This window comes from Planotetraspora kaengkrachanensis (assembly GCF_016862895.1).
Taxonomy (GTDB): domain Bacteria; phylum Actinomycetota; class Actinomycetes; order Streptosporangiales; family Streptosporangiaceae; genus Planotetraspora; species Planotetraspora kaengkrachanensis.
This window is the reverse complement of sequence record NZ_BONV01000044.1, coordinates 1-107,333: the sequence shown is the minus strand read 5'-3', so window position 1 is coordinate 107,333 and position 107,333 is coordinate 1. Positions and strand designations below refer to the sequence as shown.

Annotated in this window: 95 protein-coding genes, 1 pseudogene and 1 riboswitch; of the genes and pseudogenes, 61 read left to right on the top strand and 35 right to left on the bottom strand. The window is 71.3% G+C overall.

The window, feature by feature from the left end; all coding sequences use genetic code 11:
* Window positions 1-65: 65 nt before the first annotated feature.
* Both Pka01_RS34740 and Pka01_RS34735 read right to left on the bottom strand, forming a co-directional pair.
* Window positions 66-1,283, bottom strand: coding sequence for an RNA polymerase sigma factor (locus tag Pka01_RS34740; RefSeq protein ID WP_444544169.1), 1,218 nt, complete (start codon window positions 1,281-1,283; stop codon window positions 66-68).
* 23 nt (window positions 1,284-1,306) lie between these two features.
* Window positions 1,307-1,714, bottom strand: coding sequence for a YciI family protein (locus tag Pka01_RS34735; RefSeq protein WP_239115848.1), 408 nt, complete (start codon window positions 1,712-1,714; stop codon window positions 1,307-1,309).
* A 249-nt stretch (window positions 1,715-1,963) separates the two neighbouring features.
* Here Pka01_RS34735 and Pka01_RS34730 point away from each other — a divergent pair, with 249 nt between their 5' ends.
* The 4 genes from Pka01_RS34730 to Pka01_RS34715 all read left to right on the top strand — a co-directional run bounded on the left by Pka01_RS34730 (window position 1,964) and on the right by Pka01_RS34715 (window position 6,336).
* Entirely contained in the window at window positions 1,964-2,698 is a 735-nt protein-coding gene (locus Pka01_RS34730; protein WP_203887213.1) for a hypothetical protein, read from the top strand.
* An 82-nt stretch (window positions 2,699-2,780) separates the two neighbouring features.
* Window positions 2,781-2,896: riboswitch (TPP riboswitch) on the top strand.
* Window positions 2,888-4,615: a phosphomethylpyrimidine synthase ThiC gene (thiC, locus tag Pka01_RS34725; protein ID WP_203887212.1), complete on the top strand. Its 1,728-nt coding sequence runs from the start codon at window positions 2,888-2,890 to the stop codon at window positions 4,613-4,615. Its footprint overlaps the riboswitch before it by 9 nt.
* A gap of 36 nt (window positions 4,616-4,651) precedes the next feature.
* On the top strand, window positions 4,652-5,080 hold the full coding sequence (locus Pka01_RS34720) for an RrF2 family transcriptional regulator (protein WP_203887211.1): 429 nt from the start codon (window positions 4,652-4,654) through the stop codon (window positions 5,078-5,080).
* Between the two features lie 74 nt (window positions 5,081-5,154).
* Window positions 5,155-6,336: a globin domain-containing protein gene (locus Pka01_RS34715; protein ID WP_203887210.1), complete on the top strand. Its 1,182-nt coding sequence runs from the start codon at window positions 5,155-5,157 to the stop codon at window positions 6,334-6,336.
* Window positions 6,337-6,356: 20 nt separating this feature from the next.
* Here the strand turns inward: Pka01_RS34715 and Pka01_RS34710 are convergent, their stop codons facing one another.
* Window positions 6,357-6,773 (bottom strand): hypothetical protein, encoded by a 417-nt coding sequence (locus Pka01_RS34710; RefSeq protein ID WP_203887209.1) that lies wholly within the window; start codon window positions 6,771-6,773, stop codon window positions 6,357-6,359.
* Between the two features lie 91 nt (window positions 6,774-6,864).
* On the opposite strand from Pka01_RS34710, the gene Pka01_RS34705 reads away from it, so the two are divergent.
* Window positions 6,865-7,443, top strand: a complete 579-nt coding sequence (locus Pka01_RS34705) for a CGNR zinc finger domain-containing protein (RefSeq protein WP_203887208.1) — start codon at window positions 6,865-6,867, stop codon at window positions 7,441-7,443.
* 608 nt (window positions 7,444-8,051) lie between these two features.
* On the opposite strand, the gene Pka01_RS34700 is transcribed toward Pka01_RS34705, so the two are convergent.
* The 3 genes from Pka01_RS34700 to Pka01_RS34690 all read right to left on the bottom strand — a co-directional run bounded on the left by Pka01_RS34700 (window position 8,052) and on the right by Pka01_RS34690 (window position 11,558).
* Window positions 8,052-9,401, bottom strand: a complete 1,350-nt coding sequence (locus Pka01_RS34700) for a carbohydrate-binding domain-containing protein (protein ID WP_203887207.1) — start codon at window positions 9,399-9,401, stop codon at window positions 8,052-8,054.
* A gap of 112 nt (window positions 9,402-9,513) precedes the next feature.
* Window positions 9,514-10,740, bottom strand: a complete 1,227-nt coding sequence (locus Pka01_RS34695) for a ThiF family adenylyltransferase (RefSeq protein WP_239115847.1) — start codon at window positions 10,738-10,740, stop codon at window positions 9,514-9,516.
* A gap of 41 nt (window positions 10,741-10,781) precedes the next feature.
* Window positions 10,782-11,558: a hypothetical protein gene (locus Pka01_RS34690; protein ID WP_203887205.1), complete on the bottom strand. Its 777-nt coding sequence runs from the start codon at window positions 11,556-11,558 to the stop codon at window positions 10,782-10,784.
* 303 nt (window positions 11,559-11,861) lie between these two features.
* On the opposite strand from Pka01_RS34690, the gene Pka01_RS34685 reads away from it, so the two are divergent.
* The 4 genes from Pka01_RS34685 (at window position 11,862) to Pka01_RS34670 (ending at window position 16,830) form a co-directional block, all read left to right on the top strand.
* The gene (locus tag Pka01_RS34685) at window positions 11,862-13,451 is read left to right on the top strand and encodes a flavin monoamine oxidase family protein (protein ID WP_239115835.1); all 1,590 of its coding nucleotides are present in this window, start codon (window positions 11,862-11,864) and stop codon (window positions 13,449-13,451) included.
* 127 nt (window positions 13,452-13,578) lie between these two features.
* A complete protein-coding gene (gene cseB, locus Pka01_RS34680) occupies window positions 13,579-14,295 on the top strand; it encodes a two-component system response regulator CseB (protein ID WP_203887204.1) in 717 nt (238 codons plus the stop codon).
* A gap of 1 nt (window position 14,296) precedes the next feature.
* Window positions 14,297-15,553 carry a sensor histidine kinase gene (locus tag Pka01_RS34675; RefSeq protein WP_203887203.1) on the top strand — a complete coding sequence of 419 codons (1,257 nt, stop codon included), beginning with the start codon at window positions 14,297-14,299 and terminating at the stop codon, window positions 15,551-15,553.
* 362 nt (window positions 15,554-15,915) lie between these two features.
* Window positions 15,916-16,830: an endonuclease/exonuclease/phosphatase family protein gene (locus Pka01_RS34670; RefSeq protein ID WP_373318223.1), complete on the top strand. Its 915-nt coding sequence runs from the start codon at window positions 15,916-15,918 to the stop codon at window positions 16,828-16,830.
* A 71-nt stretch (window positions 16,831-16,901) separates the two neighbouring features.
* Here Pka01_RS34670 and Pka01_RS34665 read toward each other — a convergent pair whose 3' ends face one another.
* Window positions 16,902-17,849, bottom strand: coding sequence for a DUF2218 domain-containing protein (locus Pka01_RS34665; RefSeq protein ID WP_203887201.1), 948 nt, complete (start codon window positions 17,847-17,849; stop codon window positions 16,902-16,904).
* Window positions 17,850-17,959: 110 nt separating this feature from the next.
* Between Pka01_RS34665 and Pka01_RS34660 the strand changes: the two genes are divergently transcribed.
* Window positions 17,960-18,514 carry an ArsR/SmtB family transcription factor gene (locus Pka01_RS34660; protein ID WP_203887200.1) on the top strand — a complete coding sequence of 185 codons (555 nt, stop codon included), beginning with the start codon at window positions 17,960-17,962 and terminating at the stop codon, window positions 18,512-18,514.
* A 49-nt stretch (window positions 18,515-18,563) separates the two neighbouring features.
* On the opposite strand, the gene Pka01_RS34655 is transcribed toward Pka01_RS34660, so the two are convergent.
* On the bottom strand, window positions 18,564-19,475 hold the full coding sequence (locus Pka01_RS34655; protein WP_203887199.1) for a cupin domain-containing protein: 912 nt from the start codon (window positions 19,473-19,475) through the stop codon (window positions 18,564-18,566).
* 70 nt (window positions 19,476-19,545) lie between these two features.
* Between Pka01_RS34655 and Pka01_RS34650 the strand changes: the two genes are divergently transcribed.
* Window positions 19,546-20,931, top strand: a complete 1,386-nt coding sequence (locus tag Pka01_RS34650) for an FAD-dependent oxidoreductase (protein ID WP_203887198.1) — start codon at window positions 19,546-19,548, stop codon at window positions 20,929-20,931.
* A gap of 16 nt (window positions 20,932-20,947) precedes the next feature.
* Here the strand turns inward: Pka01_RS34650 and Pka01_RS34645 are convergent, their stop codons facing one another.
* Window positions 20,948-22,000, bottom strand: a complete 1,053-nt coding sequence (locus Pka01_RS34645; protein WP_203887197.1) for an LLM class flavin-dependent oxidoreductase — start codon at window positions 21,998-22,000, stop codon at window positions 20,948-20,950.
* Between the two features lie 77 nt (window positions 22,001-22,077).
* Here Pka01_RS34645 and Pka01_RS34640 point away from each other — a divergent pair, with 77 nt between their 5' ends.
* The 5 genes from Pka01_RS34640 (at window position 22,078) to Pka01_RS34620 (ending at window position 25,300) form a co-directional block, all read left to right on the top strand.
* On the top strand, window positions 22,078-22,596 hold the full coding sequence (locus Pka01_RS34640; protein ID WP_203887196.1) for a MarR family winged helix-turn-helix transcriptional regulator: 519 nt from the start codon (window positions 22,078-22,080) through the stop codon (window positions 22,594-22,596).
* Window positions 22,589-23,239 carry an NADPH-dependent F420 reductase gene (locus tag Pka01_RS34635; RefSeq protein ID WP_203887195.1) on the top strand — a complete coding sequence of 217 codons (651 nt, stop codon included), beginning with the start codon at window positions 22,589-22,591 and terminating at the stop codon, window positions 23,237-23,239. Before Pka01_RS34640 ends, Pka01_RS34635 begins: the two co-directional genes overlap by 8 nt.
* Window positions 23,240-23,288: 49 nt before the next feature.
* Window positions 23,289-24,371, top strand: a complete 1,083-nt coding sequence (locus Pka01_RS34630) for an LLM class flavin-dependent oxidoreductase (protein ID WP_203887194.1) — start codon at window positions 23,289-23,291, stop codon at window positions 24,369-24,371.
* A gap of 100 nt (window positions 24,372-24,471) precedes the next feature.
* The gene (locus Pka01_RS34625; RefSeq protein ID WP_203887193.1) at window positions 24,472-24,885 is read left to right on the top strand and encodes a hypothetical protein; all 414 of its coding nucleotides are present in this window, start codon (window positions 24,472-24,474) and stop codon (window positions 24,883-24,885) included.
* Window positions 24,886-24,940: 55 nt separating this feature from the next.
* A complete protein-coding gene (locus Pka01_RS34620; RefSeq protein WP_239115834.1) occupies window positions 24,941-25,300 on the top strand; it encodes a hypothetical protein in 360 nt (119 codons plus the stop codon).
* Window positions 25,301-25,904: 604 nt separating this feature from the next.
* Here the strand turns inward: Pka01_RS34620 and Pka01_RS34615 are convergent.
* Window positions 25,905-26,942, bottom strand: a complete 1,038-nt coding sequence (locus Pka01_RS34615; RefSeq protein WP_203887192.1) for a hypothetical protein — start codon at window positions 26,940-26,942, stop codon at window positions 25,905-25,907.
* Between the two features lie 614 nt (window positions 26,943-27,556).
* Here Pka01_RS34615 and Pka01_RS41680 point away from each other — a divergent pair.
* Window positions 27,557-28,138 (top strand): annotated as a pseudogene (locus Pka01_RS41680) (tyrosine-type recombinase/integrase); the annotation flags it as partial.
* 187 nt (window positions 28,139-28,325) lie between these two features.
* Window positions 28,326-29,228: an alpha/beta fold hydrolase gene (locus Pka01_RS34605; RefSeq protein ID WP_203887191.1), complete on the top strand. Its 903-nt coding sequence runs from the start codon at window positions 28,326-28,328 to the stop codon at window positions 29,226-29,228.
* A gap of 82 nt (window positions 29,229-29,310) precedes the next feature.
* On the opposite strand, the gene Pka01_RS34600 is transcribed toward Pka01_RS34605, so the two are convergent.
* The 5 genes from Pka01_RS34600 to Pka01_RS34580 are packed head-to-tail and all read right to left on the bottom strand — an operon-like array spanning window position 29,311 to window position 34,819.
* Complete coding sequence (locus Pka01_RS34600) at window positions 29,311-29,733, bottom strand: GlcG/HbpS family heme-binding protein (protein WP_203887190.1); 423 nt, start codon at window positions 29,731-29,733, stop codon at window positions 29,311-29,313.
* Window positions 29,734-29,743: 10 nt separating this feature from the next.
* The gene (locus Pka01_RS34595) at window positions 29,744-30,190 is read right to left on the bottom strand and encodes a glycerol dehydratase reactivase beta/small subunit family protein (RefSeq protein WP_203887189.1); all 447 of its coding nucleotides are present in this window, start codon (window positions 30,188-30,190) and stop codon (window positions 29,744-29,746) included.
* A 3-nt stretch (window positions 30,191-30,193) separates the two neighbouring features.
* Window positions 30,194-32,053, bottom strand: coding sequence for a diol dehydratase reactivase subunit alpha (locus Pka01_RS34590; RefSeq protein ID WP_203887188.1), 1,860 nt, complete (start codon window positions 32,051-32,053; stop codon window positions 30,194-30,196).
* 15 nt (window positions 32,054-32,068) lie between these two features.
* Window positions 32,069-34,363 (bottom strand): propanediol/glycerol family dehydratase large subunit, encoded by a 2,295-nt coding sequence (locus Pka01_RS34585; RefSeq protein ID WP_203887187.1) that lies wholly within the window; start codon window positions 34,361-34,363, stop codon window positions 32,069-32,071.
* 33 nt (window positions 34,364-34,396) lie between these two features.
* Window positions 34,397-34,819 carry a diol dehydratase small subunit gene (locus Pka01_RS34580; RefSeq protein WP_203887186.1) on the bottom strand — a complete coding sequence of 141 codons (423 nt, stop codon included), beginning with the start codon at window positions 34,817-34,819 and terminating at the stop codon, window positions 34,397-34,399.
* Window positions 34,820-34,980: 161 nt separating this feature from the next.
* Here Pka01_RS34580 and Pka01_RS34575 point away from each other — a divergent pair, with 161 nt between their 5' ends.
* Complete coding sequence (locus Pka01_RS34575) at window positions 34,981-35,826, top strand: SDR family NAD(P)-dependent oxidoreductase (RefSeq protein ID WP_203887185.1); 846 nt, start codon at window positions 34,981-34,983, stop codon at window positions 35,824-35,826.
* Between the two features lie 75 nt (window positions 35,827-35,901).
* Entirely contained in the window at window positions 35,902-36,531 is a 630-nt protein-coding gene (locus Pka01_RS34570; protein ID WP_203887184.1) for a TetR/AcrR family transcriptional regulator, read from the top strand.
* On the opposite strand, the gene Pka01_RS34565 is transcribed toward Pka01_RS34570, so the two are convergent.
* Together Pka01_RS34565 and Pka01_RS34560 are read right to left on the bottom strand one after the other, a co-directional pair.
* Window positions 36,506-37,021, bottom strand: a complete 516-nt coding sequence (locus Pka01_RS34565) for a GNAT family N-acetyltransferase (RefSeq protein ID WP_203887183.1) — start codon at window positions 37,019-37,021, stop codon at window positions 36,506-36,508. The genes Pka01_RS34570 and Pka01_RS34565 overlap by 26 nt on opposite strands.
* 89 nt (window positions 37,022-37,110) lie before the next feature.
* On the bottom strand, window positions 37,111-38,613 hold the full coding sequence (locus Pka01_RS34560; protein WP_203887182.1) for a helix-turn-helix domain-containing protein: 1,503 nt from the start codon (window positions 38,611-38,613) through the stop codon (window positions 37,111-37,113).
* Window positions 38,614-38,831: 218 nt separating this feature from the next.
* On the opposite strand from Pka01_RS34560, the gene exaC reads away from it, so the two are divergent.
* Window positions 38,832-40,355 carry an acetaldehyde dehydrogenase ExaC gene (exaC, locus tag Pka01_RS34555; protein WP_203887181.1) on the top strand — a complete coding sequence of 508 codons (1,524 nt, stop codon included), beginning with the start codon at window positions 38,832-38,834 and terminating at the stop codon, window positions 40,353-40,355.
* Between the two features lie 131 nt (window positions 40,356-40,486).
* Here the strand turns inward: exaC and dxr are convergent, their stop codons facing one another.
* A complete protein-coding gene (gene dxr / locus Pka01_RS34550; protein WP_203887180.1) occupies window positions 40,487-41,695 on the bottom strand; it encodes a 1-deoxy-D-xylulose-5-phosphate reductoisomerase in 1,209 nt (402 codons plus the stop codon).
* A 157-nt stretch (window positions 41,696-41,852) separates the two neighbouring features.
* On the opposite strand from dxr, the gene Pka01_RS34545 reads away from it, so the two are divergent.
* Window positions 41,853-42,302 carry a group II truncated hemoglobin gene (locus Pka01_RS34545; protein WP_203887179.1) on the top strand — a complete coding sequence of 150 codons (450 nt, stop codon included), beginning with the start codon at window positions 41,853-41,855 and terminating at the stop codon, window positions 42,300-42,302.
* A 184-nt stretch (window positions 42,303-42,486) separates the two neighbouring features.
* Here the strand turns inward: Pka01_RS34545 and Pka01_RS34540 are convergent, their stop codons facing one another.
* A complete protein-coding gene (locus Pka01_RS34540; protein WP_203887178.1) occupies window positions 42,487-43,080 on the bottom strand; it encodes a TetR/AcrR family transcriptional regulator in 594 nt (197 codons plus the stop codon).
* Between the two features lie 203 nt (window positions 43,081-43,283).
* Between Pka01_RS34540 and Pka01_RS34535 the strand changes: the two genes are divergently transcribed.
* Window positions 43,284-44,732 (top strand): MFS transporter, encoded by a 1,449-nt coding sequence (locus tag Pka01_RS34535; RefSeq protein ID WP_203887177.1) that lies wholly within the window; start codon window positions 43,284-43,286, stop codon window positions 44,730-44,732.
* Window positions 44,733-44,847: 115 nt separating this feature from the next.
* Here Pka01_RS34535 and Pka01_RS34530 read toward each other — a convergent pair whose 3' ends face one another.
* The gene (locus tag Pka01_RS34530; protein WP_239115831.1) at window positions 44,848-45,429 is read right to left on the bottom strand and encodes a TetR/AcrR family transcriptional regulator; all 582 of its coding nucleotides are present in this window, start codon (window positions 45,427-45,429) and stop codon (window positions 44,848-44,850) included.
* A 115-nt stretch (window positions 45,430-45,544) separates the two neighbouring features.
* Between Pka01_RS34530 and Pka01_RS34525 the strand changes: the two genes are divergently transcribed.
* Entirely contained in the window at window positions 45,545-46,003 is a 459-nt protein-coding gene (locus Pka01_RS34525; RefSeq protein WP_203887175.1) for a nuclear transport factor 2 family protein, read from the top strand.
* Window positions 46,004-46,039: 36 nt separating this feature from the next.
* Here the strand turns inward: Pka01_RS34525 and Pka01_RS34520 are convergent, their stop codons facing one another.
* Window positions 46,040-46,873 (bottom strand): helix-turn-helix domain-containing protein, encoded by an 834-nt coding sequence (locus tag Pka01_RS34520; RefSeq protein ID WP_203887174.1) that lies wholly within the window; start codon window positions 46,871-46,873, stop codon window positions 46,040-46,042.
* An 80-nt stretch (window positions 46,874-46,953) separates the two neighbouring features.
* Window positions 46,954-48,813: a hypothetical protein gene (locus tag Pka01_RS34515; protein ID WP_203887173.1), complete on the bottom strand. Its 1,860-nt coding sequence runs from the start codon at window positions 48,811-48,813 to the stop codon at window positions 46,954-46,956.
* A gap of 61 nt (window positions 48,814-48,874) precedes the next feature.
* On the opposite strand from Pka01_RS34515, the gene Pka01_RS34510 reads away from it, so the two are divergent.
* The gene (locus Pka01_RS34510; protein ID WP_203887172.1) at window positions 48,875-49,525 is read left to right on the top strand and encodes a hypothetical protein; all 651 of its coding nucleotides are present in this window, start codon (window positions 48,875-48,877) and stop codon (window positions 49,523-49,525) included.
* 68 nt (window positions 49,526-49,593) lie between these two features.
* Here the strand turns inward: Pka01_RS34510 and Pka01_RS34505 are convergent, their stop codons facing one another.
* Both Pka01_RS34505 and Pka01_RS34500 read right to left on the bottom strand, forming a co-directional pair.
* Window positions 49,594-52,797 carry an FtsX-like permease family protein gene (locus Pka01_RS34505; RefSeq protein WP_203887171.1) on the bottom strand — a complete coding sequence of 1,068 codons (3,204 nt, stop codon included), beginning with the start codon at window positions 52,795-52,797 and terminating at the stop codon, window positions 49,594-49,596.
* Window positions 52,798-52,925: 128 nt separating this feature from the next.
* Window positions 52,926-53,663, bottom strand: a complete 738-nt coding sequence (locus tag Pka01_RS34500) for a GntR family transcriptional regulator (RefSeq protein ID WP_275414527.1) — start codon at window positions 53,661-53,663, stop codon at window positions 52,926-52,928.
* A 170-nt stretch (window positions 53,664-53,833) separates the two neighbouring features.
* Between Pka01_RS34500 and Pka01_RS34495 the strand changes: the two genes are divergently transcribed.
* The 12 genes from Pka01_RS34495 (at window position 53,834) to Pka01_RS34440 (ending at window position 67,110) form a co-directional block, all read left to right on the top strand.
* Entirely contained in the window at window positions 53,834-54,838 is a 1,005-nt protein-coding gene (locus tag Pka01_RS34495) for a Gfo/Idh/MocA family protein (protein WP_203887170.1), read from the top strand.
* Between the two features lie 4 nt (window positions 54,839-54,842).
* Window positions 54,843-55,793 (top strand): sugar phosphate isomerase/epimerase family protein, encoded by a 951-nt coding sequence (locus Pka01_RS34490; protein WP_203887169.1) that lies wholly within the window; start codon window positions 54,843-54,845, stop codon window positions 55,791-55,793.
* Between the two features lie 3 nt (window positions 55,794-55,796).
* Window positions 55,797-56,762: a 5-dehydro-2-deoxygluconokinase gene (iolC, locus tag Pka01_RS34485; RefSeq protein WP_203887168.1), complete on the top strand. Its 966-nt coding sequence runs from the start codon at window positions 55,797-55,799 to the stop codon at window positions 56,760-56,762.
* A complete protein-coding gene (locus Pka01_RS34480; RefSeq protein WP_203887167.1) occupies window positions 56,759-57,658 on the top strand; it encodes a Cgl0159 family (beta/alpha)8-fold protein in 900 nt (299 codons plus the stop codon). The genes iolC and Pka01_RS34480 overlap by 4 nt, the downstream gene beginning before the upstream one ends.
* Complete coding sequence (gene iolB, locus Pka01_RS34475) at window positions 57,655-58,578, top strand: 5-deoxy-glucuronate isomerase (RefSeq protein WP_203887166.1); 924 nt, start codon at window positions 57,655-57,657, stop codon at window positions 58,576-58,578. Before Pka01_RS34480 ends, iolB begins: the two co-directional genes overlap by 4 nt.
* Complete coding sequence (gene iolD, locus Pka01_RS34470; RefSeq protein ID WP_203887165.1) at window positions 58,575-60,521, top strand: 3D-(3,5/4)-trihydroxycyclohexane-1,2-dione acylhydrolase (decyclizing); 1,947 nt, start codon at window positions 58,575-58,577, stop codon at window positions 60,519-60,521. The genes iolB and iolD overlap by 4 nt, the downstream gene beginning before the upstream one ends.
* Window positions 60,518-61,414, top strand: a complete 897-nt coding sequence (locus tag Pka01_RS34465; RefSeq protein WP_203887164.1) for a TIM barrel protein — start codon at window positions 60,518-60,520, stop codon at window positions 61,412-61,414. Before iolD ends, Pka01_RS34465 begins: the two co-directional genes overlap by 4 nt.
* A gap of 122 nt (window positions 61,415-61,536) precedes the next feature.
* Window positions 61,537-62,502 carry a sugar ABC transporter substrate-binding protein gene (locus tag Pka01_RS34460; RefSeq protein WP_203887217.1) on the top strand — a complete coding sequence of 322 codons (966 nt, stop codon included), beginning with the start codon at window positions 61,537-61,539 and terminating at the stop codon, window positions 62,500-62,502.
* Window positions 62,503-62,510: 8 nt separating this feature from the next.
* Window positions 62,511-63,566 (top strand): ABC transporter permease, encoded by a 1,056-nt coding sequence (locus Pka01_RS34455; RefSeq protein ID WP_203887163.1) that lies wholly within the window; start codon window positions 62,511-62,513, stop codon window positions 63,564-63,566.
* A complete protein-coding gene (locus tag Pka01_RS34450; RefSeq protein WP_203887162.1) occupies window positions 63,563-64,459 on the top strand; it encodes an ATP-binding cassette domain-containing protein in 897 nt (298 codons plus the stop codon). Before Pka01_RS34455 ends, Pka01_RS34450 begins: the two co-directional genes overlap by 4 nt.
* Entirely contained in the window at window positions 64,456-65,484 is a 1,029-nt protein-coding gene (locus Pka01_RS34445; protein WP_203887161.1) for a Gfo/Idh/MocA family protein, read from the top strand. The genes Pka01_RS34450 and Pka01_RS34445 overlap by 4 nt, the downstream gene beginning before the upstream one ends.
* A 123-nt stretch (window positions 65,485-65,607) precedes the next feature.
* Entirely contained in the window at window positions 65,608-67,110 is a 1,503-nt protein-coding gene (locus Pka01_RS34440; protein ID WP_203887160.1) for a CoA-acylating methylmalonate-semialdehyde dehydrogenase, read from the top strand.
* 117 nt (window positions 67,111-67,227) lie between these two features.
* On the opposite strand, the gene Pka01_RS34435 is transcribed toward Pka01_RS34440, so the two are convergent.
* Window positions 67,228-68,397, bottom strand: a complete 1,170-nt coding sequence (locus Pka01_RS34435) for a phytanoyl-CoA dioxygenase family protein (RefSeq protein ID WP_203887159.1) — start codon at window positions 68,395-68,397, stop codon at window positions 67,228-67,230.
* A 114-nt stretch (window positions 68,398-68,511) separates the two neighbouring features.
* On the opposite strand from Pka01_RS34435, the gene Pka01_RS34430 reads away from it, so the two are divergent.
* On the top strand, window positions 68,512-69,552 hold the full coding sequence (locus Pka01_RS34430) for a LacI family DNA-binding transcriptional regulator (protein WP_203887158.1): 1,041 nt from the start codon (window positions 68,512-68,514) through the stop codon (window positions 69,550-69,552).
* A 64-nt stretch (window positions 69,553-69,616) separates the two neighbouring features.
* Here Pka01_RS34430 and Pka01_RS34425 read toward each other — a convergent pair whose 3' ends face one another.
* Window positions 69,617-70,351, bottom strand: coding sequence for a sulfite exporter TauE/SafE family protein (locus tag Pka01_RS34425; RefSeq protein WP_203887157.1), 735 nt, complete (start codon window positions 70,349-70,351; stop codon window positions 69,617-69,619).
* Window positions 70,348-71,349, bottom strand: coding sequence for a LacI family DNA-binding transcriptional regulator (locus Pka01_RS34420; RefSeq protein ID WP_203887156.1), 1,002 nt, complete (start codon window positions 71,347-71,349; stop codon window positions 70,348-70,350). Before Pka01_RS34420 ends, Pka01_RS34425 begins: the two co-directional genes overlap by 4 nt.
* A gap of 100 nt (window positions 71,350-71,449) precedes the next feature.
* Between Pka01_RS34420 and Pka01_RS34415 the strand changes: the two genes are divergently transcribed.
* Window positions 71,450-72,499 carry a Gfo/Idh/MocA family oxidoreductase gene (locus Pka01_RS34415; protein ID WP_203887155.1) on the top strand — a complete coding sequence of 350 codons (1,050 nt, stop codon included), beginning with the start codon at window positions 71,450-71,452 and terminating at the stop codon, window positions 72,497-72,499.
* A complete protein-coding gene (locus Pka01_RS34410) occupies window positions 72,496-73,314 on the top strand; it encodes a TIM barrel protein (RefSeq protein ID WP_203887154.1) in 819 nt (272 codons plus the stop codon). Before Pka01_RS34415 ends, Pka01_RS34410 begins: the two co-directional genes overlap by 4 nt.
* 37 nt (window positions 73,315-73,351) lie before the next feature.
* On the opposite strand, the gene Pka01_RS34405 is transcribed toward Pka01_RS34410, so the two are convergent.
* Window positions 73,352-74,398 (bottom strand): magnesium transporter CorA family protein, encoded by a 1,047-nt coding sequence (locus tag Pka01_RS34405; protein ID WP_203887153.1) that lies wholly within the window; start codon window positions 74,396-74,398, stop codon window positions 73,352-73,354.
* 221 nt (window positions 74,399-74,619) lie between these two features.
* Between Pka01_RS34405 and Pka01_RS34400 the strand changes: the two genes are divergently transcribed.
* Window positions 74,620-75,276 carry a class I SAM-dependent methyltransferase gene (locus Pka01_RS34400; RefSeq protein ID WP_239115828.1) on the top strand — a complete coding sequence of 219 codons (657 nt, stop codon included), beginning with the start codon at window positions 74,620-74,622 and terminating at the stop codon, window positions 75,274-75,276.
* A 33-nt stretch (window positions 75,277-75,309) separates the two neighbouring features.
* Here Pka01_RS34400 and Pka01_RS34395 read toward each other — a convergent pair whose 3' ends face one another.
* From Pka01_RS34395 to Pka01_RS34380, 4 genes are all read right to left on the bottom strand, one after another.
* Window positions 75,310-75,519: a hypothetical protein gene (locus Pka01_RS34395; protein ID WP_203887152.1), complete on the bottom strand. Its 210-nt coding sequence runs from the start codon at window positions 75,517-75,519 to the stop codon at window positions 75,310-75,312.
* 61 nt (window positions 75,520-75,580) lie between these two features.
* On the bottom strand, window positions 75,581-77,206 hold the full coding sequence (locus tag Pka01_RS34390) for an ABC transporter permease (protein WP_203887151.1): 1,626 nt from the start codon (window positions 77,204-77,206) through the stop codon (window positions 75,581-75,583).
* The gene (locus Pka01_RS34385; protein ID WP_203887150.1) at window positions 77,203-78,129 is read right to left on the bottom strand and encodes an ABC transporter ATP-binding protein; all 927 of its coding nucleotides are present in this window, start codon (window positions 78,127-78,129) and stop codon (window positions 77,203-77,205) included. Before Pka01_RS34385 ends, Pka01_RS34390 begins: the two co-directional genes overlap by 4 nt.
* The gene (locus tag Pka01_RS34380) at window positions 78,122-78,808 is read right to left on the bottom strand and encodes a TetR/AcrR family transcriptional regulator (protein WP_203887149.1); all 687 of its coding nucleotides are present in this window, start codon (window positions 78,806-78,808) and stop codon (window positions 78,122-78,124) included. The genes Pka01_RS34385 and Pka01_RS34380 overlap by 8 nt, the downstream gene beginning before the upstream one ends.
* 565 nt (window positions 78,809-79,373) lie before the next feature.
* On the opposite strand from Pka01_RS34380, the gene Pka01_RS34375 reads away from it, so the two are divergent.
* From Pka01_RS34375 to Pka01_RS34315, 13 genes are all read left to right on the top strand, one after another.
* Entirely contained in the window at window positions 79,374-80,783 is a 1,410-nt protein-coding gene (locus Pka01_RS34375) for a TROVE domain-containing protein (protein ID WP_203887148.1), read from the top strand.
* Window positions 80,784-80,930: 147 nt separating this feature from the next.
* Entirely contained in the window at window positions 80,931-81,440 is a 510-nt protein-coding gene (locus tag Pka01_RS34370) for a PH domain-containing protein (RefSeq protein ID WP_203887147.1), read from the top strand.
* 106 nt (window positions 81,441-81,546) lie between these two features.
* Window positions 81,547-82,647 carry a LacI family DNA-binding transcriptional regulator gene (locus Pka01_RS34365; protein ID WP_275414526.1) on the top strand — a complete coding sequence of 367 codons (1,101 nt, stop codon included), beginning with the start codon at window positions 81,547-81,549 and terminating at the stop codon, window positions 82,645-82,647.
* Window positions 82,648-82,714: 67 nt separating this feature from the next.
* Complete coding sequence (locus Pka01_RS34360; protein WP_203887145.1) at window positions 82,715-83,974, top strand: ABC transporter substrate-binding protein; 1,260 nt, start codon at window positions 82,715-82,717, stop codon at window positions 83,972-83,974.
* Between the two features lie 13 nt (window positions 83,975-83,987).
* The gene (locus Pka01_RS34355) at window positions 83,988-85,007 is read left to right on the top strand and encodes a carbohydrate ABC transporter permease (RefSeq protein ID WP_239115826.1); all 1,020 of its coding nucleotides are present in this window, start codon (window positions 83,988-83,990) and stop codon (window positions 85,005-85,007) included.
* Entirely contained in the window at window positions 85,004-85,822 is an 819-nt protein-coding gene (locus Pka01_RS34350) for a carbohydrate ABC transporter permease (RefSeq protein WP_203887144.1), read from the top strand. Before Pka01_RS34355 ends, Pka01_RS34350 begins: the two co-directional genes overlap by 4 nt.
* Window positions 85,823-85,901: 79 nt before the next feature.
* On the top strand, window positions 85,902-87,890 hold the full coding sequence (locus Pka01_RS34345) for a glycoside hydrolase family 31 protein (RefSeq protein WP_203887143.1): 1,989 nt from the start codon (window positions 85,902-85,904) through the stop codon (window positions 87,888-87,890).
* 55 nt (window positions 87,891-87,945) lie between these two features.
* Window positions 87,946-90,171, top strand: coding sequence for a hypothetical protein (locus Pka01_RS34340; protein ID WP_203887142.1), 2,226 nt, complete (start codon window positions 87,946-87,948; stop codon window positions 90,169-90,171).
* Between the two features lie 147 nt (window positions 90,172-90,318).
* Window positions 90,319-91,263, top strand: a complete 945-nt coding sequence (locus tag Pka01_RS34335; RefSeq protein ID WP_203887141.1) for an NAD-dependent epimerase/dehydratase family protein — start codon at window positions 90,319-90,321, stop codon at window positions 91,261-91,263.
* Window positions 91,264-91,308: 45 nt separating this feature from the next.
* On the top strand, window positions 91,309-92,166 hold the full coding sequence (locus tag Pka01_RS34330; protein ID WP_203887140.1) for an RNA polymerase sigma-70 factor: 858 nt from the start codon (window positions 91,309-91,311) through the stop codon (window positions 92,164-92,166).
* A 149-nt stretch (window positions 92,167-92,315) separates the two neighbouring features.
* Window positions 92,316-94,406: a PhoX family protein gene (locus tag Pka01_RS34325; RefSeq protein ID WP_203887139.1), complete on the top strand. Its 2,091-nt coding sequence runs from the start codon at window positions 92,316-92,318 to the stop codon at window positions 94,404-94,406.
* A 190-nt stretch (window positions 94,407-94,596) separates the two neighbouring features.
* Window positions 94,597-95,178, top strand: a complete 582-nt coding sequence (locus tag Pka01_RS34320) for a cysteine hydrolase family protein (RefSeq protein WP_203887138.1) — start codon at window positions 94,597-94,599, stop codon at window positions 95,176-95,178.
* 7 nt (window positions 95,179-95,185) lie between these two features.
* Complete coding sequence (locus Pka01_RS34315; RefSeq protein WP_203887137.1) at window positions 95,186-96,124, top strand: GlxA family transcriptional regulator; 939 nt, start codon at window positions 95,186-95,188, stop codon at window positions 96,122-96,124.
* Between the two features lie 15 nt (window positions 96,125-96,139).
* Here the strand turns inward: Pka01_RS34315 and Pka01_RS34310 are convergent, their stop codons facing one another.
* Complete coding sequence (locus Pka01_RS34310; protein WP_203887136.1) at window positions 96,140-97,129, bottom strand: GntR family transcriptional regulator; 990 nt, start codon at window positions 97,127-97,129, stop codon at window positions 96,140-96,142.
* A 154-nt stretch (window positions 97,130-97,283) separates the two neighbouring features.
* Between Pka01_RS34310 and Pka01_RS34305 the strand changes: the two genes are divergently transcribed.
* From Pka01_RS34305 to Pka01_RS34290, 4 genes are all read left to right on the top strand, one after another.
* Window positions 97,284-98,393 (top strand): FAD-dependent monooxygenase, encoded by a 1,110-nt coding sequence (locus Pka01_RS34305; protein WP_203887135.1) that lies wholly within the window; start codon window positions 97,284-97,286, stop codon window positions 98,391-98,393.
* Between the two features lie 151 nt (window positions 98,394-98,544).
* The gene (locus tag Pka01_RS41385; protein ID WP_203887134.1) at window positions 98,545-98,742 is read left to right on the top strand and encodes a hypothetical protein; all 198 of its coding nucleotides are present in this window, start codon (window positions 98,545-98,547) and stop codon (window positions 98,740-98,742) included.
* 195 nt (window positions 98,743-98,937) lie between these two features.
* Entirely contained in the window at window positions 98,938-99,861 is a 924-nt protein-coding gene (locus Pka01_RS34295) for a Ppx/GppA phosphatase family protein (RefSeq protein ID WP_203887133.1), read from the top strand.
* Between the two features lie 9 nt (window positions 99,862-99,870).
* Window positions 99,871-100,842 carry an NADP-dependent oxidoreductase gene (locus tag Pka01_RS34290; RefSeq protein ID WP_203887132.1) on the top strand — a complete coding sequence of 324 codons (972 nt, stop codon included), beginning with the start codon at window positions 99,871-99,873 and terminating at the stop codon, window positions 100,840-100,842.
* Window positions 100,843-100,876: 34 nt separating this feature from the next.
* Here Pka01_RS34290 and Pka01_RS34285 read toward each other — a convergent pair whose 3' ends face one another.
* Window positions 100,877-101,308 carry a hypothetical protein gene (locus tag Pka01_RS34285; protein WP_203887131.1) on the bottom strand — a complete coding sequence of 144 codons (432 nt, stop codon included), beginning with the start codon at window positions 101,306-101,308 and terminating at the stop codon, window positions 100,877-100,879.
* 31 nt (window positions 101,309-101,339) lie between these two features.
* A complete protein-coding gene (locus Pka01_RS34280) occupies window positions 101,340-103,907 on the bottom strand; it encodes a sensor histidine kinase (protein WP_203887130.1) in 2,568 nt (855 codons plus the stop codon).
* Window positions 103,908-104,148: 241 nt separating this feature from the next.
* On the opposite strand from Pka01_RS34280, the gene Pka01_RS34275 reads away from it, so the two are divergent.
* The 3 genes from Pka01_RS34275 to Pka01_RS34265 all read left to right on the top strand — a co-directional run.
* A complete protein-coding gene (locus Pka01_RS34275; RefSeq protein ID WP_203887129.1) occupies window positions 104,149-104,238 on the top strand; it encodes a potassium-transporting ATPase subunit F in 90 nt (29 codons plus the stop codon).
* Window positions 104,239-105,900 carry a potassium-transporting ATPase subunit KdpA gene (gene kdpA, locus Pka01_RS34270; protein ID WP_203887128.1) on the top strand — a complete coding sequence of 554 codons (1,662 nt, stop codon included), beginning with the start codon at window positions 104,239-104,241 and terminating at the stop codon, window positions 105,898-105,900.
* Window positions 105,900-107,333 (top strand): P-type ATPase actuator domain-containing protein (locus Pka01_RS34265; RefSeq protein WP_203887127.1); only part of this gene is annotated, 1,434 nt, incomplete at its 3' end. The genes kdpA and Pka01_RS34265, both read left to right, overlap by 1 nt.

Below are 107,333 nucleotides of genomic sequence, written 5' to 3'. Positions count from 1 at the left end.
CCCCTCGTCGAATCCCCGAGCGAGAGTGCGGGCACGGCGGAGCGGGCCGGTCCACGGCCCGCCGGTCACGAACCGTCGGCCAGGCGGGCGGCGCGCGAGTTCAGATAGCGCTGTTGCGGGAGGCCGGGCGCCCGCCGTGCCGCCGCTCCGTACGCCTCCCGGGCCGCGACGAGGTCACCGGACATCTCGAGCAGATGCGCCCGGACCGCGTGCAGCCGGTGATCTTCCGCGACCCGCTCGTCGGCCGCGAGCTCCCCGAGAAGGTGGAGTCCCTCCTTCGGGCCGCGGGACATGGCCACGGCGACGGCGTGGTTCAACCGCACCACGGGATTGTCGGAGATCCGCATCAGCAGCTCGTACAGCGCCGTGATCTGCGGCCAGTCCGTCGACTCGGCGTCCTGCGCCTCATCGTGGACCGCGGCGATCGCCGCCTGGAGCTGATAGGGGCCCGGGACCCCGCGCGGCAGCGCCTCGGTGATGAGCGCGACGCCCTCGGCGATGCGGCCGGCGTCCCAGAGGCCGCGATCCTGCTCCGCCATCGGGACCAGCTCGCCGTCCGGACCGGTACGCGCGGGCCGGCGCGCGTCGGTGAGCAGCATGAGCGCGAGCAGCCCCGCGACCTCGCCGTCGCCGGGCAGCAGCCGGTGGACCATGCGGGCGAGCTGGATCGCCTCCGCCGACAGCTCACCGCGGTACAGGGTCGGGCCCGACGTGCTGGCGTACCCCTCGTTGAAGATCAGGTAGAGCACGTGGAGCACCGCGCCGAGCCGTTCGGCGCGCTCCGCGCCGCGGGGCATGCGGAAGGGGACGCCGCTGTCCTTGACCCGCTGCTTGGCACGGGTGATGCGCCGGGTCATGGTGTCCTCGGGCACGAGGAAGGCCCGGGCGATCTCCCTGGTGGTCAGCCCGCCCACCGCGCGCAGGGTGAGCGCGATCTGCGACGCGGGAGACAGCGCGGGGTGACAGCACATGAACAGCAGGATCAGCGTGTCGTCGGTCTCCGCCGGCGGGCGGTCCGCGGCGGGCGCCGTCCGTTCGCCTGGGAGCGCCCATCGGGCGACGGTGTCCTCACGCCGCCGGCGTGCCTCCTCACCCCGCAGCAGGTCGGTCAGCCTGCGCGACGCGACCGTGATCAGCCACCCCAGGGGGTTGTCCGGAACGCCCTCCTCAGGCCACTGCGTGGCGGCCGCGACGAGCGCCTCCTGGACCGCGTCCTCCGCCGTGTCGAACCTGCCGTAACGCCGCACGAGCGCGCCGAGGACCTGCGGCGCCAGCCGGCGCAGCAGGTCCTCGGACTCGGATCCCGTCAGTACTCCGGCTCCGTCCGCGCCTCCTGGATCGGGCGGATGTCCGCGTAGGCCCTCGCGGCGACGTGCTCAGGCGCGGGGCACTCGCCCAGCCGTGCGGCGATCTCGGTGGCCCGGTCGAAGCTGTCGCACTCCACGATCCAGTAGCCGGCCAGGACCTCCTGGGTCTCCGCGTACGGACCGTCCGTCACGACCGGGACGCCGTTCCCCGACCCGATCCTCCGGGTGTGGACCGGGGCCTCCAGGCCACGCGTCTCGACGAGTTCGCCCGACTCCTCGAGCTCCTTGTTGAACGACTCCATGAAGGCGCCCATCGCCGCGAAGTCCGCGGGGGACCACGCCGGCGTTCCCGCGTCCTTGCCCGCCATGTTGTCGTAGTCCTGCTGCGAGGCGTAACTCAAGATCATGTACTTCACGGTCTCTCCTTTGTCCATGGACGGTCCACGGGCGCCTGCGCGGGCGCCGTTCACCAGAGACGTCGAAGCCACCCGGCGACACCGGACACGGTCCCGCCGGAGATTCAGGATTACCCGGAACATGCTGCCAAGCCGGCCCCGATTCCTCCAAAGACGCCCGTCCGGTGGACACCCGGTGGGCAGAGGTCGACAATGCTCGGCGTCACGGCGTTCGAGGGTTCGGAACAGGGGATGCGGCCGATGTCCATCGAGATGCGCCCGCCCGCGGCGGCCGCCGTCGCCGGCGCGCTGGACTACTACCTGGTGCTCCCGGAACGCCGGGACGATGGCACGCCCGCGGACGGAATCGTGGTCGAGGAGTTCGTCCTCGGCGGCGATCACACGGCGATCGGCCTGGACTGCGCCGGATGGACCGCCGCGGACGGCCAGTGGTGGAGTTCGGCGGCCTTCAGCCGGGGCATGCGCGGGGAGCCGGATCTCCGCCGCCGCGTCGCCGCAGTCCCCCGCCGCGACGCCGAGGCCGTCTACCGGCGCCTCGGCGGGGGTGAACTGCCCAGCGAGACGGAGTTGCGGTCGCTGTTCCGCGACCGTGAACCACTGGGCGAGCCTCCCCTGCTGCTCGGCTCGCCCGACGTTCCCGACGGATTCCACGACAGGCGCCTCTATCGCGTCCTGTTCGCCGGGGAACTGGCCGGCGAAGGACTGGCACACCTGCTGGCGGGCTGGCGGATGACGCCGCCGGGCGATTTCGCGGATCCGCGGGCGCGCGTGGCCGGCACGGCCCGGCTGAGCGTGGCCGGCGACCTGTTCAGCTGGGATCTTCGCCGGATCGGTCCCGGTGTGGCGTGGTGCCTCGACCTGACCGCCTGCCTGGCCGGCCCGTCCGACGCCGCGGTACGGCCGCTACTCCGTCAGCTGACCACGGCGATGCGCTACGAGGGGCTGATCCCCGTCACGATCGAGCGCTTCTCCTGACGCCGTCGGCTCAGCCCTGAGTGGTGGGCGGCCGGGTGTCCGCTCGTCCCTTGATCTCTTTCCAGGGCCGGGTTACGGTAACGCCGACCGACGCGGGAGCCCGGTGTGACCGGGCTGAGAGGACGGCTATCCATCAGCCGCCGACCGCCAGAACCTGCTCCGGGTAATGCCGGCGAAGGGAGTTGCGCGATGGGTGACGCGCGTTTTTCCAAGATCTACACCGGTGACCTCCGTGTTCCGATGCGTGAGGTCGTGCTGTCCGACGGCGGACGGGTACGGCTCTACGACACCTCGGGGCCGTACACCGACCCGGCGGTGACCACGGACGTCACCCGCGGCCTGCCGCGGCTGCGCGAGGACTGGATCCTCGGCCGGGGCGACGTCGCCGGGTACGGCGGGCGGCGGGTCCGGCCGATCGACGACGGCTTCAAGGACCAGGCGGCCTGGGCGGACAGGAACGCGGGGGCCTTCCACGGCGACGGGAGGCGGCCGCTGCGGGCGACCGGGGCTCCGGTGACGCAGACCGCCTACGCCCGGCGAGGCCTGATCACCGCCGAGATGGAGTTCGTCGCGGCCAGGGAGGGGGTGACTCCGGAGTTCGTGCGCGGAGAGCTGGCGGCGGGGCGGGCCATCCTCCCGGCCAACGTCAACCATCCGGAGAGCGAGCCGATGATCATCGGCCGCAACTTCCTGGTGAAGATCAACGCCAACATTGGCAACTCCGCCGTCACCTCCTCGATCGAGGAGGAGGTGGAGAAGATGACGTGGGCCACGCGATGGGGCGCCGACACGATCATGGATCTGTCCACCGGCCGGGACATCCACACGACCCGTGAGTGGATCATTCGCAACTCTCCCGTGCCGGTGGGAACCGTACCGATCTATCAGGCGCTGGAGAAGGTCGGCGGCGTGGCCGCGGACCTGTCCTGGGAGGTCTACCGCGACACCCTGATCGAGCAGTGCGAGCAGGGCGTCGACTACATGACCGTGCACGCCGGCGTACGACTGGCCCACGTGCCGCTCACCTCGCGGCGCAAGACCGGCATCGTGTCCCGCGGCGGCTCGATCATGGCGGCCTGGTGCCTGGCACACCATCGCGAGAGCTTCCTCTATGAGCACTTCGCGGACATGTGCGAAATCTTCGCGGCCTACGACGTGGCGTTCTCACTCGGCGACGGGCTGCGCCCCGGCTCGATCGCGGATGCCAACGACGAGGCGCAGTTCGCCGAACTGCGCACGCTCGGCGAACTCACCGCCGTGGCACGCGAGCACGACGTGCAGGTGATGATCGAGGGCCCCGGCCACGTGCCGATGCACAAGATCAAGGAGAACGTGGACCTGCAGCGCGAACTCTGCGGCGACGCGCCCTTCTACACGCTCGGCCCGCTCGTCACCGACATCGCCCCCGGCTACGACCACATCACCTCCGGCATCGGCGCCGCGATGATCGGCTGGTACGGCACGGCCATGTTGTGCTACGTCACCCCCAAGGAGCACCTGGGGCTGCCGGACAAGGACGACGTGAAGACCGGCGTCATCACCTACAAGATCGCCGCGCACGCTGCGGACCTGGCCAAGGGGCACCCTCAGGCCCAGGCCTGGGACGACGCCCTCTCGGACGCCCGGTTCGAGTTCCGCTGGGAGGACCAGTTCGACCTGTCCCTCGACCCCGAGACCGCCCGGTCGTTCCATGACGAGACACTGCCTGCCCCCGGAGCGAAGACCGCCCACTTCTGCTCCATGTGCGGGCCGAAGTTCTGCTCCATGCGGATCAGCAGGGACATCGCGGACAAGTACGGCCACAACTACGGCCACGACTACGGCAACGACGAGATCGAGGCCGGGTTGAAGGCCAAGGCCGAGGAGTTCACCGCGGGCGGCGGGCGCATCTACCTCCCGCTCACCGAGCACCCTTAATTGGTAGCCCAAATGCCAGTTTGATACGGTCGAACGGTGCGACTGACGAAGTTCACCGACATGGCCCTGCGCGTCACCATGCGCCTGGCGGCCGCGGAGCAGGGGACGACGCTCACCACCCAGCAGGTGGCGGACGCGATGGCGATCCCCTACACCCACACCGCCAAGGTGGTCGCACGCCTCCAGCACCTCGGGGTGCTGGAGGCCCACCGAGGGCGCGGGGGCGGACTGCAGGTGACCGGGTTCGGCCGCGCGGCGTCGCTCGGCTGGCTGGTCCGTGAACTGGAAGGCGAGGAGGAGGTCGTCGCGTGCGAGGGCGACCCTCCGTGCCCGCTGCGGGCGGCCTGCCGCCTGCGCGGCGCGCTGCGTGACGCGCAACAGGCCTTCTACGCGGCGCTCGACCCGCTGACCGTCGGCGACCTCGTCACCTCTCCGACCGGGCCGGTCCTGCTGAGCCTCGGATGACCCGCTGATCGTGGACGTGCTCGTCGATTCGCGGTCTTAAATATGAAGATCAGTTACTAATTTGGGGGAACCACATGTTGTCACCGCAAGCGGCCGGCACCGTCCGCGCCACCCTGCCGGCCGTCGGCGAGGCCATCGAGGAGATCAGCGCGCGCTTCTACGACACGATGTTCGCGGAGCATCCCGAACTGCTGCGCGAGCTGTTCAACCGGGGGAACCAGGCCAACGGCCGGCAACGCAGCGCCCTCGCCGGGTCGATCGCCGCATTCGCGTCCGTCCTGGTGCACCGTCCCGACGAGCGGCCCGACGCCCTGCTCGCCAGGATCGCCCACAAGCACGTCTCGGTCGGCGTCGTCACCGAGCAATACGAAGTAGTGCACAAGTACCTTTTCGCCGCGATCGCGGACGTGCTCGGCGAGGCCGCGACCCCGGAGGTGATCCAAGCCTGGGACGAGGTCTACTGGCTGATGGCGAACGCGCTGATCGCCATCGAGGCCCGCCTGCGCCGCGAGTCCACGACGGGCTGGCTGCGGGCCACGGTCGTGGCCCGGCGCAGCGAGACCGCCGACGCCGTCTCCCTGACCCTGCGGCCGCAGGTCCCGCTGACCTTCGAACCCGGTCAGTACGTCAGCGTCGCGGTCGTCCTGCCCGACGGCGCCCGGCAGATCAGGCAGTACAGCCTGTCGAGCGCCCCGGGGCGGGACGACTGGCGCATCACGGTCAAACGCGTACACGGCGGGGAGACCCCCGACGGGGAGGTGTCCAACTGGCTGCACGCCACCGTGCGGCCCGGCGACGTGCTGACGGTCTCCGCCCCGGCGGGAGACGTGACCATGCCGGGCGGCGACACCCCACTGCTGCTGGCCTCGGCCGGCATCGGCGCGACCCCGATCCTTTCGATGGTCGAGCATCTCGCCGCCACCCGTTCCACTCGCCAGGTCACGGTCATCCACGCCGACCGCTCACCGGCCGACCACGCACACCGGGAGGAACTCGTCCGACTGGTCGACGGGCTGCCGGCCGCCCGTCTTCACCGGTGGTACGAGGACCCGGGCCACTGCGCCTGCCGTCCGGCGCCCAACTCCGGCTACGTCGACCTGTCGGGAGTCGAGTTGCCCGGTGGGCTGACCGCCTACCTCTGCGGGCCGTTGCCGTACATGCGCAGCGTCCGCTCCCAGTTGCTCGCGCGCGGCGTGCCGGCATCCGCCGTCCACTACGAGGTCTTCGGCCCCGACCTGTGGCTGGGGCAGGACTGACCGTTAGGCCGATACGGGGCTCAGGCGGTGAGCAGGCCGACGCCCAGGGCGATCACCCCTGCGGCCAGCGAGGCGGCGCCCAGCCACAGGATCGCGATGAAGCGGTTGGGCGCGGTGATCCCCCGGCCGGCCGACGACGCGAAGAACCCGCCGGACATCAGAGCCGCCGCCACAGGGACGCCCAGGCGCGCGACCCAGCCCGCCGCGCCGGTGAGCGTGGTCGCGTCGGCCAGCACCTGGCAGACCAGGCCCAGCGTGACCAGGACGCCGGCGTGGGCGTGCCCGGCGCGGGCGAACGACTTCTGGAAGTCGGTCATCGGCACATCACCACGGACGATCTTGGTCATGAACCAGCCGCCGAACTCGATGGTCACGATCGTCAGGAAAAGGAGGCCTGCTACGACGCGGCTGGCGTCGCTCAGCGGGACAACGGCCATTGGGGGGCTCCCTAAATCACTATCTATGTACGATATGGCAGTGACGATAAAGTCCCACGGAATCACTAGTCAACAAACTTTTGATAGTTACGTGGCCGGGTTCGCCGGGCTCGCCCTCCGCCTCGTCAACGACCTCACGAGCGAGCGCGTGCACGGCCAGCCCGCCGAACCGCCGCGCTCGGGCGCCGGCCAGCTGGCGATCATCGAGGAAGCGCTGGCCGCGGACGAGTCCCTGCACACGGCCCCCTTCGGACCCGACGGAGCCGAGGTGCTGACCGCCGCCGTACGCCGCCTGCGCGTGGCCGTCGACGCGTGCGTGGACGGTGACGTCCAAGCCGCGGCGGACGTGCTGAACGACCTGCTCGCCGCGCACCACGCGATGCCGAACCTGCACGCACGGCCGGGGCAGCCGCTGGTCCTCGCCTTCCACGCCGTCGGCCAGGGTCCGGTGGACTCCTACATCGCCGACATGGCCACCAGCATCGCGATGATCATCGGCGCCGATCGTACGGCCAGGCTCGGCCGCTGCTCGGCCAACGCGTGCGATCGCGTCTTCTACGACGTCAGCCGCAACGCCTCCCGGCGGTTCTGCGACCTGTCCTGCCAGAACCGAGCCAAGGCGACCGCCTACCGCGCCCGCCAAGCCCGCCACCCCCACCCTCCCGCGTGATCATGCACGCATTCGGAGAAAGCGGGCCCTGGCTGCCCAAACCCGGGTGGTGATCATGCACACCTTCGCGAGGACCGCCCGCCACCTGCCCCCTCTCCATTCGTGATCATGCACAGGCTCGCAGGGATCCGCCGCCACCTGCCCTTTCTACGATCGTGATCATGCACACTTTCGAAGAAACGCCCTCCCAACTGCGGCGATGCCGTTTGTGATCTGGCAATAGGGGCGTCATTGCGGACCACGAACGGCATCGACCAGACAGGGCAGCAAGGTTCGCGAACAGCAGGTCGCCGAACAGACCTCACGCTCGTGCATGATCACGCAGGTCGTAGGCGCAGGCCAGGCCATGCATCCACGAACCCATGCATGATCACGAGATACATCGGCGCAGGCCAGAGCGCACGTCCACGAACCCCCGCATGATCACGAGATACATCGGCGCAGGCCAGAGCGCACGCCCGCGAACCCGTGCATGATCACACCAAGCATCGGCGCAGGTCGACGGCCATGCTCACGAGCCTGTGCATGATCACGCCTAGGGGGTGGTGATCACACCTACGAGTGGTGATCACACCAAGGGGTGGCGGTCACACCAACAAGGCGCGGGGTCAGTGGACCAGGCCGAGGGGGGTGATGGAACGGTCGTACTCGGTGAACGACTGGTTGTTGTACGGCCCGTAGATCCGGGTCCGGAGGGAGTCGGCCTTGGTGTCGATCTCCACGAGGCGCACCGGGTTGGTGGTGTTGGAGTGGAAGGTCTGGAGGAACGAGTAGATCTTGTTGCCGTGCACGCCGGTGTCCACCCGGTTGCCGGCGATGCCGACGTGACCGGAGAAGACGAACTTGATGTTGGCGTATTGCTTGATCAGGTTGTCGTACAGGTACTGCGGGCTGTTGGCCCCGTAGGAACCGCTCTGCTCGATGTTGGCGTTGGCGTCGATGTAGTCGTGCGTGACGACCACGACGTTGTGATGCGGGTTGGCGGCGACGACGCCCTTGGCCCAGTCGACCACCTCGGTCCGCGGCCACAGTTCAAGGGTCAGCACGAGCCAGTGCACGCCGCCCGCGTCGTACGTCGAGTAGGAGTTGTCCACCTTGCCCGCCTCGAACTGCCCCTTGACGGCGCCGTACTGGGCGGCGGTGAAGTACTGGTTGAAGACGCTCGTGTCCCGCACCAGTTCCCGCGTGTGCTCGGGGTCACGGGCCGACCCGCCGACGCCGGTGGCCTGCGTGTCGTGGTTGCCGATCGCCAGCGAGTACGGGATCTTCGCCGTCTCGAGCGACCGCATCGCGTTCCTGGCGATCACGTACTGCGAATGATCGGGGGTGTCCCAGTTGACGACGTCACCGGAGTGTGTCACGAACCGCAGGTCCAGAGCGGACCTGTTGGCGACCAGCCAGTCGGTGCGGTTCTTGAAGCGGGTGTCGCTCGCGTTCAGGACCTCCTGCTGGGTGTCGGGCATGACGGCGAAGCTGAACGTGGTGTCCGTGACCGGCGTCTCCATCCGGGCGTAGGCCACGTGGACGTTGCGGTCGCAGGCCGTCGTCTGCAGGTCGTTGACGAACTGGATCTTGATGGTGTGGGTGCCCGCGCCGAGTGCGGGACCCACCGGATAGGTGCCGTACTGCGTGGCGTTGACGATCGTGGTGTCGCCGAGGACCGTGCCGTCGGCCGTCACCCGTACGGTCGGCCAGCCCTGGCAGTTGTCGCCGATCGCGCCGATCTGCACCCGACCGGAGCCTTCGATCGTCGTGGTGGCGTAGCTGGAATCGCTCCACAGTGAGGCCTGGGTTCCCGACGCGGGCACCGGGGTGCCCTTGGCCGCGGTGATGGCCCCGTTGACCACACTGAACTGCGAGGCGGGAGCGGCGCTCGCGGCGCCGGACAGACCTGCGACCGCCACCGCCGCTCCCGCGACCGCCGCGAAAACCGCGGATCTCGTTCTCCTGAAGCGCATCGTCGTATTCCTCCATGCACGTCACGTCCGCTGCTGGGCACCTGGATGCTAAGCAAGATCAGGAACGGCACATGAAAGATCTGAAACACATTCGAGATACGCGGGCTGTACTTCACATTTCGCCCACCTCGCGGTTCGGTTCGCCTGTCAGGGCGGCTTCCTCGGCCGGCTCGAAGGCCTGCCCAGAGGCAGGTTCGAAGGCCTGCTCAGAGGCAGGTTCGAAGGCCTGCTCAGAAGCAGGTTCGAAGGCCTGCTCAGAAGCAGGTTCGAAGGGGTCCGCGTAGTAGCGCCCGGACGGGGCCTTCTCACCGAGCAGGATCCTGCGGGCGGCGTCGGTGGCGATCGCACCGCCGAGTGCCGCGCCTGAGGCGAGCTGGGGCCAGGACGAGACGGTGCGCGCGATCTCGGGCAGGGAGGCGGCCAGGCGCCGGCTGATCCGCCGCTCGTCCAGCAGGGCAAGGACGAAGGGCACCTTGCCCGCCGTCGACAGATCACGCAGATCCTCCGCACGCGCCTCGCCGAGGAGCCCATGGAGGATCGGGCGGCCAGGTTCGAGATCGAACCGCTCGATGTCGAGCATCCCGCGGTCGTTCGTGTCCATGACCACGGGAATGCCGTGGTGCCGCGCCCGCTCCCTGATGGCGATCTTGACGTACAGGTCGTCGCACTCCTCGACGACGAGGTCCAGCGGGCCTCCTGAGAGCAGGAAGTCGTCGAAGTCCTCCTCACCCAGACCCCGAGGAAAAGTGGAGATATCCAGATATGGATTTATTTCAGCCATCTGCCGGGCGGCGAGCACGGTCTTGTCGATCCCGAGGTCGTGCACCCCGGCTCGGAGCCGGTTGAGGTTGGACAACTCGATCCGGTCGAAGTCGGCGAGCCTGAACGATCCGCCGACTCCTTCCTGCGCCATGGTGACGGCCGCCGCGTTCCCGACCGACAACCCGACGACCCCGACGCGTTTGCCGGCGAGCACCTCCTGCTCCCGGCTGGTGATCTTGTAGCGGTTGCGGTCGGTGCGCAGTTCGTGGAACTCCGGGCGCGGCAGCAGATGCACGAGCCGGGCCGACCACGGAAACCAGACCCAGGTGCCGTACGCGAAGGGGTCCCTGCCCTCGAGAACCTCCTCGACACGGCGGTCGACCAGAGGGTCGTCCGCGGCCATGGCGGGCTCGCGACTTCGGACGAGCTGCCGCAGCTGCCCGTCGATGGTGTCGTGGACACGCCACGCCACACCGTCGTCCATGAGCCGCCGGACGGCGCCGGCGTCGCGTCCGGCGTCGAAGAGGCGGGGGCGCCAGACGTGGTCGCCGAACGTCTCGTCGCCGGACTCGTCCATCGAAGACACAGGTGATCGCCCTTCCTCTCCCGGGGACACGGTCATGTGGCGGACCGCGCACAGTCGTCCGCCCGCAGCGCCTCGGTCGTCCGCGCGACGATGCGCAGGATGTGGCCGGGGGCGCTGTAGTTGAGGTGCACGTTCTCCACCCGTCCCGTAGGCGGGAAGTACCCGTCGTGGCAGGGCAGCACGTGCTCGAATCCGAGCGCGGCCCTGAACGCCGGCCGGGACGCCAGACGATGGAAGCTCACACTCGTCTCCCACGCGCTGCCGAATCTGTCGAGGGCCGCGAGGCGCGCGGCGCGCACCAGGAAGTGCACCAGCAGGCGGGAGACCGTGCCCACCCGGTGGGCCGGATGGATCCAGAGGCCGCCGAAGTGGCCGACCCGCCCGGAGATGCCGAGATCGCCGGTGAGCGCCGGCCGGTCCGGGACGGCCCCGCCGGTGAGCGCGGGCGGGTCGGGGACGGCCAACGCGTCGGGGACGGGGTCGTACCACAACCGCAGCGACCTGATCATGCCCACGAAGTCGGGGGTGACGAGCAGGCGGGCCGCGACGCATCCGGCCACCTCGTCACCTTCGTCGCGGACGGCCAGCCAGAACGCGTCGCCGGCCGAGATGGGGTTGTGCGCGGGGTCGAAGGTCGGGTTGAGGCCGTCGGTCTGCGGCGCCTGTCTCATGTGTTCGACCCACCCGCCGGTGTGCGGGTGGAGGGTGAGGCGCATGCCGCGACGGCCGAGCCAGCGGCGGCCGGCGGCGGCGAACTCCCCCGCCGGGCCGTCGTGCACATTCTCCAGGCGTAACTCGTCCTCGGACACCGTGGGCTCCCTCGCACAGTGATCTTTCGCAGTGACGACCATGATCGCCTACATGCCGAACACTTTCTTGATGCCCTCGAAGAGGAAGTCGCCGCCCCCGCCGACCGCCAGGTCCACTCCCACCCGGTAGACGCCCCCGGACGGCGGCGCCGCGGCCGGACGAGAGGCTTCGGAAACGCCGCCGCAATAATCATGGAAAGTCGTAATTTATAGCGGTTTGAGAGAAATTGGCCCGGAACATGATCGTCGATCACCGGCAACAGATCATCCGCACACTTGCCTCCAGAGATCTTGGAGGTGTCTGTGAGCTACAGCAGGCGTGGATTCCTGACAGCGGTGGGCGCGACCGGAGGAGCCGGTGCTCTTCTCGCCACGATGGGCGCGCTCGGCCTCGCGCCGACCGCCGAGGCGGCGGCCCGTACGGCCTTCGTCCCCCCTCAACCGTCCGACTTCTCCCTGACCGGCAGGGCCGCGAAGAAGGTCGTGATCCTCGGCGCGGGCATCGCGGGCCTGGCCACGGCCTACGAACTGGGCAAGGCGGGCTACGACTGCACGGTGCTCGAGGCGCTGGACCGGGTCGGCGGCCGCAACTGGACCATCAGGGGCGGCGACAAGATCACCGAGCTCGACGGCTCGACCCAGACCGCCCGCTTCTCCGACGGCATCTACATGAACGCGGGGCCGGCCAGGCTCGCGCAGTGGATGGTCACCATGGACTACTGCCGTGAGCTCGGCGTGCCCCTGGAGGTCTTCACCAACTCCAACGCGCAGGCGTACATCTTCAACGCGTCGGCGGGGATGACCGCCCCGGTCCGCTGGCGTACGGCCAAGGCGGACGTCTACGGCTACATCTCCGAGCTGCTCTCGACCGCCACAGACAGCGGTGCGCTCGACGCCAGGCTGACCGCGGACGACAAGGAACGCCTGCTGTCCTTCCTGCGCGGCTTCGGCTCGATCGGCACCAAGGCGAACGGCTTCGCCTACACCGGCAACGAGCACCGCGGGTACAGCGTCGACCCGGGCGCGGGCGAGCAGCCCGGCACGATCCTCGGCCCGGTGCCCTCGTTGTCGGAGGTCCTCGCCAGCGGCGTCGGGCAGCGGTTCTCCTTCGAGTTCGGCTACGACCAGGCGATGCTGATGTTCCAGCCGGTCGGCGGCATGGACGCCATCCCGAAGGCGTTCGCCGACGCGATCGGCAAGCACAAGATCTCGCTGCGGTCGAAGGTCACGAGGATCACCGACCTGTCCGACGGGGTCGAGATCGAATACCAGGACGCCCACGGCAGGAAGCGCAAGATCAAGGCGGACTTCTGCGTCGCGGCCATGCCGCCGCACATCCTGGCCAAGACCCCGCACAACCTGGGGCCCGACGTGCAGGCCGCCCTGGCCACGCCGACCGTCACGTCCTCCGGGAAGATCGGGCTGGAGTACCGCCGCCGCTGGTGGGAGACCGACGAGAACATCTACGGGGGCATCACCAACACCGATCTCGACCTGTCCGTCATGTGGTATCCCTCCTACGGGTACGGCACGCGGCGCGGCCTCATCATCGGCTACTACAACAACGGCGCCAACCAGGACGCCTACGCCGCGCTCCCCCACGCGCAGCGGGAGAAGCGCGCGATCGAGCAGGGTGTGAAGATCCACGGCGCCAAGTACCGCGACGAGCTGGCCGCCTCCGTGTCGGTCTCCTGGAGACTCCAGCCGCACATCGAGGGCGCCTGGGTCGGCTGGCCGTCCCGCACGGGCGCGTACCAGCTGCTGAACAGGCCGGCCGGGCACGTCCACTTCGCGGGCGACTGGCTGAGCTACATGATCGCCTGGCAGGCCGGCGCGCTGGAGTCGGCCCGCAAGACCGTCACCGACCTCCATCAGCGGGTGCTCTCGCACTAGCCCCGGGCGACGTTCCCGGTGGAGGGGCACGGCCGGCCCGCGGCCGTGCCCCTCGCCGTCCCGGCCGGTCACGTGCCTGCGGTCCCACCAGGTATCGTCCTGGTGATGCGTGTGCCGTTCGAGAAAGATGTCTGATTTGAGAGCCGCCAGCGGGACGTCGGCTCCCGTCGCGGTGCTGCTCGTCGAGGACGACGAGGTGATCCGCAAGACCGTCGGGATGGCCCTGGAGCGCTACGGCTACACGGTGTCCGTCGCCGGCGACGGACTGACCGGCCTGGAGCTCTTCAGGGACGGACGGCACGATCTGCTGCTGCTGGACGTCATGTTGCCCGGTCTGGACGGCATCGGGCTGTGCCGCCGGGTCAGGGAGACGAGCCTGGTCCCCATCCTGATGATGTCCGCCCGCGCCGACTCGCTTGACGTGGTCTCGGGTCTGGAGGCGGGCGCGGACGACTACGTCGTGAAGCCGGTCGACACGGCGGTGCTGGTGGCGAGGATCCGTTCGCTGCTGCGCCGCGCCACCTTCTCCGCCGCGCCCGAGGAACCGGCGAACCCCGGATCGGCCCTGGTCATCGGAGACCTCCGAATCGACACCGACGGCCTCGAGGTGTTCCGGGACGGCCGGCAGGTCGCACTGACCCCGACCGAGTTGCGGCTGCTTCTCGAGTTCGCCGCCAATCCCGGGATCGTGCTCGACCGGCAGACCCTGCTGCGCAACGTCTGGGACTACGGGTGGGACGGCGACAGCCGCGTCGTCGACCTGTGTGTCCAGCGGCTGCGCAGGAAGATCGGCGCCGACCGGATCGAGACGGTCCGCGGCTTCGGCTACAAACTCAGGCGCTGAGGTGGGCGCCCTCGTCCGGGCGGCGCGTGAGCTGCTGAACTGGAGATCGCTGCGCTGGAAGATCGCCGCGCTGGTGGCCGCCGCGTCCTGCGCGGTCGCGCTCTCCGTCGGACTGCTGGTCCACCGGAGCACCTTCGACCGCACCATGTCCGTCGGCCAGGAACGGGCGTTCCTCGCCTTGCAGACCGTGATCGCGCAGTGCGGCCGCGGCGGCGACTGCGCCCTGGCGAATCCGGACAACATCCCGCCCTCCCTCCTCCAGCAGGTCAGGGACAGGAAACAGCCCGCCGTCCGGTACGACGACAGCCGGCCAGGCATCCCCTGGATGTGGGCCGCGGCCCCCGTCGACGGCGACGTGGTCGCCGTGCAGACCGACATGGGCGCCGACATGCGGGCACTGGACGCGCTCGACCGCAACATCGTGGAGGCCGCGCTGGCCGCCCTCGCCGTCGTCGTGCCCCTGGCGGCGCTGGCCGCCGAGCCGATCAACCGGCGGCTGAGGCGGGTCGCGCGCACCGCCGGGCGCATCGCGGACGGAGACCTGGACGCCCGGATCGGAACAGGCCGCCGGGCACGTGACGAGATCACCGGCATCTCCTCGGCGGTCGACTCGATGGCGGGCGCCCTGCAGGGACGGCTGCTCGCCGAGCAGCGCTTCACCGCCGACGTCGCCCACGAGTTGCGCACCCCGCTGATGGGCCTGACCACCGCGTCCGAGCTGCTGCCGGAGGGCGAGGCCACCGATCTCGTACGCGACCGGGTGCGGGTGCTGCGCACCCTGGTCGAGAGCCTGCTGGAGATCTCCCGCCTCGACGCCGGGGCCGAACGGGCCGAGCGCGCCGTGGTGCCGCTCAGCCGAGTCGTCGAGGACTCCGTGCACCGCACGGGCCTCCGGGCGCGGCTTTCCGTCACGGGCGATCCGGTCGCCCAGACCGATCCGCGCCGGCTCGACCGGATCATCGCCAACCTCGTCGTCAACGCGCACCGCCACGGCGGCCTGCCTGTCGAGGTGAGCGTCGACGGCACGACGATCACCGTGCGCGATCACGGTCCCGGGTTCCCCCGCGAGTTGCTGGCCGAGGGTCCCCAGCGGTTCCGGACCGGCGCGGCCGAACGCGGCCAGGGTCACGGCCTCGGCCTGACCATCGCCCTCGGCCAGGCCCAGGTGATCGGCGCGGAGCTCATTTTCGGCAACGCCCCCGACGGCGGCGCCGTCGCCGTGCTCCGGCTCCCGGGCGGCACGCGGTCCGAGGGCTGATACACGGCCGACGCATATCTGAGCGTGGGCCGACGCACGGCGGCGACCCGGCTGACGTCCGCGTCGGGCAGAGTCTGCCGTGATGCCGATCTCCTCTGGGAGCCCGGGATCACCCGCTCGGAAGCCGATGCTCGGGTAGCCTGCGGGGCGAAGACGAACCCGCACGCGTACACCGCTCCCCAAGGAGGGTCTCCTGGCGGTCGGTCAACGGCCAGAAGGTGGTCGCCGCGGTTCAAGACTCGCTGCCCTCGGCTCTGGCGGCACGCCACGAGGGGAAGTGAAGCCACATGACGACGACGGCCGACGCCACTTCACGTGAGGGCGACGGCGGTGGGACCGACGAGCGGCGTCGGGAGACCGGGATGTGGCGGCGAGGGAAGATCATCGCAGGTGTGGGGCTTCTGCCCGCCCTGGTGATGGTGCTGCACGCCCACATCCCCAACCGGACCGGCAACATCGGCAGCCTCACCGAGACCTTCCTGCCCTGGACGGGTCTGGCCGTGCCCCTTCTCGCGGCCTGCGCGCTGGCCCGCCGCTCCGCGACCGCCCTGATCGCCCTGACCCTGCCCGCCGTCATCTGGCTCGCGTTGTTCGGCCGTACGCTCATCGACAAGCGGTCGGAGGGCGGGGACATGATCGTCGCCTCCCACAACGTCAACAACGACAACCCGGACCCGGAGGGGACCGCCCGGGCCCTCATCGCGTCCGGCGCCGCCGTGGTCGGACTCGAGGAGCTCACCGCCTCCGCGATACCGGTCTACGAGAAGGCCCTTGCCGGCGCGTACCGCTACCACGCGATCCGGGGCACCGTCGGGCTGTGGAGCAAGTACCCGATGTCCGACACCCGCTCGGTCGGCATCATGGCGTGGTCGCGCGCCCTGCGCAGCACCGTCCAGACGCCGCACGGCACTCTGGCCGTCTTCGTCGCCCATCTTCCGTCGGTGCGGGTCAACCTCGACGCCGGCTTCACCGCCGACCAGCGTGACGCGTCCGCGCAGCTCCTCGCCGAGGCCGTCCGCGACGACCCGATCAAGAAGACCGTCCTGGTGGGCGACTTCAACGGCACGGCGGGTGACCGGGCCCTCGCCCCGGTCACCTCGCAGATGCGGTCGGCGCAGGCCGCGGCGGGTGACGGATTCGGCTTCAGCTGGCCGGCGGCGTTCCCCATGGCCCGCATCGACCAGATCCTCGTCAGGGGCGTCGAACCGGTCTCCTCCTGGACGCTGCCCGCCACCGGCAGCGATCACCTGCCCGTGGCCGCGTCCGTCGACCTCTGACTCCGCGGCGCGGGCCCTGTCCTCCTCAGCCGGCGGACGGGCGTGCGGACACTCCGGGCGCCGGCCGCGGGTCAGCGCCTGCGGGCGAGCGTGACGCCGTCGCGCACGGGCAACATGACCGACTCGACCCGGGGGTCGGCCGCGATGAGGTCGTTCAGACCGCGCATCGCCAGATGGCGCTCCTCCTGGAAGGCCGGGTCCATGACACGGCCGCCGAGGAACACGTTGTCCAGGACGACCAGGCCACCGGGACGCAGCCGCTCGACGATCTCCTCGTAGTAGGCCGGGTAGCTCTCCTTGTCGGCGTCGATGAACGCGATGTCGACAGTGGGCTCCGCGGGGAGCGCGCGCAGCGTCTCGAGGGCCGGGCCGACCTTCAGGTCGATGCGGTCGGCCACGCCGGCGCGCTCCCAGTAGTCCCTGGCGATGGCGGTCCACTCGTCGCTGACGTCGCAGGCGAGCAGCCGCCCGCCCTCGAGCAGTCCCCTGGCGATGCAGATCGAGGAGTATCCGGTGAAGACGCCGACCTCGATGGCGTTGCGGGCGCCGACCAGGCGCACCAGCATCGTCAGCAGGGCGCCCTCGTCCCGGGAGACCTGCATGCCGGACGCGTCGCCGGTGGCCTCCCGCGTCCTGACGACCAGCTCGTCGAGCACCTCTCCTGGCGGGGTGCAGTGCGTGAGCAGATAGTCGCCGACGACGGGCTCGACGAGTCGCAGGTCGGTCCCCTCGATCGGCTCCGTCCAGTCGACGTCGAGCGTCTCCTGGGTGGCGAACCGCACCAGGTGCCGGGTGACCACGTCCTGGACGCCCGCGACGGCTTCGGCGTCCGCGGCCGTCACGATCAATTCGAGGTGGTCTCCTGACGGCGTGAGCACACAGGTGCCCTGGGCGAAGGTGAGAGTCCCCCTGCCGTCGCCCGCGAGTTCCGCCGTCACCTTGCGGCCCATGTGCGAGACGAGCTGCTTGATGTATCGGGAAGGGCGGGAGGTGGCGACCTGTGCCGTGGAGACGGGCATCGATGATCCCTTCAAACCGGGTGAAGCGTCGAGGATTCTCAACGCTTGACCGAGTCTGGAGCCCGGCGGCGCCGTTTGTCAAAGCGTCGATATTCCTCGACACTTGGCGGATGGAAGACGAGCCGTCCGAGCAGGAGCATCTGGTCCTGCGCTCACCGGCGCACTTCAGGGCGCTCGGGCATCCGGTGCGCCATCGCCTGGTCAACCTCCTGCGCCAGCGGCCGGCGACGCTCGGTCAGCTGACGGCGGCGCTCGGCTCGACCAAGGGCACCATCGGCTATCACATGCGCATCCTCCGGGAGGCCGGCCTCGTCCGCCTGGCGTCCACCCGGCAGGTGCGCGGGGGAACCGAGCAGTATTTCGCGCTGGTCAGCCGGGGCTTCAGGCTCCACGAGGACGCGGAGGCCGGGCCGGAGTTCCTCTTCAACGCGGCGCTGAACGAGATGCTCCCTCCTCGCCCCGGGCAGGGCGGCCGCACGATCCTGCGCCATCTGTGGCTCACCGAGGACGAGGCCGAGGCGCTGGCCGCCGAACTCCGCGTGTACGCCACCGAACCTCCCCCGTCCGACGCCACGAGAGGGGAGGCGTACGGCCTGCTGGTCAGCCTGTATCCGGCCGACATCCCGGCGCTGTCCCCCGACGAGCACGCCGGGGAACCGGATTGAACGTCCGGAAGAGCCGCGGCCGCACGAGACCGGGTGGAGCTCCGCCCGGTCATGAGCGGGTGGCGGTACGGCGGAACCGGGCCGGGGTGGCGCCCGTCGCCGTACGGAACGCCCGGCCGAAGGCCGATTCCGACTGGTAGCCGACCTCGGCGGCGACGACGCCGATCGGCCGGTCTCCAGCGGTGAGCATCTCGGCGGCGGTCATCATCCGGACGCGGGTGAGGAAGTCGCCGGCGGTCATGCCCGTCGCGCGGGTGAAGCGGCGGATGAAGGTCGCGCGCGACATCGCGGCGAGCCCGGCGAGGTCCGGGATGGTCCAGTCGCGCCCGGGATCGCCGAGCACGGCGTCGACGACCGCGCGCAGGCGCTCGTCGTCGACGGCCGTCCAGAGGGCGTCGCCGGCGAGGCGGCGGTTCGACGTGCTGCGCAGCACCATCGCGAGCAGCGCGTCGCACAGGGAGATCACGATCGCCGTCGCGCCCGGTCCGTCGTTCTGCGCTTCGCCGCGCATCAGCGCGCTCAGCATCCGCACGGGTTCGCCGGACTCGGCGCCGAAGGACACGTGCAGGGGGTCGGGCAGACTCTGGAAGAGCAGGTCACCGGCGCCGGGTCCGAACGCGTAGTGGCCGCAGAACAGGTCGATCTCACTCGGGGTGCCCTGGCTGCGCGCCGTCGGGAACGCCCCGCCCGCCTCTTCGACCACCGCCCTCCGGCGCCCCCGGCCGCGGGTGCGGACCCGGTGCGCCCTCCCGCGCGGAAGCAGCACGACGTCCCCGGCCACGAGGTCGACGCTGCGGTCGGCGAGCTCCAGGGTGCACTCGCCCTCCAGGAGCAGATGGAAGGGCGCCTCGCCGGCGGGCCGCGCCCCGTTGTCGATCGTGGTGTCGCCCGCGAGCAGGCAGCGCTTGTCGACGGCACCCCGCAGACGGGCCAGACGGATCAGGTGGCTTACCGAGTCCATGATACTTTCGCGATAAAAATCGAGATTTCAGCGCCTTGTCGTCTCTTTCGTTCGGTTGAATCCTAGACGCATGAACGAGTTGAGCAGCGGTTTGAACGTCGACGTCCTGGTGATCGGATTCGGCAAGGGAGGCAAGACGCTCGCCGCGACGCTGGGCCGCCTGGGCAGGCGCGTGGTGATGGTCGAGCAGTCCGACCGCATGTACGGAGGCACCTGCATCAACATCGGGTGTGTGCCGACGAAGGCGCTGGTCCATCACGCCCAGTCGCGGCGGCCCGGCGACTCGGCGCATGAGTGGTACCGGCAGGCGGTCGGCTCCGTGGAACGGCTGACGACGCTGCTGCGCGGCAGGAACCTCCAGATGCTGGACACGATCGACGCCGTGACGGTCGTCACCGGAAGGGCGCGGTTCGTCGGCCCCAAGACCGTCGAGGTCGTCGCCGGCGCCGACCGGCTCACGATCAGCGCGGAGACCGTCGTCGTCAACACAGGCTCCGAACCGGTGATCCCCGACATTCCCGGCCTGGCCACCAGCAGGTACGCCACGACGAGCACCGATCTGATCGGCACGGCGGAGCTGCCCCGGCGGCTCGCCGTCCTCGGCGGCGGCTACCTGGGCATCGAGTTCGCCGCGATGTACCGCCGGTTCGGCGCCGAGGTCACCGTCCTGGAGGTCTCCCCGCGGATCCTGCGTCACGAGGACGACGACGTGGCCGCGGCCGCCGTCGGCATCCTTGAAGGCGACGGGATCACACTCGTCAACGGAGCCCGGGTCATCGAGGTCATCGACGGAGACGACGGCGCGACCATCGCTTACGAGAAGGACGGGGAGCGCCACACGCTCGACGCGGACACGATCCTCGTCGCCGCCGGCCGTTCTCCGGCCACCCGCGGGCTCGGGCTCGAGGCCGCCGGGATCCGCACCGGCGCGCGGGGGGCGATCGAGGTCGACGAACATCTGCGCTCCAGTCAGCCGCACGTCTTCGCGGTCGGCGACGTGAACGGAGGACCGCAGTTCACCTACATCTCGCTGGACGACAGCCGCGTCGTCGCCGACCAGCTGATCGGCACGGGCACACGGTCGACGGCGGACCGCCGCGCGATTCCCCACACCTTGTTCATGACGCCGCCGCTGTCCACGGTCGGGCTCACGGAAAGGCAGGCGCGCCGCCAGGGGCACACCGTGAAGATCGCCACGAAGCCGATCGCGGAGATCGCCGCGATGCCCCGCGCCCGGATCGTCGAGGAGACCCGCGGCCTGATGAAGTTCGTCATCGACGCCGAGACCGACCGGATTCTGGGCGCCGCCCTGCTCGGCGTCGACTCGCAGGAACTCGTCAACACGGTCGCCCTCGCCATGCGCCACGGGGTCACTGCGGGCGAACTCCGTGACGCCGTCTACACCCACCCCAGCTCGACCGAAGGGTTCAACGAGGTGCTCGCCACCGCCTCGTGAGCGAGGCCCGCGAGGTCTACGGGGTCAGGAGCCGTTCCCGCACCCGTGGCGCGACCTCGGTGCCGAATAGACGGATGTTCTCCATCAGGGTCGTGTGCGGCATCGGGCCCATGCCGTACTTGAGATCGAACCGGGTGGCGCCGAGCGTGGTCATGGTCGTCGCGATGCGCCTGGCGACGGTCTCGGGTGAGCCCACATAGAGCGAGCCGTGCTCGACCTCGTGCTCGAAGTACTCGCGAGTGATCTCGGGGAAGCCCCGCCGCCTGCGCACGTCCAGGAGGAACGTCCGGTAGGTGGGCCAGTACTCCTCCTTCGCCTGCTCGTCGGTGGCCGCTACGTGCCCGGGCGAGTGCACCCCGATCGGCGGGGGCGCCGAGCCCGATCCCGCCGCGGCCTCCCGGTAGAGCTCGGACAGCCGCGTGAAGCGCGCGGGATTGCCGCCGATGATCGCGAGCATCAGTGAGAAGCCGTACCGCGCGGCGCGGACGACCGACGCCGGGTTGCCGCCGACCCCCACCCAGGTGGGCAGGGCTCCTCGGGCGGTGTGCGGGTAGACCTGCAGGCCGGGCAGGGCGGCCCGGGTGGTTCCCGACCAGGTGACCGGCTGCTCGGCGCGCAACCGGGCGAACAGGTCAAGCTTCTCCTCGAACAGCCGGTCGTAGTCGGCGAGGTCGAACCCGAACAGCGGGAACGACTCGACGCTGGATCCGCGGCCGAGGATCACCTCGGCGCGCCCGGAGGAGAGCGCGTCGAGGGTCGCGTACCGCTGGAAGACGCGGACCGGGTCGTCCGAGCTCAGCACCGTCACCGCGGATCCCAGACGGATGCGCGAGGTCCGGGCGGCGACGGCGGCCAGAACCAGGTCAGGCGCGGACAGGGGCATCTCCTCGATGTGGTGCTCCCCCAGGCCGAAGAAGTCGAGGCCCGACTCCTCCGCGAGGACCCCCTCCGCCACGAGTTCCCGGATGTTCTGCGGCTGGCTCAGGAGTTCGCCGTCGCCGCCGGCCGTCATCTCCCCGAAGCTGTCGAGGCCGATCACGATCGGGTGGCCCCCACGCGTGCCCTCCATCCCCACCCCCTTCCAAATTTGATTGACGCGTCAATCATATGCTAATGATTGACGCGTCAACGAAATGAGGTGCGGACATGAGTGACGGCGACCACGTCACCCGTGCGGCGGCGCGCCGGCGGATGTCGGTGGGCGAGCTCGCGATCTGGCGGTCGCTGGTCGACACGACCGCCGAGTTGCGCAGAATCCTGGGCGCGCAGTTGCTGCGAGACTCCGGCCTCTCGCCGGCCGATTACGCCGTGCTGCTGGCGTTGAGCGAGGCGCGCGGACGGCGCCTGCGGTCGTCGGAGCTCGCGGCGGCCGTCGACTGGGAGCGAAGCCGGCTGTCGCACCACCTCGGGCGGATGGAGAAGCGCGGCCTGATCCGCCGCGACGACTGCCCCACTGACAGCCGCGGCGCCGAGGTGTCGCTCACGGAGGACGGCGCCAGGATGTTCCGCGGCGCGACCGCGCCCCACGCGCTGGCCATCAAGAAGAATTTCGCCGACGCCCTTACGCCGGAGGAGTTCGAGGCGCTCGCCGGCATCCTTCGGACCCTGCAGAACCATCTTCACCCGGAACAGACCTCGACCAGCCGAGAGGATCTCCATGTCTGACAGTGCCCTGCCGCGCATCGCCGTACTTGGCGCCGGGCACGTCGGCCCGGTGATCGCACGGGTCTCGGTCGAGGCCGGGTATCCGGTGACGATCTCGGCCTCCGGCGACCCCGAGAGGATCGCGCTCATCACCCGGATCCTCGTGCCGGGAGCCGAACCGCGCTGGGCCGCCGACGCGGTCGCCGACGCCGACCTCGTGGTTCTGGCGATCCCGCTGCACAAGTTCGCGACCTTCGACCCGGCCCTCGTCGCCGGGAAGCTGGTCGTCGACACGATGAACTACTGGCCGCCCACCGACGGCGTCCAGGCGATGTTCGAAGATCGCCGGTACGGCAGCAGCGAGATCGTTCAGCGCCGGCTCGCCCAGTCGACGATCGTCAAGAGCTTCAACCACACCGGCTACCACGAACTCGAAGAGGAACGCCGGCCCGTGGGCGCGCCGGACCGCCGCGCGCTCGGCGTGGCCGGCGACGACGCGGCCGCCGTGGACCTCGTGGCGGAGGTCGTCGAGCGCATCGGCTACGACGCGGTCCGGCTGAGCGGCCTGAGCCAGGGCCGTCTGTTCGAACCCGGCGGCCCCGTCTTCGGCGCGTCGCTACGCCGCGACGACTTCGAACGGGCCGTGTCCGTCGAAGCCGCCTGACGATCCTCCCCTTCTCCCTGTCCCTCACCACCACACGAAGAGACTCGACGTGACCACGACACCGTCATCCGACGTGCAGACCACCGCGGCCGGATCCGCGACGTTCCCCCTCGTCCTCGGGCTGGACACCTTCGGCGACCTCACCCACGACAAGGACGACCACCCGCTCTCACACGCCCAGACGATCAGGAACGTCGTCGAGGAGGGTGTCCTCGCCGACCAGGTCGGCGTGGACTTCTTCGGAATCGGCGAGCACCACACCGACGACTTCCCGATGCCCGCGGGCGACGTGGTCCTCGGTGCGATCGCCGCGCGCACGACCCGGATCCGCCTCGGATCGGCGGTCACGGTGCTGAGCTCGGACGATCCCGTCCGGGTCTTCCAGCGCTACTCGACGCTGAACGCCGTCTCCGGCGGCAGGGCGGAGGTCGTCCTCGGACGGGGCTCCAGCATCGACTCGTTCCCGCTCTTCGGTTACGACCTGTCCGACTACGAGATCCTGTTCGAGGAGAAGGCCCAGCTGTTCGCCGAACTGCTCAAGGGCGGACCCGTCACCTGGCAGGGCACGATCCGAGCCCCGCTCCGTGACCAGGACGTCGTGCCGCACACCGAGTCAGGGCCCTTTCCGGCGTGGATCGGCGTCGGCGGCTCCCCCCAGTCGGTCGTCCGCGCCGCACGGCACGGCTATTCGCTGATGCTCGCGATCATCGGCGGGTCGCCGGCGCGCTTCGCGCCGTTCTCCCAGCTCTTCCAGCAGGCCCTGGAGAAGTTCGGACGGGCTCCGCTCCCCGTCGGCGTGCATTCCCCCGGCCACGTCGCGGCGACCGACGAGCAGGCCCGCGAGGAGTTCTGGCCGCGTTATCTGGAGGTCATCCGCAACGTCAGCAAGACCCGCGGGTTCGCCGTCCCCACCAAGCAGTCGTTCCTCCGCGAGATCGGGCCCCACGGGGCGCTCTACGTCGGGTCGCCGGAGACCGTCGCGCAGAAGATCGCGGCCAACCTCGCCACGCTGGGCGCGAACCGCTTCGACCTCAAGTACGCCATGGGCGGGCTCCCGCACGAGACGCTCATGACCAACATCGAGCTTTACGGCACGCAGGTCATCCCGCGCGTCCGCGAACTCATGGCGTGACGGGCCCCGCGGAGACGGGATGGCCCGGCGGGCCCGGGCCCTGACGGATACCGCGGTCCCGTCTTGACGGAACGCCTAACTGACGATCATCCTGGGCGCCATGCATCCGCGCCTGATCGCGATCCTCGCCTCGTCAGTCGTCCTCACAGCCTCCCTGACAGCCTGCGGCGGCCCGAATCCCGCCGACACCTGCGCCGAGGCCTTCACCATCCTCAAGGACGCGAAGATCGACCCCCAGCAGTGGGCGCTGAACCGCGGCGCCTCCGTCTCGGTCACGGAAGGCAAGCAGAAGGCCGAGGCGCTCGCCCGGGTCGCGGCGCTGAAGACCGACGACAAGGGACTCCAGACCAGCTTCGCCAACATCAAGAGCGGCGCCCAGAGCTACCAGCAGGAGCTGGACAAACTGGCCGCCGACCCGAGTCGCGAGCCGAACGTCCAGGCCATGGGCGCGGCCGTCGGGTTCTTCCTCATCGCGCTGAGCCAGCGGTGCGACCAGAACGGATTCAAACCCTGATGGCCTGGACGGCCGTTGGCTCGTTCAGGCCGCGATTCGTGGTCGGCTGGGCGGCGTGAGCCTGACAGTGGACGTCTTCGTGATCCTCGAAGACGGCCGGCGGGAAGTCCTCGACGTCCCGCAGGACGCCTCCGACCTCGCCGGCCATGAGCGCACCCGCACGGTTGTGTGGGGATCGCCGGTCGTCCGTTCGCTCGGCGCCCGGTTCCTGCCGTCGCTGGCCGACTCCGATCTGTGGCTCGAGCCGGATCTGCTCGACGACTTCGCCGCCGAATGCGCGATGCTGCTCGGCCATCTCCCGGCGATCGCGGCCGAGACCGGCTGGCGGGACGACTACATCAGGCACCGTCTCGGGAACATGACCGACGCCGTCGCCCGGGCGCGCAGCGTCGACGGCGGGATCGTCATCTGGTAATCCCGGTTACCGGTTTGCGCCTTTTCGGGCTTGTTCATGAGGCCGGCAGGCCCCTGGTGCCCTCGTCGGCGACGGCGGTCTCGAGCCCGATCACGCCGGTGAGATCAGCGCCGGTAAGGTCCGCGCCGCGTTGGGCATGGCGATTGTCACTCGGACAGTCACTCAGTCGGCTCTTCGCCAGCCAGCTCCGCGATTGCGGCCTGCAGATCCTCTTTCTCATCGCGTCGGCGGGGTCTGCTGGCCCAGGCCTTCGCCTCGGCGGTGAACCCCCAGCGTCCATGCTTGCGGGTCATGTCGGGTGCGCTGGCGTGCTCCGTGTCGTGTGCCGTGCAGTACGGGTGCGATCTCTACTGATAGTCCCTCGGACGGTCGCGTGTCGTGAAGTTCGCTGACTTCTCGCTGACTCCGGCCCGCGGCGAACCCGAACGGGCCGGAGCGCGTCTCTCTGTGACGGCGAATGTCAAGGAGGTCGTATGCCCAGTGGCGTCATCGTGCTGACTGCCGCTTACCTGGCATCTACAGCATGAGCGGCAGCCGATCCAGCGATCCTTGGTTCCTACGACCAGTGATCGTGACCAGGCGCCTTGGCATCATCACCCCTTTACTAGCCCAGGCTCAGGAGTCCGCCCAACAACGGCAGCGAACTACGCGGAACGCTGGACTGTGACACGATGCGAGGTGTCTGGAGACCCGGGACGCTACCTACCGGAGTGCTGGGCAGTGAAGCGATTTGAGGGCGAGCGGCCAGCGTTGCCGATGGCGCTCCGGCCACGATGCGAGATGTCTGGAGACCCGGGACGCTACCTACCGGAGTGCTGGGCAGTGAAGCGATTTGAGGGCGGGTGGCCAGCGTTGCCGATGGCACTCCGGCCGCGACGCTGGCGGTGACGCCCGGGAAGTCCAGGTTGTCGAATTCGCCGCAATCCTCGTTCGGATTGAAGTCCTGCGCTGGGTTGATGTCGCAGTCGGACTCGAACACCTCCCGGTCCATAGTCACTACCGTGACGTGGAGCGTATTGCCCCTGACAGCCAGCGTGACGCAGACCGTATCTCCGAGAATCTCTTCGCTGTCACCCTCCGGATTTGTCTGCTCCATTAGGAACCATTCGTCCTGCCTCTCGTCCCAAATCCACAGTTGTCCGGGCTGCGGCACGAAGCCGACGAACTTCCTGTTCTCCGCCTGAATGGCCGAATCGATGCACAGGCCGGGGGCAACATCGCCCTTATCGCCCTGGGGACCCTGGGGACCCTGGGGACCCTGGGGACCCTGGGGACCCCGCTTGCCCGGGGGCCCCTGGAATGCTTCCGCGTCGTTGCTCTTCTGGAGCGGGGTCACGGTCTGGGAGAAGTCGCGCAGCAGATGCTGCCTCTGGTGCTCGTGTTGGCGCTCGTGCTGACGCTGGTGGTGTCTGTTGAAGTTGTGGTTCTTGTTCCTGGCGCGTCCTGTATCGGGATTGGAAAGGACGGCCTCGTGGCGAAGGACTGGCCGGCCAGGAAAGCTTCCTGTAGCGGCACTGGCGGAATTGGCGACTGCGCCACTTAGGGCGATGGCACCTGTGGTCAACACGGTGCCGATGACGAAGAGCAGCTTGCTTCGCTTGGGCAACTTCATCCCCCTTGAAAGGAATTCCACGCCGGACATCGGATATCTCCTAAGTTGACTGGAAAACGCCGAGTTTTCGCCCGTCGCAGATCATCTTGCTCGGCATGGTTTCCACACCCTCCGAGCAGCAAACAAAGCTCGGAAACTATTGCCCTGCCACTTATCGCTTCATTGATAACACCGGTCAGCAAAGCCCGATTTATTCCCGAATATCATCATCTCGCTTTGGTGCGTTTAAATGCGCGCAAGAACACCTTGGGCATAGTTGCTGGGCGGCACCATTTATTACGGGGTGCCACAAGCACTAAGGGACCCGGGTCACCCCGACAAAGCCACAGTTATAGCACCAGTCACAGACGTCGCCGCTCCAGGTCGGTGCTTGTCGGCGATATCAACCGCGAGGCATGGACCTGGAACGTCCGCCGGCAGACAACACCTAGCCCTGGCGGGGTCGTGGACAAGGGCACGAAAGGCAAGCGGGCTCGAACAGTTCCTCTGATCGCTGAGGTTCGTGACCTGATCGCAGCACGTCTGGATGTGACCGGCCCGGATCCCGATTCGCGGCTTTTTACCGGTCCTCGGGGCGGGCGGATTACCACGGCGGTTCTCCGAGACGCCACGCATTGGGATGACGTGGTGACACAGCTCGGCTACGACGCCATGATCTACGGCATACCGGTCTTACCTGGATGGCCGACGCCGGCGTGTCAGTGCATGTTCTGCGAAAGATCGCGGGCCATGGATCCCTGACCACAACCCAGCGCTACCTACATCCAGATTCACGATCCATTGCGGACGCCGGCGAGGCGTTGAGTGCCCATCTCGCTGTCAGGCGGTCCATTGCGGTACCCGACAACACCATGGTTCGACGTGCGAGGGCCGCCATCGCGCCTGCGACCTCGTCACGGATCTCGGTGTGGCGCGCGGCCCGGACGCCGCGCCCCCCGCAGATCCCTCCGGGGGCCGCGGCGTCTGTTGCCGTACGAAGGAGGCCAGCAGCGCCGCGACGTGCCCGCGATAGTGCGGCGCCGCCTCCGCGATCCGCTCCATCGCGTACACCCCGCCATGCCGGACGGACCGGCGCGCTCCCCCAAGGCATGTTCGACCAGCCAGGTCGGCGCAAGCGTGAGGGAGCCGAAGAACACCGCGATGACGACCACGATCGCGGCCGTGACGGACACACGAGACCAGCGCATGACCAATCATCGGAATCGGCCCGGCGAACGTTCCAGTGACGTACCGCGGAACTTCGCGACCAAATGAAAAGGGGCCGGAGCGAAAGACGCACACACCCTCTCAGCCATTTCCATTATATGGCTGAATTTTATTGTTGTCCATTTTAAAGAATTCAGTCGAATTCCCCTTGCAGTCGGGAGGAATTCAGATACGTTCATGCCTGCCACCAGGAAAGGGATGATGGGCATGAGCGAAGAGAAGGCGCTGAACGTCGGCCCGTCGGGCATCGAGGTGGCCTACGAGCGATTCGGCGACCCCGGTGCGCCGCCCGTGCTGCTGCTGATGGGCGGCGGCGCCCAGATGATCAACTGGCCTGAGGGGCTCTGCGCCGAGCTGGCCGGCCGCGGCCTTCAGGTGATCCGCTTCGACAACCGCGACACCGGCCGGTCGACGCACTTCTCCCAGGCCCCGGCGCCCGACCTGCGGGCGGCACTGGCCGGCGACGTGTCGTCGGCGTCCTACACACTGTCGGACATGGCGGCCGACACCGTCGGACTGCTCGACGTCCTCGGGTTCGACGGCGCCCACCTCGTCGGCGCGTCCATGGGCGGCATGATCGCGCAGACGATCGCGATCGAGCATCCCCATCGGGTCCGGTCGCTCACGTCGATGATGTCCACCACCGGCGACCCCGGCGTGGGGCAGGCCGATTTCTCGGCGATCGGCGACCTGGGGGCGCCGCCGGACGACCGTCAGGGGTTCGTCGACTGGCAGGTCAGGGCCTTGCGGGCGGTCGGGTCCCCGGGGTTCGAGTTCGACGAGGCCGCGGTGGCCGATCGGGCCGGTCGCTCCTACGACCGGGGCCACGACCCCGGGGGCATGCTGCGCCAGTCACTCGCGGTCCTGGCCTCAGGCGACCGTACGGCACGGCTGCGGTCGTCGCGGGTGCCCACGCTGGTGATCCACGGCGCCGACGACGTCATGTGCGATGTCAGCGGCGGGCGGGCCACCGCCGCGGCCGTCCCGGGGGCCGAACTGTTGATCATCGACGGCATGGGGCACAGCCTGCCCCGCGCCCTGTGGCCCGAGTTCGCGTCGCGGATCGCGGACCTCGTCAAGCGCGCCGAGGAGGCGCGGCTCACCCGCTGACCGCCGACCAGGCGAACCCGTGCCCGCACCGGCACTCGCGACTCGGCACGCGTCCCGTGCACGCCCGCCCGCTCCGCGGCCGTCACCCGGCGCGGGCGTCGAACGCCTCGGCGCCGGCCGTCGCGACCACGACGTCCTGCTCCACGGTTCCCGCACTCACCCCGATCGCACCGGCGACCTCGCCGTCCTGCCCCGTCAGCGGGACTCCCCCACCGAAGATCACCAGGCCGTCGTTGGTCGCCTCGATGCCGTACAGCGGGCCGCCGGGGGCGGCGGACACCCCGAGCCGCTCGGTCGTCATCGCCATCAGCGCGGCGGTGCGGGCCTTGCGTACGGCGATGTCGACGCTTCCCAGGATCGCGCCGTCCTGACGGGCGAACGCGAGCAGATGCCCGCCCCCGTCCACCACGGCGACGTTCATCGGCTGCCCGATCTCATCGGCCTTGTCCAGCGCGGCCTCCAGCACGCGCCGGGCATCGGCGAGGCCGAGCCGTGCCTGCGCCATGGCTCCTCCTTCACTCATCGAGCGGTGCCGACGCGTCCCTGAACCGAGCGCCGGCGGCCTTGAACGGGATCCCCACGACCAGCCGGGCGGCGTTGTGCCCCATGACCCGGGCGCCGGACGCAGTGCCGGTCAGCGCGGGCGCGCCCGGCGGGAGTTTCGAGTGATGCACGCACACGTTCCCCAGCGCGTCGACGCCCACCCCCACGTCCAGATGGGACACCTGGGCCGCGGCGAAGGCGAGCTCAACCGCGGAGCCGTCCGCGGCGACGTCCTCCACCCGGAACGGCACACCTTCCTCCTCCATCCCGGCACCGAGCTCACGCAGGCAGTGCCGGTTGCGCGGGTCCGGACGGCGCAGCACCACGACCTCGGGCCGGGTTCGCACCGCCGTCCCGGGCCGGATCCCCGCCGCTCCGCCGGCGTCCTCGACGCCGTCGGAGCGCATGCCGTCCGCCATGGCCTAGCCGCACCTCACCGCCGTACTCGCCGCGTGTGCCGAGGCATGGCCGGCGACCAGGCCGGTGGCCACGGCGTTGCGCGGGCCCTCGCTGCCGCGCACGTTGCCTGTCCCGCTGACGATCCCGAACTCGGACACGGCCTCCGCGATCATGTCGGGGATCTCGAAGTCCAGCGCGGCGCCGCCGAGGACGACCACGAACCCGATCCGCCTGATGTCGCCGCCCGGAGCCACCTGTTCCAGCGCGCGGAGCGCGTTCGTCACGAACACCCGCTGCTTGGCCGATCTGCGCACCTGGCGGATCCGCTCCACGCCGTGCCCGGTCCGGATCGGCCGCATCCCGGCGTCGGTCAGGACGACCACTCTCGCGAACGCTTCGGCGGGCAGGGCCTCGTCGAAGAAGCGGACCGTGCCGTCCTCCATGCGGATGTGGAAGAAGCTCTCCGCCTTCGCCAGCGGGAACTTCTTGATCTCCTCGGCGAGGTCGGTGTCGTCCAGGCCGAGTTCGGAGTCGATCAGGCTGGTGACCAGGTCGCCGGCTCCGGCGAGGTGGACCGAACGCACCTGTGCGCCCTCGTCGGCGCCCTCGTCCGTAACGGCCGCGTCGGTGGATCCGCCGCCGAGGTCGAGGATCGCCATCGGCTTCGCCGTACCGGGGGTGGTGAGCGCCCCAAGCAGCGCCATGTCGGCCTCGACGCCGCCGATGAGGACGTCCGTGCCGAGCGCCTCCCGCAGCCGGTCGGCGAGCAGCTCCATCGGCCCCCTGCTGGTGCGCACCATCGCGGCCAGCGCGACGGCGTTCTCCAGCGCGAACTCCCCCGCCAGGCCACCGGTGACCCGTTGCGGGACGAAGGTGTCCACGGCGAGCACGTCCTGGATACGCACGGCGTCGCGGGGCATCGCCGTCAGGTCCGCCATGGTGTCGCGGACGCGGGCGAGCATCCCTCCCACGTGCGTGCCCGGCTCGCCGTCCGCGTCGGCCAGCGGCCGCACCCGGCGCCACGTCTCCATGATCTCCTTGGCGCCCGCGTCCACCTCCACCGACCGCTTCGTCCGCTCGCCGATCAGGGTGAGGATGCCCGCGGGGATCCTGCGCCCGGTGACGTCCCCGGACGGCGTGCGGACGACGACGGCCGAACGGTTGCCCACCAGGGCCCGCGCCACCGGGGCGATCATGCGCGTCTGCTCGGGGTCGAGCCCGAACACCGTGGCGATGCCATAGGAGTTGGACAGGGTCCGGATGGTCCGGCCCTGCTCCGCGACCTCGACCGCGGCCGGCATGCCCAGCGGCACCCGGTGCACCAGCGTGACCTCGTCGACCACCGGGACCGGCTCACGGAGCCGGTTGGCGATCAGGGTGGCGTCGTCGGCCTGCACGACCGCGCCGGTGACCCGTACCCCCCGCGTGACGGCCGCGTTGATCCCCGCGGCGACGTCCTCGAAGTCCGCGTCGGCGCCGGCCACGCAGATGACCGCGTCGCCCGGAGCGCGGTCCGGCAGGTCGGCGAAGGCCACGGTCGTGCCGACCCCCAGCCCCACGCCGCCCGGGGTGTCGGGGTTGTGCCCGATCATCGTCGACTCCGTGATGACCGTCTCCGTGATCGTCTCCATGGCGAGCCCGCTGATCACCGGGGTGGCCTCGTTGACCAGCACCGCCCGCACACCGGCCGGATCGCGCCCGGCCGCCTTCAGCGCCCGGACCACGACCTCGACAACGCCCGGAACGTTCGCCACGGTGCCCTTGACCCCGGTGGTGCGCCCGAGAGCCGCGGAGAGGTACGTGACCTCACCGTCGGCGCCGACGTCCGCGGCGCAGGCCTCCGTGGTCGAGTTGCCGATGTCGACCCCCACCACCAGGGACATGACCGCGGCCCCGCCTCAGCCGGTGTGGCGCATGCGGATCAGCACCTCGAGCTCCACCGGCCCCGCGCCGGGCCGGACGAACTCGGTCTCCTTGATGTGCAGCAGCGCGGCCTTGGCCTGCCAGCGCGGCCGGGCCATGTGGTCGTTGCGCGACGGCACCGGTTCCGGCGACTCCCCCTTCGCGTAGCGGGCGGCGTTGCGGCCGATCCTGCGGAAGGTCTCCAGGTCCATCAGGGGCGCCTGCGGGAACAGCTCCAGGTTGGACAGGCGGAGCAGGTCCCTCTGATGGATCATGGTGGTGCCGCGCGACATGACGCCGACGCCGACGCCCGATCCGGAGAGCCTGGCGGCGGTGTGCGCGATGACCGCCAGGTCCGAGCTGCCGAGGACCCGGATGACGCGGGCGTGCACCCCCTGCTCCTCGACTCCCGCCAGCAGTTCGCGCAGCACGTCGGCGTGCGGGACGTCGACGATGGTCCTGGAGAAGAAGCCGCCGAAGGCCGGGGAGACGCCGATGACCACCTCGCCGGAGCGGCGTCCCGGACGGGCGGGCCCCTTTTCCTTCAGGCTCAGCGTGCGCCCGGTGCCCGGCGAGGGGGCGCCTGCCTGCTCGGGGTCGCGGGCGCTGACGACGTGCCGCAGCCGTTTCATCTCCTCCCAGCGCGCCCCGCTCGGACGGTGGCCGGTGCCCGGCCCCGCGTAGTCGTTGGGATCGTTGACGGCCGAGAGCGTCGTCAGCTCCGGCGTCAGGATCGCCGAGGTGTGGAGGAGGTCGCCGGAGACCCGCTGTCTCAGCACGCCGAGCAGCGCCTCGGCGACGTCGGGAAAACCACCGGCGTCCAGGCCTTTGACGATGTCGAGCCCGGTTAGCCCCCGGTCCATGACCGACTGCGCCGCCTTCAGGTCCTCAAGCACGTCACGCAGCGGCAGTTCCCTGCTGCCGTGCGCGTACGTGACCGCCTCGATCTCCCTGTCGGTGATCGGCGCCAGCCCGAGGTGGGCGAACACGCCCTGCAGCGCACGCGCGGCCCGGTTGCGTGCGGACAGGACCTCGGCCTCGGGGACGTGCCGGAGCGCGCCGTCGACCTGCAGATCCCGCTGGATGGTGTTCCAGTCGTCGAAGTCCTCGGGGTCCAGGTTCGACCCGGCGAACATGTTGTCGTAGTTGGGCACGCCGGAGTAGCCCGAGCAGATGAAATCGGTGCCGGGCAGCAGTTGCGGGAGCAGCCGTGCGGTGCGGCGCATGTCGGAGTGCGAGAAGGACTGGTCGTTGCCGGAGGCGCACTCCAGGTCGACGGTGGCGGCGACGAGGTTCTCCGCGAGTACGGCGCGGATGCCCGCGGGAACCGCGCCGGGCACTCCGATGCAGCTGATCGAGCCGTTCTGCAGGCCCTGGACCCCGGCCCCCTTGGCGACCAGGATGCAGCGGACCTCCAGGTAGAGCATGGATCTTCCTTCGGCGTTGCCCATCTGCACTTCGGAGCCGGTGCCCGAGGTGAACCTCATCTTGATCCCGCGGGAGGCGTACGCGGACGCGAGGAACGCCTTCGACCACGGGGTGTCGTCGCCGTCGCAGAACACCTGTTCGGTGCCGTACACGGAGATCGTCTCGGCGTAGGCCGTGATGCCGCGCATGCCGAGCTCGAGCTCGGTGGCCTCCTCGAGCGCGCACTGGGTGAGCACGCCCGGACGCCCGGTCTGTGCGCCGACCTGCAGCGCGATGGCGACGAGCGGTGCGTAGCGCACGACGCCGAGTGTGGTCTCCAGCTCGCGGAATCCGCGCAGCGCGGCCTCCGCCGCGTCCGCCGCCACCTGGACCGGGTTGTCCCTGGCGCTCGTGGAGTGCGCCTGGTTGGCCGGGGTGCGCCGGGCCCGCATCTTCTGCAGGGCCATCATCATCTCGACGACGTTCATCGTCTTGACGACCTCGAGCAGCTTGGCGGGGGTGAGGCCGCGCGAGACCGCCAGAACGTCGGCCCGCGACACCCGCGGGTCGACCAGCAGGTACGCGATCTCGGCCGCGTCCAGGGCCATCGCCTGCTCGGCCACGCCGGCGTCGATCGCGTGATCGGCGATGAACTGGTCCAGGAAGTCGAAGTCCGTCCTGTCCCTGCCGTCCATCTCCACGATCGTCCCGTTCTCCACGCGCACGCTCGGCGACGGGTCGAAGGGGCTGTCCATGGCGACCATGCCGACCTCGGGCCACTCCTCCACGAAGCCGTCGAGGTTGACGGGCCTGTCCTCCAGAATCTGAGTGCGCTTGGATCGCCGGGCGGACCCCGGATCGCCCGTGACGTTGGTGGCCTTCATCGGCGCTCCCATCTCCTGATGCCTCCGGCGTGATCAGCCCGCGAGGACGCCCCTGCGCTCGTACACCTCGGCCGCCTCTCTGACCAGCCGGGCGCACAGCGTGGCCGAGTGGTCCCGCTCCAGCTCGTCGGCGATGGCGGCAAGCTCCCGCTTCGTGGAGGCCCGGGGCCGGAGCGCGTTGTAGATCCGCAGGACCTCCTCGTCCGGCAACGCCGCCATCTCGGCGGCCCGGCGGAAGTTCCGGGCGAGCTGCGGCCTGCCGACGGAGTCGGCGATCCGCGCCTGGAGCCGCAGCGTCGCCGCCGTGATGCGCAGGTCCTCGGCCGTGACCTCGCCGTCCAGCACGGCCTGCATGGTGATCTCGTCGAGCCGCTTGCCGGTGGGGGTGCTGATCAGCTCGGGCCGGTGGGAGGCCAGGGGGTAGTCGTGCAGGGGATCCAGATCGTCGCGGGCCATGGGCTCGTACCTGCCTTCTCACGCGACTGTGCGGGCTCGATGCCACGGGAGGCGTCGCTGGCCCAGGCACCGAGGCCGTGGTTCGCGGAGGCGTCGACGATGGCGCAGACGTTAGGCGGGGCCGCGTTGCAACGGCGTTGCGCCCCGGTAGAGTAGTAAGTATGCAGTTACTTACTAACGCGAAGACGAGGACTCTGCTGGTCACCGGTGGTTCGAGAGGGCTGGGCAGGGCCCTGGCCGAAGCGGCGCTCGCGCGGGGCCACCAGGTGGTGGTCACCGCCCGCGACGCCGCCAAGGTGCGCGACCTGGTGGACGAGCACCCGGCCGCCGCGCGTGCCGTCACCCTCGACGTCACCGACCCGCGCGCGGCCGACGCGGCCGTCCGCACCGCTGTGGAGGAGTTCGGCCGCCTGGACGTTCTGGTCAACAACGCCGGCTATTCCGACATCGCCTCCATCGAGGACACCGGCCTCGACGACTTCCGGGCGCAGGTGGAGACCAACCTGTGGGGTGCCGTCCACCTGACCAAGGCGGCCCTGCCGGTCCTGCGCGAGCAGCGCGGCGGGCACGTCGTCCAGGTGTCCTCGGTGAGCGGACGACTCGCGCCCGCCGTCGGCCTGGGTGCGTACGTGACGGCGAAGTTCGCGCTGGAGGGATTCTCGGAGGCGCTGGCGGCCGAGGTCGCGCCGTTCGGAGTGAAGGTGACGATCGTGGAGCCGGGCTCGATGGCGACGACTCTCGCCTCGTCGATGCGGCTGCCCCGGCCCAGCGCGCCGTACGCGGAGGCGATGGAGCCGATGCTGAGGCGATACGGCGACCCGCACGCCGCGTACGGCGTGAGCCCCCGGCGCGCCGCCGAAGTGCTGCTCGGCGTGCTCGACCTGCCGGATCCGCCGCTCCGGCTCCCCCTCTCCGGCGCCGCCTTCGACCGCATCCGCGAGGGCGAGCAGCGCAAGATCGCCGAGCTGGACCGATGGGAGGATCTCAGTCGATCGGCCGACACGTGACGACGCCCGGCGAATCACGGAAAGAGGAGACCCGCATGATCGATGACGCACCCGACCGGCTCGTGACGGCGCCCCATGGCTCCTGACGCAGGCGGTCCGCCTTCCGCGCGGGACGCGGCGGCCACGCGGCGCCGCATCCTCGACGCCGCCACGGCAGAGTTCTCGGCCCTCGGCCTGTCGGGCGCGCGTACCGCCGGCATCGCGGACGGCGCCGGCGCGAACCAGCGGATGATCTACGCCTACTTCGGCAACAAGGACGGCCTCTTCGACGCCGTGCTCGAACACAACATCCTGCTCGTCCAGACTGCCGTGCCCTTCGACCCCGCCGACCTGCCCGGCTACGCCGGGCGCGTCTTCGACTTCTACCGCGCCAACCCCCACCTGGTCAGGCTCGAGTTGTGGCAGACCCTGCAACGCACGGAGCCCATGCGGTCCTCACCCCTGATCAGGTCGGCCATCGAGCACAAGGTCGCGGCCCTCGAACAGGCCCAGGCCGACGGACTCGTCAGCTCCGTCCTGCCGGCGGCGCAACTGCTCGACCACATCCTCACCCTGGCCCACGGCCACCCGATGGACGCCGGAGACGCGGGCTCCTGGACCGACGGACGGCGTGACGCCCTGGCCGCGGCGGTCGCCGTCCTCACCGGCCAGCCCGCCGGCGGGCCGCACGGCTCGGACCTCATCCCCCGGGCGGGCGCATCATGAAGACGTCGACCGGGTCCTGGGTCTCCACGACGAATCCGTGGCGCTCGTAGAGCCGGCGCGCGGCGCTGCCCTGCAGGACGTTCAGGCCCACGGTCATGCCCTCGGCGTCGGTGCCGTCCAGCACCGTGCGCAGGACCGCGGATCCCAGTCCACTGCCCTGACGGTGCGGAACGAGGTAGAAGTGCTCCAGCCACCGCCTGTCTTCGGCGGGCCTGACCGTGACGCATCCCGCGAGTTCCCCGCCGACCACGATGATCGACGTGTGCCGCGGGGAGAAGGTGTCCCGCATCCGCTGCCGCACCCGGTGCTCGTCGTAGCGCCCGAGGCGTTCCAGATCCGCACGCATGACCGCGGCCCGCAACTCGGCGAGCACCTCGACGTCCGCTGCGACCGCGGGACGGAACGCCCAGCCTGCGGCATGTGCCGACACGGCCCGCGCCCCCTCCGCCGTGTCCGGTCGTGTCCTGATCCGCGTCGCCTCGGTGTCCATGGCCGGAGTATTTCAGTGCGCCTCATCCGACCGGACGCGTGGGCGTCGCGTCGCGAACCGCTCGATCCCGCCGGGCGATCGCCGTCCGGTCAGCCGTCCTCGGCGAGGAGCCAGGCCAGCCTGGCCGCGGCGACCGCCTGACGCGGGTCGCCGGGGTGCAGCTCTCCGGCGAGCCGCTCGAAGACCTCGAGGTCGTCGCAGCCCGGCTCGCTCTGGCCGAACGCCCACAGCGCCTCGAGGTCGTGGTGGTCGAGAGCCGCCGTCCGCAGCGCCGCGACCAGTTGGTAACGCTCCGCCCGGATCGCCGGGGCCTCCGACTGCGCGAGCAGCGGGCCGCGGCAGGTCGCCACCGCCGCCCGGACGTCGCCCGACCGCAGCGCTGCGCGCACGGCCAGGAAGTCGGCCTCGACGTCCGCCCGCAGCCGGTAGTGCCCGGGATCGATGACGGACTCGCCGACCTGCGCCCGGAGCCTGTGGATCTCCGAGCGTGCCGTGGTGGGATTGCCCGCGTCGCCGTACAGGTGCAGCGCGAGCTGTTCGGCGGTCAGGCCGGTGGGATGCAGGGCGAGCACGGCGAGCAGTTCGGCTCGCCGCAGGGTCAGCGGCAGTTCGCGGCCGTCCAGCACGGCCACGGGCCGATCGCCCAGGAACGACAACGAGAGCTTGGGCCGGCGCTTCGCGGCCCGCCCCGTGACGGGGACGCGGACGAGATAGCCCTCCGGCAGCGGCTCGACCAGCGCCTCGAAACCGTCGTCGAGCAGGACCCGGTCCGCGCCGGGCGGTACGGAGATCCGGCCCGGCCATCGGCCGTCCGGCTGGGCGGCGACGACCCGGCCGGTCCGGGTCAGCAGTGCGCCGGGCTCTCCGCGCAGGCCGGCCAGGTGCCGCATGTTCGCTGCCCGAAGCCGCTCGTCGCGGATCTCCATCAGGTCGTGGAGACGGTCCTCGGCGAGTTGCGCGGCCGCGTTGACCAGGCAGACCACGGCCGGGTGGAGCGTGTGGAGCGGCCCGCTGACGTCGATCGCGCCGAGGAGCGCGCCGGTGTCGGGGTCGTGGACGGGCGCGGCCGCGCAGGTCCAGGGGTGGTAGGCGCGCACGAGATGCTCGGCGGAGTAGATCTGCACCGGGCCGTCGACGGCCAGCGCGGTGCCCATGGCGTTGGTCCCGATGGCGGCCTCGGCCCAGCGCGCGCCCTCGAACAGCCCGACCGGGTCCGCGCGCAGGCAGACGTCCGCCGCCCCCTCGCGCCAGAGGATCGTGCCGTCCGCATCGGTGACGATCATGACGTGCCGGGACTCGTCCGCGATGCCGACGAGCAGTTCGCGCAGCATCGCGACCACGGCGTGCAGAGGATGGGCCGCGCGCACGTCGGCCACCTCCGCCGATCCGTAGACGATCGGCGGGCGGTCGTGGTCGGGGTTCACGGGCGCGGCCAGCGAGCGCCGCCAGGATTCGGAGATCATCTGGCGGGGCGGCGCGGGCGGCTTCTCGCCGCTGAGAACGGCCTCGCGGACCTGCTGCAGCAGGTGGAACTGGGCCACGGGATCCGCTGACAGGCGGGCGGCCGCGATACCGGCGATTTCGACGTCCATGGTGCACTCCGCGGCAGCCCTGAGGGGCGCGTCAGGGCGGCCGTCGCCGACGGTGGCCGGGATTTCACCCGCGGCCCCCGCACGACGTGCGCCGGCGAGCGCGTGCGAGCGGCGCCGTGCGCGCGCCTCCCCCGTGCAACGACGCTGCAACGCCGACGTCCCTACGTTCGGCGTATCCCCGATTTCACAATAGGTCAGCATTTGGGGAGGTCAGGAGGATGGTCCGGTATATGGCACCGGGCGAGGCCGGCAGCGTCGTGACGTTCCAGCCTTGTTACGATCACTTCATCGGCGGCGAGTACGTGCCGCCCGTCAAGGGCCGGTACTTCGAGAACCCGACCCCGGTCACCGGCAGGACGTTCACCGTGATGGCACGGGGCACCGCCGAGGACGTCGACAGTGCGGTGCGCGCCGCGGACGGCGCGGCCGCGGCCTGGGGCCGCACGTCGCCGGCCGAGCGCGCCGAGGTCCTCAACAAGATCGCCGACAGGATGCAGCAGCATCTGGAGGCCATCGCGGTGGCCGAGTCCTGGGAGAACGGCAAGCCGGTACGGGAGACGCTCGTGGCCGACATCCCGCTGGCCATCGACCACTTCCGCTACTTCGCCGCCGCGATCCGGGCGCAGGAGGGCTCGATATCGCAGCTCGACTGCGACACCGTGGCCTATCACTTCCACGAGCCGCTGGGCGTGGTCGGGCAGATCATCCCGTGGAACTTCCCCATCCTGATGGCCGCCTGGAAGCTGGCCCCCGCGCTGGCGGCAGGCGACACCGTGGTGCTCAAGCCCGCGGAACAGACGCCGGCCTCCATCCACGTGGTGCTGAAGCTGATCGCGGACCTGATCCCGCCGGGTGTGGTCAACGTGGTCAACGGGTTCGGCGAGGAGGCGGGCAGGCCGCTGGCGCAGCACCGCGGAGTCCGCAAGGTCGCGTTCACCGGCGAGACCACCACCGGGCGGCTGATCATGCAGTACGCGAGCGAGAACCTCATCCCGGTCACCCTGGAACTCGGCGGCAAGAGCCCGAACATCTTCTTCCGCGACGTCGCGCAGGCCCGGGACGCCTTCTACGACAAGGCGCAGGAGGGCTTCGCGATGTTCGCGCTGAACCAGGGCGAGGTGTGCACCTGCCCGTCGCGGGCGCTGATCCAGTCGTCGATCTACTCCGCGTTCCTGGCAGACGCGATCCCGCGGGTGGAGCGGATCAGGCAGGGGCACCCCCTGGACACCGAGACGATGATCGGGGCCCAGGCGTCCGGCGACCAGCTGGAGAAGATCCTCTCCTACATCGACGTCGGCAGGGCGGAGGGCGCCCGCGTCCTCACCGGAGGCGAGCGGGCGGACCTCGGCGGCGACCTGGCCGGGGGCTACTACGTCCAGCCGACCGTGTTCGAGGGCGACAACAAGATGCGGATCTTCCAGGAGGAGATCTTCGGTCCCGTCGTCTCTGTGACGAAGTTCGACGACTACGCCGACGCCATCAAGATCGCCAACGACTCGCCGTACGGCCTGGGCGCGGGCGTGTGGACGCGGGACGGGAACACCGCCTACCGCGCCGGACGGGAGATCCAGGCCGGTCGCGTGTGGACGAACTGCTACCACGTGTATCCGGCGCACGCCGCCTTCGGCGGGTACAAGCAGTCCGGCATCGGGCGGGAGAACCACGCGATGATGCTCGACCACTACCAGCAGACCAAGAACGTCCTGGTGTCGTACGCCCAGAACGCGCAGGGCTTCTTCTGACGTGAAAGGGGCGGGGTGGCCGAGGGGCGGCCACCGGGTTCGACCGCACGCTGGCCTCCTGGCGGTACGAGACCGCTCAGGCGACCATGCGGTTCCTGCAGGCCGTCACAGGCTGAGCACGCCGTGCGGCGTCACGCCGCGCCGGTGAGCTCCCGCGCGCGCACCCGGGCCCACGACTCGGCGGCCAGCACGGCGTCGAGGCTCATCTCGCCGCCGGTCCGGTCGTGTTCGCTCATCACGCGTCCGACCGTGTCGATGATCCCGAGGAACGGCAGGCGCCCGGCGAGGAAGGCCGCGACGCACTCCTCGTTGGCGGCGTTGAAGACCGCGGGCGTCGTTCCCCCCGCCTCACCGGCGGCGCACGCCAGGCCGAGGCCGGGGAAGGCCTCGTGGTCGACGGGGAGGAACTCCCAGGACGACGCCTTGGTCCAGTCGCAGGCGGGCGCGGCGTCCGCCACCCGATCGGGCCACGACATCCCCAGGGCGAGCGCCATGCGGATGTCCGGCGGAGCGACCTGGGCCAGGGTCGAGCCGTCGTGGAACTCGACCATCGAGTGGACCATCACCTGCGGGTGGACCACTACCTCGATCCGGTCGAAGGGGATGTCGAACAGGAGATGGGCCTCGATGACCTCCAGGCCCTTGTTGACCAGGTTCGCGCAGTTGACCGTGATGACCGGCCCCATGCTCCAGACCGGGTGGGCGAGCGCCTGCTCGGCGGTGACGTCCGCCATCTCGGCGCGGGTGTGCCCGCGGAAGGGGCCGCCGCTGGCGGTGACGACCAGTTTCCGCACCTCGCCCGGCCTGCCGCCCTGGAGGCACTGGAAGAGGGCGGAGTGCTCGGAGTCGACGGGAATGATCTGGCCGGGCGCGGCCAGCCTCCTGACCAGTTCTCCCCCGACGATGAGCGACTCCTTGTTCGCGAGGATCAGCCTGGTGCCCGCCTTCAGCGCGGCCAGGGTGGGCGCGAGGCCGACCGAGCCGGTGATGCCGTTGAGCACCGCGTCGCAGGGCAGCGAGGCGAGCCGCGTCGCGGCGTCGGGACCGCAGACGATCTCGGGCATGGAGGATCCGGCGGAGCCACGACCACGCCGCGCCGCCTCCTCCCGCAGTGCGGTCTCGAGTCCGCCCGCGCCGTCGGCCGCGGCGACGCCCACGTAGCGCACGTCCAGGTCGAGCGCCTGCCGGGCGAGCAGGCCGGGATTCCCTCCCCCGGCCGCGACCGCCTCGACGCGGAAGCGCCCGGGGTTGCGCAGGATGACGTCGATCGCCTGCGTGCCGATCGAGCCGGTCGATCCGAGAAGGACGAGGCTGCGCTGCTCACCGAGGGCGGAGGTCATGATCGGATGTTATCGGCGCCCCTCCGGCTTCCTCGAGGCCGGTCCGCCGCGGCGCCGCGAGCCCGGGGCGCCCGCCTGCATCGAGCGTCCGGGACCGTCCATGCTGAACGGCTCAGAGTCCTGGCCCGATCTGGATCATTCTGGTAATGATGTAATCATGGAGACGCTCTTTGAACACGCCGGCGGAAACGACGGCCTCCACCGGTTCATCGAAATCTTCTACTCCAGCGTCCTGTCCGACCCGGTGCTGCAGCCGTTGTTCGGTGCGGGACGGCCCGAACACGTGGCGCACCTGACGGCCTTCACCGCCGAGACCTTCGGCGGGCCCGACACGTTCTCCCGGGAGATGGGCGGCTTCTCCCGGCTCATCGACGCGCACCGCGGCCTGCGGATCACCGAGGCCCAGCGGCAGCGGTTCATCGAGCTGTACATGGCGGCCGCGGACCGCGCGGGGCTGCCCGCCGACGAACCGTTCCGGGACGCGCTCCGCTCACATGTGGACTTCGGCTCGCAGGTGGCGATGCAGAACTCCCACGCCGAGACCGACGACCAGTTGCACCCGCTCCGCGAGGTCCCTCACTGGGACTGGCCCGCGCCGTCCGCGTAGACCCGCCAGGCGGGTCACCGTGGAGGCGGCGAACTCGACGTCGTCGGCGTAACAGGCCATGATCGCGTCGAGATCGCGCGCCTTCCACGCCGCCAGCCAGGCATCGGCATGCGCCCGAAGATCCACGTTCGCCCTCTCGCAGTCGTGCTTCCGGGTTCGGACCCCTCCACTGCCGAACGGGGGGTCAGACCGTTCCGGCCGGCCGGGCGCGCACACCGTCGAGGGCGATCCCGAGCACCCGCTCACGTTGCTCGTCGTCGACGAAGGACGCGCCCGTGATCCCGCTGACCAGGCGGAGGAGGTCGTCGAAGCCGATGTCCGCACGGGCCTCCCCCGCCTCCTGCGCCCGCGCGAACAGGGGCTCCCCCGCTCCGTACATGGCTTCCCTGCAGGAACGGAACATCGCGGATTCGCGGCTGAGCGCTTCGGAGATCGCGGCCTTCGTGGCGACATATCCGACGAAGCGTCGCAACCACGCGACGAGCGCCTCCCACGGCGGGAGGCCGGCGACCTTCTCCGCCTCGCGGCAGAGCGCCTCCACGTCGTCGACGTACACGGCGTCGAACAGGTCCTGACGCGTCGGGAAGTTCCGGTAAAGGGTGCCGATGCCGACGCCCGCCCGGCGGGCGATGTCCTCCAGCGACGCCCCGGTGCCGTGCTGGGCGAAGGCCTCGCGCGCCGCGACGAGCAGCGCGTCGAAGTTCCTCCGGGCGTCGGCGCGGTGCGGGCGTCGCACCGCGACGGCGGAGCCGGTGCCTGTGATTGTGCTCTCTGTCACAGATGACTCCCAGGTAGGGCTGCCGTTTGTCAGCGGAGGGGTGCCTCCGTTATTGTGGAGGCAGGCCTCCGATATTGCGGAGGTTCTCCTCCACTTTAACAGCCTGGGTCGTCGTCCGCGGATGCCGTGAGAGGCACCGGCGACCGGCCTCCTCACCGGCATGCCACCGCGGCCCAGGCGTCATTCATAGTCAAGGACTCTTCATGGCAGGCGCCACCTCGTCGGCGCGGCGCACCTTCATGGTGCTGTCCGCCGCCGCCGCCGCTTTCTCGATCATGCAGTCGCTGGTCACCCCGGTGCTGCCGACCATCCAGCACGATCTGCACACCAGCCCGGGATCGGTGACCTGGGTGCTGACGGCGTGGTTGTTGTCCGCGTCGGTCGCGACCCCGCTGCTCGGGCGGATCGGCGACATGATCGGCAAGGAGCGCACGCTCCTCGTCGCCCTCGGCGCGATCGCCGTCGGATGCCTGATCGCCGCACTCGCCCCGAACCTCGGGGTGCTGATCGTCGGCCGGGTCGTCCAGGGGCTCGGCGGAGCGGTGTTCCCCGTGTCCTTCGGGATCATCCGTGACGAGTTCCCGCCCGAGCGGGTGCCTTCGGCGGTCGGCGGCCTGTCGGCCGTCATCGCCGCCGGAGGCGGCCTGGGCATCGTCCTGGCAGGACCGATCGTCGGAGTGCTCGACTGGCGGTGGCTGTTCTGGATTCCGATGATCATCGTGACGGTGACCGCTATCCTCGCGCACCGGTACGTGCCGGAGTCACCGGTGCGGACTCCGGGACGCGTCGACTGGCTGGCCGCGGTGTTCCTGTCCGGGTGGCTGGTGGCACTGCTGATCCCGCTCAGCGAGGCCTCGTCCTGGGGCTGGGGGTCGGCCCGGGTGATCGCGTTGTTCGCCGCCGCGGTGGTCCTGTTCGCCCTGTGGATCACGGTCGAGACGAGGTCGCGCAACCCGCTGATCAACATGCGGATGTTGCGGCTGCCCGCCGTGTGGACGACCAACCTCGTGGCGCTGCTGTTCGGCGCGGGCATGTTCTCCGTGTACGCGTTCCTGCCGCAGTTCATGCAGACGCCGAGGGAGGCGGGCTACGGTCTCGGCTCCACGATCACCGGCGCCGGGCTCCTGATGTTGCCCATGCTCGTGACGATGGCCGTCGGCGGATCGGTCAGCGGCCCGATCTCCCACCGCGTCAGCGCCAAGGCCCAGCTCGTGCTGGGGTCGGCGGGCAGCATGCTCTCGTGCGCCGCGTTCGCCGCCTACCACGACCAGCCGTGGCAGCTCGCCGTCGCCGGCGGCGTCTTCGGGCTCGGCCTCGGGCTGGCGTACGCCTCGATGACCAGCCTGATCGTGCAGAGCGTGCCGGCGAACCAGACCGGCGCCGCCAGCGGCATGAACGCCAACATCCGCACGATCGGCGGCTCGATCGGCACCGCGGTGGTGAGCTCCATCGTCACGGGTCATCTCCAGCCGAGTGGGCTGCCGTACGAGTCGGGCTTCACGCACAGCTTCTCGGTCCTCGCGCTCACCTCGGCCGCCGCCGTGGTCGTGGCGCTGTTCATTCCGTCCGCACGCGGGCGCCGGGCGTCCGCGGCCACCGTGCGCGAGACCCCGGCCGCCGCGCCGGCGTCCGTCGGCGGCGGGAAGGGCTGACGGCGGGCCCCGGCGCACGGCCCCCTGGGAGCGGACCATGCGCCGGGGCAGCTCTCTTTCCGTCTCTCCGGGTCTCTTTCCGCCTCTCCGGGCGAGGTTCTCCGCGCGGCTCGGCTCACTCGGCGGGCGACGTGGGACGCGCCCGGGCCGCGGATTCGAGCAGCAGGCGGGCCGCCGCCCTGGCCTGCGCCGCCGTCCCGGTGACGCCGAGGATCCCGGCGGTGACCATGGCCCCCTCGGCGAGCAGGAGCAGCTGGCCGGCCAGCTCCCGGGAAAGACCCGCGTCGGCCGTGAGGCCCTCCAGGTATCTCCTGAACGCGAGCTTGTGCAGCCGGGCCTGGGTCGCCACGGTCGCCGACGTGGCCCCCAGTTCGCCGAAGGAGTTGATCCACGCGCAGCCGCGGAAGCCGGGCTCGGCGAACCACCGTTCGAGCCAGTCGAAGACCGCGATGATCCGTCCCTCGGGGTCGGCGCAGGTCTCCACGTGTTCGGCCAGACGCCGCCGCCAGCTGAGGTCACGGCGCTCGAGGTAGGCCTCGACGAGCCGGTCCTTCGTGGCGAACAACTGGTAGAGGCGCTTGAGCGAGACTCCCGACAGGCTGCGGATGTCGTCCATCCCGACGGCCTGGATGCCCCGGCCGTAGAACAGCTCCTCGGCCGCGTCGAGCACCTGGTCGCGCGCCGCCCCCTGGTCCACGCGATCACCTCGTCCCTCCGTTGACGCAGAGAACCAACGTTCTCTAGGGTAAGGGAGAACGCTCGTTCTCCGGACGGGCGCGTCATCCCGCGAGCGGCAGACAAGGAGAGACGTCATGGGTCAGCGCCCGCCACTTCCGCCTTTCGACCACGAGAGCGCGCTGCAGAAGGTCCAGGCCGCAGAGGACGCGTGGAACACGCGCGACCCCCAGCGGGTCGCGCTCGCCTACACGCCGGACTCGGTCTGGCGTAACCGCGACACCTTCATCACCGGGCGCGAGGCCATCGTCGAGTTCCTCACCCAGAAGTGGGAGCGCGAGCTCGACTACGCGCTGCGCAAGGAACTGTGGGCCTTCGACGGCAACCGCATCGCCGTGCGCTTCCAGTACGAATGCCACGACGCCGACGGGCGGTTCTGGCGCAGCTACGGAAACGAACTCTGGGAGTTCGACGGCGACGGCCTCATGGCCCGCCGGGAGGCCAGCATCAACGACGTCCGGATCGAGGAGCACGAAAGGCGCATCCTCGGCCCGCGCCCGGACGACGAGCGCGGGAAGCCGTTCCCGATCCGGTGACGTCGGCGCCCCTTGCGGCGCACGACGTCGTCATCGTCACGTGGTGGCGGCGAGGCCGCCCAGCCTGGCCAGGGCCCGCTCGGACGGGCTGCCCGGCTCGGACTGCAGGACGATGAGAAGCTGCCCGGAGGCGCTGCAGACGGCGAAGATCTCGAAGGTGAGGACCAGGTCGCCGACGTCGTCGCGGTGGATGCGGATGGTCCCGTGGGTCCTGTCCTGCACGTCGTGGCGGGCCCACAGCCGCCGGAAGTCGTCGCTCCCGAGCGAGAGCTGCTCGACCATCTCGTACAGGGTCGGATCGCCGCGGTTCGTCCCCACGGCGGCCCGCAGATGCGCCACCTTGAACGACGCCTCCTGCTCCCAGTCCCGGTAGAACCGCCGGGACTCCGGGTTGAGGAAGGTCATCCGGATCAGGTTGTCCCTGTACTCCAGGCCCTCATAGAGGGCGGCGCCCAGCGCGTTCTGCGCCAGCACGTCCCAATGGCGATTCACCACCAGTGCCGCGACGTCGTCCTGGCGTTCGATGAAGCGCAGCACCTGGGGGCCCACCGGCTCGCCCCGGCTGCCGATCACCCTGCCCATCGGGCCCGCCCTCCTGTGCGCCAGCTCGTACAGGTGCCGGGTGGCCGCGAGGTCGAGCTGGAGAACGCGTGCGAGTGCGCCGAGCACCTGATCCGAGGGGTCACGTTCACTTCCCTGCTCGAGCCTCATGTAGTAGTCGGTGCTGACACCGGCGAGCCGGGCGACTTCGTCATGGCGAAGCCCGGGCTTGCGCCGCCGGGGGGCGACGTCGTCCGGTCCCACACGATCGGCGGCCGTGACCTGGCGCCGGGCGCGCAGGAAGTCACCGAGGGGACCTCCACCTGCCATGTCCACAATTAACGCAAGCCGGCGTCGGCACAGCTAGGTCGTGCTGTACCCAGCAGTGCGACACCCACCCAAGGCCACCGTCAGGGCGTCTGCCCGGCCTGGAGGGCCCCGGTCACCGCCCGCCCCGCCATCGCGTACGCCAGGGCGCCGAGGACGGCGACCGCGCTCACCCCCGCGGCCAGCAGCGCCGGGACCCCGACGCTGATCGGGAACCCGGCGACCGGCAGGCCCGCGTAGGCCGACAGATCGATTGCGGGGCCGAGCGTGAGCGGAAGGGTGAGCCCGAGCGCGAGACCCCCGAGGGAGGCGAGCACGACCAGCGGGGCGATCTCCAGCACGGTCAGGCCGCGTCCCTGCCGGCGGGACAGCCCGGCGGTCCTCAGGTACGCGAGCATGCGGGCCCGGTCCACGGCGCCGATCATCAGCGCGATGACCACCGCCACGAGCGCGTAGCCCGCGAGCAGGACCGTGACGACGGCGAAGGTCAGCACGATCGTGCCCGTCAGCGGGCTGTCGGAGATCCTGCGCAGGGCGTCGGCCGCGGTCACCACGAGGACCTGCGGATCGTCGACCGCGCGGAGCAGGCTCGCCCGGTCGACGTCTCCCATCACCAGCAGCGTGTTGGCGAAGGGCGCCGTCCCCGACCGCTTCGCCGCGTCGTACGGCAGCACGATCAGCTCGTCGCCCGCCTCGGCCAGCCCGGGAAGCCCCGTGATCGTGCCCCGGTTGACCACCGTCATCTGCGCGGGCCAGCCGAGGTCGAACGTCGGCAGCCCGCTGAGCGCCGGCGAGACCAGCGCAGGCACCCCGCCGGACGCGGGAGGGGCCGGCGCGGGCACGGCGAGCGGGGTGCCCGACGCCATCCGCCGGTAGGCCGTGAGGTCCAGGGCGACGACGCGCACTCTGCGGCCGGCCACGCTGAGCTGTGCGAGGCCCCTGGCCACCGGCAGCACCTCGTCGACCCCCGGCAGCCCGCGCACCCGGTCGATGGTCTCCGGCGCGATGTCTGCGTCGCGTTCGATCCTGGCTGAGGCCCCGACCTGCCGATAGGCGGCCGTCCGCTGCGTGTCGCCGATCGCCTGGGAGACCACCGCGCCGAAGACGGACACGGCCAGCGCGGGCAGCAGGATCAGCACGGCCAGCGGGGCCGCCCCGCTCGCCCTGGCCGCCTGGGCGAGGGCCAGGAAGGGCACGGCACGATGTCTCGCCAGACGTCCGGCCAGGCGTAGCGGGTACGGATAGCCCCTGAACACGACCAACGCGGCCGCGAGCGTCGCCGCCGCGGGCACGGCCATCAGGAACGGGTCGCCGGCCTCCCCTGCGCCGCCGGTGAGGCCCCTCGTCCGCAACAGGTGGGCCCCGGCCAAGGCCAGCCCGACGACCGTCACCTCCGTGACGGTCCTGCGCGGTGAGGGTCGCCGCGCGTCGACGTCCTCCCGCCGGTCGCGCACCGGCTCGCGGGACGACCGCGCGAGCCGTACGACGGGGTGGGTGAGCGCGGCCAGGGCCGGGATGACGGGACCGATGAGCGCGGGCGCGGTGGCCGGCCCGGGCACCAGGAACGCCAGGCCGTACCCGAGCAGGACGGCCGGCAGCGCCGCGAGGGCGGCGACGGCGGCGCCGGTGCGGACGATCCAGACCGGCCCGCCGCCTCTGGCGCGCATCAACGTCAGCGCCGCGTGCATCCGCTCGGTGAGCAACCGGGAGGCGAGCACGATCACGCCGACCGCGACCAGCCCGAGGCCGCCGAGGATCAGGAACATCAGCGTCTGCGCGGTCGCCAGCCTCGACAGGAAGCCGGTGAGCAGCCGTGGGAGGCCGGTCTCCAACGTGTACTGGGCCGACCCCGCACCCCGCCCGCCGACCATCCTGGTGTAGACGGCGAGGGCGCCGGCCACGTCCGGCGCGTCGCGCGCGGTCACCGTTCCGAGGCCGAGCACCCAGGAGTACCGTTCCGAGGCCGAGCACCCAGGAGTAACGCACGCCGAGGTCGCTGCCCATGTGGGGCAGGCTGCCGGCGTCGGTCAGCCCGGTGATCCACTGCTGGTCGACGTCGCCGCTGCGTCGCAGGCTCACCTGCGGGACGCCCCGGTTGTGCTCCCAGAACCCGTCCGCGGGATCGGTGAGCTCGTAGAACCCGGTGACGCGGGCGGCCAGCCCGCCGCCCGCCCCGAGCAGCAGCGTCGAGCCGACGTGCAGGTCCAGCTTGTCCGCCGCCTCGCGCACGAGCGCGACGTCGACCCGGTCGAGGTCCTGGTCGCCGACCCGGACGCGCCCCGGCGGCCCGGGCGGCGCCCCCTCGACGTAACGCACGCGGCGGTCCGCGTCCGGAAGCCAGGCCAGGTCGACGAACTGGTTCGCCTGGTTGGGCTCCCCCACCCGGCCGGCCACCGGCGTGCCGTACGTCGAGGCCCCGTAGTGTCCCGTCCCCCCTGCCCGGACGACCTTCCGGAGGGCGGGCGGCAGGGCGCGCCGCCATTGGGCGTCCGTGGCGGCGAACCGCGGCGGGCTGGTGAACAGCTCGCCCATGGGGTTCGGTTGCAGTGCCACGGTCAGGTCGACCACGTCCGCGGTGCTGTCGTCGAGGACGCGGCGCAGGGCGTCGTCGTAGGACCTCTCGAAGACGCGGGGCAACCCCGCCAGCAGCAGTGACGCGCTGAACGCGAGCAGGGCGAGCGCCAGCGCCGCTCCGCGGTGCGCCCGCAGCAGGGTGAAGGGCATCAGTCCTCCCCGATCCTGACGGCGCGGCCCGCCCCCTGCCCGGACAGCCGGCGGGCCAGCGCGGCCACGATGCACAGCAGGGCCGCGGCGACGGCGGCGGGCAACGCGACCACGGGGAGCCAGGGGATGTCGAGCACCACCGACGGCGTGACGGCGGCCGCCTGCCCGGTGAGCACGATGTGCGGAACCACCAGCACGGCCATGACCGCCGCGATCCCGACGCCCACGGCCAGCGACAGGACGACGACGAACGACTGCTCCACCGCGAGCAGGCCGAACACCTGTCGGCGGCTGACGCCGATCACGCGCAGCAGGGCGAACTCACCTCCGCGCTCCCGCGCCACAACGGCGGCGTTGACCAGGAAGCCGAGCAGGGCGAAGGCCGCGGCCGACAGGAATCCGAGCACCAGCGCGCCCTGCAGCCCACTCGCCAGCGGGTCGTCACGCAACCGCCGGACCAGCGCCTCCCGATCCACCACGGTCTGGTTCCACTCGGGGTGGCGGGCCAGCTCGGCCACGGCCGCGGCGGTGTCCCCTCCGCGCGTGCTCAGCCACCACTCGGCGACGGGGCGGGGCGGGCGTCCTTCGGTCAGATCCTGGTAGGCCAGCGTACGGAGGTCGGTCAGCAGGGCAGGCTCGCCGGGGCCGGTGCCCGGCAGCGCGGAGGCGACGGCGACCGGCGTCACGAGCCTCGTGGCCCCGCCCATGCTGACGGAGTCGGTCACGCCCACCCGCAGCCCGGCCTTGGCGGCGAGGTCCGCGGTGACCACCACGGGCAGCGCGGGACCGGGCGGCCCGCTCGGCGTGACCGCCATCCGGAACGGCCCTGCCGCCCCCTGCCCGGACGCGACGCCGACCTGGACGGTGAAGCCGCCCGGCGCGGCAGGCTGCCCGCCCACACCCGTCCAGGCCGTCAGGTCGCCCGGCAGCGGCACGGCGGCGCCGGAGTCGGTCCGCAGCCCCTCCAGCGCGGGCGTCACGGTCAGCAGGCCGCCCGGGTCGGGCAGGTCGAGCAGCAGGGCCTGCACGGCGAGCGGATAGGACGGCCGGCCGGACGTCCCGGCGAGCGCCCGGAGGTCGAAGCGCGCCACCTGGCCGCCTCCGCCGACAGGGACGGCGGCCGTCTCCTGGACTGTGCCGAGGGCGTCCACGACGACCAGGCGCAGGCGGATCTCCCCGTGCACGGCGTCGGAGGGTGTGAGGCCGAGCCGTACGCGGAGGGACAGCGTGCGCGGCTCGCCCGGGAGGGGTATCGGCGCCACCTCCGGGCGCGCGGCGGCGAGATCGCGTCCGAGCCGCGGCACCGGGGCGGACACGAGGTCGGCGCGCCAGGCCATCACCTGTTCGAGCCGGTCCGCGTCCATGGCGAGGAGGGTGGCCTTCATCCCGGCGAAGTCCACGGTCTCCCGCTGGACGGGCGTGGCCGCGGCCACGCCCGGCAGCGCCGTGTAGACCGTGCTCCGGCCGAGCCCGCCGAGCTCGGGCGAATCGGCGGACGCCGCCACGCGCAGGTCGGCTCCCGCCTGGTGGCGGGCCTGGTCCTCCTGAGAGCGGCGCCAGGTCGCGGAGGTGGCGAGCGAGACGACGCCGATCGCGATCGCCATCGTGAGCAGGAGCGCGGGGCCCGCGTATCGGAGCGGGCGGCGGCTGACCTGCGACGAACCGAGCGCGGGCGCGAGGCCGCGCCGCCGGGCCGTGATCCGCTCGGCGATCGAGGACGCCACGGGGATCAGGCGCAGTCCCAGCAGGCCGCCGCAGAGCAACGTCAGGGCGGGCCCCGCCACTATCAGCGGATCGATGCCCAGGCCGCCCGAGGCGGTCGAGGTGACGGGGCCGCCGTAGAGCCCGAGTTGCCAGACGGCCAGCGCGGCCGTCGCGAGCAGGGCGAGGTCGGCTCCCGCGCGCTGGACGAGGCCGCGCCTGTCCGCCCGTCCGAGCGCCGACCGCTCCTCGACGTAGGTGCGGCGCGCGCCGCGCAGCGCGGGCAGCACCAGCAGGGCCGCGCAGGCGAGCGCCACCGCGGCCGAGACGGCGAACGACCCCGCGTCGGGGACGGGCGCCAGCCGTACACCCGTGGCCTGGATCCACGGGACGGCGTCCAGCGCGGCGAGGAGCCACGGCGCGATCAGCGGCGCGATCGCCATCGCGGGAAGCGCCACCAGCAGCGCCTCCCCGCCGGCGAGCAGGCCGAGCCGGACGGCGCCCGCTCCCCTTGAGCGCAGCAGCGCCACCTCCATCCGGCGGTGGTCCGCGAGCAGCCGTGCGGTGAGCGTCAGCGCGTAAGCGGCGAGCAGCAACAACTGGAGGACGGGCACGAGCATCGTCGACCGCGCGACCAGCGCGGCCTGGTCGAGCTGCTTCAGCACGTCCGGCAGCCGGGTGAACGTGGCGCACGTCCCGCAGTCGCGCCGCAGATCGTCCCCGAGCCCGGCGACGGAGACCGCGACCGCCGGCAGCCGCTCTCGCGGCAGGTCCCGGAGGTCCGGTACGGCGAGCCAGGAGGCGGACACGTTGGTCGCGAAGTTCCGCTGGAAGTCGCCGGGCGCGACCACGAGCGGCCCGTAGGTGGTGTAGTTGCCCGACTCGACACCGCGGCGCAGCAGTTCGTCGCCCTGCCAGCGGTCGTCGTACGGGTCGAGCAGGTCGAACACGCCGGCCACGCGGGCGTGCACCGGCTGGTGGCTGAGCCGACCCACGACCGTGAAGGCGTCGCCGACGGCCAGGTCCAGGTTCTGAGCAGATGATGTGGAGAGCGCGACCTCCAGCTCTCCCCCCTCCCGCGGCCAGGAGCCTGCGGCCAGGCGGCTGCGCTCCTCGATCCCCTCGTAGGTCGCGAACCTGGTCAGGTCGGGCTGCTCGCGCCGTTCCTGACCCGGCAGCGCGTACGAGTCCGACCTGATGGACCGGGTCACGGTGAACGGCATGTCGCCGTAGGCGGCACGGGCGCGTGACCGGACGGCGGCGTCGACCTTCTGGAGGTCGCCTGCGCTGATCAGGGTGCTCACCCGCGCGGAGGTCGTGGACAGCGGGGCCACCGCCATCGCCTGCCCGACGCCTGCCTGCGTCACGACCGCGGCGTACGTGATGAGCGCGACGAGCGTGGTGGTGGCCAGCAGGACGGAGCCGAAAGCGGTGAGGAGCAGCAGCGGCTCGCTGGAGGCCCGGCGCAGCAGCAGGGGCACCCGTCGCGCGCCCAGTGCCATGCCAGCTCCAAGGGAGATCTTCGGCTGAAGCCCTTGAAGAATAGTCCGGCCTGTCCGCCTGGGCAGGTATCAAATCGGACGCGAAAACGCCGCCGACGGCCGGTCACGGGAGCGGACCGGCGGCGGCCTCATCGTTCGTCGACCATGACCTCGATGCTGTAGTCCTGCGCCCGGTAGCAGTGGTCGCCGTACTCCACCGCGTTGCCCACCGCGTCGAAGGCGACGCGCGTCATCGTGAGGACGGGCTCCGAGGGCTTCAGCCCGAGGTGGCGCCGCTCGGCGGCGGTCGGCGTGCGCGCCCCGATCGTCTGGTGCGCGACGACCGGGCGCACGCCGCGGTCCCGCATCACGGCGTACAGGCCCGCCCCCTCGAGGTCCTCGCGGGCGATGTCGTTGAACACCGGCGGCAGCCAGTTGTGGAGGATGGCCAGGGGGCGCTCGTCGGACAGCCGCAGCCGGACGATCGCGAGCAGTTCGGCGTCGGCGGGCAGGTCGAGCGCTGTGGCGACGCGCTCGTCCCGCACGATTTCGTGCCTGAGGACGGTGGTGGCGGGCCTGCCGCCGTCACGCTTGAGATCGTCGTAGAGGCTGGTGAGCTCGGCGCGCCTGTGCACCTTGCGGTTGGCGACCGTGGTGCCGAGCCCGCGCCGGCGCAGCAGCAGTCCCTGGTTGACCAGCTCCTGGATGGCCCGGCGTACCGTCGGCCGGGACAGGTTCAGGCGCTCGGCGAGGGCGATCTCGTTCTCGAAGGGATCGCCTGGCTGCAGCGTGCCGCTCGCGATCGCGGTGCTGAGCTGCTCCGCGAGCTGGTGGTAGAGGGGCACGGGGGAAGAGCGGTCGATCGAGACGCCCACTTGTATTGCCACGCGGCGAGTGTACCCCGGTGTGTGAGAACGACGTTACGAGAATATGTCAGTACAAAGTCTTGACGTGACATTTGGTTTCCAGGCACGCTACCCCCCATCGTCGGCTGCAGAACCGGGCCTCGTGCCACGGCGGCCGGCGACAGGACGAACAGATCGAAACGGGGATCACGATGCGCATCGGGCTAGCGGGCGTCGGACGGATAGGCGCCTTCCATGCCAAGACCTTGGCGGCTCTCGACTTCGTCGACGAGCTCGTCGTGACGGACGCCGACCTCGGGGCGGCCAAGACCGTCGCCGACGAGCTCGGGGCGCAGGTCGCGCCGGACACCGAGACGCTGCTGGCGTCGGGAGTCGACGGCTTCGTGATCACCACGGCGACCCCCGCCCACGCGCCGCTCCTGCGTCAGGGCATCGCCGCGGGCGTGCCCACCTTCTGCGAGAAGCCGGTGGCGTCCACCCTCGACGAGACCATCGGCCTGGCCGAACTGGTCGCCTCCACCGGCGTGCCGGTGCACGTGGGCTTCCAGCGGCGGTTCGACGCCGGGTACCGGCGGGCGCGGGCGGCGGTCGAGTCCGGAGAGCTCGGATTCGTCCATACCATCCGGGCCAACACCCACGACCAGGCTCCGCCGCACGCGTCCTACATCCCGACCTCCGGCGGCATCTTCCGCGACTGCAACGTGCACGACTTCGACATCCTCAGGTTCGTGTCCGGGCGTGAGGTGGTCTCCGCCTACGCGACGGGAGCCAACAAGGGCGCCGACTTCTTCGCCGCGGCCGGCGACGTCGACACCGCCGGGGCGCTGCTGACGCTCGACGACGGCACGATCGTCCTGGTCTCCTCGACCCGCTACAACGGCGCCGGTCATGACGTCCGCATGGAGGTACACGGCGAGAAGGGCACGATCGCCGTCGGGCTGGACCACTCGCTGGCGATGCGCTCCGCCGAGGAGGGCGTCGACTTCCCGAGGGGTCCCCAGAAGTGGTCGTTCATGGAGCGCTTCCTCCCGGCGTACCAGGCCGAGCTCACGGCCTTCGCGGAGGTAGCACGGGGTGAGCGCACGTCGCCGTGCACCGTGCGCGACGCGCTCGAGGCCTTCCGCATCGCCGAGGCGTGCGAGCGCTCCCGCGCGGAGCGCAGGCCCGTCGCCCTTTCCGAGATCAAGGGGATCTGAGGACATGACCACTGTGAGCACCGCGAGCACCCCTTCGTCGGGCGACCGCCGTCCTGTGGCCGACCGCGTCGCCGGAGCGCCCATCTCCTGGGGCGTCTGCGAGGTCCCCGGATGGGGGTACCAGCTCGAGCCTGACACCGTGCTGCGCCAGATGCGCGAACTCGGCCTGAGCGCCACCGAGTTCGGCCCCGACGGCTTCCTGCCCGACGAGCCGCAGGCCAAGGCGGAGACCCTGGCCGGGTACGGGCTGAAGGCGGTCGGGCAGTTCGTGCCGGTCATCCTGCACGACCCGGGCCACGACCCCCTCCCCGAGGTCGAGCGCGCGATGGAGGGGCTGGTCGCCGCCCAGGCCTCCACCGTCGTCATCGCCGCCGCCACCGGCCAGGACGGCTACGACGACCGCCCGGTCCTGGACGACGCGGGCTGGGCGACCCTGCTGGGCAACCTCGACCGCATCACCGACGCCGCCGCCGCCCACGGGCTCGTGGCCACCCTGCACCCGCACGTCGGCACGATGATCGAGAGCGGCGAGGAGACCGAGCGGGTGCTCGCCGGCAGCCGCGTCGGCCTGTGCCTCGACACCGGGCACCTGCTCATCGGCGGCGGCGACCCCGTCGCCATCGCCCAGCGCAACCCCGAGCGGATCGTCCACACGCACCTGAAGGACGTCCGGGTCGACTGGGCCAAGCGCGTGCAGTCCGGCGAGGTGACCTACACCGACGCCGTGGCCGGCGGCATGTACGTCCCGCTCGGCGAGGGCGACGTCGACATCCGGGCGATCGTCTCCGCGCTCGAAGGCAGTGGGTATGCAGGGTGGTACGTCCTCGAGCAGGACACCATCCTCGCGGGCGCTCCGGCCGGCGGGGGCGAGGGACCGGATCCGGTGGCTGACGTGCGGGCGAGCATCGCGCACCTGCTCTCCGTGGCCGGCGACCGGACCGCAGCGGAGGAATGACCGATGGCCCCAGCGGCATACGATCTCGTGGCCATGGGCCGGGTCGGGGTGGACATCTACCCCCTCGACTCCGGCGTCGGCCTCGAGGACGTCGAACGCTTCGGGAAGTTCCTCGGCGGCAGCGCGACCAACGTGTCCGTGGCCGCGGCCCGGTACGGACGCCGGTCCGCGATCATCACGCGTACCGGCCGGGACCCCTTCGGCCGGTACGTGCACCGGGCGCTGCGTGACTTCGGCGTCGACGACTCGTTCGTCACGGAGGTCGAAGGGCCGCCGACTCCGGTGACCTTCTGCGAGATCTTCCCCCCGGACGACTTCCCGCTGTACTTCTACCGTTATCCCACCGCCCCCGACCTGATGATCGAGGCGGCTGAGCTCCCGCTCGACGCGATCCGTGACGCCTCGGTCTACTGGGCCACCGTGACCGGCCTGTCGCAGGAGCCGTCGCGCGCCGCGCACTTCGCCGCCTGGGAGGCTCGCGGACGGCGGTCGCACACCGTCCTCGACCTCGACTACCGGCCGATGTTCTGGCCGGACCGCGCCGAGGCCTCCGCCCAGGTCGCCCGGGCGCTGGACAACGTGACCGTGGCGGTGGGCAACCGCGAGGAATGCGAGGTCGCCGTCGGCGAGAGCGAGCCGCAGCGCGCGGCGGACGCCCTGCTGGAACGCGGGGTCGAACTCGCGATCGTCAAGCAGGGCCCCAAGGGGGTCCTCGCCGCCACCGCAGACGAGCGCGTGGAGGTCCCCCCCTTCCCCGTCACGGTCGTCAACGGCCTCGGCGCCGGGGACGCCTTCGGCGGCGCGCTCGTCCACGGGCTGCTGGGCGGGTGGGACCTGCGTCGCATCCTGCAGTTCGCCAACGTGGCCGGCGCCATCGTCGCCTCGAAGCTCGAGTGCTCAAGCGCGATGCCGTACGAGGCCGAGGTCGAGGCCGTCCTCGCCGGCCAGGGACAGGAGGGGGGACGATGACCACCACGTCGAGCCGTGCGGGCATCGCCGATTTGACCGAGATCCGGGTGCGCGAACCCGGGCGGATCGCCCAGGGGTGGGCCGCCAGAAGCCGGCGTGAACTCGTGGGCGAGGACGGCCGGCTGCTCATCGTGGCCGCCGACCATCCGGCGCGCGGCGCCCTCGGCGTCCGCGACGACCGCGGGGCGATGGCCTCGCGCAGCAACCTGCTCGAGCGCCTCTCCACCGCGCTGGCCCGCCCGGGCGTGGACGGCGTGCTCGGTACGCCGGACGTGCTCGACGACCTGCTGCTGATGGGCGCGCTGGAGGGCAAGGTCGCCATCGGGTCGATGAACCGGGGCGGGCTGCAGGGATCGGCCTTCGAGTTCGACGACCGGTTCACCGCCTACACCGCCGGGGAGATCGCGGCCAGCGGCCTCGACGGCGGCAAGATGCTGACCCGGATCTGCTACGGCGACCCCGGCACGGTCGCGACGCTCGAGGCGAGCGCCCGCGCGGTCACCCAACTGGCCGAGCAGGGCGTGATGGCGATGGTCGAGCCGTTCCTGTCCGTCCGGCAGGACGGGCGCGTGCGGAACCTGCTCGACCCCGACTCGACCATCACCTCGATCCACATCGCGGCGGGCCTCGGCGCGACCAGCAGGCACACCTGGCTGAAGCTGCCGGTGGTCGACGAGCTCGAGCGGGTCATGGACGCGACCACGCTGCCGACCCTCCTCCTCGGCGGGGACCCGAGCGGGCACCCCGACGAGACGTACGCCGCGTGGGGCCGCGCCCTCGACCTGCCCGCCGTGCGCGGTCTGGTCGTGGGGCGGGCGCTGCTGTTCCCCCCGGACGGCGACGTGGCCGCGGCGGTCGACATCGCCGCGGGTCTCGTGCACGGGACCCGGTCATGAACGACAACGAACGCTGGGTGCGCCCGTTCGGCACGGCCGCCGCGGGCGAGTTCGAGGTCTCGATCGACGACGGCGTCGCCGGGTGGACGCACACGAGCCTGCGCGTCGCCACGCTCGAGCCGGGCGGCGCGCTGACGTCGGAAACCGGCGGCGAGGAGATCCTCGTCGTCCCGCTGCGGGGAGGCATGGACGTCGAGGCGGTCGACCAGGCGGGCGAGCGTCACGAGGCGCGGCTCACCGGGCGGGACGGCGTCTTCGCCGGTCCTACCGACGTGGCCTACGTCCCGCGCGGGGCGCGCCTCACCCTGCGCAACCCCGGCGCGGACCGCGTGAGGGTCGCGCTGTGCGGCGCGAGGGCCGCCAAGCGGGAGACGCCGCCGCCGTTCCGGCACATGGCCGTCTCCGACGTCCCCGTCGAGCTCAGGGGAGCCGGGACGGCCTCACGGGAGGTGCGCAACTTCGGCGTCCCGCAGGTGCTGGACGCCGACTCGATCATCGCCTGCGAGGTCGTCACCCCGGCAGGCAACTGGAGCTCCTACCCGCCGCACAAGCACGACGAGGAGCGCGAGGGCGTCGAGACCGAGCTCGAGGAGATCTACTACTTCGAGGTCGGGACCGCGGCCGGCGGCCCGGCCCAGGGCGCCGACCCCGTCGGCTACCAGCGGGTCTACGGCACGGACGCGCGGCCCATCGACGTGCTCGCCGAAGTCCGCTCCGGCGACGTCGTCCTCGTGCCGCACGGATGGCACGGCCCGGCGATGGCGCCTCCTGGCTACGACCTCTACTACCTCAACGTGATGGCCGGCCCGGGCGCGACCCGGGCCTGGCTGATCTGCGACGACCCCGCGCACGGATGGGTGCGGGACTCGTGGGCCCAGCAGGACGTCGACCCCAGGCTTCCGATCGGAGGATTGCGATGACCGCGACCGCAGAGACGGTGCGCCTGACCGTGGGCCAGGCCGTCGTCCGGTTCCTCGCCAACCAGTGGAGCGAGCGCGACGGACGGCGACAGAAGCTGTTCGCCGGATGCCTCGGGATCTTCGGTCACGGCAACGTCGCCGGGATCGGCCAGGCGCTGCTGCAGAACGAGCTCGCCGGCGGCGAGGGGCACCTGCCGTACGTGCTGGCCCGCAACGAGCAGGCGATGGTCCACACGGCGGTGGCGTACGCACGGCAGAAGGACCGCCTGCAGACGTGGGCGTGCACCGCGTCCGTCGGCCCCGGCTCCACCAACATGCTCACCGGCGCCGCGCTGGCCACCGTCAACCGGCTCCCCGTCCTCCTGCTGCCCTCGGGCACGTTCGCGACCCGCGTGGCCGGACCTGTGCTGCAGGAGCTCGAGGCGACGTACGCCGCGGACGTCACCGTCAACGACGCCTTCCGCCCGCTGTCGCGCTTCTTCGACCGGGTCAACCGGCCCGAGCAGCTGCCCTCGGCGCTGCTCGGCGCCATGCGGGTGCTCACCGACCCGGTGGAGACCGGCGCGGTGACCGTCGCGCTGCCCCAGGACGTGCAGGCCGAAGCCTTCGACTGGCCGGTGGAGCTGTTCGCCGAGCGGGTCTGGCGGGTGGCCCGGCCCCTTCCCGAGGCCGTCGACGTCGAGGACGCGGCCGCGATCATCCGGTCGGCGCGGCACCCGATCGTGGTGGCCGGCGGCGGCGTGCACTACTCCGGAGCGGAGGACGCGCTGCGCGCGTTCTGCGAGGCGACCGGGATCCCGGTCGGCGAGAGCCAGGCGGGCAAGGGCTCGCTGCCGCACGAGCATCCGCAGGCGATGGGCGCAGTCGGCTCGACGGGCACCACCGCCGCCAACGCCCTTGCCCGGGAGGCCGACGTCGTGATCGGCGTCGGAACCCGGTACAGCGACTTCACCACCGCCTCGCGCACCGCCTTCCAGAACCCGGACGTCCGCTTCGTCAACGTCAACATCGCCCGCTTCGACGCCGGCAAGCTCGCCGGGCTGTCGGTCGTGGCCGACGCGCGGGAGGCGCTCACCGCGCTCACCGCGGCCCTCGACGGATACTCGGTCGACCAGGAGTACCGCGACCGGCAGGTCGAGCTGTGGCGTGACTGGGACGCCCGGGTCGTGGCGGCCCACAACCCGCCCGCGGAGGTCACCGACGCGCTCGCCGACGGCGTGCTCACCCAGGGCACCGTCCTCGGCTGCGTCAACGAGCTGTCCGACCCGCGGGACGTGGTCGTGTGCGCGGCCGGCTCGATGCCGGGCGACCTGCACAAGCTGTGGCGGGTCCGGGACCGCAAGTCCTACCACGTCGAGTACGGCTTCTCCTGCATGGGCTACGAGATCCCCGGCGGCGTCGGCGTACGGCTGGCGGACCCGGACCGGGACGTCTTCGTCCTGGTGGGCGACGGCTCCTACCTGATGATGCCGACCGAGCTGGTCACCGCTGTGCAGGAACGAGTCAAGATCATCGTGGTCCTGGTGCAGAACCACGGCTTCCACTCCATCGGCTCGCTGTCGGAGTCGCTCGGGTCGCAGCGGTTCGGCACCCGGTACCGCTACCGCGACGACGCCACCGGCCGGCTGGACGGGGCCAGACTGCCGGTCGACCTCGCCGCCAACGCGCGGAGCCTCGGCGCCACCGTGATCGAGGCACGCAGCCGCAAGGAGCTCGAGGAGGCGATCCGGGACGCCAAGGCCGCCCCCGCGGACGGCGGGCCCGTCGTCATCCACGTCGAGACCGACCCCACCGTCCACGCTCCGGACAGCGAGTCCTGGTGGGACGTCCCGGTCAGCCAGGTGAGCGAGCTCGACACGACGCGGCAGGCCTACGAGGCGTACACGGAGCACAAGGCCGCGCAGCGGCCCCACGTGACGCCCTCCGGCGGGGCCGACCGATGAGCGGGCCCGCGAGAATCGGCAGCGCACCGGACAGCTGGGGCGTCTGGTACGCCGACGACCCTCGGCAGACCCCCTGGGAGCGGTTCCTCGACGAGGTCGCCGCGGCCGGCTACACGCGCATCGAGCTGGGGCCGTACGGCTATCTGCCGACCGACCCCGCCCGGCTGCGCGACGAACTCGGCCGCCGGGGCCTGACGATGACCGCGGGCACGATCTTCGAGCACCTCCACCGTCCCGACTCGTGGGACAGCACGTGGAAGGACGTCTCCGCGGCGGCCTCGCTGACCGCCGCCATGGGCGCCGAGCACCTCGTGGTCATCCCCGACTTCTGGCGCGACCCCCAGACCGGGGAGGCGATCGAGGACGCGCGGCTCACCGACGAGCAGTGGCCGGCCTACGCCGAGCGGATGAACCACCTCGCGCGCCGGATCAGGGACGAGTTCGGCCTGCGGATCCAGTTCCACCCGCACGCCGACACCCACGTGGACACCCACGAGAACGTCGAGCGGTTCCTCCACGAGACGGATCCCGCCCTGGTGAGCCTGTGCCTGGACACCGGGCACATCGCCTACTGCGGCGGCGACAGCTTGAAGCTGATCCGGGACCACCCCGACCGGATCGGCTACGTCCACCTCAAGCAGGTGGACCCCGGGGTCGTCGCCGATGTCCATGACAAGGGCATCGGCTTCGGCGAGGCCGTACGGATGGGAGCCATGTGCGAGCCGCCCCTCGGCGTGCCCGAGATGCCTCCCATCCTCGAAGCACTGGCGGAACTCGACGCCGAGATCTTCGCCATCGTCGAGCAGGACATGTACCCGTGCCCCGCCGACCAGCCCCTGCCCATCGCGAAGCGGACCCTGGCCTACCTGCGGTCCTGCGGCCCGCTTCGCTGAACTGCTCCGACACGAGGCACATCACCACGAAACAGTTCCACTAGTTCCGCAGTTCCGCCCCACCGTGGTGGCGGACGACGAAAGGCAGAACCAAGGTGATCCGTACATCGCGTATCTCCGTAATGGTGACCGGCACGTTAGCGGCGCTCGTCCTGGCCGCGTGCAGTTCCAGCGGAGGCAAGCAGCCCGCCCAGGCGAGTGGCGCCGCCCAGGCGGGGGTCGCCGACACCCCCCGGATGACGATCGCCCTCATCACCCACGCCCCCCCGGGCGACACCTTCTGGGACCTGGTCCGCAAGGGTGCCGAGGCCGCCGCCAAGAAGGACAACGTCGACCTGCAGTTCCAGTCGGACCCGGACGGCGCGAACCAGGCCAACCTCGTCCAGTCCGCGATCGACAAGAAGGTCGACGGCATCGCGGTCACCCTCGCCAAGCCCGACGCGATGAAGGCCAACGTCGAGAAGGCCGTCCAGGGCGGCATCCCCGTCGTCGCGCTCAACGGTGGCATCGAGGACTGGAAGGCCATGGGCGTCCAGGGTTACTTCGGCCAGGACGAGAAGATCGCCGGCGAGGCCGCCGGCGAGCGGCTCAAGACGGACGGCGCCAAGAAGGCGCTCTGCGTCATCCAGGAGCAGGGCCACGTCGGCCTCGAGGCCCGGTGCGACGGCGCCAAGGCCACGTTCCCGGACACCGAGAAGATCTACGTCACGGGCACCGACATGCCGAGCGTCCAGGCGGCCATCACCTCCAAGCTCCAGCAGGACCCGGCCATCGACCGCGTGCTCACCCTCGGCGCCCCGTTCGCCCTGACCGCCGTCAAGTCGGTCAAGGACGCCAGCAGCTCGGCCAAGGTCGTCACCTTCGACACCAACAAGGACCTCGTCACCGCCATCAAGAACGGCGAGGTCGAGTGGGCCGTCGACCAGCAGCCCTACCTCCAGGGCTACCTCGCGGTCGACAGCCTGTGGCTCTACAAGGTCAACGGCAACACCATCGGCGGCGGCCAGGCGACCCTGACCGGCCCCGCGTTCATCGACAAGACCAACGTCGCCAACGTCGAGAAGTTCGCCGCCAACGGCACGAGGTGATCTGACCAATGACTGCTACGGCAACGGAGCCGGGCAGGGCGGGGGCGACCCGGGACGACCGGGTCGCCAGCCGTTCCCTGGCCGCCCGGCTGCTGAGCCGGCCCGAGGTCGGGTCGCTCATCGGCGCAATCGTGATCTTCCTGCTCTTCATGGCGGTGGCGGTCCCCTTCCGCAACGTCGCCAACGTCGGCACGATCCTCTACGGCGCCTCCACCATCGGCATCATGGCCGTCCCGGTGGCCCTGCTCATGATCGGCGGCGAGTTCGACCTGTCCGCCGGCGTCGCGGCGACCACCTCCGGCCTGTCCGCCTCCCTCATCGCCTGGAACCTCGGCCTCAACGTCTGGGTGGGCGTCGTCCTGGCCCTCGTCGTCTCGGTGGCCGTCGGCGCGTTCAACGGGTGGCTGCTGTTCAAGACCGGCCTGCCGAGCTTCCTCGTGACCCTCGGGACCTTCTTCATCCTGCAGGGCGTCAACCTCGGGGTCACGCGGCTGCTGACCGGCAACGTCGCCTCCGCCGACATCAGCGACATGGACGGCTTCGCCGGCGCGCAGAAGGTCTTCGGCTCCGAGTTCGCGCTCGGGCCGGTCACCGTGAAGATCACCGTCATCTACTGGATCGTGCTCACCCTCGTGGCGGCCCACGTGCTGCTGCGCACCCGGGCGGGCAACTGGATCTTCGCGGTCGGCGGCGACGCCGCGGCGGCCCGGGCCGTCGGCGTGCCGGTGAAGGCGACGAAGATCGGCCTGTTCATGGCCGTGGGCTTCTGCGCCTGGCTGTCCGGCATGCACCTGCTCTTCCAGTTCAACACCGTGCAGTCCGGCGAGGGCGTCGGCAAGGAGTTCATCTTCATCATCGCCGCGGTGATCGGCGGCTGCCTGCTCACCGGCGGTTACGGCTCGGTGGTCGGCGCGTCGATCGGCGCGCTGATCTTCGGGATGACCCAGCTCGGCATCAACTACGCCGGCTGGAACCCTGACTGGTTCAAGACGTTCCTCGGGGTGATGCTCGTGCTCGCCACCGTCGTGAACGTGTACGTCAAGATGAAGGCGGACAGACGATGAGCTCCGCGACCGCAGAGCGGCCCGGCGCCGCGTCCTCCGACACCCCCATCCTCGCCCTCGACGGCGTGGGCAAGAGCTACGGCAACGTGCACGCGCTGCGCGGGGTCAGCCTCAAGGTCCGCCAGGGCGAGGTCACCTGCGTGCTCGGCGACAACGGGGCGGGCAAGTCGACCCTCATCAAGATCATCTCCGGCCTGCACGAGCACAGCGACGGCACTATGACGCTCGACGGCGTCGAGTGCAGTTTCCCGTCACCGCGCGCGGCGCAGGCCAGCGGGATCGCCACCGTCTACCAGGACCTCGCGCTCGCCCCGCTGATGTCGGTCTGGCGGAACTTCTTCCTCGGCAACGAACTGCGCAGGGGGCCGTTCCGCACGCTGGACATCGCCGGGATGAAGCAGATCTGCCACGACGAGCTGGCCAAGATGGGGATCGTCATCCCCGATCTCGACCGGCCGGTCGGCGGGCTGTCCGGCGGCCAGCGCCAGTGCATCGCGATCGCGCGGGCCATCTACTTCGGGGCGAGGGTCATCATCCTCGACGAGCCGACGGCCGCGCTCGGCGTCAAGCAGTCGGGTGTGGTCCTGAGGTACATCGTGAAGGCCAGGGACGCGGGGCTCGGCGTCATCTTCATCACCCACAACCCGCACCACGCCCACCTTGTCGGGAACCACTTCGTGATCCTCAAACTGGGCCGCGTCGTGCTCGACGCCCACCGCGACGAGCTCACGCTCGAGCAGCTCACGACGGAGATGGCCGGCGGCGAGGAGCTCGCCGAGCTCAGCCACGAGCTGCGCGGGGCCGACCCGGGGAAGGTCGTCGCGCCCGCCGAGGTCGAGCACGGTCAGGTGGAGGCCCCGGCCCGCCCGGACGAGGAGGAACCGAGCGCATGAGTGCGGCCCCGTTGCGGGTCGGGGTGGTCGGCGTCGGCGTGATGGGCGCCGACCACGCCGTACGGCTCGCCCACCGCGTCGCCGGAGCCGACCTGGTCGCGGTGTCCGACCCCGACACCGCCAGAGCCGCCGAGCTGGCCGCCCGCTTCGACGGCGTGCGCGTCGTCGGCGAGCCCCTCGACCTCATCGCCGACGACGGCGTCGACGCCGTGCTCGTCGCCTCTCCCGGCTCGGCCCACGAGGAGCAGGTCCTCGCCTGCGTCGAGCACGGCAAGCCCACGCTGTGCGAGAAGCCGCTGACGATGGACGGCGAGTCGTCGCTGCGCGTCGTCGAGGCAGAGCGGAAGGCCGGCCGCCCGCTCGTCCAGGTCGGCTTCATGCGGCGCTTCGACCCCGAGTACGCCGAGATGAAGCGGCTGATCGACTCCGGCGACCTCGGGCGGATCCTGCTCGTGCACAACGTCCACCGCAACCTCAGGGCCGGGGCCTCCTTCCGCTCGGAGATGATCGTCCGGGACTCGCTGGTCCACGAGGTGGACGTCTGCCGCTGGCTCTTCGGCGCCGAGATCGAGACGATCACCGTGCTCGCGCCGAGGCCGACGGGACACGCCGCCGACGGGGTACTCGACCCGCAGGTGGCGATCTTCCATATGGCCGGCGGCGGCATGGCCACCACCGAGGTCTTCGTCAACAGCCAGGTGGGCTACGAGGTGCGGTGCGAGGCGGTGGCCGAGCGGGGCAACGTCACGATCGGCCTCGGGCAGAGCGTGTTCGTCCGCCGCGCCGGCCAGTACGGCGGTCGCATCCCCGACGACTGGCGCGACCGCTTCGGCCGCGCGTACGACCTGGAGGTCCAGGCCTGGGTCGACGCGGCCCGCCGCGGCGAGGTCGCCGGGCCCACCGCGTGGGACGGATACGCCGCCACCGCCGCCTGCACGGCCGGCATGGAGTCGCTCGCGACCGGCAGGCCCGTCCCGGTCACCATGGCCGACCGGGCCGACGTCCTGGGCGGTGGTCAGGCGTGAGACCCGCCCCCGATCGGCCGCGGTCCGCAGGCCGCACCCCAGACTTCGAATCCCCCCGGCCCGCAGCAGCACCGACCATCGGCGCACCGCCGACCGACCAGCACGCAGAAAGATCGTGACACCGTGAGCACCGCAGCAGCCCGCATCACCCACCTCGTCGGGGGCAGCCCGTGGGAGGGCGCCTCCGAGCGAACCGGCGACGTCTACAACCCCGCGACGGGAGCCGTCACCGGCCACGTCGACCTCGCGTCCGCCGGCCTCGTCAACGAGGTCGTCGCCGCGGCGGCGGCCGCGTGGCCGGTCTGGGCGAACACCTCCCTCGCCAAGCGCACGCAGGTGCTCTTCGCCTTCCGTCAGCTCCTCGACGAGCGCAAGCACGAGATCGCCGCCCTGATCACGGCCGAGCACGGCAAGGTCCTCGACGACGCCCTCGGCGAGGTGAGCCGGGGCCTCGAGGTCGCCGAGTTCGCGTGCGGCATCCCGCATCTGCTGAAGGGCGGGTTCAGCGAGAACGCCTCCACCAACGTGGACGTGTTCTCCATCCGGCAGCCGCTCGGCGTCGTCGGCGTCATCTCGCCGTTCAACTTCCCCGCCATGGTCCCGCTGTGGTTCATCCCGGTCGCCATCGCCTGCGGCAACGCGGTGATCCTCAAGCCCAGCGAGAAGGACCCCTCGGCGGCCGTCGCCGTTGCCCGGCTGTGGACCGAGGCCGGCCTGCCCGACGGGATCATGAACGTCGTCCACGGCGACAAGGAGGCCGTCGACGCGCTGCTGACCAATCCCGAGGTCAAGGCCGTCTCGTTCGTCGGCTCCACCCCCATCGCCCGGTACGTCTACGAGACCGGCACCGCGAACGGCAAGCGGGTCCAGGCCCTCGGCGGAGCCAAGAACCACATGCTGGTCCTGCCCGACGCCGACCTCGACCTGGCCGCCGACGCCGCCGTCAACGCGGGATTCGGCTCCGCCGGCGAGCGGTGCATGGCGATCTCCGCCCTCGTCGCGGTCGACGGCATCGCCGACGAGCTCGTCTCCAAGATCACGGACCGGATGCGCAAGCTGCGCACCGGCGACGGCACCCGCGGCTGCGACATGGGCCCGCTCGTCACCGCGGCCCACCGCGACAAGGTGAGCGGCTACGTCGAGGCGGGGGCCGCCGAGGGCGCCACCGTCGTCGTCGACGGCCGCGACGGCGAGTTCGACGGCGGTTCTGACGGCTTCTGGCTCGGCCCGACGCTCCTCGACAACGTCACCCCGGGCATGTCCGTCTACCGCGACGAGATCTTCGGGCCGGTCCTGTCCGTCGTCCGGGTGCCGTCCTACGAGGAGGGCGTGCGCCTCATCAACGCCAACCCGTACGGCAACGGCACGGCGATCTTCACCAACGACGGCGGCGCGGCGCGGCGCTTCCAGCACGAGGTGGAGGTCGGCATGGTCGGCGTCAACGTGCCGATCCCGGTGCCGGTGTCCTACTACTCGTTCGGCGGGTGGAAGAACAGCCTCTTCGGTGACACCCACGCGCACGGCACCGAGGGCGTGCACTTCTTCACCCGCGGCAAGGTCGTCACCTCCCGCTGGCTCGACCCGAGCCACGGCGGGCTCAACCTGGGCTTCCCGCGGAACGACTGAGCACCGGCCGACATGGGCGCCGCACCGTGTGACCTCGCCTCCCTGCGGGACGAGGTCGCACGGTCGTGCGCGGCCTGCCGCCGGCCAGCGGCTCAGCCGGGGCGGGCCGGCCGCCGGTCAGTGGCTCAGCCTGGCCGCGGACTGGGCGGCGAGCCGCTCGGCCAGCCGTTCCGCGGGCGTGCCCTCGTCGAGCGCCTCCTCGACGAGCGCCGCCTGGGTGGGCGGCGCCATGCCCCCGATCGGCCGGTCACGGTCGAGGTTCGTGGGGAAGGAGTAGCCCTCGGCCGCGGCCGCGACCACGTTGGCCAGGGCGCGCCGGTCCCAGCCGGCCGCCTTGCGGGCGAGCAGCGCCGGATAGACCGCGTTCACCACGCGCTCGCGGTCGACGGTCTCCATGGCCCGCCCGAACGCGGAGGAGATCTGCAGCAGGTTGGCCATGCGCCTGATGCCGGCCGAGTGGTTCGACCCGGCGGCGTGGAACAGCGCCGGATTGAAGAAGACCGCGTCTCCCTTGCGCAGCGGCAACTGGATGTGATGGCCGGTGAAGTAGTCCTGGAACTCCTCCAGCCAGTAGGCCAGATAGCCGAGCTCGTACTTCTGCGAATGCGGCAGGTAGAGCGTCGGCCCCGACTCCACCGGCATGTCGCGGTGGGCGACCGCGCCTTGGAGGGTCAGGTAGGGGGACAGGTCGTGCACGTGCGCGGGATATCGCGCCGAGATCTCCGGCGACTGGAAGCCGAGGTGGTAGTCCCGATGGACCGTCTGCCCCTCTCCCCCGGGGTTGACGACGTTGACCTGGGAGGTGACCTGGTAGCCCGGGCCGAGCCACGCGGTGGACACCAGGGCGACGGCGTCGCAGGCGTAGTAGTCGGCGAAGGCGTCGGGGTCGGCGACCGCGAGCTTCTCCAGCGCGTTCCACACCCGGTCGTTGGCCCCCGGCTTGGCGAAGTGGTCGCCGACGGCGATCCCCGCCGCCCGCTGCTCCCCGATCATCCGCGTGAACGCCGCGCTGACCCGGTCGACGACCGCCGGTTCGACGGCGCCCTCGACGACCACGATGCCGGGGCCGGCCGACAGGGCGCGGGCGATCTCCGCCTGCAGCGCGCGCCCGCCGCCGGCCTCGGCGGCCGCGGCCCGCAGCACGCCCCCGGCGTACACCGGGACCTCCTGCTCGACGCGGTCGGCGTTCGGATGGTCGGCGGGGTCGGTGCGCGCCTTGAGCACCTGGAGGAGATCGTCGAGGCGGGCGTCGGCGGCGCGCAACCAGCCCTGCGGAGCGTTGGCCATGGAATCCTCCTGTAGACGACGGGGCCGGGGCCGTCTCCAGCATGTGGCGGGCCGGCAGGGCGTTCCAGCGGCGCGGTGCCTCAATAACGCCTCACCGGCGCGCGGGGGCCTCGCATGACGCGGGGCCACCGGGTCGGGGACATCGCCGAGCAGGCGGGGCTGAGCAGGGCCACCGTGGACCGCGTCCTGCACGGCAGGCGCGGCGTGAGCGCGCGTGCGGTGCGGGCCGTGGAGCAGGCGCTCCTCGACCTCGATCGTCAGCAGAGCCAGCTTCGGCTCGGGGCGCGCACGATCATGCTCGACGTGGTCATGCAGGCGCCTGAGCGGTTCAGCGGCGCGGTCCGCGACGCGCTCGAGGCGGAGTTGCCCGCGGTCCGGGCGGCGGCCGTCCGCGCGCGGTTCCATCTGCGCGAGTCCGGGGAGGCCGCCGGACTCGCCGACGTGCTCGACCATCTCGGCGGGCGCGGCCGCACGACGCACGGGGTGCTGCTCAAGGCACCCGACCGTCCGGAGGTCGCGGAAGCCGTCCGCCGTCTCCATGAGCGCGGCGTGCCGGTCGTGACGCTCGTGACCGACGTGCGCGACTGCCCGCGCATCGCGTACGTCGGGCTGGACAACGCGGCGGCGGGGACCACGGCGGCCTATCTCGTGGCGCAGTGGACGCGTGGCGGCGCCGGCACCGTCCTGGTGACGCTCAGCCGCTCAGTGTTCTTCGGGGAACGAGAGCGGGCCGAGGCGTTCGAGCGGGCCCTGGCCGGGCTCGCCCCGGAGCTGGCCGTCGTCGTCCTCACCGACGCCGACGGCCTGGACGAGGCGATGGGCGCTCTCGTCAGGACCGCGCTGGCCGACCATCCCGCGGTGCGCGCCGTCTACTCCGTTGGCGGCGGCAACCGGGCGATCACCGACGAACTGGCCCGGGCGGGCACCACCTGCGAGGTCTTCCTCGGCCACGACCTCGACGGCCACAATCTGGGGCTGCTGCGGGCCGGCGTCCTCCACGCGGTCCCGCACCACGACCTGCGCGCTGACATGCGGGCCGCCCTGCGGCAGGTGCTCCGGCACCACCGGCTGCTGCCGGGAGCGCCGACGTCGGTCCCCGCCGGGGTCGAGGTGATCACGCCCTACAACGTCCCGGCGCGGTTGGCGCCCACGTGACATCGGCGGCGCGCGGCACCCGGCCCGCGAGGCCGACGAGCACCGGCCGCCGGGCGCCCGGCCGTCAGCGCGCCACCAGGGCCAGCGCCGCGAGCACCGACGCGCCGAGCACGGCCTGCTCGAAACGGGCCTGGCTGATCCGCCGCGCCACGTGCAGGCCCGCCCATCCGCCGACGAGGACCAGCGGCGCCAGGGCGAGGGCGAGGGTCATCGTCTGAGTGTGGAACAGCCCGAGGCTCGCGCTGAAGGGCACCTTGCAGACGTTCACGCCGAAGAAGAAGAACGCGCCCGTCCCGAGGAAACGCCGCTTCTCCACTCCCCGCGCGACGAGATACAGCGTCATGACCGAGCCCGCCGCGTTCGCGATCATGGTCACGAATCCCGCGGCGAGGCCGGCGCCCAGAGCGGCGGGCCGCCCGGACGCGGGTCCCCCCGCACGGGGCGGACGCCAGCGCAGCACCAGCTGGAGGACGGCCATGATCACGAGCAGGACGCCGATGACGCGGCGCAGGAGGTCGTCGTCGACCACGGCGAGGAACAGGGCACCCAGCACGAGCCCGGGCAGCACGGCGGGGATGAGCCTGCGCAGCAGCGACCAGTCGCAGTCGCGGCGGTAGTGCCAGACCGCCATGACGTCTCCCACGAGCAGCACGAGCAGGATGGCCGCCGTCGACTCCCTGGCCGGCATCAGCGCGGCGAAGATCGCGACCGAGATGCTCGCCAGGCCGCCGATCGCGGTCTTGGCGAATCCCACCAGCAGCGCCGCGACCCCGAACAGCACCACGACGGCTGCGCTCACCGGTGCGCCCCCGTGGTCGCCCGCACCACCAGTGCCGGTGCGACGACCACCGGGCTCCCCGGCGGCCGTCCCCCGTCGAGCCGGGAGGCGGCCCGTTCGATGGCGAGCCGGCCGAGCGCGTCAGCGTCCTGGCGGATGGTCGTCAGGGCGATGTGGGCGTAGGACGCCGCCCGGATGTCGTCGAACCCGACGACGGACAACCCCTCGGGCACCTTCAGCCCGGCGCGCCGGACCGCGTCGACGAGCCCCAGCGCGCAGCGGTCGTTGAAGGCCGTCACGGCCGTTGGCCGCTCCCCCGGCGGCAGGCTCAGGAGCGCGCCCGCGGCGCGGGCGCCGTCCTCCTCGGTGAGTCCGCCTGGCAGCAGGGGCGAAGCCGCGAGGCCGAGCCTGCGCACGGCACTCCGGTAGCCCTGGCGACGCCGGGCGGCCCCGGGCGCCCGTCCCCCGTCCACGTGGACGATGTGGCGGTGGCCGAGTCCGTGGAGGTGGGCCACCGCCTGGCGCAGCCCCTCCGCCTCGTCGGTGCGGACCACGTCGACCCCCTCGGCGCGGACGTCGCGCAGCAGGCTCACGGTCGGCAGCCGCGCCGCCAGCTCGGCCAGGGCCGTGGACGGCAGCGCCGAGCCGACCAGCACGATCCCCTCGCACCGCTCCCCGAGCAGGGCGCGGACCGCCTCCTCCTCGGGACGGCGCGGGGTCACGCCGCTCAGGACCACCTCGTAGTCGGAGACCGCAGCCGCGGCGTACAGGCTGTCGACCAGGTCGCCGTGGAAGGCGTGGCCGACGCCGAACACGACGCCGAGCATCCGGGTGCGGGTCCTGCTGAGGCGGCTGGCCCGCCGGTCCGGCTGGTAGCCGAGGTCGGCGGCCGCGGCGAGCACCCGCTCGCGGGTGCGCTCGGAGGCGCCGGCCGTGCCGCGGAAGACGATGGAGACCAGCGCCCGCGAGACGCCCGCCCGCGCCGCGACGTCCTCCATGGTCGGGCGTTCGGCGCTCATGGCGACCACTGTATCTGGAGCGCTCTAGTCCCGCGCCCTTGACGAGACGCGGAGGCCGGCGCGATGCTCGATACTAGAGCGCTCTAGTCGAGGAGTCGTCGTGCCCTACCCCTCCCCTCTGCCCGAGCCCGTGCGCTTCGGGCTCATCGGCGCCGGTCGCATCGGCACCTTCCACGCGGTCACGCTCGCCCGGCGCCTGCCGGAGGCCGAACTGGTCGTGGTCGCCGATCCCGCCGACGGGGCCGCGCGGCGCCTCGCCGTGCCGCTCGGCGCGGCCGCCACGACCGACCCCGTCGCCGTGCTGGCCGACGATCGCGTCGAGGCGGTCGTCATCGCCGCCTCCTCCACCGCGCACGCGGACCTGGTGATCGGGGCCGCGGCGGCGGGCAAGGCCGTGTTCTGCGAGAAGCCGATGGCGATGACCCTCGCCGAGGCCGACGCGGCGATCGCCGCCTGCGAGCGGGCCGGCGTCCCCCTGCAGGTGGGGTTCAACCGGCGGTTCGCCGCCGACTTCGCCGCGGCCAAGCGCGTCGTCGACGAGGGCGGCGTCGGCACTCCGCAACTTCTCCGCTCGCTGACCCGCGACCCCGGCCTCGCCGATCCCGCCGCCGTCCCCCCATGGACGATCTTCACGCAGACCCTCATCCACGACTTCGACACCCTCAACTGGTTCAACGCCGGCGCGGAGGCCGTCGAGGTGAATGCGATGGCCGACGCGCTCGTCGCGCCGGAGTTCAGGTCCACCGGCCTGCTGGACACCGCGGTGGTGACCATCCGCTTCGGCAACGGCGCGCTCGCCACCGCTGAGGCGAGCTTCTCCGCCGCCTACGGATACGACGTGCGCGGCGAGGTCTTCGGCTCCGCGGGGATGGTGACCGCCGGCGGCCCGGCCCAGCCCGCCGTACGGCACTGGAGCGCCGCCGGCGTCGCGGGACCGACCGTGCGGGCGGACACCGAGCTGTTCCCCGACGCGTACGCCGCCGAACTGGCCGCCTTCTGCCGGGCGGTGCGCGAGGGCACCCCCGCCGTGGTCGGCGGGCACGACGCCAGGTCCGCGTTGCGGATCGCGCTGGCCTGCGTCGCGTCGGTCGAACGCGGCTCTCCGGTCCGCCTCGGCGAGATCGACCCGCCCGCGGAGGCCGCCGTATGAGCACGCGAGGGAGGCAGGGACCGTTCGTCCTGGCGGTCTGCGCCGAGATGGTCTTCCGTGAGCTGCCCGTGGCCGAGCGGGTCCGGCGGATCACCGAGCTGGACTTCCAGGTCGAGATCTGGGACTGGACCCGCCACGACATCGGCGGACTCGCCGCGCTCCGCGAGGAGGGCGCCGTCTACTCCTCGATGACCGGCTACGTGCGCGGGAGCCTCACCGATCCTGGCGGCGCGGACGAACTGCTCGCGACCGCCGCCGAGTCGGTCGAGGTCGCGCGGCGGCTCGGGATCCCCAGGCTCAACCTGCACGGGACCGGCCTGGACGGCGACGGCCTGCCGGTGGTGCCGGTCGAGGAGGTGACCGGCCCGATGTGGCCGGCCGCGCGCCGTACACTCGCCAGGATCGCCCGGCTCGGCGAGGAGCACGGCGTCACCTTCGTGCTCGAGAACCTGAACACCGCGGTCGACCATCCGGGCGTGCCCTTCGCACGGGCGGAGGACTGCCTGGCGCTCGTGGAGTCGGTCGGCAGCGAGCGCCTGCGGCTGATGCTCGACCTCTACCACGCCCAGATCGGGGAGGGGAACCTCATCGAGCTGTGCCGCCGGGCCCTGCCGTGGATCGGCGAGATCCAGGTCGCGGACGTGCCCGGACGTCGCGAGCCCGGCACCGGCGAGATCAACTATCCCGCCGTGGCGCGGGCGCTCGCGGAGATGGGCTTCACCGGCACGATCGGCCTGGAGGGCTGGGCCTCGGGCGAGAGCACGGCGGCCCTGCGCGCCTTCCGGGACGCGTTCACCGTCGAGCCCGCCCCCTGAGACCCGGCGCGGCCGCACGGCGCGCGGGGCGGGGAGGTCACAACCATCCCCTCCGCTTGAACATCATGTAGAGCGCGCCGGAGGTCAGGGCCATGACCATCAGGGCGAGGGGGTAGCCGATGATCCAGTGCAACTCCGGCATGTGCTCGAAGTTCATGCCGTAGACGGTCCCGACGAGCGTGGGGGCGAAGAAGATCGCCGCCCACCCGGAGATCTTCTTGATCTCCTCGTTCTGGGCGTAGCTGGCCTCGGTGAGGTGCTTGACCTCCTCGTTCTGCGCCTGGCCGATCAGCGCGGCCTTGATCGTGAGGGTCGTCTGGTAGAACTCGATCACCCCCTGGAGGTACTCCCGCTCGCCGTCGGCCACGCTGCGGATCCGCTCGAACTGGCCGGCGATGTCGATCACGAGCCGTTGCCCGCCGGGCGAGATGCGGGTGAGGTTGGACATCCCCCCGTAGATCGCGGCGCTCAGCGCGGCCATGGTGCGTACGGCGAGCAGGCCGTGCCGGGCGCGGAACAACTCGTTGAGGAACTCCTCAGGCTCGCCGACGGACCCGCCGGTGACCCGCTGTTCCAGCCGCCACACGTCGCTGGTCACGGTCTCGACGTACTCCTCCTGGTTCCGCATCAGGGCGGAGACGATCGCGTGGGACAGCTCGAAGCCCGAGCGGGGCCGCAGCCGCCCGGCCCTGATCCGGGCGAGGACGGCCCTGGTCTCGCGCAGCGCGACCTGCGGATCGACCGACGGGTTGACCGGGCCGTGGACCGTCACCAGATAGTTGCGGCCGATGAACTGGTCGATCTCGATGTAGTGCACATGGCCGCGCTCGCCTCGCTCGGGCGTGTGCAGGACGACGAACAGGTGGTCCAGGTAGGCGTGCGTCTTGGGGACGCGGTTGCGCTCGACGCAGTCCTTGATCGCCAGGGGATGGAACGCGAACACCTCCGACAACACCCGGGCGGCGTCCTTGTCGCAGCCGGGGATGTCCACCCACACCAGGCCGTCCTGCCTGGCGAGCAGTGCCGGCAGTTCGCCGACGAGACGGTCCTCGACCCCGTCATCGCTGATCAGGCGCACGTCCATTCGGCCCTCCACCTCGAGCGCCCCCGCTGAGCCGGACCCTCGGAGCCGTGTTGCCCCGCTCACCCGATCCTGCCAGGACGGCTATCCCATATCGGGCGCAAGACCCTCAAATCGGACCATAGGCGACCGGCGCGTCAACGGTGCGTAGCAATGGGGAGGGCGGCCGTCAGAATCCAATCAAGAACCCCGTGACAAACGCGGGACCAGCTCATATTTGGTTCATGACGATGATTTCCTCGTGGCGAGCCGCGGACGTCCGGCAGTGGCACGGCCACGGCATGGAGCAGTTCCATCACCCCCGTCCCGCCTGTCTCGGGCACGGGTCGTCCTTGCGGCCCACCGAGGAGCGCCGGCGGCTGTTGCAGGGTCTCAGCGGAACGGTGCTGGAGATCGGCGCGGGCGACGGCATCAAGTTCGCCTGCTACCCGGACACGGTCCGCCAGATCGCCGTCGCGGAGACCGACTCCTTCCTGCTCGACACCGTCCGCAGGAACTGCGCGCAGGGGGCGATCCCGGTGCACCGGGTCGCCGGTGACGTCTCCGGCCTTCCCGTGCCTGACGGCATGTTCGACGCCGTCGTCTGCTCGCTGATCCTGTGCACCGCACCCGACCTCGGCCGTTCCCTGACCGAGATCAAGCGGGTGCTCGAACCGGGCGGCGAACTGCGCTTCTACGAGCACGTGCGGTCGGCCCACCACTTCGCGGCGGCGGCCGAGCGCCTCGTGACGCCGCTCTGGTCACAGGTGTGCGGCGGCTGCCACCCCGCCAGGGACACCCTGGCCGCCATCGAGTCGGCCGGGTTCGTGGTCGATCACGTCTCCCGGTTCACCGTCATGGGGGTCAGCCACGTGCTGGGCACCGCGCGGAAGGCGGCCTGACGCTCGGCGCGCCGGGCCGCCCGCGCGTGGAGGTCACGGTCGCGCGGTCTCCTGGCGCGGGCCGGCCGCGACCGCCGCGCGGTCCCGCAGAGCGGCCGCGCGTACGGCCAGGGCCGCCGACAGCGCTTCGCAGTCGTCGAGGGTGAGAGGTGCCCGGGGCAGGAGGTACAGCAGCCCGGCGGGCCCGTCGACCAGGTCGACCGGCAGCGGGCGGGCGGGCGCTTCGATGGATGCGGTAGTCACAATGCGCGTCATTCTGCCGCCTGGCACCGACAGAAATCGCGGCATTTGTTGGCGGGCCGGATCAGGTGGCGAGGTCCCGCCGGCGGAACAGCACCATCCCCGCTGCGGCCAGCGCGGCCGCCACCACGACAAGCCCGATGATCGGGCCTGGGGTGGCGTCCACCGCCGGAATCGCCGGCACGTGGGTGAACGGCGACACGTCGCGAACCGCCTGGGGCAGCCCGAAGACGTCGCCGAGCAGACCGCAGGCCAGACTGACCACCAGCCCTGCCCAGGCCAGTGACACCACCATGCGGGGCAGGCCGCCGAACACCAGCACCACGAACCCGGCCACGGTCGTCGCCGCCGGCAGTTGCGCCAGCCCGGCGCCGACCAGGGTGAGGACGCCGACCTCACCCCCCACGGCCGCGTCGGCGAGGCCGGTCGCCGCTCCGGCGAGCACCAGCATCGCCGCCGCTCCGCCGACCGCGCAGGCGAGGTGGGCGGCCACCCATCTGGCCCGGCCGACCGCCGTGGCGAGCACCGCCTCGGCCGGTCCCCCGGCCTCCTCCGAGCGCAGCCTCAGCAGCACCTGCACGGCGAAGCAGGCCGCCACGGCGCCGAACACGTTCATCATGGCGGCGAAGAACGCCTCCACGAGGCCGGCGGAGCCCGTCCCCGCGAGCTGGCCCATCAGCTTCGACACGCCCTCGTTGCCGCCGAGCGCGTCGTTCACGACGTCGCCGAGTGAGCCGACGCCGAGGCCGAACGCCACACTGCCCACCAGCCAGCCGATCGTCGAGGCGCGGTTCAGCCGCCACGCCAGCCCGAGCGGGCTCAGGAGCATGCGCGAGGCGGCGGCCGGGCCGGGCCTCTCGGGAATCAGGCCGGCGCCGAGGTCCCGGCGGCCGCCCAGGGCGAAGGCGCCCCACACGCAGGCGACCAGCAGCAGGATCGGCAGGACGAGCACCCACAGGCGCTCCGCGCCGTACGGGCGCGCCAGCATGCCCCAGCCGAGGGGCGACACCCAGGAGGGCCAGGCGCTCGTCACCTGGACGCCGTCCGCCGCCCGCTCGCCGAGCGCGTCGCCGATGCCGCGGACGAGGTAGGCCACCCCGACGGCGGTGGCGGCGAAGGCGTTGGCGGAGCGGGCGCTCTGGAACAGCTGCGCGCCGACCGCGGCGATCCCGGCGAACGCCATCCCGGTCACCGCGCACGCGACGCCGAAGGTCACCGCGCCGCCGGCGGGCAGGCCCGCGCTCGCCAGGGCGCCGATCAGCGCGACGCCGAACACGAGGTTCGCCCCGATGACCACGGTCAGGGCGGCGGTCAGGGCGGCGCGCCTTCCGACACTGGCCGCCCCGATCATCTCCGCCCGGCCGGTCTCCTCGTTCTGCCGGGTGTGCCGTACGACCGCGAAGGTGCTCATCAGCGCCGCCAGCACCAGCATGAAGGCGAGGTTGCGGAAGTTCACCAGCGCGCCGAGGTCGGTGCCGACGGGCGTGCCGCGCATCAGCAGCACGGCGGGGCTGGTCCCCGCTCCCTGCAGCGCGGTGGCGCGTCCCGCCGCATCGGGGAACTCGTCGATGACGGCGGCGGCGCCGGCGGCCAGGATGACCGCCGAGCCGGCGATCCAGACGGGCAGCTGCACCCGGTCGCGCCGCAGCGCGAGCCGGACCAGCCGCCCCGTTCCCGCGTAGGCGCTCATCGGGCCGCTCCTGCGGAGGTAGCCTCGGCGGCGGACTCGGGCGCGTCGCCGTAGTGCCGCATGAACAGCTCCTCCAGCGTCGGAGGCCGGCTCGTCAGCGTCTGGACCTCGAAGGAGGCCAGGTGGCGCAGCACGCCGGGCAGGGCCGCCGCGTCCACGTCGAACCCGGCCCTGCCGCCGTCGGCCACCAGGTCGTGCACGCCTGGCAGCGCGTCCAGTCCGGTGATCGGCTGGGCCGCCTCGACGACGACCGAGGTCCGGGTGAGGTGACGCAGCTGCGCCAGCGTGCCGGACTCGACGGTGACCCCGTCGCGGATGATGCTGACCTTTGAGCAGAGGGCCTCGACCTCGGAGAAGATGTGGCTGGACAGCAGCACGGTCGCGCCCGCGGCGCTCACCTCCCTGACGGTCTGCTGGAACGCGGCCTCCATCAGCGGGTCCAGCCCGGAGGTGGGCTCGTCCAGGACGAACAGCTCGACGTCCGAGGCGAAGGCGGCGATGAGCGCGACCTTCTGCCGGTTGCCCTTGGAATAGGTCCGGCACCGCTTGGTCGGGTCCAGGCGGAAACGTTCGAGAAGCTCCGCGCGGCGGGCCTGGTCCAGGCCGCCGCGCAGGTCGCCGAACAGGTCGACGGCCTCGCCGCCGGTCAGGTTCGGCCACAGGTTCACGTCGCCGGGCACGTAGGCCAGCCGCCGGTGCAGCCGCGTCGTGTCCTGCCAGGGGTCGCCGCCGAGGACCTGCGCCCGGCCGGAATCGGCGCGCAGCAGCCCGAGCAGCACGCGGAGCGTGGTGGTCTTGCCCGCGCCGTTGGGGCCCAGGAACCCGTGGACCTCGCCGGTCTGTACGACGAGGTCGAGACCGTTCAGCGCCCTGGTGCGGCCGAACGTCTTGACCAGCCCTTCCACCGAGATGGCGTCAGTCATCGTGATGCTCCTCGAATCTGCGGAGTGCGGCTCCGCGTCCTTCCTGGGTGGATGAGTGCGAGATCTTGTCGAGGGCGTCTCGCAGGGAGACGGCCTCCTCCGGGCTGAGCGCGGGGTGCGAGTAGACGTCGAGCAGGGTCACCGCGAGCAGGTGGGCGCCCTCCGGGGTGAACAGGTCGACGCCGAGCCCTCGGGACACGTGCTGGTAGAGGACCATGACCGACAACCCCATGGCCGTCGTCACCGTCGCGCGCGCCCTGAGGTCGGAGAAGGGCGGGTCGGGACGGCGCTGATCCGCCTCCGCGAGCCACTCCTCGCTCATGCGGACCATCTCGTCGAACAGGGGCGCGGCCCATCCCCCGGCCAGCGCGCGGGCCATGTACGGCCGGTACGGCCCGAGCGCGGCCATGGACGCGGCGACGGGGTTCGTCTCCGGCATCCGGTGCGTTCTGGCCTCGTCGTTCAGCCGGCGGACGGCCTTCAGGAGGTAGTCGTCGCACGCCTCGCGCAGCCCCTGTTTGGAGCCGAAGTGATGACGCACCAGGCCCGAGGACACTCCGGCCGTCTCGGCGATCCCGCGGATCGTCGCCCGGTCGAACCCGTGCTCGCCGAAGTGCCGCAACGCCGCGTCCCTGATGCGGGCGCGGGCGGTGAGGTCCTCGGGTTCCGGTCCTGTCATCGCCACTATGGCTCGTCCCCTATCCATTCATGTAGCGCGCTACTCGTGCGTACAAGACGCTACACACTTGTGTAGTCGGTCGCCAGGCCCGGAGGTTGTCCTTGACGCGGAATTGACGGCCGCGGAGTGACTCGCCATAAGGAAGGCGTCAACACCGCTTGCTGAGGGGCTTCACGAGCCGACAGAGTGGATTCTCGACCGAATCGGGTGCCCGGAAGGGAGGGGAACATGACACCGCGGATCGCCTGCACGGCAATCTCCGGCCGTCCATGTCTTCCCTCTTCATTTGCGCTCGTTCGATCTCACGTCCCTTGAGCAAGGACGTCCTCTCGGGTGGCGGGTCCCCGGTTCACATTCAGACCGACCCGCTCCGCGCCGCGACCCCTGCGGGTGGTCCGGCGCCGATGGCCTCCCGGTGAACGCCTCAGGCCGGCGAACGGGGATGCGGCCGGGCATGCCGCATCTCCTTCGCCCCGCCCGGCCCTTCACGGAGAAATCCGGTCACTCCATCTCGGGAGGCCCCCAAAGGGCGGGAACAGGTTCCCGCCGATCAAGGAGAAGGGCCATGACCACACCTCACCCCCTCGCGCCCTCGGTCACCACGGCCAAGAAGGAGCTGTTTCTCCTGGCCGCGCGCACCCTGGCGGCCAACGGCGTGCAGGACCTGGATGATCGCTTCGCCTCCCTGGTCGATCAGTTGGCGGTCAACGAGGCGACATGGGTCCGCGGCCTCATCGACTGGACGCGCCGTCAGCCCGCGCTGCGCGGGTTCGGCCTCGCGCTCGCCGTCGAGTTCATGCACGCACGGATGGTTGCCGGGCTCGGCGTGCCCGCGGAGCGGCGTGAGCTGATCGACAACCTGCTGACCAGGGCCGACGAACCGGGCGAGCTGCTCGCGCAGTGGATCCGCCGCCATGGCGGCTCGATCCCCAAGTCGGTCAGGGCGGGCGTGGCCGACGCCGTCGCACGGCTGTACGACGAGGTCGCGCTCCTCACCTACGACGACGGGGACGCCGCGATGCCCTTCTCCGAGGTGATCGCCCTCACCCACCCCAAGCCGATCGGCCGGATCCAGAACGAGATCTTCCAGTACGCGGCGGTGCGCCGGCGCGGCTCCCACCCGATCCCGGAATCGCTGGCGACCCTGCGCGCGCGGGCCCAACTGGAGGCGATACCCGCCGACCGGCGCCTGCGCACGCTGGAGCGGCCCGACGCGGGCGGCGTGTTCGTCAAGGCCGCGATGACCTGGCGGCAGGTGCGCGACTGGCTGGGCGGGACGATGACCGACAAGGCGTGGGCCGTGGTCGCGCCGCCGATGAGCTACCGCGAACGCCTGGCGCACCTGCCGGACTTCGACCGCGCGGGTCTGTCCGACGAGGTCGCCGACTGGCTGTCCGCCGAACTGGCCGCGCAGAAGTCGGTGAAGCGCGGCAGGGCGCTGCCCGTGGAGATCTTCGCCGGCTACCGCTCCGTCCCCTCGTCGCGGTGGTCCTGGGCTCTGGAGCAGGCCATGGAGCACTCACTGGACCAGGTGCCCGCCCTGCCTGGGCGCACGGTCGTCCTCGTGGACCGCAGCGAGCCCATGTCCGAGCCGGTCTCCGAGGGGTCGCCGCTGACCCGAGCGGACGCGGCGGCCGTCTTCGGCGCCGCCCTGGCGTCGCGTGCCGCCTCCGCCGACCTGGTCGAATGCGGGCGGGTCACCGGGACGGTCCCGGTAGGAGACGGCGACCGGCTGCTCGAGACCGTCGGCCGCCTCTGCGAGCCGGGCGGCGGGCAGACCGTGGCCCGGGCGCTGCGCGCGCACGTGCGGGGACACGACAGGGTCGTCGTCCTCACCCACCCGGCCGCGGCCGTGGAGGCCGCGGAGGCCGTGACCGTGCCCGGTCACGAGCACATCATCACCGACGTCAGCGACGCCTGGTTCGCCGCCATCCCGCACGTCGAGATGGCGCGTACCGGCGCCTGGCCGTTCTGAGAAAGGTCGCCATGTCCAAGCGCGCCCGCAAGAAGCGCACCCGCAGGAACAAGAACGCCAACCACCGGATGAAACCCGGCCACGGCTGATGACCCCGAGGGCTCCGGCGCACCTCTGCGCCGGAGCCCTCGTGCCAAGAAAGTGATCATGATGCTTCCCGAGCTCTTCCGTCCGCGTCCGTCCCGTGGCTACCTGTCGCTGGCCGTGGTGACGGCCCTGCTCGGTTTCGCCGCGGCGACCAACCTGACCGCCGGCACCTTCGCCGAGCTCCTCCTCGGTCTCGTCCTCGTCCTCGTCGCGTCGTACCTGCTCGCCCTGGCGCTGTGCTTTCCGCTGATGCGCTACGTGGTGTCGGAGACGACGCTGACCGCGAAGTACGGCCCGCTGCTCCGCTACCGCATCCGCCTGTCCGACATCACGTCGGTGACGCCCTCCCATCTCGCCCAGGACTCCGCGGCCGCGCTGGCCATGCCCGGCATCGCCCTGTACGGCATGCGCTGCGCGGGCCTCGGCCGCGTGCGCATGTGCGCCACCCGGCCGTCGAACAACGTCCTCGTGATCGTGACCGGGGACGGCAGGCGCTACGGCGTCACCCCGGCCGACGACCGCGCCTTCCTGGACGCCCTGCGACGCCACGGCGTCCCGGTCGGGCAGTGAACCCGGCCTGCGCGGCCCGTCGGTTCCCCGTACGCGGCCGCGCAGCGTCGCACCTGCCGATTCGCGCTCTCCCGCTGGTGTCCCGGAGCTTCCGGTAAGCAGGGTCTTGTCAGCCATCTGTGCTGGTGTTACGTTTCCCGCAATCGAATCAGTTCGAAAGCGGGAGACGGCCTTGACGGTGACCATCGCCGACGTCGCGCGGCACGCGGGCGTGTCACGCAGCACGGTGTCGTACGTGCTGAGCGGCAAGCGGTCGATCTCCGCCGAGACCATCAAACGGGTCGAGCGCAGCATCGAGGAGCTGCAGTTCCGGCCGCACGCGGGCGCCCAGTCGATCCGGACCCGCCGCACCGGGGTCATCGCGATGGCGCTGCCGCTCGTCCACGGCCCCCACAACCAGGTGCAGATGCCGTACGTGTGGGCGGCCCTGGCCGCGGCCCGCGAGGTCGGCCTCAAGCTGCTGATGCTGCCCGACGACGACGGCGAGACCGCCATCAGGGACGCGGTCGGCACGGCGCTGGTCGACGGCGTCATGGTGATGGAGGTGCAGCAACGCGACCAGCGGGCCGGGCTGCTGCGTTCGCTGAAGTGCCCGGCGGTCCTGGTCGGCACCCCGGACAACCCGCACGGCCTGCCGTACGTCGACTTCGACTTCGCCGCGTGCGGCCGGCTGTGCGCCGAGCACCTGCTGGAGCTCGGCCACTCCCACGTGGGCTTCCTCGGCCAGCCGCCCGAGACCTACCGGCGGGGCGTCGCCTACGCGGCGCACGCCCGCGACGGCGCGATGAGCGCGCTGCGCGAGCAGGGCGCCCGGGCCACGTGGACGGCGTGCGACCCCTCCCCCGGCGGTGTGGTCGCCGCGCTCGAGGAACTGCTCGAGAAGGACCCCGAGATGAGCGGGCTGATCGTCTACAACGAATGGGCGCTCCCGCTCGTGGTCGATCGCCTCGCGTCACTCGGTCACCGGGTGCCCGGCGACGTGTCGGTCATCGCGATCTGCCCCGACGACGCGGTCGAGCGCTTGGCCCATCCGCTGACCACGGTGTCCCTGCCGGTCGAGGACCTGGCCCGCATCTCCGTCCAGCGCCTCGCGGGCCTGATCAACGGCGAGCGGCCTCCGTCGGTCACCATGCTGGCTCCCGAGCTGAAGGTCCGGGAGAGCACGGGCCGGCGTCGCTCCCCCGGCCACCACCCCCCACGGAGCTGACGTGCGCGGCTCCACCCCCTTGGCGGACGTCGACGTTCGTCGAATCAGTTCGAAAGGCAAACCCACGATGACACGCATATCGGGTACCCCCCTCAGGACGGCCCGCCGCGCCGCCGCCGTCACCGTCGCCGCCGTCACCGCGCTGACCGCGGCCGCGTGCGGCGACAGCGTCGGGGACGCGGCGGAGGGCGGCTCGGGCGGCGCCTCGACGCTGACCGAGATCGACTACTACGAGGCCGCGCCGCAGAACACCCAGTTGCCGAAACTGCTGGACGAGTGCGCCGCCCAGGTGGGCGTCACCATCGAACACCAGCAGGTGCCCCGCGCCCAGTTCATGCCGAAGCTGCTGCAGCAGGCGTCCTCGCACGCGATGCCGGACCTCGCGCTCATCGACAATCCGGACCTGCCCCAGCTGGCCGCGACGGGTGGCCTGCTGCCGCTGTCCGACGCGGGGCTGACCACGGAGGGGCTCTATCCGTCGATCGTCGAGGCGGGGCGGTTCCAGGACAAGACCTACGGCATCGCGCCCGGCGTCAACGGCCTGGCCCTCTACTACAACAAGGACGTCTTCGCCGATGCCGGTCTGACGCCGCCGAAGACCTGGGACGACCTGACCAGGGCCGCCCGCGCGCTGACCAAGGGCTCCCGGTACGGCATCGCGTTCTCCGCCGTGGGCACCGAGGAGGGCAGCTTCCAGTTCGAGCCGTTCCTCTGGACGGCCGGGGCCGGCCTCAAGCAGCTGGACTCGCCGCAGGCCGTCCAGGCGCTGACGTTGTGGAAGGACCTCGTGGACGGCAAGTCGGCCTCCAAGTCGGTGGTCACGTGGACGCAGGCCGACGTCAACGACCAGTTCATGGCGGGCAACGCCGCGATGATGGTCAACGGCCCCTGGCAGCTCCCCACGCTGAACGAGAAGAAGGACCTGAACTTCGGCATCGTCCCGATCCCGGTCCCCTCGCCGGAGGCCGATCCGGTCACCCCGCTCGGTGGCGAGGTGTGGACGGTCGGACGCAGCGACCCGGCGCGGGAGAAGAACGCGGTCGCGGTCCTGAAGTGCCTGCTCAGCCAGGACAAGAGCCTGGAGTGGTCGACCAACGCCGGATACATCCCGAGCAACGAGGCGGCGGCGAAGCAGATGGCCGCGAGCAATCCGCAGCTGGCCGCGTTCGTCGAGGAGGTGGCGACGGCCAGAGCCCGCACCGCCGAGTTGGGAACCGCGTATCCGAAGGCCAGCGAGGCCCTGTTCAACGCGATCCAGGCGTCACTCGCCGGCGGCACGCCGCCGCAGGAGGCGCTGAGCGCGGCGCAGGCCGCCGCGGGGGCCTGAGAGGACCGCTGTGATGATGGCCGAGACCATCCCCGGCGCGGCCGCGCCGGCCGGGGCCGTCCGCGTGGGACGACGCGTGGGACGACGCGCCGGACTGCACGTGGGACGACACGGGGGGCGCAGCGCGGGCGCCCGCAGGAGCCGCGGCGGCACGGGCTGGGCCGCCTTCGGCTTCATCGCGCCGGCCTGGCTGTACGTCGCCGCCTTCTACGTTTATCCGCTGGCGGCCAACGTGCGGATGAGCTTCCAGGACTACACGGTGACCTCGTTCTTCACCGGGCGGGCGCCGTTCGTCGGCTGGCGGAACTACGAGGCCGTCTGGCAGGACCCGGCGTTCGCCGCGACCGTGGCGAACACCGTGCTCTTCACGGTGGGTTCGCTGCTCTTCCAGTTCGGCGCCGGCCTGGCGCTGGCGGTGTTCTTCCAGCGCCGGTTCCCCCTTGGCGGACTGCTCCGTTCGCTGCTGCTCGTGCCGTGGCTGCTGCCGCTGGTCGTGTCCGGCACGGCCTGGCGATGGATCATGGAGACCGATTCCGGCGTGCTCAACCAGGCGCTGATGCAGGTTCATCTCATCGACCGGCCGATCCCGTGGCTGGCCAGCACGAGCGTGAGCCTGCTGTCGGTGACGCTGGTCAACATCTGGGTCGGCGTCCCGTTCAACATGGTGATCCTCTACGGCGGCCTGCAGGGCATCCCCGCCCACCTGTACGAGGCCGCCGCGCTGGACGGCGCAGGCGCGTGGCGGCGGTTCCGGCACATCACCCTTCCCCTGCTCCGCCCGGTCACCGCGGTGGTGCTCACCCTCGGGCTCATCTACACCCTGAAGGTCTTCGACGTGATCATGGTGCTCACCCAGGGCGGCCCGGCGGACTCCTCGCAGACCCTGACCACCTTCGCCTACGACCTGTCGTTCCAGCGGCTGACGTTCGGTCACGGAGCCGTCGTGGGCAACCTGCTCATCGTCGTCGCCGTGGTCTTCGCGTTCGTCTACCTCAGGGCCACCCGCGACGGTGAAGGGCGGGCCGCCGCATGACCGCCGTCCGCCGGTACGCCACGACGGCGGCGGGGCTGCTGATCCTCGCGGTCATGCTGTTCCCGCTGTACTGGATGGTGAACGCGTCCCTGCTCCCCTCCACCGAACTGGTCGGCAGCGAGCCCGCCTGGCTGCCGGTCCACGCCACGTTCGAGGGGTACCGCAACGCCCTGTCCAGCCAGGGCGGCCACCTGCTCACCAGCCTGTACGTGTCGCTGGGCACGGTGGCGGCGACGCTGCTGATCGCCGTGCCGGCCGCGTACGGGCTCGCCCAGCTCCGCGCGGCCGGGGGCAGGCTCCTGGTGTTCGCCCTGCTGATCGCGCAGATGATCCCCGGCATCGTGATGGCCAACGGCCTCTACGTCGCCGCGGACGCGCTGCATCTGATCAACTCGCCACTCGCGCTGGTTCTGGCCGACTCGACGTTGTCGGTGCCGTTCGCCGTCCTGATCCTGCACGCGTTCATGCGCACGGTGCCCGCCGAGGTGCGGGAGGCGGCGGCGATCGACGGCGCGACCCGGCTGCGCACGCTCGTATCGATCATCCTGCCGGTGAGCCGCAACGCCGTGATCACGGCGGGCCTGTTCTCGTTCCTGTTCGCCTGGGCGGACTTCCTGTTCGGCGTGACCCTCACCTCACGCGACGAGCGGGCGCCGATCACCGTCGGCATCTACCGCTTCATCGGCGCGCACATGAGCGACTGGAACAGCGTGATGGCCACCGGCGTCATGGCGTCGGTGCCGGTCGCGGTGCTGCTGGTGGTGGCACAGCGCTACGTCGCCGCCGGTGTCACCGCCGGCAGCGTGAAGGACTGACGCCGTGGACCCTCCCGAGCCCCTCCCCCGCCCACGAACCCTTTGATCATCTGTTTGATCATCCGTGACAGGAGAACCCTTGCCTCGTCCGTTCACCGAGTCCGCGCACCAGCTCATCTGGCGGCGCGGGCACGAGGTGCTCGCCATCCAGCCGTGGGGCCGCGACAGCGTGCGGGTGCGCGCCGGCGTCCATCACATCCTCGACGGCCTGCCCGGCGCGCTCGACGCGGAACCGCCCTCATCGGACGGCGCACGCGTAGAGATCGGCGCGGACCTGGCCACGCTGAGCAACGGCGCGCTGACCGTCACCGTCACCGCCGACGGCCTGCTGACCGCCTCCCGGTCCGGCACCGGGGCCGAACTGCTGCGTGAGGAGCCGGCCCACTTCTGGTGGCCGGGGCCGCGCCACTTCGAGGCGGCGGGCGGTGGCAGCCATCGGATCGAGCAGCGGTTCGCCGCCTACGACGACGAGAGGATCTACGGCCTGGGGCAGCACGGGCACGGCCGCTTCGACCAGAAGGGCATGGTGCTGGAGCTGCGGCAGCGCAACGGCGAGGTGACGGTCCCGTTCGCCGTGTCCAGCCGCGGCTACGGCCTGCTGTGGAACAGCCCGGCGGTGGGGCGGGTGGAGTTCGCCGCCAACGGCACGCGCTGGGTGTCCGACCAGGCCCGGCAGCTCGACTACTGGCTCACCACGGGCACGCCGGCCGAGATGCTCGCCCACTACGCCGACGCCACCGGTCACGCCCCACGCCTGCCGTCCTGGGCGTCGGGGTTCTGGCAGAGCAAGCTGCGCTACGAGAGCCAGGAGGAACTGCTGGGCGTCGCCCGCGAGTACGCCCGCCGCGGCCTGCCGCTGTCCGTCATCGTCGTCGACTACCTGCACTGGCGCCACATCGGCGACTGGGACTTCGACCACGACGCGTGGCCCGACCCGCACGCGATGGTGGACGAGCTGCGGGCCCTCGGGGTCGAACCGGCGGTTTCCGTGTGGCCGTCGGTGAGCCCGCTGTCGGGCAACTACGGCCCGATGCGGGAGGCGGGACTGCTGATCGCCACGGAAAGCGGCGCCGCCGTACACGCCGAGTGGCCCGACGGAGAGTCGGACTCCGACATCGCCGTCGCGTTCTACGACGCGACCGACGAGCGGGCCAGGGACTGGCTGTGGGACCAGCTTTACGAGCACTACTACAAGGCCGGGATCCGCATCTGGTGGCTCGACGCGTGCGAGCCTGAGACGCGGCCGGGACACGCGCACAACCTCAGCTTCGCCGCCGGGCCGGGCGCCGAGGTGGCCAACCTCTATCCGCGGGAGCACGCCCGCGGCGTCCACGAGCACATGCAGGCGCTGGGCGAGACCGAGGTGCTCTCACTGGCCCGTTCGGCCTGGGCGGGCTCGCAACGTTACGGCGTGGCGCTGTGGTCGGGGGACATCCCGGCCACGTTCGACGCCCTCGCGTCCTCCATCAGGGCCGGGCTGAACGTGGCGATGAGCGGCCTGCCGTGGTGGACGACCGACATCGGCGGCTTCCACGGCGGCGACCCCGACGACCCGGAATACCGCGAGTTGATCGTCCGGTGGTTCCAGTTCGGCGCCTTCTGCCCGCTGTTCCGCCTGCACGGCCACCGCGAGCCGCGCGTCGGCCGCAGCTTCGTCGGGGTGTCCGGCGGGCCGAACGAGGTCTGGTCCTTCGGCGACGAGGCGCTGCGGGCAATCACCGGCGTCATGGCTCTGCGCGAGCGGCTGCGGCCGTACCTCCACGACCAGTTGCGCGACGGCGAGCGCACCGGGCTGCCCCTGATGCGCCCGCTGCTGCTGGAGTTCCCCGGCGACGAGGCCGCCTGGGCCGTCGACGACGAGTTCATGTTCGGCCGCGACCTGCTGGTCGCTCCGGTCACCGAGCTCGGCGCCCGCAGCCGCGAGGTGTACCTCCCCGCAGGCGCCTCCTGGACGCACACGGACACCGGTGCGGTCCATGCGGGCGGCACCCGGATCACGGTCGACGCCCCCCTCGACCGGATCCCCCTGTTCAGCCGGGACGACGCCCGGCTTCCCGTCCACCCCTAGCCCGAGGCGCCCGTCCTCCCGGCCGGGCGCCTCCACCCCCTATCCAGGAGGAGTGATGACCCCCCACACCCGCCTCCGCTTCGCCCGCCTCATCCGCCTCGTCCGCCGGTCGGCGGCGCCGGTGCTCGCCATCGCCGCCGTGGTGGCCCTGACTCCGCTGCCGGCGGCGCCCGCGAACGCGGCGGACGCCACGGTCACCGTCGACCTGTCCCGGCGCGGCAGGGTTCCCACCCGCGCCGGAGCCGGTTTCCTGTACGGACTCAGCCAGAACGGGTCCGGGCCTGCCGACGGCCTCCTCCAGCCGCTGCGGCCGACCCTCTTCCGCGGCGGCGGAGCCCGCATCGCCGGGCACGGCTGGATCGGCGACGGCTACACCGCAGGACCTGGTTACCAGGTCCGCCTGACCTCGGCGCTCGACCAGGCCAGGCGGGTGACGGCCGCACCGTACGGCGCCGCCTACCACCTACTGGTCTCCGACGTCTGGGGCGCGGACACCGAACAGCCCGCGAGCACCGTGTACCCGTGCGACAACGGCGACTGCGCCAACTGGCGGACGTTCATCGGCCGGCTCGTCGCCGACGTACGCGCGTCCGGCGTCCCGGTGCGGTACGACATCTGGAACGAGCCTGAGGGCACGAGTTTCTGGCCGCGCGGCGTCAACAGCGCGCAGTACTTCCAGATGTGGGACACGGCGGTGAACGAGATCCGCCGGCTGGATCCCGCGGCCGTCGTCGTCGGCCCGTCCTTCGGCGGCTACAACCGCACCTGGATCAACGACTTCCTGGCCCGCACCAAGGCGGACGGGACGCTCCCGAACGTGCTGAACTGGCACTTCAGCGGTGATCCCGTCGCCGACGCGGCCGACGCCAGGAGCCTGTTGTCCGCGAACGGCATCCCGGCGATGCCGCTGACCATGGACGAGTACCTGTTCTCCCAGCAGCAGAACCCCGGCTACCTGGCCTGGTACCTGGGCCGGCTGGCTCAGTCGGACATCTCGGCCGCCGCCCACGCGATCTGGTCGGACTGCTGCGTCGCCGGCACCCTCGACTCGGTCCTGACCTCCGACCAGCGGCCCACCGGCCAGTGGTGGGTCTACCAGGCGTACGCCCAGATGACCGGCAACCTGGTCGCGACCACGAACGCGAACGGAGTCGCCGTCGCGGCCGCCGCCGACCAGGGGCAGGGCCGCGTCATCGCGCTGCTCGGCAACCAGGCGGGGCAGACCGGCACCACGACCGTCGCCGTCAGCGGCCTGTCCTCCGCTCCATGGCTGGTCGTCAACGGCACCGTGCGGGTGAAGGTGGAGCGGATCCCCCATCAGAGCCCGCTGTCCGCGCCCTTCGTCGTGTCCGAGGGCGACGTCGCCGTCACCGGTGACGCCGTCGCCGTCCCGGTCACCCATGCCTCCGGCACCGACGCCTACACCATCACGCTGACCCCGGGCGGCGGCACGCCGGGCGCCGGCACCGTCACGGTCGACGGGAACACCACCGGAAGCGGCGACCTGCAGTTCCAGTACGGCCCGAACTGGGGACTGACCACCGGCGTGCCCGACATGTACGCCGGGACGGCCAACTGGAGCCACACCGCCGGAGCCACCGCCACGTTCCGCTTCACCGGCACCCAGGTGGCGCTGCGTGCCGTACGCGACGTCGACCAGGGCAGGATGACCGTGTCCGTCGACGGCGACGCGGCGCAGACCGTCGACGACTACAGCCCGTCCCGCGACGCGTCCGGCGTCGTCTGGACCAGCGCGGTCCTGTCCTCGGGCTCGCACACGCTGACGATCGTCAACACGGGCCAGCGGAACTCGCAGAGCGGCGGCGTCAACATCGCCCTCGACCGCGCCGACGTCTCCCGGCAGGCCGCACCGCCCCCGACGGTGGTCACGGTCGACGGCAACACCACCGGAAGCGGTGACCTGCAGTTCCAGTACGGCCCGAACTGGGGCCTGACCACCGGCGTGCCCGACATGTACGCCGGGACGGCCAACTGGAGCTACACGGCCGGCGCGACGGCGACGTTCCGCTTCACCGGCACCCGGGTCGCCCTGCGTGCCGTACGCGACCGCGACCAGCAGATCATCGCGCTGTCCGTCGACGGCGGCCCGGAGACCACCGTCGACGACTACAGCCCGACCCGCGACGCGTCCGGCGTCGTCTGGACCAGCCCGATCCTCCCCTCGGGGGCCCACACCCTGCGGGTGCGGCTGACCGGCGTACGCAACGCCGCCAGTTCCGGCGACAACGCCGCACTCGACAGCGTGGACGTCACCCGCTGACTCCCGGGTCTCAGTGCGCGGGCCGTGCTCCGCGCACTGAGACCCGGATCACATCCGGCGTTGTCACACGAGAGCCCGGTCGCCCGTCTTGTCGCCGTAACGGACGTTCTCCCGGCCGGCGGCCGGGACGGCAGACACGGAGTGATCATGAGAGTTCTCGTAGCCGGAGCCACCGGGGTGATCGGCAACAGGATGGTGCCGCTGCTGACCGCGGTCGGGCACGACGTGATCGGATTGGTCCGGCCGGGAGGCGCCGGCCGGGCGCCGGTCGCGACGGGCACGGAGGTGGTCATCGCGGACGCCCTCGACCGGGAGGCGCTGCGCCGGGCCGTCCGCGAGGCGGCGCCCGACGCGGTGGTGAACATGCTCACGGCGATCCCCGCCACGATCGATCCGAAGCGACTTTCGCGGGATTTCGCGCTGACCAACCGGCTGCGCACCGAGGGCACGCGCAACCTGATCGACGCGGCCGGCGAGGCCCGGATCATCAGCCAGGGCCTGGCCTACGCCTACCAGCCGGGCGAGGGTCCGGCCGACGAGGACGCCCCCCTGTGGCGGACGGGCACGCCCAGACAGTTCGCCCCGGTGCTGGACGCCCTGGTCGAGCTGGAGAGGCTCACCACACAGGCCGGCGGCCTGGTCCTCCGCCTGGGGCACCTGTACGGTCCCGGGTCGATCTACTCCGCGGAGGGGTCGTTCACGCGGCAGGCGCGCGCCGGGAAGGTCCCGCTGGTCGGTGGTGGCAACGCGGTGTTCTCCTTCACCCACGCCGACGACGTGGCGGCCGCGGTCGCCGCGGCGCTCGACAAGGACGGCGTCACCGGCGTGCTGAACGTGGTGGACGACCATCCCGTCCCCCTGCACGAGTGGCTGCCCGCGTTCAGCGGCATCCTTGGTGGCCGGGCGCCGGGGAAGGCGCCCGCCGCGCTGGCCAGGTTGGCGGTCGGACGCTGGGGGGTGGCCTTCATGAACGAACTGCGGGGCGCCGACAACGCCCGTGCCCGCCTGAGCCTGGACTGGCGGCCGCGGTACGCGTCGGTTCTCGAGGGGTTCGCCGCCGACCTGTCCGCCGAGACGGCCAGGTCACTGTGATCATAGTCCGACGGCACGGACGAGACCGAGTGGAAGGGGAACGACATGGGGTCGCACGCGGAGGTGTTCGACGAGTACCGGCAGCTGCTTCTCGGCCTGGCCTACCGGCTGCTGGGCAGCATGTGGGACGCCGAGGACGTGGTCCAGGACGCGTTCGTGCGCTGGATACGGACGGACCTGTCCGAGATCCGCGAGCCGCGGTCCTTCCTGGTGACGATCGTGTCGCGGCTCGCGCTCGACCAGCTGCGGTCGGCGCGGGCCACCCGTGAGACCTACACCGGCCCGTGGCTGCCCGAACCCGTCGACGGTCAGGCGTTCGGCCCGCTCGACACGGCGGAACTGCGCGACACCCTGTCGTACGCGACCCTGCACCTGATGGAGCGGCTGTCCCCGCCCGAGCGGGCGGTGTTCGTGCTCCGGGAGGCGTTCGACCTGCCGTACGACGACATCGCGGAGATCGTCGGCAGTTCGGCCGCGACCTGCAGGCAGTGGCACCACCGCGCGGCCGGACGGCTGGCCGGCGACCGGGAGAGGTTCCACCCGTCGGCCGCCGACCACGAGGAGTTGCTCGGCCGGTTCCTGGCCGCCGCCCAGAGCGGCGACCTGGCCACGCTGACCGACCTGCTGGCCGAGGACGTCGTCGCCTACAACGACGGCGGCGGCAAGGTCCGCGCCGCGCTGCGCCCGATCATCGGCCGCGCCAAGGTGGTCGCGTTCGTCGCCGGGCTGCTGTCCCGTTATCCCGTCGAGGAGACCCGCTCCGTCGAGGCCAACGGCGAGCCGGCCATCTGGACCGTGGTCGGGGGTCAGCGGCAGCTCGTGACGGTCGACGTCCGCGGCGGCCGCATCCACGCCATCTACGCCGTCCTCAATCCCGACAAGCTCTCTCACCTCACTGGCTGAATTTATTCGCATCTCGGGCAAATGCATTAATAGGGCATTTTCTGGGCCGCCACTGGAATCGATTCACCCAACGGGCAATCTCAATTCATCTCGAATTCAGATCGGCAGTCGTACGGTAAGGGCAATCGTCTCCGATCTTGGAGGGCCCTGTGGCGAACCCTTCTCCCCGAAGGCTGCTCCCGCTGTTATCCGCTCCACGCACGGGCGGACGCGACGCCATGACCTGCCGCTTCCGCTGCGGCGACGCGTGTGCGCACGAAGTTTCCAATACCAGTGACAATCCCTATTTCGGCGACATTCTCTCCGGCACGTTCTCCCGTCGCGGCGCGCTCAGGGCGGGAGCCCTCGGCACGCTCGTCGCGACCGTCGGGGTTGCCGGGGTCGCCGGCGCTGCCGTTCCCGCCGCGGCCGACGGCGGTCGCGGCTCGAGCTCCGGTCACGGGCACGGCAACGGCCATCAGAGCGGCCTCGGATTCACGTCCGTCGCACCGAACTCCGCGGACGCCCTGACCGTGGCCGCAGGCTACGTCTCTTCGGTCGTGGTCCGCTGGGGCGACCCGGTCGTCCCCGGCGCGCCCGCGTTCGATTTCGACCACCAGACGGCGGCGGCCCAGGCCAAGCAGTTCGGCTACAACTGCGACTTCGTGACCTTCTTCCCGCTGGGACGCGACCGCGGCCTGCTGTGGGTCAACCACGAGTACACCGACGAGAACCTCATGTTCCGCGGGTGGACCAGCGGCGACACCGCCCCCCTTGAGCAGATCAGGATCGGGCTCGCCGCACACGGCGGCTCCATCGTGGAGGTCGAGCGGGTCGGCCGCACCGGCCAGTGGAAGCTCGTGACCAAGGGCTCGCGCCGCTACAACCGCCGCATCACCGCGCAGACCAGGATGGCCTTCTCCGGCCCCGCCGCCGGCTCGGCACTGCTGCGGACCGCCGCGGACAAGCGCGGCACCACGGTGTACGGCACGCTCAACAACTGCGCGGGCGGCACGACGCCGTGGCAGACGGTCCTCACCGGCGAGGAGAACTGGAACCAGTACTTCGTCGGCGGCAACGGCGTGCCCGAGGCGCAGAAGACCTACCTGACCAGGTACGGCATCAGCACCACCACCGCCATCCCCAGCGGCAACCGCCGCTTCGACCGGGTCGAGGAGCGGTTCGACCTCGCCAAACACCCCCAGGAGATCAACCGGTTCGGCTGGATCGTGGAGGTCGACCCGTTCGACCCCGACTCCACGCCGGTCAAGCGCACGGCCCTGGGCCGGTTCGCGCACGAGGCGGCCACCACCACGCTCACCAAGGACGGCCGCGTGGCCGTGTACATGGGAGACGACGGCCGGTTCGAGTACATCTACAAGTTCGTCTCCAAGGACCGCTACATCCAGGGCTACGACCGCCACAACCGGGACCTGCTGGACGAGGGCACGCTGTACGTGGCCAAGTTCACCGGCGACAGCCCGGCGGCCGAGATCGACGGCTCGGGCACGCTGCCGAAGGACGGGGCCTTCGACGGCTCGGGCACCTGGATCCCGCTGGTCAGCGGCAAGAAGTCCTACGTCACCGGCATGACGGCCGAAGAGGTCCTCGTCTACACCCGCGTGGCCGCGGACACGGTCGGGGCGACCAAGATGGACCGTCCCGAGGACATCGAGCGCAACCCGGTCAACGGCGCCGTCTACGTCGCGCTGACCAACAACTCCAACCGCACCGCGGCCCAGGCCGACGAGGCCAACCCGCGGAGCGCCAACATGCACGGCCACATCCTGGAGATCGTGGAGCGGAAGAACGACGCGGGCGCGACGTCCTTCGGCTGGTCGCTCCCGCTCGTCTGCGGCGACCCCGCCGACCCCTCGACGTACTTCGCGGGCTACGACAAGAGCAAGGTCTCCCCCATCTCCTGCCCGGACAACGTCACCTTCGACGCCGCCGGGAACCTGTGGATCTCGACGGACGGCAACGCGCTCAAGAAGAACGACGGCCTGTTCGCGATGCCCGTGTCCGGTCCGGAGCGCGGCCGCGTCCGCCAGTTCCTGACCGTTCCCTTCGGCGCCGAGACCTGCGGCCCGCTCATCACCGGCGACCAGCTGAGCGTGTTCGTCGCCGTACAGCATCCGGGTGAGATCACCGGCGCGACCCCGGACAACCCGTCCAGCCACTGGCCGGACGGCGGCGCCTCCCAGCCTCGGCCGTCCGTCGCGGTGGCCTGGCACAAGCAGGGCAAGAAGATCGGCTCCTGAGCCCCGCCGGCGTTTCCGACGAGGACCGTGGCCCGTCCAGGCCACGGTCCTTCCTCGTCCGATGGGCAAGAGGCGCGGCCTTGCCGTGGCGGTGGCCGGCCGCAGGTCCTTCGCCGCTGACCGGATCGTTCCGCATCGGGCCCCGATCCTGTCTTATGCCGGCCCCCTGTCCGGCGACAGGCTTGGCGGCATGAAACGTGCACTCGTCGTCATCGACGTCCAGGAGTCCTTCCGGCAGCGCCCCAACTGGCGGGCGGTGTCCAACCCCGGCATCGTTGACCAGGTGAACCTCCTGGTGACCTGGGCCAGGGAGCGCGGCGACCTCGTCGTGTGGGTCCTGCACTCCGAGCCGGGCACCGGCACGCCCTTCGACCCCCGCTCGGGTCACGTCCGGTTGATGGACGGGCTGAAGCCGGAGGAGGACGAGCCGGTGCTCACCAAGACCTCGCACAACGCGTTCACCACCACCAACCTCCAGCAGATCCTCACCGCGCGGGGCATCAGGGACCTGGTCGTCTGCGGGATCCGGACCGAGCAGTGCTGCGAGACGACCACCCGCCTGGCCGCGGACCTCGGCTTCGACGTCACGTTCGTCACCGACGCGACCGCGACCTTCCCGATTCCGCACCGTGACGTGCCGGAGGACCGGGAGCTCGAGGAGATCCTCGCCGACCCCCGCACCCTGCAGGTGGCCGAGATCATCGCCAGGACGGAGTACGCCCTGGCCGGCCGCTTCGCCGCCGTGACGAGCGCGGCGGAGTTGGTAGGCTGACCAGATCGTGACCAGAGTCGTCTTCCTGCTCCTCCCCCGGCTGCACCTGCTCGACCTCGCCGGTCCGGCCCAGGTGTTCTCCACGGCCGCCGACTTCGGCTGCGGCTACGAGCTGAGCTACGTGGGCGAGCAGGAGGACGTCCCCACCGCCCAGGGCCTCCCGATCCGGGCCGAGGCCGCCTGGCCCGAGCTGGACCCGGGTGATCTGGTCGTGGTTCCCGGCTGGCGGGGGCCGACTTTCCGCGACAGCCCGCGACTGAGCCGGGAGTCCGCCAGCCGGCTCGCCGCGCACCACGCGGCGGGCGGCACCGTGGCCAGCGTCTGCGCGGGCGCGGACGCGCTCGGACGGGCGGGGCTGCTCGACGGACGGCGCTGCACCACTCACCACGGCCTGCAGGACGAACTCGCCCGCCGCTATCCGAAGGCGACCGTCGTGCGCAACGTGCTGTTCGTCGTCGACGACCGGGTGGTCACCTCGGCGGGCATCGCCAGCGGCATCGACCTGGCCCTGCACCTGATCGCGGTACGGCACGGGCCGGGGACCGCCGCGAGGGTCGCCCGCGAGATGGTGGTCTACACCCGGCGCAACGGCGACGAACGGCAGGCAGGCGCGCTGCGCCACCGCTCGCACCTCAGTGACGTGGTCCACCGGGTGCAGGACCTGATCGACTCCCGCTTCACCGAGCCGCTCCCCCTGGACGGCCTCGCCACGGCGTCCGGTGTCAGCCCCCGCACCCTGACCAGGGTCTTCGGCGAGGCGACCGGCATGACCCCGCTGCGCTACCAGCAGACGCTGCGGGTGGAGCGCGCGGAGCACCTGATCGGCCGGGGCGCGACCGTGGAGTCCGCGGCCCGCGCGGTCGGGTTCCAGGACGCCCGGATGCTCCGGCGCCTCAGATCCCGCACGAGCGGGATACGTCCCGTGCCCGCCGAGGACCCCGCCTGAGCGATTGCCCGCCCGTCACCGACCACGCCTGACCCCCGGCTGTCGCCTCTCCTCGAAGAGCCGGGCGAAGCCGTCGAGCAGGGTCCGCAGGCCGAGCTCGAAGATGTGGTCGAGGTCGAGGTCGTAGCCGCCCTCGGCGAAGGCGCCCATGAGCCTGGCGAAGGCCGGGTAGCGGCCGCTGGCGGCGATGGAGCCCATGGCGGGGCCATGGAGTTCCATCCACTCGTCCTCCGACAACCCGGTGGCCGCCTGGGCCTGGGCCTCCCGTTCGAGGTGGACGGCCAGCCCCTGGACATGGCTGTAGAGCAGCACCTGCAGGTCCAGCGTCGCCGTCGGGTCGAAGCCTTGCTCCTCCAGCGCGGTGAGGATCTGCTCGCCGTGGACCAGCAGGTTCGGGAGCGGCATCGGCCGGGTCAGGGTGTCCACCTGGGCGAGCCAGGGGTGGCGGCGGTACAACGTCCACAGGGCTCGCGCGGTGCTCTCCATCCGGGCCCGCCAGCCGGTCGGGCGCGGCTGCTCGTAGGAGTAATCGCCGAACGCCGCGTCGGCCATCAGGACGACGAGGTCGTCCTTGCCCGCGACGTGGCGATAGGTCGACATGGTGGCCACGCCCAGCCGCGCCGCCACACCGCGCATGGACAGCGCGTTCAGCCCTTCGGCGTCGGCGATCTCGATCGCGGCGCGCACGATGCGCTCGCGCGTCAGTTCCTGTTCGGCCGCCTGCGCCGGGCGTGACCGGCGGCGCCGCTCAACGTGGGCGGCGAGGGAGTCCGTCCCGGCGCCCGGCTCGGCCACCACGGTGCCGACGCGGGGCCGGGCCTGTACGAGCCCCTCCTGGCGCAGGGTGGTCAGCGCCTTCGTGGCCGTGGCGAGGGCGACGCCCCACTCCCCGGCTATCTGACGTGTCGACGGCACCCGGTCTCCCGGTGCCAGCCTGCCGTCCTCGATCCGCCGGCGGATGTCGGCGACGATGCGCTGATAGGGCGGCTCGGCGGTCCCGCTCATCGGCCCGCCCCCTTCCTTCTGTGCTAGTACAGAACCTACCACCGACCCTCCATTGAGCAGCCTGTACTAGTACATCAATGCAGGTCAAAGCGTTGTATGTCGGTTGCGTACGATGTACATTCAGACAGCCGCGTACATCGTAGGAGGAGAACAGATGAAAACCGTGCTCATCTCTGGAGCAAGCGTCGCCGGTCCGGCGCTGGCCTACTGGCTGAACCGTCACGGCTTCGCGCCGACCGTGGTCGAGCGGGCGCCCGCACCGCGGATCGGGGGTCACGCGATCGACGTCCGCGGCGTGGCGCTCGAAGTGGCCGACCGGATGGACCTGCTGGTCCCGTTGCGGCGGCTGCGCACCCGCATGCGCGGGATGTCCGTACTGGACGGCGACGGCAACGAGATCATGCGCTCCACCGACTACGCGATGAGCAGCGGCCGGCTGGACGGCGATGACATCGAGGTGCTCCGCGAGGACCTCACCCGGTTGTTGCACGAGCGCACGGCTGCCGGCACCGAGTACGTGTTCGGTGACTCGATAGCCCGCATCGAACATGACGAGGACGGCGTGCAGGTGGAGTTCGAGCGTGGCCGTCCGCGCACCTTCGACCTCGTGGTCGGCGCCGACGGCCTGCATTCGACGGTGCGGAGGCTGGCCTTCGGACCCGAGGCCGAGTTCATCCACCACCTGGGCACCTATGTGTCGGTGTTCACCACGGAGAACCTCCTGAACCTCGAGGATTGGCAGCTCTGGATCCGCGACGGCCACGCCGGCGGCGGCATCTATCCCGCCAGGGACAACACCGAACTCCGCGTCAACCTCGGGTTCGAGTCCGAGCCGGTGGACTACGACCACCGCGACCTGGACGCCCAGCGCCGGCTGGTCGCCGACCGGCTCGCCGGCATGCGCTGGGAGATCCCGCGACTGCTCAAGGCCATGTGGCAGGCGCCCGACTTCTACTTCGACGCGATGGCCCAGATCCGGATGGACTCGTGGGCACGCGGGCGGGTGACCCTGGTCGGCGACGCCGGCTACTGCGCCTCACCGATGTCCGGCCAGGGCACGAGCCTCGCGCTGGTCGGAGCGTACGTGCTGGCCGCCGAGCTGGCCGCGGCCCGCGGCGACCACCGTTCGGCACTGGCTGGATATGAGCGGCGCATGCGCCCGTTCGCCGAGCTCAACCAGGCGCTGGCCACGGAGAACCCGGGCGGTCCCGCTTCGGAGGAGTCGATCGAACGGGCGAAAGACGCGATCGCGCTGGACGCCTGAACCGACCCCGCCGTGCCGCCTGCTGGTTCAGGGCGCCCTGGCCGCCGGTTCCGACGCGGATCAAGCCCGGCTGGAGACCGCCGAACGTCGCCTGGCCGGGGAGATTCCGGCGGACGTACCGGCCGAGGCCCTCATCGCGTTCGGTTGTGCCATGCCCACGGTGCTGCACGCCCTGGACCGGCTGGGCGGCATCCGGTACGGGCAGAACGTCGTCGTGCAAGGCTCCGGGCCGGTCGGCCTCGCCGCCACCCTCCTGGCGCACATCGCCGGCGCGGGGAGCGTCACATTAGCGTCATCGGTTCGGCCTACACCGCACCGCGAGCGGCGGTTCCACCCCTGCGTGAAGTGAAGGACCGCCTGATCACCACCGCGCAGCTCTCGGCGCGATGATCGGCCTCGCGATGAAGCGACTACCCTGGGGATTAGGGTTCCCCCGGTTCTTCGCACGACGTGAACAAAACGGTGACCGGCCTCCGGCCGACGACGCACCGCCGAGCGACGATCCATCCCCCCACGGGTGGGCCCGTGGAGAGGTGATTCGAAGATGCGGCAGGCAGCTGTTCTGGACGTCGGCTGTCACAGTGCCCTGCTGACCGTGGTCCGCCGGCCCCGCGGGCATGACGGCCTGGAGACGGTGCTGTCCCACAAGGTACGGCTGAGCCTGCACCGGATGCTCGCCCCGGACGGGCAGCTGGACGAGCACGGGATCCGCAGCGTGCAGCGGGCGGTGGCCGAGACGATGGACGCCACCTCGGCCGAGCAGTCCCACGTCTTCGCCTTCGCCACCTCCGTCATCCGGGATGCGCCCAACCGCGACGAGGTCATCGCCAGGATCGCCGGAGCCACGGGCATGCGGCTGCGGGTGCTGCCCGGCCGGGAGGAGGCGCGGCTGGCCTATGTGGCGGCCCGCCATTGGACGGGGCACACGTCCGACCCGATGCTGGTGCTGGACATCGGTGGCGGCACCGTCGAGATCGCCTCCGGCGACGCCCGCGAGCCCCGAACCGTGCATTCGCTGCCTCTGGGCGCCAGGACGATCACTCGCAGATGGCTGCCCGGCGGAGCCGTCTCCTCCTCGCGCCGGCTGGTGAAGGTCCGGCAACATCTGCGCCGGGAGCTGAGCCGGCAGCCCGGCCTGCCAACCCCTGAGCCGGGCGGGCACGTCCTCGCGAGCTCGAAGACCTTCATCCAGCTCGCCCGCCTCGCCGCGGCCCAGGGCGAGCCGTCCTGCTCGCGCGGCAGTCTGTCGTTGAGCGGGGTGAGGGCCTCGCTCGACCTGCTGGCCGACATGGACCCGGCCCACCGTGGAGACCTGCCGGGCATCAGCGCCCACCGCGCCGAGCAGTCCCTCGCCGGAGCGCTGATCGCCGAGGCCCTCATGGAGGTCTGCGAGGCCACGAGCGTGGAGATCTGCCCCTGGTCCACCCGGGAGGGGCTCCTGCTGGAGCGCCTCGCATCACGTCGCTGAGGGAGTGCGATGCGCGCGATCAGCCAGGACGCCCTGGGCGGCCCGGAGGTCCTGAAGGAAACGGAAGTGGAGCGGCCGTCGCCTGGTCCGACCGAGGTGCTCGTGCGCGTGCACGCCGCCGGGCTCAATCCGACCGACTGGAAGCACCGCGCCACGGGCGGGCTGCTGGGCAAGCCGCCGTTCGTGCTCGGCTGGGACGTGTCCGGCGTCGTCGAGTCCGTCGGACTCGGGACGACGCTGTACAAGCCGGGCGACGAGGTGTTCGGCATGCTGCGCTACCCGTACGGCCACGGCGCCTTCGCCGAGTACGTGGCCGCACCGGCTCGCACCTTCGCCCGCAAGCCCGGGAACGTCGACCATGTGCACGCGGCGGCGCTCCCGCTCGCGGCGTTGACCGCATGGCAGGCCCTGACGGACACGGCCGGGGTGACGGCCGGCCAGCGGGTGCTCATCCACGCCGCCGCCGGTGGAGTCGGCCATCTCGCCGTGCAGATCGCCAAGGCCCGGGGCGCGTATGTCATCGGCACCGCGAGCGCAGCGAAGCACGCGTTCCTGCGCGGCCTGGGGGCGGACGAGCTGATCGACTACCGGAGTGTGGACTTCGCCGAGGTGGTCGGGGACGTCGACGTGGTGATCGACACCATGGGCGGCGACCATGGGCCGCGTTCTTTGCGCACTCTGCGACGAGGCGGCGTCATCGTCTCGCTCGTCCTGTCCAACACGGACGCGGGGCTCCGTGCCCAGGCCGAGGAGCTGGGCGTCCGCGCCGAGTCGATGCTCGTCGAACCCGACCTCGCCGCCCTGAAGGCGATCGCGGCCCTGGTGGAGGAGGGCGAGCTCCGCGCCGAGATCGACACTGTGCTGCCGCTGGAACAGGCCGCCAAGGCGCACGAACGCGGCGAGACGGGCCGCACCACCGGCAAGATCGTCCTCACCGTGGACACCGCCGCGGGCCAGGACTCGGCCGGATCAGGCAGCTGATCGCGATCGTGCGACCGGTGGCCGAGAGCCGCCGTCAGGGCCGGAGCGCCTCGGCCGCGTCCACCCACCCGGTGACGTCGGCCGCGTCCAGGTGGCGGATCGACCAGTCCACCATCCGCAGGCTCATGTGCGCCCAGCACGCCCGCACCACCTCCTCGGCCGCGGCCCCTGCAAGGATCTCGTCGACCCTGCGGCCCAGCTCCGCGACCAGCTCGTAGCGGGGAGCCGGGACGCCGTGGGCGCGGGCCGTCGCGAGCAGTTCCTCGGCCGGCCGTACGTCTGCTGCGGCGTTCGCCGCCTGCCAGGTCAGCACCGACCGGTGCGCGTCGGGCCAGCGGACGTAGACGGCGCCGACCTGGCCCCCGCGGCACATGCCGTCCTCGAGCAGGACGACGCCCGTCACCTCGGCGAGCTCGCGCAGGACGAGGCCGACGTTCAACCGTGCGACACGCGGAGAGTCCGGCACGGCGTGAGGTTACACGGCGGTCGGCCGCGCTCTAGCCCACCTCGGTCGCCCGGCCCCCCGCGGACGTCGCCCGCGAGGAGACGGGCAGCGTGAGGATCATGGTGAGGCCGCCGCCCGGTGTCTCGTCCGGAGCCAGCGTGCCGCCCATGGCCTCGACCAGACCGCGTGACAGCGCCAAGCCGAGTCCGACGCCGGCGTGGTCGTCCCGGTCGCCGAGACGCTCGAAGGGCAGGAAGACCCGTTCATGCGCCTCCGGCGGGATGCCCGGGCCGCGGTCGATGACGCGGATCTCCACGTGGTCGCCGTACCGGCTCGCGGTGACCAGCACCTTCTCCTCATGCGGGGTGTAGCGGACCGCGTTGGACAGGAGGTTGCCCAGGGCCCGTTCCAGCAGGGCCGGGTCGGCCACGACTTCGGGCAGGCCGGCGGCGACGTCTCCCTCGGCCCGGTCCGCCTGCGGCCCCAGATCATCGATCGCCCGGGGGACGATCTCCCTCAGCGAGACCGGCCGGACGGAGACCCCCAGGACACCGGCCTGCAGCCGGCTCATGTCGAGCAGGTCGACCACCAGCCGATCGAGCTTGGCCAGCGACTCTTCGGCGGTGGCCAGCAACTCCCCGCGTTCCTCCTCGCTCCACGCGACGTCGGTGGCACCCAGGCTCTCCACCGCCGCCCTGGCCGCCGCGAGCGGGGATCGAAGATCGTGGCCGACCGCGGCGAGCAGGGCCGTACGCATCTTGTCGGCCTCGGCGAGGGGACCGACCTGCTCGGCCTCCTCGGCGAGCCGCTCCTGGCGGAGCGCGACGACGGCCTCCGCGGCGAACGCCTCGAGCACCCGGCGGTCGGCGGCGTCGAGCAGCCCGTGCGCCGCGAGCACGTGGGCGTCGTCGATGGCGACGGCTGTGTCCGCCTCACCCGGGCACGCGCTCGGCGCGGTCCCGGAACTCGCGGCGACGTGCCAGGCGTCCGGGTCGGACAGGTCCCCGGGATTGGGCCCGGCCCCCGGCCGTCGTTCGAGCAGGGCGACCGACGTCAGGCCGAACGTCTCACGAAGCCGTGCGAGCAGGGACGGCAGGGCCGACTCTCCCCGGAGCACGTGCCCGGCGAGGGCGGACAGCACTTCGGCGTCAGCGCCGGCCCGCGCGGCCTCACGGGTACGGCGGGCCGCCACGTCGACGACGGTGCTGACCATGACGGCGACCAGCACGTAGATCGCCAGCGCGACCAGGTTCTGCGGATCGGCGACGGTGAACTCGTCGATTGGCGGCGTGAAGAAGTAGTTGAGCAGCAGGAATCCGGCCACGGCGGACGCGACGGCCGGCCACATGCCGCCGACCAGGGCGACGGCGACGACCGCGAGGAGGAACAGCAGGATGTCGATGGGCAGCGACAGGCTGTCGCGCAACGGCCGCAGCACGGCGGTGAGCGCGGGCAGGCCCGCGGCGGCCAGCACCCACCCGGTCAGCCGCCGCCTGCGGGTGAGTGCCGCCCGGGATTTCGACGGGCGGCCCCTGCCCTTGCTGATCTCCTCGTGGGGGACCATGTGCACGTCGATCGAGCCGGAAAGGGCCGTCGTCGTCACCCCGACGCCACGGGCGAACAACTGGGCGAACCGGCCTCTGCGGGACGCGCCGAGCACGAGTTGCGTGGCGTTGACACCGCGGGCGAAGTCGAGCAGCGCGCGGGGCACGTCGTCCCCGACGACCTGGTGGTAGGTCCCTCCCAGGCTCTCGACGAGCGCGCGCCGGTGGGCCGGGCCGGCGGGATCTCCCCCCGTCAGGCCCTCGGCCCGGGTGACGTGGAGGGCGAGCAGATCGGCGCCCTTGCTGCGGGCGGCGATGCGAGCCGCGCGCCGGATCAGCGTGTCGCCCTCGGGGCCGCCGCTCAGTGCCACCACGACGCGCTCACGCGCCTCCCAGGTCCCGGCGATGCCGTGATCGGCCCGATACCGGTCGAGTTGTTCGTCGACCTTGCCCGCGACCCACAGCAGTGCGAGCTCGCGCAGGGCGATCAGGTTCCCGACGCGGAAGTAGTTCGACAGGGCGGCGTCGACCTTCTCCGGCGGGTAGACGTTGCCGTGCGCCATCCTGCGGCGCAGCGCCTCGGGCGACATGTCGACCAGTTCGATCTGATCGGCTCGCCGCACCACCTCGTCGGGCACGGTCTCGCGCTGCGGGATGCCGGTGATCTGCTGGACGACGTCGTTGAGCGACTCCAGGTGCTGGATGTTGACCGTGGAGATCACGTCGATGCCGGCGTCGAGGATGTCGTCGATGTCCTGCCAGCGCTTGGCGTTGCGCGAGCCCGGCACGTTCGTGTGCGCGAGCTCGTCCACGATGGCGATCTTCGGCCGGCGCGCGATGACGGCGTCGACGTCGAGTTCGGTGAAGCTCGCTCCTCGGTAGGCCAGCGTCCGCCTGGGGATGATCTCCATGCCTTCGAGCAGCGCGGCCGTGCGGCTGCGGCCGTGGGTCTCGACGAACCCCACGACGACGTCCCGCCCGCGCTCCCGCCCTCGGCGGCCCTCGCACAGCATCGCGTAGGTCTTGCCGACACCCGGTGCCGCTCCCAGGTAGACCCGCAGGCGCCCGCGCGTCATCCGGTCCACCCCTTCACGCTCCTCGATCGAATTCCACGTCTCCGACCCGGCCTCGATCAGCGCCTCATCTTCGGTCTACCACGCGGGGAGAACTCGCACGCGCCCGCGCGACCGTCCCCGGGGCCCCGTCGGCGCCGCAACGGGCTTTGACGCACGGTGACGTGGGGATACAGACAGTGACCACGTCCCGGAGCCGGCGCGGCGATCTTCTTCCTGTCCATCCGAAGGCGGTCGAGCGGTCTTGAGCGTTGAGAACCTCGTCGGACTCGTTCTGGCCGCCTCGGTCGTGGTCTACCTGGTGGCGGCGCTGCTGTTCCCGGAGCGCTTCTAGATGAGCGCCACGGCGGCGGCGATCCTGTTCACCGGGTCCCTGGTGATCGCACTGGCCCTGGCCTACCGGCCGTTGGGCGACTACATGTACCGCGTCTACACGGGCACCGGGCGGTCGCGGATCGAGCATGTCGCCTACCGGCTGATCGGCATCAAACCGGACACCGAGCAGACGTGGAGCGCGTACGCCCGCAGTGTGCTCGCCTTCTCCGTGGTCTCCGTCGTGTTCCTGTACGCCTTCCAGCGCTTGCAGGACCGTCTCCCCCTGAGCCTCGGGTTCGGGCCCGTCGTGCCGCACCAGGCGTGGAACACCGCGATCAGCTTCGCCACGAACACCAACTGGCAGTCGTACTCCGGCGAGTCCACCATGGGGCACCTGGTCCAGATGGCCGGCCTCGCCGTGCAGAACTTCGCGTCCGCCGCCGTGGGGATGGCCGTCGCGATGGCGCTGGTCCGCGGATTCGCCCGCAAGAAGACCGAGCACGTCGGCAACTTCTGGGTGGATCTGATCCGGGGCGTCCTCCGGATCCTGTTGCCCCTCGCCTTCGCCGGCGCGCTCATCCTGATCATCGGCGGAGTCGTGCAGAACTTCCATCACCCGTACGCCGTCCCGACCCTGGCCGGTGCCGAGCAGGTGATGACGGGCGGACCGGTGGCCAGTCAGGAGGCCATCAAACTGCTGGGCACCAACGGCGGCGGTTTCTACAACGCCAACTCGGCCCATCCGTTCGAGAACCCGACGCCGTGGACGAACTGGTTGGAGATCTTCCTGCTTCTCGTCGTCAGCGTCTGCCTCCCCCGCACGTTCGGCCGGATGGTCGGCAGCGACAGGCAGGGCTACGCGATCATCGCGGTGATGGCGACGCTGGCGATCATCAGCCTGGCGCTGATCACGACGTTCCAGGTCCGCCACCACGGCACGGTGCCGACCGCGGTCGGCTCGTCCATGGAGGGCGTGGAGAGCCGGTTCGGGGTGTCCGACTCCGCGGTGTTCGCCGGCGCGACCACGCTGAGCTCGACCGGGGCCGTGGACTCCGCCCACGACTCCTACACGAGCCTCGGGGGCATGATCGGCATGTTCAACATGATGCTGGGCGAGGTCGCCCCGGGCGGCACGGGCTCGGGCCTGTACGGCATGCTCGTCCTCGCGGTGATCACGGTCTTCGTGGCCGGGCTGATGGTCGGGCGGACGCCGGAGTATCTCGGCAAGAAGATCGGCAGCCGGGAGATCAAGCTCGCGGCCGCGTACTTCCTCATCACCCCGATCTGCGTCCTCGTCGGGACGGCGGTCGCGATGGCGGGCGGCTGGGGGCGCGACGGGATGCTCAACACCGGCCCGCACGGGCTCTCCGAGGTGCTCTACGCCTTCACGTCGGCGTCGAACAACAACGGGTCCGCGTTCGCCGGACTCACGGCGAGCACCCCGTTCTACGACACGGCCCTCGGCCTGGCCATGGCCTTCGGGCGTTTCCTCCCCCTGGTCTTCGTCCTCGCGCTGGCCGGGTCGCTCGCCCGGCAGGGCCGGATACCGGTGTCCGAGGGCACCCTGCCGACCTACCGGCCGCAGTTCGTGGGGATGGTGGTCGGCGTCGCGGTGATCCTGGTGGCGCTGACCTTCCTTCCCGCGCTCGCCCTCGGACCACTGGCCGAAGGGATCCGCTGATGCCGGCGACGACAGGTGGGCGCACGTCCGGCGGACACGTCCAGGCCGGGCTGCTCGATCCGAAGCAGCTCGTCAGGTCGCTGCCGGACGCGCTCAGGAAGCTCGATCCACGCACGATGTGGCACAACCCGGTCATGTTCGTCGTCGAGGTCTGCGCCGTGTGGAGCACCGTCCTCGCGATCGCCAGGCCCGGCTGGTTCGCCTGGCTCGTCGTCGTCTGGCTCTGGCTCACCGCGATCTTCGCCAACCTGGCCGAGGCCGTCGCGGAAGGCCGCGGCAAGGCGCAGGCCGAGACCCTGCGCCGGGCCAAGCGGGACACGACGGCCCGCCGCCTGATCGGCTGGAAGCCCGGGGAGCAGGCGGAGGAGGAACCGGTGCCCGCGTCCGGGCTCCGGCAGCACGATCACGTCGTCGTCGAGGCGGGTGAGATCATTCCCGGCGACGGCGACGTCGTCGAAGGCATCGCCAGCGTCGACGAGTCGACGATCACCGGTGAGTCGGCCCCGGTCATCAGGGAGTCCGGCGGCGACAGGTCGGCGGTCACCGGCGGCACGAAGGTGTTGTCCGACCGGATCGTCGTGAAGATCACGCAACGGCCCGGCGAGAGCTTCATCGACAAGATGATCGCGCTCGTCGAAGGCGCAAGAAGGCAGAAGACGCCGAACGAGATCGCCCTCAACATCCTGCTCGCCTCGCTGACGATCATCTTCGTGATGGCGGTCGCCACGCTGCAACCGCTCGCTGTCTACTCCAAGGCGACTCAGCCGGGCGTGCCGGACTCCCTCACCCTGAACGCCGACGGCGTCAGCGGCATCGTCATGGTCGCGCTGCTGGTGTGCCTGATCCCGACGACGATCGGCGCGTTGCTGAGCGCGATCGGCATCGCGGGAATGGACCGGCTGGTGCAGCGCAACGTGCTGGCGATGAGCGGCCGGGCCGTCGAGGCGGCGGGCGACGTCAACACGCTCCTGCTGGACAAGACCGGCACCATCACCCTGGGCGACCGGCAGGCCTCGGTGTTCCAGCCGGTCGACGGTGTGACCGAGCTCGAACTGGCCGACGCGGCGCAGTTGTCCAGCCTCGCCGACGAGACGCCCGAGGGCCGGTCGATCGTGGTGTTCGCCAAGACCCGGTACGGCCTGCGTGAGCGCACCCCCGGAGAGCTCTCCCAGGCGTCGTGGATCATGTTTACCGCCCAGACCCGCATGTCGGGCGTCGACTTCGGCGAAGGGACGACGCCGGCGCGGATGTTGCGCAAGGGGGCGGCGACCGCGGTGATGAAGTGGGTCCGCGACAACGGCGGCCACCCCACCGGCGAGGTGGGCCACATCGTGGACGGCGTCTCGGCCTCCGGCGGCACGCCGCTCGTGGTCGGCGAGGTCGTACGGCAGGGCGGCACGACCTCCGCGCACGTGCTCGGCGTCGTCCATTTG

What these genes read in the sequence shown, in the direction of transcription:
- cseB (WP_203887204.1), top strand. Translation starts at nt 13,579, where the DNA reads ATGTCTGATTTGAGAGCCGCCAGCGGGACGTCGGCTCCCGTCGCGGTG.
- Pka01_RS34435 (WP_203887159.1), bottom strand. Translation starts at nt 68,397, where the DNA reads ATGGCCAACGCTCCGCAGGGCTGGTTGCGCGCCGCCGACGCCCGCCTC.
- Pka01_RS34545 (WP_203887179.1), top strand. Translation starts at nt 41,853, where the DNA reads ATGGAGACGCTCTTTGAACACGCCGGCGGAAACGACGGCCTCCACCGG.
- iolB (WP_203887166.1), top strand. Translation starts at nt 57,655, where the DNA reads ATGAACGACAACGAACGCTGGGTGCGCCCGTTCGGCACGGCCGCCGCG.
- Pka01_RS34570 (WP_203887184.1), top strand. Translation starts at nt 35,902, where the DNA reads ATGGCTCCTGACGCAGGCGGTCCGCCTTCCGCGCGGGACGCGGCGGCC.
- Pka01_RS34735 (WP_239115848.1), bottom strand. Translation starts at nt 1,714, where the DNA reads ATGATCTTGAGTTACGCCTCGCAGCAGGACTACGACAACATGGCGGGC.
- Pka01_RS41385 (WP_203887134.1), top strand. Translation starts at nt 98,545, where the DNA reads ATGCCCACGGTGCTGCACGCCCTGGACCGGCTGGGCGGCATCCGGTAC.
- Pka01_RS34565 (WP_203887183.1), bottom strand. Translation starts at nt 37,021, where the DNA reads ATGGACACCGAGGCGACGCGGATCAGGACACGACCGGACACGGCGGAG.
- Pka01_RS34495 (WP_203887170.1), top strand. Translation starts at nt 53,834, where the DNA reads ATGCGCATCGGGCTAGCGGGCGTCGGACGGATAGGCGCCTTCCATGCC.
- Pka01_RS34645 (WP_203887197.1), bottom strand. Translation starts at nt 22,000, where the DNA reads ATGGAGGGCACGCGTGGGGGCCACCCGATCGTGATCGGCCTCGACAGC.
- Pka01_RS34375 (WP_203887148.1), top strand. Translation starts at nt 79,374, where the DNA reads ATGACCACACCTCACCCCCTCGCGCCCTCGGTCACCACGGCCAAGAAG.
- Pka01_RS34665 (WP_203887201.1), bottom strand. Translation starts at nt 17,849, where the DNA reads ATGCCCGTCTCCACGGCACAGGTCGCCACCTCCCGCCCTTCCCGATAC.
- Pka01_RS34290 (WP_203887132.1), top strand. Translation starts at nt 99,871, where the DNA reads ATGCGCGCGATCAGCCAGGACGCCCTGGGCGGCCCGGAGGTCCTGAAG.
- Pka01_RS34280 (WP_203887130.1), bottom strand. Translation starts at nt 103,907, where the DNA reads ATGACGCGCGGGCGCCTGCGGGTCTACCTGGGAGCGGCACCGGGTGTC.
- kdpA (WP_203887128.1), top strand. Translation starts at nt 104,239, where the DNA reads ATGAGCGCCACGGCGGCGGCGATCCTGTTCACCGGGTCCCTGGTGATC.
- Pka01_RS34575 (WP_203887185.1), top strand. Translation starts at nt 34,981, where the DNA reads ATGCAGTTACTTACTAACGCGAAGACGAGGACTCTGCTGGTCACCGGT.
- Pka01_RS34305 (WP_203887135.1), top strand. Translation starts at nt 97,284, where the DNA reads ATGAAAACCGTGCTCATCTCTGGAGCAAGCGTCGCCGGTCCGGCGCTG.
- Pka01_RS34635 (WP_203887195.1), top strand. Translation starts at nt 22,589, where the DNA reads ATGTCTGACAGTGCCCTGCCGCGCATCGCCGTACTTGGCGCCGGGCAC.
- Pka01_RS34310 (WP_203887136.1), bottom strand. Translation starts at nt 97,129, where the DNA reads ATGAGCGGGACCGCCGAGCCGCCCTATCAGCGCATCGTCGCCGACATC.
- Pka01_RS34525 (WP_203887175.1), top strand. Translation starts at nt 45,545, where the DNA reads ATGGGTCAGCGCCCGCCACTTCCGCCTTTCGACCACGAGAGCGCGCTG.
- Pka01_RS34640 (WP_203887196.1), top strand. Translation starts at nt 22,078, where the DNA reads ATGAGTGACGGCGACCACGTCACCCGTGCGGCGGCGCGCCGGCGGATG.
- Pka01_RS34595 (WP_203887189.1), bottom strand. Translation starts at nt 30,190, where the DNA reads ATGGCGGACGGCATGCGCTCCGACGGCGTCGAGGACGCCGGCGGAGCG.
- Pka01_RS34455 (WP_203887163.1), top strand. Translation starts at nt 62,511, where the DNA reads ATGACTGCTACGGCAACGGAGCCGGGCAGGGCGGGGGCGACCCGGGAC.
- Pka01_RS34370 (WP_203887147.1), top strand. Translation starts at nt 80,931, where the DNA reads ATGATGCTTCCCGAGCTCTTCCGTCCGCGTCCGTCCCGTGGCTACCTG.
- Pka01_RS34465 (WP_203887164.1), top strand. Translation starts at nt 60,518, where the DNA reads ATGAGCGGGCCCGCGAGAATCGGCAGCGCACCGGACAGCTGGGGCGTC.
- Pka01_RS34650 (WP_203887198.1), top strand. Translation starts at nt 19,546, where the DNA reads ATGAACGAGTTGAGCAGCGGTTTGAACGTCGACGTCCTGGTGATCGGA.
- exaC (WP_203887181.1), top strand. Translation starts at nt 38,832, where the DNA reads ATGGTCCGGTATATGGCACCGGGCGAGGCCGGCAGCGTCGTGACGTTC.
- Pka01_RS34380 (WP_203887149.1), bottom strand. Translation starts at nt 78,808, where the DNA reads ATGACAGGACCGGAACCCGAGGACCTCACCGCCCGCGCCCGCATCAGG.
- Pka01_RS34355 (WP_239115826.1), top strand. Translation starts at nt 83,988, where the DNA reads ATGATGGCCGAGACCATCCCCGGCGCGGCCGCGCCGGCCGGGGCCGTC.
- Pka01_RS34350 (WP_203887144.1), top strand. Translation starts at nt 85,004, where the DNA reads ATGACCGCCGTCCGCCGGTACGCCACGACGGCGGCGGGGCTGCTGATC.
- Pka01_RS34580 (WP_203887186.1), bottom strand. Translation starts at nt 34,819, where the DNA reads ATGGCCCGCGACGATCTGGATCCCCTGCACGACTACCCCCTGGCCTCC.
- Pka01_RS34330 (WP_203887140.1), top strand. Translation starts at nt 91,309, where the DNA reads ATGGGGTCGCACGCGGAGGTGTTCGACGAGTACCGGCAGCTGCTTCTC.
- Pka01_RS34320 (WP_203887138.1), top strand. Translation starts at nt 94,597, where the DNA reads ATGAAACGTGCACTCGTCGTCATCGACGTCCAGGAGTCCTTCCGGCAG.
- Pka01_RS34605 (WP_203887191.1), top strand. Translation starts at nt 28,326, where the DNA reads ATGAGCGAAGAGAAGGCGCTGAACGTCGGCCCGTCGGGCATCGAGGTG.
- Pka01_RS34390 (WP_203887151.1), bottom strand. Translation starts at nt 77,206, where the DNA reads ATGAGCGCCTACGCGGGAACGGGGCGGCTGGTCCGGCTCGCGCTGCGG.
- Pka01_RS34295 (WP_203887133.1), top strand. Translation starts at nt 98,938, where the DNA reads ATGCGGCAGGCAGCTGTTCTGGACGTCGGCTGTCACAGTGCCCTGCTG.
- Pka01_RS34360 (WP_203887145.1), top strand. Translation starts at nt 82,715, where the DNA reads ATGACACGCATATCGGGTACCCCCCTCAGGACGGCCCGCCGCGCCGCC.
- Pka01_RS34535 (WP_203887177.1), top strand. Translation starts at nt 43,284, where the DNA reads ATGGCAGGCGCCACCTCGTCGGCGCGGCGCACCTTCATGGTGCTGTCC.
- Pka01_RS34615 (WP_203887192.1), bottom strand. Translation starts at nt 26,942, where the DNA reads ATGTCCGGCGTGGAATTCCTTTCAAGGGGGATGAAGTTGCCCAAGCGA.
- Pka01_RS34460 (WP_203887217.1), top strand. Translation starts at nt 61,537, where the DNA reads ATGGTGACCGGCACGTTAGCGGCGCTCGTCCTGGCCGCGTGCAGTTCC.
- Pka01_RS34655 (WP_203887199.1), bottom strand. Translation starts at nt 19,475, where the DNA reads ATGGACTCGGTAAGCCACCTGATCCGTCTGGCCCGTCTGCGGGGTGCC.
- Pka01_RS34405 (WP_203887153.1), bottom strand. Translation starts at nt 74,398, where the DNA reads ATGGACGTGCGCCTGATCAGCGATGACGGGGTCGAGGACCGTCTCGTC.
- Pka01_RS34340 (WP_203887142.1), top strand. Translation starts at nt 87,946, where the DNA reads ATGACCCCCCACACCCGCCTCCGCTTCGCCCGCCTCATCCGCCTCGTC.
- Pka01_RS34385 (WP_203887150.1), bottom strand. Translation starts at nt 78,129, where the DNA reads ATGACTGACGCCATCTCGGTGGAAGGGCTGGTCAAGACGTTCGGCCGC.
- thiC (WP_203887212.1), top strand. Translation starts at nt 2,888, where the DNA reads ATGGGTGACGCGCGTTTTTCCAAGATCTACACCGGTGACCTCCGTGTT.
- Pka01_RS34715 (WP_203887210.1), top strand. Translation starts at nt 5,155, where the DNA reads ATGTTGTCACCGCAAGCGGCCGGCACCGTCCGCGCCACCCTGCCGGCC.
- Pka01_RS34450 (WP_203887162.1), top strand. Translation starts at nt 63,563, where the DNA reads ATGAGCTCCGCGACCGCAGAGCGGCCCGGCGCCGCGTCCTCCGACACC.
- Pka01_RS34600 (WP_203887190.1), bottom strand. Translation starts at nt 29,733, where the DNA reads ATGGCGCAGGCACGGCTCGGCCTCGCCGATGCCCGGCGCGTGCTGGAG.
- Pka01_RS34670 (WP_373318223.1), top strand. Translation starts at nt 15,916, where the DNA reads ATGTGGCGGCGAGGGAAGATCATCGCAGGTGTGGGGCTTCTGCCCGCC.
- Pka01_RS34700 (WP_203887207.1), bottom strand. Translation starts at nt 9,401, where the DNA reads ATGCGCTTCAGGAGAACGAGATCCGCGGTTTTCGCGGCGGTCGCGGGA.
- Pka01_RS34420 (WP_203887156.1), bottom strand. Translation starts at nt 71,349, where the DNA reads ATGAGCGCCGAACGCCCGACCATGGAGGACGTCGCGGCGCGGGCGGGC.
- Pka01_RS34400 (WP_239115828.1), top strand. Translation starts at nt 74,620, where the DNA reads ATGACGATGATTTCCTCGTGGCGAGCCGCGGACGTCCGGCAGTGGCAC.
- Pka01_RS34490 (WP_203887169.1), top strand. Translation starts at nt 54,843, where the DNA reads ATGACCACTGTGAGCACCGCGAGCACCCCTTCGTCGGGCGACCGCCGT.
- Pka01_RS34730 (WP_203887213.1), top strand. Translation starts at nt 1,964, where the DNA reads ATGTCCATCGAGATGCGCCCGCCCGCGGCGGCCGCCGTCGCCGGCGCG.
- Pka01_RS34625 (WP_203887193.1), top strand. Translation starts at nt 24,472, where the DNA reads ATGCATCCGCGCCTGATCGCGATCCTCGCCTCGTCAGTCGTCCTCACA.
- Pka01_RS34710 (WP_203887209.1), bottom strand. Translation starts at nt 6,773, where the DNA reads ATGGCCGTTGTCCCGCTGAGCGACGCCAGCCGCGTCGTAGCAGGCCTC.
- Pka01_RS34560 (WP_203887182.1), bottom strand. Translation starts at nt 38,613, where the DNA reads ATGGACGTCGAAATCGCCGGTATCGCGGCCGCCCGCCTGTCAGCGGAT.
- Pka01_RS34505 (WP_203887171.1), bottom strand. Translation starts at nt 52,797, where the DNA reads ATGGCACTGGGCGCGCGACGGGTGCCCCTGCTGCTGCGCCGGGCCTCC.
- Pka01_RS34430 (WP_203887158.1), top strand. Translation starts at nt 68,512, where the DNA reads ATGACGCGGGGCCACCGGGTCGGGGACATCGCCGAGCAGGCGGGGCTG.
- Pka01_RS34585 (WP_203887187.1), bottom strand. Translation starts at nt 34,363, where the DNA reads ATGAAGGCCACCAACGTCACGGGCGATCCGGGGTCCGCCCGGCGATCC.
- Pka01_RS34335 (WP_203887141.1), top strand. Translation starts at nt 90,319, where the DNA reads ATGAGAGTTCTCGTAGCCGGAGCCACCGGGGTGATCGGCAACAGGATG.
- Pka01_RS34480 (WP_203887167.1), top strand. Translation starts at nt 56,759, where the DNA reads ATGACCACCACGTCGAGCCGTGCGGGCATCGCCGATTTGACCGAGATC.
- Pka01_RS34590 (WP_203887188.1), bottom strand. Translation starts at nt 32,053, where the DNA reads ATGTCCCTGGTGGTGGGGGTCGACATCGGCAACTCGACCACGGAGGCC.
- Pka01_RS34695 (WP_239115847.1), bottom strand. Translation starts at nt 10,740, where the DNA reads ATGGACGAGTCCGGCGACGAGACGTTCGGCGACCACGTCTGGCGCCCC.
- iolD (WP_203887165.1), top strand. Translation starts at nt 58,575, where the DNA reads ATGACCGCGACCGCAGAGACGGTGCGCCTGACCGTGGGCCAGGCCGTC.
- Pka01_RS34660 (WP_203887200.1), top strand. Translation starts at nt 17,960, where the DNA reads ATGGAAGACGAGCCGTCCGAGCAGGAGCATCTGGTCCTGCGCTCACCG.
- dxr (WP_203887180.1), bottom strand. Translation starts at nt 41,695, where the DNA reads ATGACCTCCGCCCTCGGTGAGCAGCGCAGCCTCGTCCTTCTCGGATCG.
- Pka01_RS34410 (WP_203887154.1), top strand. Translation starts at nt 72,496, where the DNA reads ATGAGCACGCGAGGGAGGCAGGGACCGTTCGTCCTGGCGGTCTGCGCC.
- iolC (WP_203887168.1), top strand. Translation starts at nt 55,797, where the DNA reads ATGGCCCCAGCGGCATACGATCTCGTGGCCATGGGCCGGGTCGGGGTG.
- Pka01_RS34445 (WP_203887161.1), top strand. Translation starts at nt 64,456, where the DNA reads ATGAGTGCGGCCCCGTTGCGGGTCGGGGTGGTCGGCGTCGGCGTGATG.
- Pka01_RS34520 (WP_203887174.1), bottom strand. Translation starts at nt 46,873, where the DNA reads ATGGCAGGTGGAGGTCCCCTCGGTGACTTCCTGCGCGCCCGGCGCCAG.